61 protein-coding genes (1 of these 61 running past the window's edge) are annotated in these 86,595 nt (G+C 51.7%); 16 read left to right on the top strand and 45 right to left on the bottom strand.

Annotated elements, in window-relative coordinates:
* The 13 genes from dgoD to ABD852_RS09780 all read right to left on the bottom strand — a co-directional run.
* Positions 1-339, bottom strand: partial view of a galactonate dehydratase gene (gene dgoD, locus ABD852_RS09720; protein WP_345028233.1) — the beginning only. Its footprint begins 840 nt before the window's first position; 339 of the gene's 1,179 nt are visible here — the first part of the coding sequence; the start codon lies at positions 337-339; its stop codon lies beyond the left edge, outside the window.
* A gap of 77 nt (positions 340-416) precedes the next feature.
* Complete coding sequence (locus ABD852_RS09725) at positions 417-1,736, bottom strand: aspartate aminotransferase family protein (RefSeq protein ID WP_345028235.1); 1,320 nt, start codon at positions 1,734-1,736, stop codon at positions 417-419.
* A gap of 61 nt (positions 1,737-1,797) precedes the next feature.
* Positions 1,798-3,009 carry a Gfo/Idh/MocA family protein gene (locus ABD852_RS09730; RefSeq protein WP_345028237.1) on the bottom strand — a complete coding sequence of 404 codons (1,212 nt, stop codon included), beginning with the start codon at positions 3,007-3,009 and terminating at the stop codon, positions 1,798-1,800.
* A gap of 17 nt (positions 3,010-3,026) precedes the next feature.
* Positions 3,027-4,277, bottom strand: a complete 1,251-nt coding sequence (locus tag ABD852_RS09735) for a Gfo/Idh/MocA family protein (protein WP_345028239.1) — start codon at positions 4,275-4,277, stop codon at positions 3,027-3,029.
* A 64-nt stretch (positions 4,278-4,341) separates the two neighbouring features.
* Positions 4,342-6,144, bottom strand: a complete 1,803-nt coding sequence (locus ABD852_RS09740) for a RagB/SusD family nutrient uptake outer membrane protein (RefSeq protein WP_345028245.1) — start codon at positions 6,142-6,144, stop codon at positions 4,342-4,344.
* A gap of 19 nt (positions 6,145-6,163) precedes the next feature.
* Positions 6,164-9,346 carry a SusC/RagA family TonB-linked outer membrane protein gene (locus ABD852_RS09745; RefSeq protein ID WP_345028246.1) on the bottom strand — a complete coding sequence of 1,061 codons (3,183 nt, stop codon included), beginning with the start codon at positions 9,344-9,346 and terminating at the stop codon, positions 6,164-6,166.
* A 221-nt stretch (positions 9,347-9,567) separates the two neighbouring features.
* Positions 9,568-10,209, bottom strand: a complete 642-nt coding sequence (locus ABD852_RS09750; RefSeq protein ID WP_345028250.1) for a GntR family transcriptional regulator — start codon at positions 10,207-10,209, stop codon at positions 9,568-9,570.
* Between the two features lie 154 nt (positions 10,210-10,363).
* Positions 10,364-11,509 (bottom strand): cellulase family glycosylhydrolase, encoded by a 1,146-nt coding sequence (locus ABD852_RS09755; protein WP_345028253.1) that lies wholly within the window; start codon positions 11,507-11,509, stop codon positions 10,364-10,366.
* Between the two features lie 114 nt (positions 11,510-11,623).
* Entirely contained in the window at positions 11,624-12,739 is a 1,116-nt protein-coding gene (locus tag ABD852_RS09760) for a Gfo/Idh/MocA family protein (protein WP_345028256.1), read from the bottom strand.
* Between the two features lie 61 nt (positions 12,740-12,800).
* Positions 12,801-13,541 carry a ThuA domain-containing protein gene (locus ABD852_RS09765; RefSeq protein ID WP_345028257.1) on the bottom strand — a complete coding sequence of 247 codons (741 nt, stop codon included), beginning with the start codon at positions 13,539-13,541 and terminating at the stop codon, positions 12,801-12,803.
* Positions 13,542-13,585: 44 nt separating this feature from the next.
* Positions 13,586-17,110 (bottom strand): PVC-type heme-binding CxxCH protein, encoded by a 3,525-nt coding sequence (locus ABD852_RS09770; protein WP_345028258.1) that lies wholly within the window; start codon positions 17,108-17,110, stop codon positions 13,586-13,588.
* A 21-nt stretch (positions 17,111-17,131) separates the two neighbouring features.
* Positions 17,132-17,398, bottom strand: a complete 267-nt coding sequence (locus ABD852_RS09775; RefSeq protein ID WP_345028261.1) for a hypothetical protein — start codon at positions 17,396-17,398, stop codon at positions 17,132-17,134.
* Between the two features lie 144 nt (positions 17,399-17,542).
* Complete coding sequence (locus ABD852_RS09780; protein ID WP_345028262.1) at positions 17,543-18,166, bottom strand: RNA polymerase sigma factor; 624 nt, start codon at positions 18,164-18,166, stop codon at positions 17,543-17,545.
* 230 nt (positions 18,167-18,396) lie between these two features.
* Here ABD852_RS09780 and ABD852_RS09785 point away from each other — a divergent pair, with 230 nt between their 5' ends.
* Positions 18,397-20,283, top strand: a complete 1,887-nt coding sequence (locus ABD852_RS09785) for a hypothetical protein (protein ID WP_345028263.1) — start codon at positions 18,397-18,399, stop codon at positions 20,281-20,283.
* Positions 20,284-20,334: 51 nt separating this feature from the next.
* Here ABD852_RS09785 and ABD852_RS09790 read toward each other — a convergent pair whose 3' ends face one another.
* The 5 genes from ABD852_RS09790 to ABD852_RS09810 form a co-directional block, all read right to left on the bottom strand.
* The gene (locus tag ABD852_RS09790) at positions 20,335-21,552 is read right to left on the bottom strand and encodes an MFS transporter (RefSeq protein WP_345028264.1); all 1,218 of its coding nucleotides are present in this window, start codon (positions 21,550-21,552) and stop codon (positions 20,335-20,337) included.
* A 33-nt stretch (positions 21,553-21,585) separates the two neighbouring features.
* Positions 21,586-22,242, bottom strand: coding sequence for a FadR/GntR family transcriptional regulator (locus ABD852_RS09795; RefSeq protein WP_345028265.1), 657 nt, complete (start codon positions 22,240-22,242; stop codon positions 21,586-21,588).
* A gap of 87 nt (positions 22,243-22,329) precedes the next feature.
* Positions 22,330-23,190: a phosphoenolpyruvate hydrolase family protein gene (locus ABD852_RS09800; protein ID WP_345028266.1), complete on the bottom strand. Its 861-nt coding sequence runs from the start codon at positions 23,188-23,190 to the stop codon at positions 22,330-22,332.
* 91 nt (positions 23,191-23,281) lie between these two features.
* Positions 23,282-24,088: an HAD family hydrolase gene (locus ABD852_RS09805; protein ID WP_345028268.1), complete on the bottom strand. Its 807-nt coding sequence runs from the start codon at positions 24,086-24,088 to the stop codon at positions 23,282-23,284.
* Positions 24,089-24,093: 5 nt separating this feature from the next.
* Positions 24,094-24,876: a M48 family metalloprotease gene (locus ABD852_RS09810; RefSeq protein ID WP_345028269.1), complete on the bottom strand. Its 783-nt coding sequence runs from the start codon at positions 24,874-24,876 to the stop codon at positions 24,094-24,096.
* A gap of 217 nt (positions 24,877-25,093) precedes the next feature.
* Here ABD852_RS09810 and ABD852_RS09815 point away from each other — a divergent pair, with 217 nt between their 5' ends.
* Entirely contained in the window at positions 25,094-25,399 is a 306-nt protein-coding gene (locus ABD852_RS09815; protein WP_345028270.1) for a rhodanese-like domain-containing protein, read from the top strand.
* A 3-nt stretch (positions 25,400-25,402) separates the two neighbouring features.
* Here ABD852_RS09815 and dapF read toward each other — a convergent pair whose 3' ends face one another.
* The 10 genes from dapF to ABD852_RS09865 form a co-directional block, all read right to left on the bottom strand.
* Complete coding sequence (dapF, locus tag ABD852_RS09820) at positions 25,403-26,179, bottom strand: diaminopimelate epimerase (RefSeq protein ID WP_345028271.1); 777 nt, start codon at positions 26,177-26,179, stop codon at positions 25,403-25,405.
* A gap of 175 nt (positions 26,180-26,354) precedes the next feature.
* Positions 26,355-26,972: an RNA polymerase sigma factor gene (locus tag ABD852_RS09825; protein ID WP_345028272.1), complete on the bottom strand. Its 618-nt coding sequence runs from the start codon at positions 26,970-26,972 to the stop codon at positions 26,355-26,357.
* 91 nt (positions 26,973-27,063) lie between these two features.
* Complete coding sequence (locus ABD852_RS09830) at positions 27,064-28,491, bottom strand: DUF1501 domain-containing protein (RefSeq protein ID WP_345028273.1); 1,428 nt, start codon at positions 28,489-28,491, stop codon at positions 27,064-27,066.
* Positions 28,492-28,612: 121 nt separating this feature from the next.
* Complete coding sequence (locus tag ABD852_RS09835; protein ID WP_345028275.1) at positions 28,613-30,961, bottom strand: DUF1549 domain-containing protein; 2,349 nt, start codon at positions 30,959-30,961, stop codon at positions 28,613-28,615.
* Between the two features lie 15 nt (positions 30,962-30,976).
* Positions 30,977-32,476, bottom strand: coding sequence for a RagB/SusD family nutrient uptake outer membrane protein (locus tag ABD852_RS09840; RefSeq protein ID WP_345028276.1), 1,500 nt, complete (start codon positions 32,474-32,476; stop codon positions 30,977-30,979).
* A 129-nt stretch (positions 32,477-32,605) separates the two neighbouring features.
* Complete coding sequence (locus ABD852_RS09845; RefSeq protein WP_345028277.1) at positions 32,606-36,025, bottom strand: SusC/RagA family TonB-linked outer membrane protein; 3,420 nt, start codon at positions 36,023-36,025, stop codon at positions 32,606-32,608.
* A gap of 218 nt (positions 36,026-36,243) precedes the next feature.
* Positions 36,244-37,338: a FecR family protein gene (locus ABD852_RS09850; protein WP_345028280.1), complete on the bottom strand. Its 1,095-nt coding sequence runs from the start codon at positions 37,336-37,338 to the stop codon at positions 36,244-36,246.
* Positions 37,339-37,436: 98 nt separating this feature from the next.
* Complete coding sequence (locus ABD852_RS09855) at positions 37,437-38,570, bottom strand: sialidase family protein (protein ID WP_345028284.1); 1,134 nt, start codon at positions 38,568-38,570, stop codon at positions 37,437-37,439.
* A gap of 186 nt (positions 38,571-38,756) precedes the next feature.
* Positions 38,757-39,401 carry a gluconate 2-dehydrogenase subunit 3 family protein gene (locus ABD852_RS09860; protein WP_345028287.1) on the bottom strand — a complete coding sequence of 215 codons (645 nt, stop codon included), beginning with the start codon at positions 39,399-39,401 and terminating at the stop codon, positions 38,757-38,759.
* 47 nt (positions 39,402-39,448) lie between these two features.
* Positions 39,449-41,191 carry a GMC family oxidoreductase gene (locus ABD852_RS09865; RefSeq protein ID WP_345028288.1) on the bottom strand — a complete coding sequence of 581 codons (1,743 nt, stop codon included), beginning with the start codon at positions 41,189-41,191 and terminating at the stop codon, positions 39,449-39,451.
* A 371-nt stretch (positions 41,192-41,562) separates the two neighbouring features.
* Here ABD852_RS09865 and ABD852_RS09870 point away from each other — a divergent pair, with 371 nt between their 5' ends.
* The 4 genes from ABD852_RS09870 (at position 41,563) to ABD852_RS09885 (ending at position 48,510) form a co-directional block, all read left to right on the top strand.
* Complete coding sequence (locus ABD852_RS09870) at positions 41,563-42,795, top strand: DEAD/DEAH box helicase (protein ID WP_345028291.1); 1,233 nt, start codon at positions 41,563-41,565, stop codon at positions 42,793-42,795.
* 65 nt (positions 42,796-42,860) lie between these two features.
* A complete protein-coding gene (locus ABD852_RS09875; RefSeq protein ID WP_345028294.1) occupies positions 42,861-43,538 on the top strand; it encodes an SGNH/GDSL hydrolase family protein in 678 nt (225 codons plus the stop codon).
* Positions 43,539-43,658: 120 nt separating this feature from the next.
* Positions 43,659-46,535: a putative Ig domain-containing protein gene (locus ABD852_RS09880; RefSeq protein WP_345028295.1), complete on the top strand. Its 2,877-nt coding sequence runs from the start codon at positions 43,659-43,661 to the stop codon at positions 46,533-46,535.
* 148 nt (positions 46,536-46,683) lie between these two features.
* On the top strand, positions 46,684-48,510 hold the full coding sequence (locus ABD852_RS09885; RefSeq protein WP_345028296.1) for an acyl-CoA dehydrogenase family protein: 1,827 nt from the start codon (positions 46,684-46,686) through the stop codon (positions 48,508-48,510).
* A gap of 49 nt (positions 48,511-48,559) precedes the next feature.
* Here the strand turns inward: ABD852_RS09885 and ABD852_RS09890 are convergent, their stop codons facing one another.
* From ABD852_RS09890 to ABD852_RS09905, 4 genes are read right to left on the bottom strand one after another with little or no spacing between them, the layout of a single operon-like run.
* The gene (locus tag ABD852_RS09890; RefSeq protein WP_345028297.1) at positions 48,560-49,174 is read right to left on the bottom strand and encodes a response regulator; all 615 of its coding nucleotides are present in this window, start codon (positions 49,172-49,174) and stop codon (positions 48,560-48,562) included.
* Entirely contained in the window at positions 49,171-51,168 is a 1,998-nt protein-coding gene (locus ABD852_RS09895) for an ATP-binding protein (RefSeq protein ID WP_345028300.1), read from the bottom strand. The genes ABD852_RS09890 and ABD852_RS09895 overlap by 4 nt, the downstream gene beginning before the upstream one ends.
* Positions 51,169-51,191: 23 nt before the next feature.
* On the bottom strand, positions 51,192-52,571 hold the full coding sequence (locus ABD852_RS09900) for a glutamine synthetase family protein (RefSeq protein WP_345028303.1): 1,380 nt from the start codon (positions 52,569-52,571) through the stop codon (positions 51,192-51,194).
* 44 nt (positions 52,572-52,615) lie between these two features.
* Positions 52,616-53,242, bottom strand: a complete 627-nt coding sequence (locus tag ABD852_RS09905) for a DUF4230 domain-containing protein (protein WP_345028305.1) — start codon at positions 53,240-53,242, stop codon at positions 52,616-52,618.
* A gap of 174 nt (positions 53,243-53,416) precedes the next feature.
* Here ABD852_RS09905 and ABD852_RS09910 point away from each other — a divergent pair, with 174 nt between their 5' ends.
* On the top strand, positions 53,417-56,383 hold the full coding sequence (locus tag ABD852_RS09910; RefSeq protein ID WP_345028306.1) for a serine hydrolase domain-containing protein: 2,967 nt from the start codon (positions 53,417-53,419) through the stop codon (positions 56,381-56,383).
* A 6-nt stretch (positions 56,384-56,389) separates the two neighbouring features.
* Here ABD852_RS09910 and purN read toward each other — a convergent pair whose 3' ends face one another.
* From purN to ABD852_RS09925, 3 genes are all read right to left on the bottom strand, one after another.
* A complete protein-coding gene (gene purN, locus ABD852_RS09915) occupies positions 56,390-56,971 on the bottom strand; it encodes a phosphoribosylglycinamide formyltransferase (protein WP_345028307.1) in 582 nt (193 codons plus the stop codon).
* A 99-nt stretch (positions 56,972-57,070) separates the two neighbouring features.
* Positions 57,071-57,772 carry a TapB family protein gene (locus ABD852_RS09920; RefSeq protein WP_345028308.1) on the bottom strand — a complete coding sequence of 234 codons (702 nt, stop codon included), beginning with the start codon at positions 57,770-57,772 and terminating at the stop codon, positions 57,071-57,073.
* 46 nt (positions 57,773-57,818) lie between these two features.
* Positions 57,819-58,688, bottom strand: a complete 870-nt coding sequence (locus ABD852_RS09925; RefSeq protein ID WP_345028310.1) for a geranylgeranylglycerol-phosphate geranylgeranyltransferase — start codon at positions 58,686-58,688, stop codon at positions 57,819-57,821.
* A 264-nt stretch (positions 58,689-58,952) separates the two neighbouring features.
* Here ABD852_RS09925 and bshA point away from each other — a divergent pair, with 264 nt between their 5' ends.
* Positions 58,953-60,089: an N-acetyl-alpha-D-glucosaminyl L-malate synthase BshA gene (gene bshA, locus ABD852_RS09930; RefSeq protein ID WP_345028311.1), complete on the top strand. Its 1,137-nt coding sequence runs from the start codon at positions 58,953-58,955 to the stop codon at positions 60,087-60,089.
* A 98-nt stretch (positions 60,090-60,187) separates the two neighbouring features.
* Here the strand turns inward: bshA and ABD852_RS09935 are convergent, their stop codons facing one another.
* The 8 genes from ABD852_RS09935 to ABD852_RS09970 all read right to left on the bottom strand — a co-directional run bounded on the left by ABD852_RS09935 (position 60,188) and on the right by ABD852_RS09970 (position 71,205).
* Positions 60,188-61,630, bottom strand: a complete 1,443-nt coding sequence (locus tag ABD852_RS09935; protein ID WP_345028312.1) for a TolC family protein — start codon at positions 61,628-61,630, stop codon at positions 60,188-60,190.
* A 16-nt stretch (positions 61,631-61,646) separates the two neighbouring features.
* Positions 61,647-64,793 carry an efflux RND transporter permease subunit gene (locus tag ABD852_RS09940; RefSeq protein WP_345028313.1) on the bottom strand — a complete coding sequence of 1,049 codons (3,147 nt, stop codon included), beginning with the start codon at positions 64,791-64,793 and terminating at the stop codon, positions 61,647-61,649.
* Between the two features lie 57 nt (positions 64,794-64,850).
* Entirely contained in the window at positions 64,851-65,945 is a 1,095-nt protein-coding gene (locus tag ABD852_RS09945) for an efflux RND transporter periplasmic adaptor subunit (RefSeq protein ID WP_345028315.1), read from the bottom strand.
* A gap of 106 nt (positions 65,946-66,051) precedes the next feature.
* Entirely contained in the window at positions 66,052-66,480 is a 429-nt protein-coding gene (locus ABD852_RS09950; RefSeq protein WP_345028318.1) for a hypothetical protein, read from the bottom strand.
* Positions 66,481-66,646: 166 nt separating this feature from the next.
* Positions 66,647-68,131 carry a helix-turn-helix domain-containing protein gene (locus ABD852_RS09955; protein ID WP_345028319.1) on the bottom strand — a complete coding sequence of 495 codons (1,485 nt, stop codon included), beginning with the start codon at positions 68,129-68,131 and terminating at the stop codon, positions 66,647-66,649.
* Between the two features lie 104 nt (positions 68,132-68,235).
* Positions 68,236-69,075: a sugar phosphate isomerase/epimerase family protein gene (locus ABD852_RS09960; protein ID WP_345028321.1), complete on the bottom strand. Its 840-nt coding sequence runs from the start codon at positions 69,073-69,075 to the stop codon at positions 68,236-68,238.
* A 75-nt stretch (positions 69,076-69,150) separates the two neighbouring features.
* Positions 69,151-70,236, bottom strand: coding sequence for a bile acid:sodium symporter family protein (locus ABD852_RS09965; protein WP_345028323.1), 1,086 nt, complete (start codon positions 70,234-70,236; stop codon positions 69,151-69,153).
* Between the two features lie 45 nt (positions 70,237-70,281).
* On the bottom strand, positions 70,282-71,205 hold the full coding sequence (locus ABD852_RS09970; RefSeq protein ID WP_345028327.1) for an alpha/beta hydrolase: 924 nt from the start codon (positions 71,203-71,205) through the stop codon (positions 70,282-70,284).
* A 198-nt stretch (positions 71,206-71,403) separates the two neighbouring features.
* On the opposite strand from ABD852_RS09970, the gene tpiA reads away from it, so the two are divergent.
* From tpiA to ABD852_RS09995, 5 genes are all read left to right on the top strand, one after another.
* Positions 71,404-72,165, top strand: coding sequence for a triose-phosphate isomerase (gene tpiA, locus ABD852_RS09975; protein WP_345028329.1), 762 nt, complete (start codon positions 71,404-71,406; stop codon positions 72,163-72,165).
* Positions 72,166-72,264: 99 nt separating this feature from the next.
* Complete coding sequence (locus ABD852_RS09980; protein ID WP_345028330.1) at positions 72,265-75,327, top strand: serine hydrolase domain-containing protein; 3,063 nt, start codon at positions 72,265-72,267, stop codon at positions 75,325-75,327.
* Between the two features lie 70 nt (positions 75,328-75,397).
* Positions 75,398-76,387, top strand: a complete 990-nt coding sequence (locus tag ABD852_RS09985) for an FAD:protein FMN transferase (RefSeq protein ID WP_345028333.1) — start codon at positions 75,398-75,400, stop codon at positions 76,385-76,387.
* A 78-nt stretch (positions 76,388-76,465) separates the two neighbouring features.
* The gene (locus ABD852_RS09990) at positions 76,466-77,335 is read left to right on the top strand and encodes an endonuclease/exonuclease/phosphatase family protein (RefSeq protein WP_425568799.1); all 870 of its coding nucleotides are present in this window, start codon (positions 76,466-76,468) and stop codon (positions 77,333-77,335) included.
* A 743-nt stretch (positions 77,336-78,078) separates the two neighbouring features.
* Complete coding sequence (locus ABD852_RS09995; RefSeq protein WP_345028335.1) at positions 78,079-80,007, top strand: choice-of-anchor A family protein; 1,929 nt, start codon at positions 78,079-78,081, stop codon at positions 80,005-80,007.
* A 95-nt stretch (positions 80,008-80,102) separates the two neighbouring features.
* Here the strand turns inward: ABD852_RS09995 and ABD852_RS10000 are convergent, their stop codons facing one another.
* Positions 80,103-81,716, bottom strand: coding sequence for an ABC-F family ATP-binding cassette domain-containing protein (locus ABD852_RS10000; RefSeq protein ID WP_345028337.1), 1,614 nt, complete (start codon positions 81,714-81,716; stop codon positions 80,103-80,105).
* Between the two features lie 87 nt (positions 81,717-81,803).
* On the opposite strand from ABD852_RS10000, the gene ABD852_RS10005 reads away from it, so the two are divergent.
* The 3 genes from ABD852_RS10005 (at position 81,804) to ABD852_RS10015 (ending at position 84,748) form a co-directional block, all read left to right on the top strand.
* Positions 81,804-82,472, top strand: a complete 669-nt coding sequence (locus ABD852_RS10005; RefSeq protein ID WP_345028338.1) for a lysoplasmalogenase — start codon at positions 81,804-81,806, stop codon at positions 82,470-82,472.
* Between the two features lie 59 nt (positions 82,473-82,531).
* Positions 82,532-83,440 carry an SMP-30/gluconolactonase/LRE family protein gene (locus ABD852_RS10010; RefSeq protein WP_345028340.1) on the top strand — a complete coding sequence of 303 codons (909 nt, stop codon included), beginning with the start codon at positions 82,532-82,534 and terminating at the stop codon, positions 83,438-83,440.
* Between the two features lie 99 nt (positions 83,441-83,539).
* Positions 83,540-84,748, top strand: a complete 1,209-nt coding sequence (locus ABD852_RS10015; protein WP_345028342.1) for an MFS transporter — start codon at positions 83,540-83,542, stop codon at positions 84,746-84,748.
* A gap of 87 nt (positions 84,749-84,835) precedes the next feature.
* Here ABD852_RS10015 and ABD852_RS10020 read toward each other — a convergent pair whose 3' ends face one another.
* Positions 84,836-86,101, bottom strand: a complete 1,266-nt coding sequence (locus tag ABD852_RS10020) for a WD40 repeat domain-containing protein (RefSeq protein WP_345028343.1) — start codon at positions 86,099-86,101, stop codon at positions 84,836-84,838.
* Positions 86,102-86,595: the final 494 nt, after the last annotated feature.

Consider the following 86,595-nt stretch of genomic DNA (forward strand, 5'->3'; position numbering starts at 1 on the left):
GCCGCCCCATAGCTCATGACAAGGGACACCGTGAATTTTTCCGGCAATGTCCCACAGCGCGATGTCGATACCGCTAATGGCAGTTCCCCGCACGATACCGTTACCATGCCAGAAATGCTGGCGGTACATCATTTGCCACAGGTATTCGATACGCCTGGGGTCTTCACCGACCAGCAGGGTCGAAATGTCTTCAATTGCACCTACTACGGCGCGGGTATGCCATTCGAGAGTAGCTTCTCCCCATCCCCAAAGCCCGGGTTGGTCGGTATTAATCTTTACGAAAATCCAGTTACGCATACGCGCATGACAGACTTTCGCTTCAATGGATGTAATTTTCATTTGTGTAATAGGGGTGAGGTGTGAGGGGTGAGGTTTGAGGTGTGAGGGGCTCACAACTCATACCTCATACCTCACACCTATTTAACCACTGCTTTGGTTTTTTCCAATGTTTCCTCAATGTCTGCCGTCGTATGCGCAAAAGAGATACTCCCTTGCTTAATGGGAAGCGGGAAGTTGAAGATACCCTCTTCTATGAGCGCAAGCCTGTATTGCTTGTCAAAAGCGAAGTCGTGGTTCAGCAGCACGTCGTGGAAATCTGCCGGCGCGTGATCCATGAAATAAACGCAGAAGGCAGATCCTTGTCTGGCAACATGGAAGGGACGTCCCGATTTCGAGAAAATATCCTGCAAACCATCTTCCAGCATTTGTCCCAGGGCGTTTACGTGTTCGTAAACCTTGTGCTCCGGCGATGCCAGTTTTTCGAGCGTAGCAATTGCCGCGGCGGTCGTCAGGGGGAACGCATTAAAGGTGCCGGCGATCAAAACTCTTTTTGATTTTTCGGGGTGAGTGAAATAGTCCATGTACTTTTTCTTGCCCGCGATAACGCCGAGCGGGTAACCATTGGCAACGGCCTTCCCGAATGTGCTCAGGTCGGGTGTTACGCCGCAGATGCTCTGGTAACCGCCGAGTGCGTGACGGAACCCTGTTTTTACTTCGTCGAACACGAGGAGGAACCCGTTGTCGTCAGCCAGTTTCCTGAGTGATTCCAGGTAGCCCGCCTGCGGCTTCACGATCCCGATGTTCTGGAGTATCGGTTCCAGGATCATACAGGCGACGGGATAACGTTTCAGGATGTATTCTACGGACGCGATATCGTTGTAATTGATCACGTGTACCAGCGATTTGTGCACGGCGGGAATGCCGGCAGAACCTGCATCAAAAGGATATTCTCCCGGGCTTACACGTGCGCCGACGTCTTCAAGCGTGCTGATTACGTTACACGAAACGTCGTTGTGCCACCCGTTGTACCCGCCCTGCATCACGATGATATGGTCGCGGCCGGTGATAGCCCGGGCGAGCCTGATGGCGTGGTAGGTAGCTTCGGAGCCGGTAGTCGTGATCTGAATGCTTTCGGCGGTGGGTACCGACTGGCAGAAGAGCTCGGCGAAGCGGCCTTCCAGGTCGGTAGGGCCGGCGCCCATCAACAGGCTTTGGGATACCAGGGTATCTTGTACGGCTTTATTAATGTCGGGGTCATTGTGTCCCAGAAAAGAGGCAGCAAATCCGGCCTGATAATCGATATAGCGGTTTCCTTCAAGATCCCAGACGTGACTGCCCTGGCCTCTGGTGAAGCAGATATTGGGATCTGATTTACGGTTGAGGGATACGACACCGCCCGGTATCCATTTTTCATTTTGTTTTAATAGTGCAGATGACTGCGGCCACGATTTACTCATGATTGAATGATATGTTGATATTTAAAAAGAAGGTCGTCTTTGGATTTGGAACAGTCAGCCTTTACTTGTCGAAGTTTGGTATTCTCATGTATTCGCCGTTGTTCAGCGCCGATTGGTGCGCAATGATGCCCGGCGCAGTAAAAGCCAGCGCCTCGTAAATGTTCACTTCCGGCAGACGGTTGCTGATGATGGAGTCGATCCATTCGTGGGTGATGAAAGTATGGCTTCCGCCGTGCCCGCTGTTGTGGCGCATCGGGGCAGGCAGTGCATCCGTTTTCCACCACTGCGGCTGATCAAAGGGCTGCATTTCAGGTTCGGCAATCTTGAAGCCGCCATCATCGGTCCCTTCTTTTTCAGTTGCAAATACCTGGTGTACGTCTACGCCTTTGTAGCCGGCATAGAAACTCATCTTGTCGCCGTGCCATTCGCCGCGCTCGCAGCCCACCAGGGCGCCCTTCCAGCAGACTTCACCGGTAAAGGCATGGCCCTGGCTGGTTCTGAAGAACGCGGTTTCATTCCAGAACGGGTTCTTGTACGGGTTGTTTTTCAGCATCGGGCTGTCGTCTCCCCATCCCTGGCAGGTCACGTGCGTGAGTCTTTCGCCGGTTACGGAAATCAGGAACGCCGTAGTATGGGTAGGGTAGAGCATCGGCGGAAGCCCGTGGCGCCAGGTAGGCTTGCCGTTGTTTTCAAAGTACAGTACTTCGAGACCCGGATGATAATACTGGGCAGCACTGCTGAAAATGGTTCCGAACTTGCCTTCTTTGAACATTTTTTTTGCCGAGATAGTATCTTGCCGGTAGACCGAGGTTTCTGCCATCATATAGGTAAGACCGGTCCGCTGAACCGCTTCCAATACTTCGTAGCATTCCTGTATGTTCATCGCGGCAGGTACGGCGCAGAGTACATGCTTTCCGGCATTAAGCGACTGAACTACATGCCTGGCGTGATCAGGTGCAGGGGTAAACAACGCAACAGCCTCAATTTTCGGGTCTTTCAGGAGCTTTTCCAGCGACTCATAAGATTTGCTGCATTTGTAAGTTTTCATCAGTGCCTCCCGGCGTTCAGGCCGGAGATCGCTGACCGCCTCAACCGTACAATTGGGGTGTTCATTGAAGAAAAAGCCCAGGCCGAACCTGCCGCCTACGATTCCTACCCGGAGTTTTCGCTCGGAGGTGAAGGGGGCGGCGAAAGCAAACCGCGGAGAGATGATCGCAGCGGAAGCCGCACCGGCAAGGCCTAAAAACCTGCGTCTGTTCAAAGAAGTGTTCATGATAATTGAAACCTGTATTACAGGGTGTATTGTGGTATTTTTAATAATTCTCCATTTTTCATTGCAGACTGGTGCGCCACTATGCCGGCTACCGTCATGTTAAGTGCCAGGGCTACATTTACCAAAGGAGTGCGATCCTGCAAAATTGCCGAAATAAACTCGTCGGTAAGACGGCCGTGCGACCCTCCGTGACCTCCTGCATCTACCGACGGCGGCAGCGGCGGGCGCTCAATTGCGGGTACGTTTTTATCCAGCCCTTCGTATTTTCCATAGTAGGATCCTTTGTCGCCCCTGACCCGGCCTCTTTCACCATGATCGCCTGGGGTATCCCAGCTTACTGCCATCCTGGAGGTGCCGCCGTCGTGGGTGCGAAAGAGCGCTATTTCGGTCCCGAACGGGTTTTTGTACGAATTATTGGCGGGTTTGAGATGCTCCACCACACTCGGGATTCCCAGACAGGATACCTCTACGAATGAGCCGTCGTTGATCCCCAGGTGGTAGGCGTTCGAGTGTGTCGGGTAAAACTGCGGCGGCAACCCGATTCTCCACCCTTTGTAGGAGTCGATAGGCGTATCCATGTAGTGGTAGTATTCGCCCTCGGAATAAACAAGCTTGCCGAGGTGCCCGGCCTTGTAAAGCTGCCGGGCTGCAAAAAGGTCGTCATGGAACATGGAAGTTTCGTACATCATATATTTCAGCCCGCTTTTTTTGACGGCCTCATACAATTGGTCCGCTTCTTCCAGTGATCCGAAAACGGCGGGAACCGCGCTGGCCACGTGTTTGCCATGCTGCAGTGCCAAAATTGCGTGCTTTGCGTGGCTGGGGGCGTCGGTAGCGATAAATACCGCCTCAATCCGGTCGTCTTTTACAAGCTCTTCCAGCGAAGGGTATGTTTTTTCGCACTTTACCACTTTGGCCAATTCTTTGCACCGGTCCGGTTCGAGGTCACTTACTGCCACAATTTCAACATTGGGGTGATTTTGAAACTCAAACGCCGCGGCAAATTTGCAAACTCCGTACCCGATGAGGCCCACTTTTACTTTTTTATCCGAAACCGGCTTCCAAATCTGCGTGCCGGCTTTTTCAGCCGTTTTTTCGAAGCCCTGAATCACTTCTTCCTTACCTTCCGACTTCGGCTTTTCGGTGCAGCCGGTTGTGAGGAGGGTAATTGCCGCGCTGCCAAGCCCGAGGGACTGAAGGAATTTGCGGCGGTTGGAACTTATGCTCAGGTCCGGCAGATTGGGGTTTTGCGCTTTTTTCTGGTTCATTTTTGTAGGATTTAGTAAATGAAATACCCGATGGAATCCCGGCGGTATGGTCCGCCAGGATTTACTATTTTGAGTATCCGGGGTTTTGAGACAAAGTTGCCGCTCCGTTCTGGATGCTCAGGTCAATTTGCTCCAAAGGAATCGGGTAAAGCTCGTTCCTGCCTTGCGTGAACTTGGCGCCTACCATATAGTAATGATTAAAGTTAGGGACGTTTACTTCGTGCTCGATGTATTTGTTCAGCAAACTGCTCATATAGCCGGGTTTTGCGAGGTCATACCGTTGCAGGTCAAAGAACCGGTGGTGTTCCATAGCCAACTCCAGTTTCCGCTCGAAGCGAACTGCTTCACGCGCGAAATCTTTCCCTTGCTGGGCAAACTGGCCAGTGTATAATCCCACCTTGTAATTGGCCGCCGGTTCGTTGGTCACACCCTTCAGCGGGTCGCTGTTGTCGATATACTTTTTAACCCACGTCTCAGGATTAGCGGCTCTTGCCCGCACCCGGTTGACGTAGATTTCTGCCTGTTGAAGCGTGCCGACCTCCACTTCTACTTCTGCTGCCCACAGCAGCACATCGGCAAAGCGGATCAGGTTGTAGGTATTGGCAGTGCTTTGTACCTCTCTTCCACCCGGTTCGGATTGCGGGTTGGCAAATTTGATGTGCAGGTAGGGGCCTCCTACGCTTTGCTGGCGTACCCACGAAAGGCCCGGGTTGATGCCCCAGTCAAGATAGGGAATTCCCCTGCGCCCGACTGTCCAGTCCAACCTTGAGTCGAGTGTGCCCTTGTAAGGTTCGAAAGGCTGCGACGACTGGATGCCGAGATCATGCTTGATGTCCGAATCGTTGAACGTGTTGATCAGCGGCAGGCCGGTTGCAGCGTCTGTTTTGTAGGAGTTAACCAGCGTAAATGAAGGCTGGTAGAAGCCGTAGGTAGGGAAGGGGCCGCCGTAAGGACCGGCATTTGCTTCACCGCTCGGGTTGTTCCCGCGCTGGCCGCCTGCTCCGTCATTGACCGAATGCATTACCGCAAACACCTGTTCGGGACCGTGTTTGGTAGACGGTTTGAAGTTGTCGAAATAGTGCTTGTTAAGATCATATTTCAACCCATTGCTGGTGACGCCATTCGCGATGATGTCATCCAGAAGCGGTTTGGCCTGCTGGTGTTTGTTTTGAAACATGTATGTTTTAACAAGAAAACACTTCGCTGCCCATGAGTTCGCGCGCCCGACTTCTGATTTGGTGGGGGTCAGGTTGTCTGCCGCAAACTGGAAATCAGCTTCGATGGAAGGCCATACCGGCTGGTTGTTGGGAACAAAATAATTTCCGGCTGCTGCACTGATCTTTTCGTCGACGAAAGGAATGTTGCGCCACATCAGCGCGGCATTGAGATGATATACGCCACGTAGGAAACGGGCTTCTGCCTCTACCTGTTTCGCGGCGGTTTCGGTGATCGATTTGTTGGCAAGTACGGTGGGAAGTAGTCTCAGCACGTCATTGGCTCTCTGCACACCGGCGTATAATACCTTCCAGCGATCATTCAGTCCCCTGGTTGCCGAAGTATGAATGTAACTTTCAAATTCCGGGACCGGCTGTAATGCGCCCGCTTCCGTACCGGTATGCGCATCGTCTGAGGCAACGCCGCCAAAAATCCACACGCCCGAATGCCACCCGCTTCCGGAGGTTCCGCCATGGTTCAACAAAGAGTAAGAGCCGATAAGCAGCCCGTTTACGCCCGCTTCGTTGGCGAGGCTTCCGGAAAAGAGCGCCCCTTTCGGACTTCTGTCCAGGAAGTCGTCGCTGCAGCTTGTTGCTACGCTGAGCAAGGCAGCAACTGCCAGCGATTTTATAGAAAATTTATAGATGCTCATTTTGAATAGTCTTTAAGGATTAAAAGGAAATGTTTACACCAAGCAAATACACCGGCTCATTGTTAGGGTAGTTGGCCCAATCGATACCGAAGCTGGAGCTGCTTCCTTCAATTTCAGGATCAAGCCCTGAATATTTGGTGAGCGTGAAGAGGTTCATTGCCTGGAGATAAAATCTAGCCTTTTTCATCTTGATTTTTTCGAGCAGGGAATTGTTGTTCACGGTATAGCCCAGGGTAAGTGATCTCAGTTTCAGGAACGAAGCGTCTTCCACGAAATAGGAATTGAATACGCCGGCGGTGCTGAAGCTGTTCTGGTTTTCAATTTTAGGAACATCCGAGTTCGGGTTCTCCGGTGACCAGGCATTTCTCAGGACGTTGCTTTTGGCGCCTACATAAGTGCCGAAAAAGTGGGTTTGAACTTTAATGGCGTTCACAGCCTGAGCGCCCTGCGACCCGTAGAAGATTGCGGAAAGGTCAAACTGACGATACTGGCCGGTAAGGTTTACGCCGTAGGTGAAGTCGGGGTTCGGGCTTCCGAGGTAGGTACGGTCGGCAGAAGTGATTTTATGGTCGCCGTCTACGTCCTGGTAGCGGAATCTTCCCGGCGCGGCTCCATCCTGGGTAGCGGCTTCCGTCACTTCCTGGTCGCTCTTGAACGTGCCCAGTACTTTGTAGCCGTAGAATGAACTCACTTCCTGGCCAATTTCATTCCGGACAATAGCACCGAGCTGCTGGTGCGAAGCGGCGGCAAAGTAGCCGGGTGAGGGTACGCTGACCACCTTGTTTTTATAGGTGGTGATGTTGGCGCCGATTGAATAACTGAAGGCATTCCGGTCACCGCCATGATAAGTGGCCGAAAGATCAAGCCCGGAGTTGCGTATGTTCCCGATATTGATAGTGGCGGGGGTGATTCCACCTGCGATTCCCGGCAGGGTTTGTCCGAAGAGAAGGCCGTTGACCGATTTTTTGTAGTACTCAACCGACAGATCCAGGCGGTAGTTCAAAAGGCTTGCATCAAAGCCGACGTTGGAAACGAGGTTACGCTCCCAGCCGGTCCTGGGGTTCCCTGCCCTGGTCTGTATAAATCCCTGCACCAGGCTGTTGCTGGTTCCGCGGATGTCGTAATAGGCATTGGCAAGCGTACCTCCGTACAGGTCAAACTGGTTGTCGGCATCTACGTTGTTCTGGGAGCCGAGGACCCCGTGGCTCGCCCTGATTTTCAGGTCGTTGATCCAGCTTACACTTTTAAGGAAATCTTCCTCGGAAAGACGCCAGCCGGCGGAAACCGACGGGAATACACCGAACCTGTTTTCAGGACCGAACCGGGAAGATCCGTCTCTCCGTATGGTACCGCTCAACAGGTACTTGTTGTTGAAGGCGTAATCCACACGACCGAACATCGACCAAAGTGCGTCTTCGCTCGCGGAGCTCCCGTTGGCGATATTGGTGGTCCCGGTGGACAACGTCAGGTAGTCGGGGTCTGTTGAAAAGTACTTCTGCCTGGAGCCGGAAAGTGACCGTCCGAGGTTTTCAATGGCTTCGGTTCCCAGCAGGACAGTGAAGTTGCTTTTGCCGATTTCCTTGGTATAGTTCAATGTGTTGGTCCATACGAGCCTCCTTGAAAAAGAAGCGCTTTCGCTGTAGGAGTTGGGGTTCAGGAAGCCTTCGGCGCGTTCATAGGGCGTAAAGGCAAACGAGTAGCCGTATGCGCTGGTCATGGCGCCCCCCACGCTGGTTCTGAACGTAAAATCTTTCAGGAAGTTAACATCCAAGTAAACATTTCCGACGGCATTCCAGGTATTGCTCAGGCTCTGGCCCAGGCGCTCCTGGTTGGCAATCGGGTTAGAGTTTGTACCGACGTTGATCCCCATCCTGGTACCGCCATAGTTGCCCATGATGTCGTGAACCGGGATGATCGGCATCATCCGCGCCAGTTCACCGATGTTCCCGAACTGGTTATCAGTCGTGAATCCGGGGCTGACCCGGTAGTACAGGTTCAGGTTCTGCCCGATGGTGATATGTTTCCCTACTTTAAAAGAAGTGTTGACGCGGCCTGAATAACGTTTTACATAAGTTTCAGGCGCGGTGCCCTGCTGGTTGAGATAGCCGAGCGAAATATAATAGGTAGCTTTTTCGGTAGCTCCTCTGACGGAAAGGTTATGGTCGGTCCGGAAGGCCGGTTTGAAGAATTCATGAAACCAGTCGGTGCCGGATTTGTTGACTTTCTGGATCAGGTAGTTGTTGGCGGGGTTGGTCGGGTCGAGACGATAGCGCGAAGGATCTACCAGAGGGTTTCCCTCCATTGCAATCCCACCGCCCTGGGGGCCGGCATACAGGTAGTCGGGTATTCCGTTTGCGAAGAGCGGGTTGTTAGGGTTGGCGATCAGCGACAGCCTCGCAAATTCTTTGGTATCCAGTATGGTATTGAACGGGTTGCCTCTGAGCGGTGTTTGCACGCCGGCGTAAGCATTGTATTCTACGGTCGGCGTACCCAGCTTTCCTTTTTTTGTGGTAACCACAATAACACCGTTTGAGCCCCGCACCCCGTAAATAGAGGCCGCACCGGCATCTTTCAGGATCTGAATAGACTCAATGTCGTTTGCATTCAGATTGTTCAGGCTGCTTTCCACACCGTCGATCAGGATAAGCGGGGCCGAGTTCCCGAACGAGGAGATCCCCCGGATAAATACATTCCCCTCTCTCCCCGGGACCCCGGATGCGATTACGTTTACCCCGGCCGCCTGGCCTTGCAGCGCCTGCGTGGTTGACCCGACCGGTATTTTGCCTACCGCACTCATGTCGACGACAGAAACCGAACCGATAATGTCCTGTTTCCGCTGGGTTGAATACCCGGTTACGACCACCTCGCTGAGTGCCTGTGTATCGGTTTCCAGTCTTATGGTGAGTTGGGTCTGGTTGCCTACCGTTATTTCCTGTGTAACGTAGCCGATAAAGGAAAAGGCAAGCGTAGCCCCTGCCGGTGCAGTCAGCGAGAAATTTCCGTTTACGTCAGTGGTTGTTCCCTGTTGGGATCCTTTGACCATCACATTAACACCGGGCAGCGGATTTTCATTGCCGGCGTCGTAGACAATCCCCGTGAGCTTTTGCGGGGCCTGGGCGGCTAATCCTGAATGAAGCATCGTCAGGGCTGCCGTTAGAAGGAAAATAGCCGCTGTAAATCTGCGGAGTAAAGGGTTTCGCATACTGAGGATATGTTAAGGTTGTTTGAAATGTTTACAATATTATTACTAAAAATGTAAACAAAAAATAGGGTATTTCGTATTCTTGGAAAAATATAACATGGGTAGTCTTATCCGAAGGCGGAAGATATATGCCTCGGCTAAAAATCCAGAAATGAGATATTTTCCGGAACTATCTGTGGGATTTCAGGAAGAAATATGCGGGGAACTTCCGGGAGAAGAAGTCAGGAGATAAGGTCGAGGGTAGTGACCTCACCTCTTACAAGATGTTTGATCAGGGTTCGCTCCGCTTGCTGCAGGCTTCTGGTCCGGAGTGCCTTTACAATCTCCCGGTGCTCGGCATCGGTGAGTTCGTAGTCGTCCATATGGGTTTGGGTCAGGCCCAGTTTCTGGTGAAACAGCGGTATATTGCTCGTAAAGTAGGCGGCAGTGAGTTTTTTATTGCCGGAATAGGTGATCAGCGTTTCATGAAATTTGACGTCTGCCTCACAGGCGCCGCTGAAATAGCCCCTTTCGTACATGGCAGTAAAGTCGTCACAGATACGTTCGAGCTCTGCAAGCTGCTCTTCGCTGATAATTCCGATCAGGATTCTGATCGCGCCTGTTTCAAGAATTTCGCGAAGCTCCCTGATATCGCGAATATCCTCAATCGTAAGGGATTTTATAAAGAAGCCGCCTTTTTCGCCTTTTGTTAACAGCTGTTCGCCCTGAAGCCGCATGAGGGCCTCGCGTAAGGCCATGCGGTTGACGTCCAGTTTTTTAGACCATTCGTCTTCTTTGAGTCTGCTGCCGGCAAGTAACTGGTTGGAAAGAATTTTGCGCCTGAGTTCTGCATAGGCGCGGTCTGCCAGGGAGTCTTCCTTCATTATTTTGTTTACAAAATTAATCCTGCCCGGTAGTCAGGCTGATGATTTCCGCAAAATTAAGAAAAACGACGGTATATTGGAACCGAAGAGACAATGGGGCGGCATTTGCCGGCGGCCCGCCGGGCAAATGCCGCCCCATTACGTGATAGATTCCCTATTTTTCTGAAATGATTTTTTTAATAAACACCACTTCCGATTCCTTATACGGCGTACCGTCTCTACGGAAGATGTCGTGGAACCAGGTTTCAGGTTCCCCGGTATAGGTTTTCTTCCAGCTGTCCCAGGGATAAATGGTTTGGGACTTGCCGTCGACCAATCCCCAGTTGATGGCTGCAACCCGATGCGCTTTCGCTATCGGAAGAATTCCTTCAAACGTGCTGTTGTTTCCGCGCGCCATGTATTCGGTGCATATCAGCGGCCGGCCCAGGGGCTGGAGCCATTTTACCCGTTTCTCAAATTCTTCCGGACTGTCGTAGGAGTGAAATGAAATCACGTCAGATTCATCCAGCATGAGCCGGTTTATCGGGGTGAGCTTGCTTTCCTCCGACCAGTCGTCGCGCCACACGCCTGCCGTAAGCGGTTGTACGGGATTGACGGAACGGGCTGTATGAAAGGTAGTCTCCAGCAAGGGCAGAACCACCGTAGCCTTGTCCGGGATTTCTACGTCTCCGTAAGCGCTTTTGTTGGGGTTTTCGGGTTCGTTCCATACATCCCACGCCAGTATGCGCGTGTCGTTCGCAAAATGCCCTACGGTTCCGCGCACATAATTTTGGAGGCGCGGATGCCGGGTACTGTCCAGCAACGCTTCTTTTCCGGGGCTCTGTACCCATCCGGCATTGTGGACATGCGGTTTGGGTACCCGCTGTTCCCCCGGCTTTGGAAACGGGTCCCATACCGAGTCAAAAAGAACCAGCACGGGCTTGATTTTATGCCGAGAGGCAATTTCAAGAAAGGTATCCACGCGCTGGTAAAAACCGGAAGAATCCTGTTCATACAGGAGGTCATGCAGGTAAACACGAACGGTATTCATGCCTAAACCCGCAGCCCAGCCCAGTTCACGGTTGATCGTGGCGGTATCGAAACTTGAAGCCTGCCACATTTCGAGCTGATTGCTGGCAGTGCTCGGTAGAAAGTTACAACCTACCAGCCAGGGTTGGGACTGGTACCAGTCATTGGCCTGTTGGACAGTCCAGCGGTCGCGCCCGCTATCCACGGGCGGCTGTTCTTTCTTTTTTTCTCCGGTACAAGCCCCGGCGGCGAAGGCCATTGCGGCCAAAAGAATGAAATAAGTTGATTTCATAGGTTTGAGGTTTGAGGGGTGAGCTGTGAGGTTGGAGTCTTGAGGTTTGAGCCGTGAGGTGGTGCTGACACCATCCCTCAACCCTCACCCCTCATACCTCACACCTCACCACCATTAACTAAAATCCGGGATGCTGATTCGTTCGCCGCCTTTCATGGCTGACTCGTGCGCGCAAATTCCGGCGCAGGTGTAATTGGCCGCGAGGGCTGCGTCTACTGCGGAGTCGCGACCTTCTACGATTGCCGCGACAAATTCCTGGACCAGGTGCGGATGCGAACCGCCGTGGCCTGCTCCCTGGAGGAAGGATACGTGATTGGGGTCGTCGATTTTTTCGCGTTTTGTGAAATGCTTGATCGGTTCGATCAACAGGGCGTCCGTATCGGGTACGTCGATCCGGACGGCGTTTTCGCCGCCGTCGAAAACGACATGCTGTTCATCCTGGAGCTGTTCCCACTCAAACGACATTTTGGTGCCATAAACATCGTAGCTTTCCCGGTACTGGCGTACAACGTCGAAAAGCGAACGCGTAGCTTCTGCTACCACATCGGAGCCTTTCAGGGTAAATGTTGCAGTTTCAACGGCAAACGGCGAACCGTAGCGGCTGGCCAGATCGTCGCTGAGGCGTCCCGATCCATGGCATACTACCGTTTCTGCAGTGGTGTTATTGATCCGCAGCAAGGGAGAAATGGCGTGCGTGCCGTTGAGCATGGGCGGGTACCCTTTCCAGTATTCGGCCCAGCCCTCCATGCTCATGTCCTGGATATGGGAGCCGCGGACAAACTGGATTTTTCCCAGCCCGCCCGATTCTGAAAGCTGCAGCCCGTACAGGAACTCCCTCGTATACAATGCCGTCTCCATCATCATGTAAACTTTGCCGGAGCGGCGTTTGGCCTCGACAATAGCTTTGCAGTCTTCTACCGTCATGGCCATAGGGATCGTGCAGGCGGTGTGCTTGTTGGCATTCAGCGAGGCCAGGGTCATCCGGGCATGCTCCGGAACCGGTGTTACAATATGGATGGCATCGACATCCTCACGCCCGGGAATATCTTCAAAATGCTCGAAGACAAGATTGGGGTCAAGGTTGTACCGGGCCGATAGTTCGTCGCGCCTGGCTTTGCTGCGCGTGCATATCCCGACGGCTTTGATGTTGGGATGACTCTGGTAAATGGGAATAAACTCTTTCCCGAAACCCATTCCGACGATGACAACGGTAATTTGCTTTTGGCTCATCAAGATTTTTTTATAGGTGATTGGCTGATTTTACTAGAAAAGTGCTTGAGTTGCGGGCGGACTAACGGGCTGCCCATCGTACAGTATTCCGGAGCAGTGTCCGGTAGATGTCCAGCTCGTGAGAGGCCGCGTCATGCCCCAGCGCAATAGCGGCAATCCGGCCTTTGGGATGTGCAACTGTAAAAATGCTTGGAAAGGTTTCCGTTTTGCCGGGCTTTTGTGCCGAAGCCAGTACGTCGACTTTGGCTCCGCCGGGATCAATTTTGTGGAAATAAAGTTCGTCTTCCAGGCTGAATTCGCCGGGAATTCCCTTCATGATCGGATGTTTTTTCCCGGGCGTCGGGATCACCCGGAACGAGCCGTATTTTTCATGTCCCGCCGAACCGCCCCCAACAATCTCCCGGTTGTATTCGGGCCAGTCTTTCCAATTGTACCAGATTGCGGCATGGAGTAAAACAACGCCTTTACCGCGATCCAGGAAATCAAAAATAGCCTTTCGGGTTGCTTCATCCGGAATGGGCTGGTTGTTGCTGAGGACCAGCACATCAGTTTCGGCGAGATGGCCGAGAATTTCTGCAGGCTGATCGGTGTAGGTAACCCGTGCGAAACCGTTTTCCTCCAGGGTTTTGACATCCGCCCCCTTGTACCATTTGTTAAAATCATGAGAAGCCCCACCGCCTACCAGCAGGACCCGAAGCGGCTTCCTTTTTTGCGGAAGCGCTGAACCCGCTACCGATGTAAACAGGATGGCCAGGGTAAGAAGGCCGAGACAGAAGCATTTTTGGCAAACAGACCGAAACATAGAAATGCGTTTTGTTTTAAAATAAAAAAGTCACCGGACCGGCTTCAGCGAACTACACGGAGTATACCGTTCATGCCACGCCAATGTCCCGGGAAGGTACAGACGTACGGATAATCGCCCGTTTGCGCAGGCGCTGTAAACTCCAGTGAAACCACTGCACCAGGCTCAATGAGCTTTGTTGAATACAGAATGTCAGGCGTGGCAGGCACATATTGTTTTTCGAAGGCTTTCGGGTCTCTGAGCAATTCATCAGCGGCTTTGCCCACGCGGTTCAACGAGCCTGGCCGGATGACCAGGAGGTTGTGCTGCATGGCATCCTGGTTGTCGAACGTAATGGATACCTTGCTCCCCGCTTTTACGGTCAGTAATTTCTGATCGTAGGCCATCATGTCGGGAACTGCCTTCAGAACCAGGTAGGTCACATCCCGATCCCTGTGCATATGCGCGGCGGCAGGCTTGCTTTCCGTTTCGGGGTCAGTTACTTCGAGTGCTCCGTTCTGAAAATTTCCGGCCAGTTCAAAACTCCCGGTATAATCGCCTATGGGCGCCTCATCCGCCTGGAAGTCACCGCCCGACCTGAATCCGTAACCAGGGTTCTGGTGAAAAAGGCCGGCTGCTTCGGCGGTCCCCGCTTCTTCGCCGTTAATGTGTATGGTCATTTTCCCGCTTTTATGAAGCGCCACCCTGACGGAGAATTTTTCGGGCAGGCTCGTTTTCGACACCGCATTTACATGCCTGCCATGCTGGTTTACGGTAAAATTGACTTTCCCGTCTTTTACAAAAACCGCATAACCGTTTTCGCGGTTTCCCTGGCCGACAATAAAGCCCGCCAGAGGTTTGTCGGCCGGTTTACTGAGATCGGCGGAAAAGCTGAATGCCTTCCCGGCAATTTTCGGAGCATCCTGGTAAAGGACGGAGCGCGGAACGGGGTAGACCGACTTTTTCAGCGACTGGCTCACCGCATGCACGAAGGCGCCCGGTTCAGGTTCATCCCGCAAAGCTTTTTCAAAGCCCGTCGAATGCTGGTCTATTGCGGCAAACAACGCTCTAGAAAGCCATTTATCCGAGCTGTTCTGAAGATTTTGCGCAGCTTCAAAGAGTGCTTTTCCAATTTTCTCGGAGGCCGGGTAAGCGGCCAGTTCTACGAAAACGGCGAGCCTTGTATTCAGGTCAGCATCCTGTAGCATGCCCGCTGAATACAGGGCGCGAAACGAGGAGTCGTTTTTCGGGAGTACCTGGACGGCTGCTTTCCGGACGCCGGCGGCAGGGTGGAGGAGCGCCGATTTGGCCGCTGCGAGTGCTTTTTGATCCTCTATCAGGCCCAATCCGTGCAAAGTCCAGAGCGCGTGTACCGCAGGGCTGTTGAGCCCGACTTCGTCTACCAGCTGCTTTTCTATGAGCCGGCACAGCCCGTCGAGCGCCTGGCGGTTTTGTGATTCGACAAGCAGGCGCTGCGCAGTCATCCGCCAGAACATGTTGTCGTTTTCCAGTGCAGCCAGAAGGCCCGGCAAATCGGTTTTTGAAAGTTTCAGGGGGGGATGCTTTTTTGCATGCTTGTAAACAATCCTGTAAATCCGGCCGTGGTTGGTATCGCGGAGCGGGCTGCTGAACGCGTTTCCTTGTCCGTGCGGCTGGTCGTTAAATGGTAAAATGAATTCGGAGGGCGATTGGCGGGGGACAAAAACATTGTGTTGAATAATAAAATTGTACCAGTCGGCAACCCAGACCGCACCGTCGGGGCCTACGTCGGTGTAAACCGGTCCGAACCATTCGTCGGAGCTTGCCGTCAGGTTCCAGCCGTCGGCTTCTTTGAAGCCTGCTCCGTCTCTCTCTATCAGCGCATTGTGGACCAGTCGGATGGTAGGTTCATTGACAAAGGCAACGCGGTTCCAATAAGATTTGGGAAAATTCCGGGCCGTGTAAAACCGGTGCCCTGCCGCGGAGGTGAAGCCGCCGGTTACGTCAACCTGCCGGGAGTTCGGGGTCAGGTGGTGGGCTTCGTAATGCCCGTCAATTTTCTGAATGGCCTGCACTGGTTTCTGGTCGCCGGCCAGGCTTTTGTGGAACAGGCGCATGGGCATCGAATAATAGGCGCTGTGGGTATTGTTCGCCGTGGAAATAAACACGTTATTGTCTTCCGTCAGGCCGAGGCCCCAGGTATTATTGCTGGAGCTTCCCAGGTATTCAAAGTCGGTTCCGTCGGGTTTAAACCGGTACAAGCCTTGCGGAAACCGGTGCTTACTGCCGTTAATTGTGCCATTGAATCCCGAGTACCCGACGACGCCCCACACTTTGTTGTCAAAGCCGTACAGCAGGTTGGAAGGTCCGGCATGGGTATCAAACTTTCCCCAGCCGCTTATAACGGTTTCGCGAAGATCGGCACGGTCATCGCCGTTGGTATCTTTCAGGAAAATGAAATTCGGCGCCATGGAAACCAGAGCGCCCCCATTGATCAGGACAATGCTGGTGGGGATATTCAGGCTGTCGGCGAACACGGTAAATTTGTCCGCTTTGCCGTCACCGTCGGTATCTTCGCAGATTTTGATCCGGTCATTGGCCGCGCCGTCGGTTTCGACAAAGGTGTTCGGGTAGTCCACGGATTCAACCACCCACAGTCGCCCCCGTTCGTCCCAGGTCATGGCGATCGGGTTAATAATATCAGGCTCGGCAGCAAACAATACCAGGTCAAAATCCGGGTGGACCTGCATAATTTTCTGCGCTTCAGCGGGAGAAAGCGGTTCCTGTATTTTAGGGACAACATGTCGCTGGGCATACTTGGAAATGGTGTCGGCGTTGTAGATGTCCACATCCCGGATATTCAGGGCGCGGATGCCGGCCTGTACCTCGTCGCCGAGCGCCCACAGCACCCCGTTCCTGACCAGGTTGAGAAACCCGATATGGGTCCAGGTTTTGTCTTCGTGACCGTAGGCGGTATAGAAAACGCGGGCTTTACCCTCCGTCCTGACCCAGGTGTAGGGTTCTTTGCGGTCGCCTTCCACGCGGTAGCCCAGGATTTCAATATCCGGGTTGATACGTTTGTGAACATAGGTTTCGTCCCAGGTTTCAAATTCTGTAATCCCGGCCATAACCGGGTGTCTGGCATTGGCGATCACGTTTTTGAAAGTACCGGTCTTGTGGGAGTCGAACGCGCCGCCGATGGTGCTGATGTACCAGTCTGAGTTACGGAAACAACCCGAAGCTGAGTGCAGCGGAATAAGGGCTTTGCCGGCTGATACAAACTGTTTCAGTGCTGCTTCCTGGGCCGGCGGCAAATATTCGTGGTTGGCATAGATGATCAGGCCGTCGAATTTGGCGAGGTTTTCGGGATTAAGGTCTTCGAGTTGAGTGGTATAGGTGGTGTTGACCCCGCTTCTGAAGAGTTTTATGGATAGCCAGGGAGCAAATTTATCTGCGTCATGGTGTTTGCTGTGGTGCCCCAGGAAGAGCACTTCTGCACGACGGGGTTGAACGGTAGCCGTTTTTTTTGGGGATTGCTGGCGGCTGCCGGCACAGCCGAAGATGAACAGGATGCTGAGACAGCAGGCTAAGAGGTTGGGTCGAATGGTCATATCGGGTGGAATGGCGGGAGGTTAGTTGTCTGAATTTTCGCTTCTGATGGTATTTTTTACTTCTTCCCACATTTTTTTGCGCTGCTTCATAGTCGGCAGGTCCCGGCCGGTGTCTTCAGCAATGAGGTTGATGTACTGTCGGGCTAGCTCAACGGTAGCCTTTTGCCGGGGATAGGATTCCAGATATCGCTGCCAGAAGGCATTGCTTTCCGGATTCGGTTTTCTCACCCAGGTAATGAAATCATCGTCCCGTATGAGATCAAGAAGCGGGTAAGGGGGTTGAGACATCCTGTTTCAGTTTAGGCTGGTACTTATACAGAGCGGCGCAAACAGGAAATGACTCCTTTTTATGAAGAAAAAAATTGAAAAACTTATGATTTCCCGGCCGGACGGTGTTTGGAAGGGCCGGAGGAAGCGGTTAAAAAAGGCGTTTTACGGGTATAGTGTCAGCAGGGTCGCCATTCCAAAAAGTGCTTCGGGCGATAATTCAAGCCAGTTTTTATGGCTTTTTAGCGTGCACAGTCCTTTGTAAAGGAAATTGCGTACCGATTTTTCGTTTACCTCCATGATCCGGGCAATCTCGGCAATTTCAAAGCCCTCCAGGTACTTCAGCGTAATGGCCTCCAGTTGACGGTCCGGTAATTTGTCCAGTACTTCCCTGAGCCTTGCGTTCCGGATGTGAAGGGATTCGTCCCGGATTACCAGGCTTTCGGGGCTTTTTTCCGAAATCGAAAGGGTATTCGCGTCGATCGGTACGGAAGGCAGGAAAGGGTTTCTTTTTGCAGCCAGGCAGACCTTTCGCCGTAAAGACCGGTAGAGGTAAAACCTGACGGAGCTGATTTCGTTGGTCAGGGAACCCCGCAACCGCCAGATGTCAATAAAAAGATCCTGGATAGCGTCCTCGACCGTGCCCGGCGAGCCAGGCAAGAGTTTCAGCCCATAATTATACAGCGCGCGATGATGGGCCTCAAAAAGTTCGGCAAAGGCATTTTCATCGCCTTTTTTCAAGAGCGACCACAGGGCTTTGTCAATATGTTGGTGATCGGCGTCTTTCATCGCATTTGGAACGTTGCAAATAAAAGATAATTTTTTGTGGAAATAATAAAATTAATATCTCGCGGATGAATTTTTAATGCAAATTGCCGGGGTAATCCGTTCATCGGCCTCTGTCGTGGAAGAGATCCCGGCAAAGGCCATTGCCCATTGCAATCGGGTTTATTATCCCGCCGGTTGCTTGGCCATCCGTCCGGAAAATAGTTAAAACCTTCCTTCTTAATAATATGAAAATGAACCGCTTTAGCTCTTCGCGAATTGCGCTTTCTGTAGTGCTCTGCGTCTTTTTTCTGGCCTGTAAAGACACGAAAAAACAAGATCCGGACCAGGAGTTTAACGGTACGGAAATAGTAACACACAACAAAGACGTGTCGCAGTCCGAACTGGTTCAGCTTGTCGCCAGCGGTGAGCATTTCGGTAACGCTGTAATTGAAGCGGATCTTGGAGGTATAAAATTGAAGCTTTTTGCCAGCGGAGATACCCTCTCATTTGTAGTTCCGGATGTTTCCCCAGGTGTTCACGCGTTGTCTTTCAGGGCGGGTGAAAAAGCCTACCGCGCAAAGTATAGTATACGGACAACCGTTGTCTCCGATATCAACGTCCCGATAGCGGCGTTCAAAAAGGGCATAACAGCGCATATAGAATTTCTCGAACAGCACCTCCGGATTTCAACGGTTCCATCCAATAATGTTGTTAATGCACAGGAAATCGCCGCGCTGAAAGTATTGCTTGAAAAATTTCAAATGGATGTGGCCGCCGCGACAGAAGCAGAAAGGAAGGCCCTGGCAAGGTTTCTGCAAGCGAATTCCAGCGCGATGGCATTCGGGGAAAATTTTCGAAAGGGCAGGGAAGGGGAGTTGTTGAACGGCTTTCTGGCGGCGGCCGAGGCTATCGTAAGCAAGGAGGGCGCCAAGGCGGTTTTTTTAGGTGCGTTGGGCAGAATATTGATGACAGGCGGTGCGCTGGGTGTTCTGGTGGGGGCGGCGGTATTGGTTTATGCCGCAGTCATCCTGAAAGTTGCCTGGAGTAAAATTATGGACCTGTCGCAGGTAAATGCCGCAAGAACGGGGGCGGTAGGACAGATTTTCGCGAATAGGGTGGCCGCAAGAGAAGTTTACCGTGAAAAGCCCTACCGGATAGTGGTTGGCAGTACTTACAGAACCATTGGAAAGGAGGACGCGGGCGACCCCCGGCTGGTCAGACTTTTCGATCTGAACGATAAAATTGTGGCGATAGCCAAGGTGCTTAAGCAGTTAAAGGTATTTTCCGGAGATGTGTTTAACCTAAGGGAAGTTACAGGCAGAGAAAAAACAATAACCGTTCCGGCACAAAGCATAACGGCTGTAATCAGCGACAATAGCGCTGTGATGTTTAAGCGCAGTGAGGTAGCTGCAGACACATTGGTACTCACTTTTGAGAGCAGCTCGGACAAGGATGAATCATTTACGTTGAAATATTCATTTAAAGATGAAGAAAATGAATCTGTTTCCGTGACCGAATTGTTTGTTCTTAAGGCAAAGGCGGTGGATTCGCTGGAGATAACGCCTGCAAAAGTCGGGAACTACAGGTTACTGGGTAAAGACTCGGAAAAAATTTCGTTCAGGTTGGTTGGTGAACCTTCCGGCGCCGAATGGAGTGTTCCTTATTTCACGAGGCAGAACGGACATATCGAGCGCTATGGCAGTATCAGCGACGATGGGGTTTACACCGTCAACGAGCTTTCACAGGTGATTGGTGAAGTCAGGGTAATGGCAAAAGCCGGTAGTCGGACCGGTATTGCCAGAATTGATATCACCGCTTGCGTACTTGAGATCATGGTTTCTTCCTTTGCCCCGATCTGGAATCAGAACATTGATTACGAAAGCGTTGTTAAAGGCAACGGTATCGGGAAGCTAATAGAGCTGAAATGGGGTGACCGGACGTTTTATACTTTAAAATACGAGTATGCCCCTCAGTTTGGCGAGAACTCACTTCTGCTTAGCAACCCGTTCAATGTCCCGATCGGTGTAGATTTTTACAAAATGCCTTCAAATTCTTCAGGAGTTCCCGCACGTACCGAGATCACAGGCAAAGCCACCGAAAAAATAACTTATGAGCTGCATCCGCTGCGATATCCCTAGCGGGGGTGAGCAATAAGGGCGAACCCGCAACTCATACCTCACCCCTCACTCCTACTCCTGCCTGATCTTCGGCAGAAAAATCGCCAGGATGCCCAGCAGCGGCATAAAAGAGCAGGTTTTGAACAGGAATTCAAGTGTTGTGGCGTCCGCCAGCATGCCCAGCAGTGCAGATCCTATTCCGGCTACTCCGAAGGCAAAGCCGAAGAACAGCCCGGCTATGGTGCCTTCTTTGCCCGGTTTTAGTTCCTGTGCGTACACCAGGATAGCAGAAAACGCTGACGACAGGATTAAGCCCACCATCACCGCCAGGATGTTGGTCCAAAACAGGTTGGCGTAGGGGAGGAGCAGGGCGAAAGGCGCAGCGCCAAGAATCGAAAACCAGATCACATACCTGCGCCCGATCCGGTCGCCGATCGGTCCGCCCGCATAGGTGCCTATAGCAACCGCCGCCATGCAGATAAACAGGTAATATTGCGACTCCTGGATACCAATTCCGAATTTGTCGATCAGGAAAAAAGTATAATAGCTTCCTATGCAAACCATGTAGATATACTTGGAAAATACGAGCACCATTAACACCGCCAGCGCAAAGTTGATCCTCTTCTCAGAGATTCCCTCGAGAACCGCCTGCCCGGCTTTTTTGCTCAGGCGCAAGTGCCGGTTTCTAAAGGCCCACCGACCCAGATAGAAAAGGATCAGCCCGCCCAGCAGCGCCAATACCGAAAACCAGCTGATAGCGCCCAAACCGTAGCTGGCCACGATTAAAGCCGCCAGTAAGGGGCCAATTGCGCTCCCCGCATTTCCGCCTACCTGGAAAAGCGACTGAGCCATGCCGCGTTTTCCTCCGGAGGCCATAAAGGCCATACGAGAAGCTTCGGGGTGGAAAATGGCAGATCCGAAACCAGTTATGGCTACGCTGACCAGGACGAGTATAAAGGAATTGGCAACAGATAGAACCAGCAGCCCGACGAGTGTAAAAAGCATCCCCAGTGTAAGCGAGTAGGGTGCCGGGTGCTTGTCGGTATAGTTTCCGACCACAGGCTGAAATACGGAGGCCGTCATCTGGAATACAAAGGTAATCAGCCCGATCTGCATGTAGGTGAGGTGAAAATTTTCCTTCAGGATCGGGTAGATTGCAGGGACGATGGCCTGCAACGTGTCGTTCAGTAAATGGGAAAAGCTTATGGCGAATAAAACGGGATACACCGTTTTCGAAGCTGTTTGGGCCGGACTGGCCGAAAGTGTTGTGGTGTTTTGTTCAGTTGACATATAAAGAGAGATATTAAGCGCGGTTTTCCAGGTTCAGGAGCGAACGATAAGGTTGAGCAGTTCGGTGGCTTTTTCAGCGTTTCGCAAAACAATATTTTCCAGCAGTTCTTCGTGGAGGCGCTGGGTCTTTTCGAAGCTTTCTACATTCTTAAACCGGTCCTGGAAAGATTTTTTTAAACGGATGGCCAGTGCCTGGTAGAGATCGGCGAGCACAGGGTTGCCCGAGGCTGCGGCCAGACGTGAATGGAATTCAAGATCAATTTCAATACAGGCCGCGGTTTCTCCTTTCTGTGCATGAACCTGGCGCAGTCTGAGACACTCCCGCATGTGCCTGATGTCCGCGTCCGTCCGATGAACAGCAGCTTTTTCAACAATGCGATATTCGAGCAGGCTTCTCACTTCTTCCAGGTCTTCTTCTTCGCCGCGTTTAAGCCGCTGACCAAGCGGCTCGCCCGAAACGTTATTGGATTCTACAAAGGTTCCAAGTCCTTGCTGAACTTTCACCCAGCCGGAGTTGGCGAGCACGCGCATGGCTTCACGCACTGTGGACCGGCTTACCTCAAAAAGGGACATCAGTTCCGGCTCCGTAGGGAGCCTGTCTCCCGGACCGTAAGTACCCTTCTGGATTTTCTCCCGCAGCCGGTCCGCCAGTTCATCCGAAAGGCTTCTTTTTTTTAATGATGTCATCATATCATCTGATGTTTGCGCAAACTTAGACTTTTCCCGGTTAGCTTGCAAAGAAAAAACGCACGGTGGCCGTTTATTTTCTTTGCGGGATCACTTCAATGTGATTTCCTTGAAAGTTTTGGTAAGGTCCGTAAGCGACTGTTCAACTCCCATTCGCTCAAGTGACGAAGCCCCCACAAACCCGTGTGCGTCCGTCCTGGACAGAATTTCGACAACGTCTTCCGGCGTGTTTACCGGGCCGCCATGCGTGAGAAAAAATACATCCGGGTTGGCCTCTCGGACCGCCTCAATAATGCGCTGGGTTTTCTCTGCGGCGATTTCCATGGTTACCGTTGCGTTTACCACGCCGATTGAGCCGCCCACTGTGGTTCCGACGTGCGCGATGATGGCATCGGCGCCGGCATCCGCCATCTGGATGGCTTCTTCCGGGGTGGCCACGTAGACGATAGAGAAGAGGTCCATTTTGGAAGCGAGCGCTACCATTTCGACCTCCTTGTGGAACCCCATGCCGGTTTCCTCCAATACCTGCCTGAAATGGCCGTCGACAATACTGTGGGTCGGGAAATTGTTGATTCCTGAAAAACCCATCTCTTTTACCTTCAGCAGGTGGTGCCACATTCTGCGGCGGGGGTCCGATCCGTGAACACCGCAGATGACCGGTATTTCTTCCACCACCGGAAGCACTTCAAACTCGCCGATCTCCATTGCCACGGCGTTGGCGTCGCCATAGGCCATCAAACCGGCGGTGGAGCCGTGACCGGACATTCTGAAGCGGCCGGAGTTATAAATGATCAGTAGGTCCGCACCGCCTTTTTCTATAAATTTTGCGCTGATACCGGTTCCGGCACCCGCGGCGATAATCGCCTTTTTACTGTCGATTGTAGACTGAAGCCGGTCGCGGACTTCTTTTCTGGTATAGGGATTTCCCTTGCCGGTCCAGGGGTTTGGCATGGTAGTTCGGGGTTAGAAGTGATTTCCTTTTCTATACAAGAACAGCCCGGAGCGGATATGACTTCCCGGCGGGCGCAATTTTTTCCGGGAACTAGATGGCCATGATGCCAATCAGTCGTTCCAGCACCTCAAGCACACCATCTTCGTTGTTGTTCTTTGCGATGAAGCGCGCCACACCTTTGACTTCAGGGTGGCCGTTGGCCATGGCGTAACTGAAATAAGCTTCATTCATCATTTCGAGATCGTTCAGGTAATCGCCGAATACCATGGTCTGCTCTTTCGTGGCGCCGTACATATTTTGCAGCATGGAAACGGCATTGCCTTTATGAGCCAGCTTGTCTGAAATGTCGAGCCAGGTGTCGGCAGAGACTTTTACCTGGTAATGGTCAAATAAATGAGCAAAGCTGGGATACGAGTTTTGTTCGGAACCGGTAAGGTCGCATACCGTAAATTTCAGAATATCGTCGTCAACCGACCTGATATCAGGAACGATTTCGAACGATTCGAAGTAGGTGGAAAGATGGTTAATAAAAACCGGGTCATTGTTTTCTATATAGGCGGCTTTTTTTCCGCACAGCACGAGATTCGCGCTGGGCACGTTTCTGCCAATGCCTACCAGCTGTTGAATTTGCTCGCTGGAAAGGGTTTGGGAATGAATTTCCCTGCCCTGGTACACTACGTAGCTGCCGTTTTCGGCTGCAAAAATAACCCGGTCCTCAATTGGTCCGAATAATTTCCGGAGATTCTGGTATTGGCGGCCGCTGGCTACGACAAAAGTGATGCCGGCGGCGTAAAGTTGTTCGAAGACATCAAAAAACTTTGGATTGAGCTGATGCGAAGCGTTCAGCAATGTGCCGTCTACATCAGATACGATAAGCTTGATATTAGATTTGTCCATTCAATTTACTTACGGCTGTACTTTTCAATTGCCGCTTTAATTTTTTCCATTCGGTTTGCGGGACTGGGATGTGTGCTCGCGTACTCAGGAGGGGCGTTCCCCCCGGAGGCTTCTTCGAGCACGTGCATTACCTGGAGAAGTGCCTCCGGCTTATACCCGGCCTGAATGAGGTATTTTACGCCGAAGTCGTCAGATTCCAATTCGTCTTCACGCCCGTATTTCAGGTTGATCATATTGGCCACGTACTGCGCAATATAGGCAGAATTGCTCGGAGATCCCGGGTCGCTCATGGCAATGGTCGCCGCCCCTGCCAGGCCTGACATCAGTTCCTGGGTAGCCATTTGCTCGGCAGAATGCCGTCCGACCACGTGGCCGATCTCATGCCCAAGCACGCCGGCTACCTCGTCTTCCGTTTTCAATCTCTGGAGAAGCGCGGCGGTGATAAAAATCTGGCCGCCCGGCAAGGCAAAAGCATTAACGGTCCGGCTATCGGCCAGCACGTGAAAATCATACTGGTAGGGTGAGCGGGCAGCATCGGAGTTTTTGACAATTTTTTGGCCAATGGCCTTGACTGCCTGTTGGACTTTGGGGTCCTGGTAAAGCCCGCCAAATTCTGCCGCCATTTGGGGAGCGCTCTGCAGCCCCATCGCCACCTCTTGTTCGGGGGTGAGGCTTACCCGCTGTTTCTCGCCGGTTACCGGGTTTTCCTGGGTTTTGGTCCAATAGCCGATCAAGCTGATGAGTGCGATAACAATCGCTATCAGAAAGCGTCCAGATCTGTTTCTCATAATTTTGCCGGTGACTGAGATGTCAAAATATTTATCAAAAATGGGTATTTATTTCTTCCTTTGCAATGAAGGGGAAATCGGAAATCGGAGATCGGAAATCAGAATTCGGAAATCGGAGATCAAAATTCAGAAATCGGATGGGAGCGAGCCTGCGGGGCGCGGCCGATTTCCGACCTCCGATTTCCCTCCCTTCCCTTCAGACGAAAGCATTCAACACATGTCACGTAATAGTTACCAGGATATAACGCTACAGGAGTTCCGGGCGATGCGTTCCGAAGCGGGGGCCGTTGCAGTCGATGTCCGTGAGCCTTGGGAATTTGAGGAGTTTAATGAAGGCGGGGTTAATATCCCGTTATCTGAAATACGGCAAAGGCGGTCGTTGCTTGAGCCTTTTGAGACGATACTGGTGATTTGTTCCAACGGAACCCGGAGCCGGGTTGCGGCCATGGACTACTGCCGGGTACCGGAATGGCACTCCAAAAGGATATTCCATTTAAAAGGTGGAATTCTGGAAGCGGAATAGCGGTCAGACAGCGCCGCTGAATACGAATTCTGCCGGACCGGTAAGGTAAATGTCCCGAAAATTACCCGGTTCTGTCCCCCGTATAAATTCAACTGAAAGCATTCCCCCGGGCACCCGGACCGCAACCGGACCTTCCCAGCCGAAGCATTCTGCCGCTACCAGCGCGCAAGCGGTTACGCCGGTGCCGCAGGCCAGGGTTTCATCTTCGACGCCCCTTTCATAGGTCCTGACTTTCAGGTAATCCTTTTCAATTACCTGGGCAAAATTAACATTGGTGCCGCCCTCGGGGCCGTAGACAGGGCCATAGCGCACCGCTTTACCAATACCCACGACATCGGTTTCATCCACGGAAGTTACGAAGGCAACATAATGCGGAGAGCCGGTGTTTGTAAAATAATGATCTTCCAGTGTTTCGATACCATTTACGTCGCTCATCCCCAGTCGCACCACCTGGTCATTCAATTCGGCCGTGTGCTCACCGTCTACTGCTATAAATCGTGTGAAGTCCCCGACCATACCGAGGTCCCGGGCAAACCGGACCGCGCAGCGCCCGCCATTTCCGCACATACTGCCTTCCGCGCCGTCTGCATTGAAATAAACCATCCTGAAATCATAGCCGGGGTCGTTCCGGAGAAGGATCAGGCCGTCAGCGCCGATGCCGAACCGCCGGTCACAAAGCGACGCAATCTGTTCCTGTTTGGCCGTAAAAGTAAGGTTACGGTCATCAATCATGATAAAATCATTGCCTGCGCCCTGGTATTTGAAGAATTCGGTAGTCATTTTTTTTAAAAGATGCTGCTTGCGGGTTTATACAAAATTACAACAGAAACTGACGGAAGAAAAATGTAAGAGGGGCTTGAGAAAAATTAAGGCCGGAAAAAACACGACGATTGCCGGTAGGGGTGACCGGACGGAGCTGGGCGGCTGCCAATTACACGTGCCTGGGCTGCGCCGTTCAAAGGGGGACCCTCATCCAACAGAGCATCCAGGCGCCTGCGTGGACGAGGTGGGGGATAATCCGGCGTAATTTGGTTAAAGCCTTGCAAAGTAGATTGGCAACAGACTGACGGTTGATGTTGATGAGCGAAGCAATCTGATCATTTTCAAGCCCCTGGTAATACTTGAGGAAGATTACCTCCCGCTGCCGGACCGGTAAGTCCAAAATGGCTTTTTCCAACCTTGAATGGTTGGTAGCGCTTACTTCTGTAGAAATGATCTCGCTTTCAATGGTGTTTCCTTCCGCATCCGGAAACCAGTCTGCATGGGGGAGATCTGTGTGAAACTCCCCTTTGCGGTAGGTATGCAGGATGTTATTGCGGATGGAGCGAAGCAGGTACATCGTTACTTGCTCTATGTGAACGTTTCTGCGGTTTTCCCATAGATGAAGATAAAGATCCTGGATGGTATCCTTGATCAGCTCTTTGTCCCGGGTATAGTTCTGGGCGTAGGCAAAAAGCGAAGCATAATGATCCTCTCCAAGCTGGCAAAAGGCCATCTTGTCCCCGGCCCTTGACTTATGCCAGAGGTCCAGATAAAAAAGGTTGTCTTTTAGTAACGGGTGCCTTCTTCTCAAGTGAGTTAAATCAGTTTACCAGAGAGATTGTGTCACTAATTTACGAAAATTGGAACTAAGAAAAATATAATATGATTAATTTGTGCTTCTCTTATACACGCAGGAGGAGTTCCGGTACAATTTTGCCATTCCCGTCAGGAGTGGTATAAAAAGGGCGTTTCTCCACTTCGTATTGCGTGTCCGGGGGGATACCCAGCGCATGATAAATGGTCTGATGTACCTGTTCAATCCTGATCGGGTTCTCAATGGTTTTACAGGGACGCTCGTCAGCCGTTTTCCCGTATACAAATCCCTTTTTTACCCCGCCGCCAAACATCAGCATCGAGCACCCGTCTGTAAAGTGGCGGTGCATGCCGTAAAATTTGAGGTCCGAGAGAATATCCGGTTGATTTACCTGTTCCTGTACGGTAGCATCGGGCCTTCCTTCTACCATCATATCGCGGCTGAATTCGCTGGCAATGATGATGAGCGTACGGTCGAGATGTCCGCTCCGGTCGAGATCACGGATAAGCTGTGCGATTGGGCGGTCGACGAGTTTTTTCATCTCTTTTAACCGGGTGTGCCCGTTTTCATGGGTATCCCAGCCCATAAAAGGTTCATACTCGGTGGTGACGCTGATAAATCTGGCGCCCTGCTCGGTGAGCCGTTTGGCAAGCAGGCATCCAAGACCGAAGCGTCCGGTGTTGTAAAGGTCGTATGATTCTTTTGGTTCGGAATTCAAATCGAACGCTTTTGATTCGGGTGAATTGAGCAACCTGTAGGCCTGTTCCATCGATCTCCGGAGCGACTCTTTCTGATAATCGCTGCCGTATTCTCCTACCGGGCTTTTGCTGATCAGGTCATTATACAGCTGGTTGCGCCGTTCAAATCGTTTGGCATCCATCCCCACGGGCGGCCTGACACTTTCAAGACCCTGCCGGGGGTCAGGAATCAGGAAAGGTCCGAATTCGTTTCCGAGGAACCCGGCAGTATGAAAAGCTTTCAGTTCTTCGGCTTCGCCTACCGTGAAGCGTTGCCCGATGTTAACGAATGCCGGGATAACGGGGTTTTTGGGGCCGAGTTCCCTGGCGATCCACGAGCCGATGTGCGGTGCGGCTACGGTCTGCGGCGGTTCATAGCAGGTATGCCAATGGTACTGGTGCCTGGAGTGCAGGATATGGCCCATGTCGGCGGCTACGTACGAACGGATCAGGGTACCCTTGTCGAGTACGCTGCCTATGGATTCGAGGCCTTCGGAAAAAGAAATACCGTCGAGAGCGGTGGGTACCGGTTTGAATGTGCTAAGGACCCGGTCTCCGGCCATGCCCTTTTCGAAGGGGGTATACCGCTTGGGGTCAAAGGTCTCGGTATGGGCCATGCCTCCCGCCATCCAAAGAAGGATAACCGTGTCGGCGGTAGAATTGACGCCTGCTTTTCCTTTTTTGCCGCACCCTGATAAAATGGCAGGGATCGGAGCGCCTGCCGCTAAGGCGGCAATGGTAGCGGCACTTGTATTTTTAATGAAGCTTCTGCGGTCCATGATTGATGCAATGGGGATTTGATTCGTATTTCGAGCGGCTGAATGGTCAATTACACGCAATTGCCGTTCGTAGATTTCCCGGGTCTTTCCCGCCGGTCAGTTATTCGGTCGCATAGGCGGTCTACAGGATCAATTGGAATTCCGGAGAAAGCGCAATGGCCCATACCAGGTCCTGTATACCGTTTTCATCGGGCACGTCGCCCAGAATTTTGGATGCGATCGCCAGTTCCTCGCCGGTGGGCTGCCGCCCGTATGCATTCAGGTACAGCCCGGTAACAAGTCCCTTTGAGGAAGGGTAACGCTTTTTCCAGTCTTTTGCCCCTCTTTTGAGGGTTTCATAGAATGTTGTGCCGTTTGTAAGCTCCAGGGCCTGCAGGAGGTTCGCCTGCGACATGCGGCTGGTGCTGACGGTCTCGCGGTTGGGGCGGCCCAGGGCGGTCATAAATTTATCGTTTATCACCAGCGAAGCCCTCGGGAAGGGGATCCTAGCGGCAATCCCTTCGGGAAGGCGCTTGATGGCCATAGCAGAATCGCCGTACACCGGGTGGAAAGCGGTGCTGATCGCGTCCGTAAACTGTTCCGCACTGAGCCGCCTGCGTATCATCCCGCTGAAGAGAAAGTTTTCCGATACCAGTTCGGCGGGGTCGTTTACTGAGACAGATCTCAGCTGGTAGGTTTTTGATGTCAGAATTTGCTCCAGCAGCCGTTTGATATCATAGCCGTTTTCTGCAAAATCGTAAGCCAGCCAGTCGAGAAGATCTTCACTCCAGGGTACATTATCCATTACGTCGACAGGTTCCACAATTCCCCTTCCCATCAGCTGCGCCCAGATACGGTTGACCAATGTACGGTAGAGGCGACCGTCTTTCGGGAGCGTCAGGAACTCCGCAAGTTCCCTGAGCCGCTGGTCCGGAGCGGCGTCCGGGCTTATTTCACCCAATTCGGGAAATAGCATGCGACCTTCCACTTTTTTCCCGGTCGGGACGTCGCAGCGGTGGATTTCGAGCGAAGAATCGGCAAAAATCGTGGCAAAGCTATAAGCATCTTCAAGCGTCCAGTCGCTGATAAAACTGTCGTGGCAGGACGCGCATTTCAGGTTGAGGCCCAGGAAAACCTGTGCTACGTTCTGAGCCGCCTGCATTTCCGTGCTTTGACTGGAATTGATGGTTCCCCTCCATTTGATCCCTTTGATAAAACCTTCCGAGGTCTTGTCGGGGCTGATCAGCTCTTTTACAAACCAGTTATAGGGTTTGTTGTCCCGCAGCGAGGAGTAAAGCCATCGGGTTATGTCATGGCGCCCGCCGGTGATATAACCCGTTCCGGAATAGTCATTCCTGAGAATGTCGTTCCAGAAGGTGAGCCAATGCTGTGCATAGTCATCGTCGCGCTTAAGGAGCGCTTTGACCAGCTTTTCGCGCTTATCCGGATCGGGATCGCCCGCAAATATTTCAACCGCTTCGGCTTTCGGGAGTAGCCCGATTACATCCAGGTATACACGGCGCATATAGGTGCGGTCGTTAACCGGTGCGGTCCACGCAATGCCACGGGTTTTGAAATAGGCATTCACGAAGCGGTCGATCGGCGCCGTATATTCACCTGTTGCCGCAGGTATTTCGGGGAGACGGGGCTCGAGCGCCGCAACCCGGTAGATGCTTTTTTCTTTGCCTTCCGGCCAGGGTGCTCCTTTCTCTATCCATATCTTCAAAGTGGCGATCTCGTTGGCGGGAAGCAGCTTTCCTTTGGAAGGCATGATTTCTTTATGGCCGGCAGGAAGGGTAATCCGGCGAAAAAGCTCACTTTTCTGAAGGTTTCCCGGAACAACAGCGGGGCCGTTGTCTCCGCCGGCGAAAATGGCATCTTTACTATCAAGTCTCAGACCGCCTTTTTTCTTCGCCTCGCCGTGACAATTGTAACAGTTGTGGGCGAGAATAGTCCGCACCTGCAGATTCAGGTCTTCGACCTGCTGCGGGGTGAGGTTGTCTCCCAGGCTTGCGAAAGACACGATACCCGCGACGGGCGGCGGCTGGTCTGAGGGCAGAACCGAGGAAAGATAGTCTTCGCCGTGGGTGAGCGAAGCGCCGTAGTGGCCCGCGACCGTTATCCCGGCAACGGTGGTAAACAGCGCCAGCCGGTACAGGTTCCGCCGGCTGCTTTCGAAAAAAAACACGGTCAGGCCGGCCAGCACCAATGTGGCGATACCGGCCCACCGGTGGATTTCAAGATCGCTACCTTCTGAGCCTTCGTTTGCCGCCAGCAGCCAGCCGAAACCGACGGCCAGCAGTGCTGAAATGAAACCGGTCCGCAACAATACGCGGATACCCGCATGGTAGGCCTGCGAAGCGTTTCGCCACGCCATCAGTTCCATCAGCAGCGCCACGCACAGCAGACCGATCGGAAAGTGAACGACCAGGGGATGGAACCGGCCGAAAAGTTGCAAAAGCCAGAAAGATTCGGAAGCGGCAATAGTCATTATTTTGTGTTTTTTTTACTTGTATTCTTCATTCTGGCTCAGGGCAGGGTTGATCAGGATTTGCTGTGCCGGGATAGGTAGCAGGTATTCAAACGGGCTGAAAACATAGTCCAGGTCGCTGAAGCCGATACTGCCGCGCGTTACAGTCGGGTTCGCCCTTTCGCGAGCGCCGTGGGCGTTCATAAAGGCCGCGAATTCCACGGGAGTCATTACCCTTTTCAGGTCAAACCAACGGTGATTTTCGAATGCCAGCTCGACGCGCCTTTCCTGCATCACCGCCGTCCGGAAAGCCTCCTTGCTGAGGCCGCTGAGCGGCTTGAGTCCGGCCCTTTCACGGACCTGGTTCATGAAACCGAGCGCTTCGGCGGTCGGACCGGCCTGCTCGTTGATACTTTCTGCGAGCATGAGCAGTACATCGGCATAGCGGAATACGGGCCAGTTGGAGTTGGTTCGACCGGCAATTGTATGCGGGTAGTTGTACTTGTTGACATAGGGTACCGGGAAGAACGTTCCATCGCGGGTGTAACCGGATTTCAGCGAGATATCCTTCCGCTTGTCGCCGGTTTCATAGGCCGCCATCATGTCGTTGGTCGGCGTGTTCCTGCCGCTGGGGACAACCGTTGTCCAGCCGGTAACAACACCCCCCGAAGCCCGCGGCGCAAAAACGTATGAAAAATTACTCTGCTCGCCAAGGTCGTTGTCGCCCTGGTACTGAACTTCCAGGATCGACTCGGGGCCGTTTTTCCGGGCCGGGTTGAAGTTATCTGCGTAGTCGGGCACAAGCGAGTACCCCAGTTTGGTAACCTCCCTGAGGGTGTTGGCAGCATCATCGTATTTTTTTTCCGTCAGGTAAACTTTGCCCAGGAGCGTAAGCGCTGCGCCTTTGGTTACGCGTCCGGCCTGGCCGGTGTAGGCTGCGGGTAACAGCGCGACGGCTTCGGTAAGGTCCTTTTCGATCTGCGCAAATATTTCCGACTGGGGAACGCGCTGGAGGTCATAGGCATCATTGTAGGACTTCAGCGTGTTGGTGAGCAGGATCACATCGCCGAAATAGCGCACGAGGTTAAAATAATAGTACGCCCGGAAGAATTTGAGCTGTCCTTCGAACGGTTCGCGGACGGCGGCTTCGAGCTCGCTTTCGGCCAACCTTTCAAGGGTATTGTTTACGTTGTATAAAGCAGCATAATGGGAGTTATAGAGACCCGATATTTCGCCGTTCCCCGGGTTGACGGTGCCGTACTCGATGGCTTCCCAGCCGGCGGCTCCGCCGCGGTCGGCCGGGTTAAAGTCAAACGCGGTATTGTCGGAAGCCATTTCGCCCCAAAGGTAGGCTACGTTCGTGATGCCCTGCAACTGGCCATAAACGCCGTTGACCGCCTGTTCAAACTGCTTGGCGTTTTTGAAAAAAAGATTTTTGTCAATTTTGGTAGGGTCAGTGGTCGACAGCATGTCGTCGCATGACGACACGATCAGTCCTGCGAGCAGCAGGCCGGCACAGATTATATTCTTCTTCATCTGTATAAAAAGGTTTGAGCCGCAGCGGCGGACCGCTGTGAGCTGTGAGCTATTTATTCATCGGCCGTTTGTGTGCCGCTTGTAGCTAATACCTCAAAGCTCATGGCTATTTCATGTCTTTTTTCTCGGTTAAAAGTTGATACGGATACCGCCGGCCATGGTACGCGGGACCGGGTACGATTCGTCGTCGAAACCCATTTCGGTGCGTTCATTACGCTGGTTGGCCTCGGGGTTATTGCCGGGGTATTTGGTAATCAGGAACAGGTTGGTAACACTGAAGAAAATCCGTGCGTCCCTGAAGATCGTGTTGCGCGAAGCTAGGGTATACCCCAGCGTAACATTTTTCAGCCACGCGTGGCTCGCGTCGTAAATATACCGGTCGCTGCTTTCGCGGCCCCATTTCCAGAAGTTTGTGCCTCCCTGCGAATTTTTATGGCCGGGGTTCGAACCGGGGTTTTCCGGCGAGCGCCAGCGGTCTTTCGCCTTGTCGAGCACGTTGAAAACTCCGTCCATGTTCATAGTGGACGCTTCTATGGCACGGTACATTTCGTAGTTTTGCGCGCCGGTAAACATAAAGTTAAGATCGAACCTTTTGTAGTCCGCAGCCACCGTCCATGCCCAGGTAAAGTCCGGGTTCGGGTTGCCGATTTCTACCATGTCCTGCGTGTCGTAGGTAACTTCGCCGTTGCCGTCGGCATCCCAGAATTTCATACTTCCTGGTATGGCGCCGTCCTGCAGCGGAGATGCCTCGATTTCGGCCTTCGTATTGAAGATGCCAAGCTTACGATACCCGTACAACATGCCGATCGGACGCCCGATTTTCTGCACGTGCTGCCCGCCGTAGAAGGAACCCGACCAGATCGGCGTGGTGTCCTCGCCCCTGAGCTCAAGTATCTTGCTGCGGTTGAAGGTAATATTGGCATTCGTTCTCAGGTTGACGCCGCCGATCTTGACCCGGTAATTGGCGGCCAGTTCCACGCCCTTGTTTTCCACCCTTCCAAGATTGGTCCAGACTGACGTGAAGCCGGATGCCGAAGGTACGGGAATGCTGAAGAGCATGTCTCGGGTAATCTGCTTGTACCATTCAGCGGTGAGTACTAGTTGGTTGTCAAACAGCGCCAGGTCCAGCCCGATATCGAGCTTGTTGGAGGTTTCCCACTTGAGGTCGGCGTTTGCAAAGGATTCGACGACCTTTCCGGGAGCGATGGTGTTGTTGATAATGTAGTTTTCGGGTCTCATGAACGCAAGGTGCGTGTAGTTACCGATGTCGTTATTACCGGTCACGCCCCAGCTCCCCCTGAGTTTGAGATCGGTCAGCCAGTTGGTTTTGGGCATGAACGGCTCGTCGGAAATTCTCCAGCCCGCCGAAATAGCCGGGAAATTCCCGAATTTGGTATTGGAGCCGAAACGCGAGCTGCCTTCGCGGCGGAAAGTGGCCGACAGCAGGTATTTGTCTTTATACGAATAGTTGGCCCGGGCGAGATAGGCCAGGATGCTCCAGTCGTATTCCAGCGACCCGGCCGAGCGTATGGCCGCCACGCCAAGGTAGGGGACAAGGTCGTCCGGGAAATCGCTGCCGTTCCCGAACAGTGCTTTTACTTTTTCTTTCTGCGCGCTTACGCCGGCCATGAGGTCGACCTGGTGCCCGCCTTCGAATTCCTTGAAGTAGGTAAGCAGCTGATCGGTAGAAACGTTGGCAAGCTGGGTATTGGATTCACTCGCATTTGCGATCCGGGGCGGCGCCCCGGCACTGCCCGAAGCGAGTGAGACGCCTATAGTGGACGGAACGAACTGGCTGTTGCGGTCGTATTTGAGCCGGGTGTTGACAGACGAACGGAATTTAAGCCCCTTGGCGAGCGAAAGCTCGATGAAACCATTGCCCAGCAATTCGGCTATGCCGGTGTTCCTGTCTATGTTTTGCAGTGCAAAAACGGGGTTTGGATAAGCAAAGACACCATCTTTCCCGATAATATAGGGCCGGAGCACTCCCTTGTCGTCGTACATCGGTTCGCGCGGGTCCAGGAGCAGGGAGGAGCCGGCGATCGCATCACGGCCATTGGTACTGGCGTAATTCGTCTTAACGTAGGAACCGTTCAGGTTGATCCCCATCGTAATGAATTTATTGACGGTACCCTGCAGGTTGCTCCTGACCGAAAGGCGGTCGTAATTGGTCGCGATCAGCGCGCCTGCTTCCTTGTAGTACCCTACGGACAGCATGGACTTCAGCGGTCCCGCGCCTGCGGTCATATTGAGGTTGACATCGGTATAGGGAGCATTCGAATTCAGGATAGCGTCGTACCAGTTGGTCGTGTGGGTGACCTGTTCGGGATGCCTGATCCCTTCCGGGATCTCGTTGGGTTCGGGGAGCCGCCCTTTGTCAAACAGGAAGCGGTCCGAGAAAACCTCATACTTGAACTGAGCGAATTCGGGTCCGGTGAGGACCTTCACTTTCCTGGAATCCGGCAGGTTCTGAACGCCGTAATCCACCGAAAGGCTAAGTGCTGCTTTGCCTTCTTTGCCGGTTTTGGTGGTGATGAGGATAACACCGTTGGAGCCGCGCGCTCCGTAAATGGCCGTTGCGGCAGCGTCCTTGAGGACGGAAATACTTTCTATGTCATGCGGGTTGACGTTCTGCCCGATAGAGGTGCCGACGGGGAAACCATCAATAACGTAGAGGGGGTCGCTGCCCGCGCCGAGTGAACTCACCCCCCTGACCCTTACCGTGAAAGGCTCCCCGGGGGTGCCGCTGCGCTGCGTTGCCACCACCCCGGCGGCCTGCCCCTGGAGCAGGCGTGTAAAATTGGAGGGCGGAACGCCGCCGATATCCTTCACATTGATGACCGATACAGCCGCCGTAATGTCTTTTTTGCGCTGGGAACCATAACCGACCACGACCAGCTCCTCCAGCGACTTCTGGTCGGTTATCATAGTTACATCCAGGCTGGAACGGTTGTCGATCCGGATTTCCTGCATCAGGAATCCTACGAAAGAAAAGATCAGCACGGTGGCGGTATCGGGAACAATGAGCTCATAGCCGCCGTCCGATCCGGTGACGGTACCGCGTTGCGTACCTTTGACCACGATACTGACGCCTGGCAGTTGACCGCCGCTTTCATCAGATACCCTGCCGCGGATGGTACGGTCAGCTGAGCCGGTTTTTCTTTCTTTCGGGATCGGTTTTGAGCGTGACCGTTTCAGGATAATGTGCTGATCGCTGACTTCGTAGTCAATTTCGTAGGGCATAAGCAGCCTTGTGAGGAGTGTGCCGAGAGGCTCGTTCCGGGCAGTGAGGCTGAGTTCGGTTTTGGCCGGGAAAATAACCGGGTTGTACATGAAGCGGATGTTGGCGGTCCGCTCAAGCTTCTTCAGGGCTGATTCGATGGTTTCGGATGAGAGGCGGACCGAGACGCGTTGTTCCAGTATTTGTCGCTGTGCCCCTGCGGAACCCGCTACGGCAAACGACGCAAATAGAAACAGAATCAAAACCTGGTACAGGCTGATATGCGTGATTTTTAAAATCCCTTTTTGAATAATTTCTCGGTTTGACATAAATTTGATTTTTGTCGGTTTAGCATTCGGCAAAAATTTCCCCTCCACCGCTGAACGGCGGGTTTCCTGGCAGAAATAAATGATGGGGACAATTCGTGTCCGGTGATGTTGACGCATCGCCGGATTTTTGGCGGTCTCGGTGCTTTTACATAGGCATTTCAGGTTAGTAAGTCACTTTGTCGTGTATACGCGCGACACGCGGTCTTTAAATATGGATTCTAGTCGCAGCCGTGGCCGAAAACCAGGATGTCTCCGTCGGAATTTACCTGATACCGCGCATCTATCGTGCGACAAATCAGGTCCAGTTTTTTGAAAAACGGCTCATTTTCGAGAGAGGCCGTCAAAAAGCAATTCTTCATGCTTGTCGAATCAAAGCGTATCGATACCTGGTAAACCGATTCCAGAGCAGAAAACACTTCACTGATGGCGGTTCTTGTAAATTCCAGGCCGGTTTGACGGGACCCGATCGAAGCGTTGATACGCTCTTTCGGTATTTTCCGGACCACCAATTCCTCTTTTGCCGCGAAAGTCAGCCGTTCGTTCGGCGTAAGCACAACGGCTTGTTCGTCATGACTGGTCCTGGTCTCTTCGCCGGAGGCGCGAAAAACCGAAACGCTGCCCGTTTTAACTGTCACGCTGGCTTCTTCGCCCTCGTACGATCGAATGGTGAAGCTGGTTCCGAGTACCTTGGTGATAAATTTTTCGGTGTAGACAAAGAAAGGTTGCTCCGGGTTTCGCGTGATCTCAAAAAACGCCTCCCCGGAAAACCGAACGTCGCGGGTGTCTCCCGAAAATGATTCGGGGTAACGAAGCGTGCTGTTCGGCATCATGAGTACTGTACTTCCGTCGGGAAGTAAGACCAGTTTTTTTCGTCCCGAAGCGTTCGTTTTCGTCAAGTAACGCTCTGATGCAGTGGATTGAAAGTGATTTTCGTCATTCACCTGTGCCACCGGTTTTGTATCGAGGTACCACCAGGTTCCTCCCACCAGTAAGACCGCAGCAGCTATTGTCGCGAGCTTTCGCCAGAGAGACCGGGGGGAGTGCTCCTTTTCTTCGATTGGTGCTTCATCGCTAAGTCTGGAGGCAATGACGCGCATCCGGGCCCTGATTTCCTCCGTGTCGGGAGCGTCATAGCTATTGAATACGGTTTCCAGCAGGCGTTCTGCCTTTTCGACCTCCGGCAGCTTGTCCGGATGTTGAAGAAGCCAGCTTTCCCATAACAAAGCATCCGCTTTATTCTGATCGAGCTTCCAGCGGCGGAATGAGGCATCAGCAGCCAGTTGTTCAGCTTTATACTGCCTGTAGTCGTCCATAGGGTAGGCGTCCTTTTATTAAATCCGGCATAAGGACGCAAAACAGGCTTACCAATACTCTCTATTTTTAAAATAAATCTTTGTTAAGGACAAAATATTTATTTTCTGACTGCAACGGCAGGTATGATTTCAAATCGGATCGTTTCAATAGGACTTTTTTCGCCTGCCTCATACAGGGCTGCAATATTCCGATCCGGAAGTACCGCCAGGCTGGAATAGGCAGACGGGCCGGTGTGCAGCGTTTGGGCTACCGGCCAGGTTTTACCGTCGTCATAGCTCGCCCGGAGCGTCATATTGTGCCGCTGTCGGTTGCTGGCGGGGTTGAGGAACAGCAGGATGCCGGAACGGTCACGACTGTCGGGCCAGGAGTAACGCAGCAATGACGCCTGGCAAACAGGCTCCACAAGCGTCGGGGCATCGGCCGGTGAAGTCCAGCTCAGGCCACCGTCACGGCTAATGGAATGCGTTCGGAGGCCGCGACCGAAATACGAGCGCATGTTCATCAGCAGCGACCCGTTGCCATCGGCAAGCTCTGCCACCTGGCATTCGTTGACCTTGGGCGTTATGAGACCGCCGAGCTGCCAGGTCTTTCCGTGGTCGTCGCTATAGATGGCATGCGATCCGTATTCATAGGGGCCGCCCCGGACATTCCCCTCCGGATCGTCATAGCTGAAGTCGCATGGAATTACAAGACGACCCTTATGCGGGCCGTGCTTGATCTGGATCCCTACGCCCGGGCCCGTTGCGTACCAGCCCCATTCCTGTTTTTTGGTGGTTGCGGTAATGTCGACCGGTTTGGACCAGGTCACGCCATCGTCGTGGCTTGCTGATACCCAGACCGTTCGGGAGCCTTTCGCTGTCTTTTTGATAATATCTCCTTCGTCATCATCGCCCCGGTTGTGGGTGAGGAGCAGCCAGATCGTGCCGGTTTTCTCGTCTATCACCGGGCAGGGGTTGCCGCAGGTATTGGGCCCGTCGTCCCAGATTACCGTCTGGCCGCTCCAGCTTTTGCCGCTATCAGTAGAGCGTTTCAATACAATATCAATATTTCCGGCATCGCCGGCGCCATCTTTCCGTCCTTCGCAGAAAGCAAGAAGTGTACCTTTTTGGGTGGCAATGAGGGCGGGGATGCGGTAGCTGCTGTAACCGTCCCGGTCGGAGCGGAAAAGGACGGTTTGCGCCATTGCCGTTAGGTTAAACAGGCAGAAAAAGAGGATGCGAGCTGCCAGCATGAGTTGTATCGGGTTTAGTTTGACTGATTTCTGCCGTAAGTTTATACCATTACAGGAAATAAAACTCTCCCGGCAATTGATACCGTTGTAACAAACAACAGCCTGCTGATTTTGCCGCCTTTGTCGGAGTTGCAAAACCAGCAGGCTGTGCCTGTTGTATTTTCGTGACCGCCCTACCGGCGCCGGTTACCTGATGTCATTTTTCTTAAAGCCGTATTGCTTCAGGACGTCATCGGGCACGCCGGTCCAGACGTTCGGTGTATTTCCGACAAAACCGATGTCTTTTATCCCGATTTCACTGGTATAAAACCCGGTGGCGGTGAGGTTGCGCATCAGGCTGAAGAAGGCAGCTCCTTGTGTGAACCGCGGTTTAACTTCCTCCGGGTAGGCGATGTCGTCAACAATTTTGATACGCTGGTCGGCGCTGATCTCCACGAATTTCTTATTGAAGCGGGAAACAGATTCCCGGTCAAGCCAGCGCAATCCCCCGCGCATGGGAAGCTGGTGCTGCGGCATATCCTTCACAATGAATTCTATAAATTCGGTGACACCTGCGTCGGACGCGCTGCCCGAAGTACCGTCGGCCGGGATAATAATATCGGCCAGAACTTTAATCGTAGCGAGCTCGTGAGTATCAAAAAACTTCTCTTTTTGCAATCTCGCGTCCCGGATGGCCTCTTCCTTCTGCCGACCGCCGGGGATCTTAATATCCTCGTCAACCGGTGTCTGCAGGTCAGCGTTCCGCTGCTCCGCCAATGCCTGCTGCGGGTTCAGCCCTGCAATGCCGAGGGAGGTGAAAGTGATTGCTTTTAAACTATCTCTGCGTTTCATTCGATCAGATGCTTAATAGGGTCAATGCTTGGGTTAAATCTCCGGTCTTAAAGCTGTTTCTTCTTGACCTGATCCATGATAAAGTCAGACGTTCTCCAGGATAGCGCCAGGATTGTCCACGTCGGGTTTTTATCCGCCTGTGAAACGAATGACGCGCCATCAGCAACAAAAACGTTTTTGGTATCATGGGCCTGAGCATATTTGTTAACCGCCGATGATTTGGGGTCATTGCCCATTCTCGCCGTTCCTACCTCATGGATAATTTGTCCGGGGAGCGCAAGACCATAGTCGTTTTCCGGACCGGGTTTGGTTCCCAGCGGGACGCCGCCCATAGCGTGGATCATCTCCTCGAATGTTTCATGCATGTGTTTGGCCTGCAAGCGTTCGTAGTCGCTCCATTTGTATTGGAAGCGCAAAACCGGAATGCCGTATTTATCTACTACATTGGGGTCAATTTCACAATAGTTTTCCGCTACGGCAACGGCCTCTCCGCGCCCCGCAAAACCTACGTTAGCGCCGTAGAACCTCCTGAAATCTTCTTTCAGCGAAGCGCCGTAACCCCCGGCTTTCCGTTTAACCCCGTCTTTGGTCGGGTATTTTCCGTTCATTCCTTCGATACCGAAACCATAGCCGTACGAAGGCATGTTCATACCTCCGCCGTACTCGATGTGGTAGCCCCTCGGGAAATCCAGTTTTTTGTTATCGAGCCACCAGGGGGTGTACACGTGCATTCCACCTACACCATCCTCATTGTACCGTTTGCGATCCATCAGGTGAGGTAAAAACGCGCCTCTCGAAGCGCCGGTTGAATCGTGCAGGTATTTGCCTACCACGCCGCTTGAGTTGGCAAGGCCGTTCGGATTCCGTGTCGACTTGGAGTTCAGAAGAATACGGGAGGTTTCGCAGGCACTCGCAGCGAGTATCACAATTTTTGCGTTGACCGTCTGTTCGCTCATCGTTTGGGTATCCACATAAGAAACCCCCGTTGCAAGCCCGGTTTGCTGATCGGTGACTACCTCGCGCACCATAGCGTTGTTGATGAGCGTCACATTACCTGTTTTCAGCGCCGGGATTACCAGTACCGAAGACGACGAAAAGTCGGCATACGCCTGGCAGGCCCTGTTACACTGGCGGCAATAGAAACAAACCCCGCGTTCGTTATTGATGGGTTCGGTCAGGATAGAGAGGCGCGACGGGATTACCGGCACGTTGGCTTTCTTACCTGCTTCTGCGATCATGAGCTCGTGCAGACGGGGTTTGGGCGGGCGGAGGAAAATTCCGTCCGGCTCATTCGGCATGTTTTCTACCGTGCCGAATACCCCGATCAGCTTGTCTACCTGGTCGTAATACGGTTTTACGTCATTATAAGAGATCGGCCAGTCTTCTCCCAGGCCGTCAAGGCTTTTTCGTTTGAAGTCATTAGGACCGAAACGCAGGGAAATACGCCCCCAGTGGTTGGTCCGGCCACCCAGCATCCGGGATCTGAACCATTCGAACTGCGTACCGTTTTTACGGGTATACGGCTCGCCGTCAATCTCCCAGCCACCCCACGCCGCATCGAAATCACCGAAAGCACGCGTTGTACTGGCGCCGCGCCGCGGAGATTCCCACGGCCATTTCAGCTGCGTGATGTACTGAGGATCGGCCGGGTCGAAATAACCGCCGGCTTCCAGCAACACTACTTTTGCCCCCGCTTTTGACAATTGATAAGCGGCCATTCCACCGCCGGCGCCTGATCCTACTATCGCTACGTCGTACTGAGCAGCTTTTTGCTTGATTTGAAAACTCATTCTTTGTTTATGTGAAAGTTGAATCGCCTTACTGCTGAATCGGCAAAATCACAGCCTTTTGAAAATTTACTGCTAAAAAGCATAATTAATACCACATTTACATCTCTAAAGGACTACTGGAAATAATTTAGAAACGTTTAAAATATTGAACGCCGCAACCGGTGCCTGCTGGTTTGCCGCTGAAACTGAAAGAACTACGCATGCGGCGGGGCCGGACAGAAAATTTTCATTGCCCGCGGCCGGGCAGGAGGACGGGGGGCGACGGCCCGGCAGAGCGGCGAAGCGAGGGAAAAACGGTATTATTTCACGCCTTTCTGCTGTTTTAGTTGTCATACTTGGGCCGTGTTCGTAATATTGGTTTTTCAAACACCATGCAGATACAAGATTTAGCATTTAACGAAGGATTGCTGGAAGGTATGCAATCGATGGGTTACAAGTCATTAACCCCGATTCAGGAGTTGGCAATTCCGATTATTCTCGAAGGAAAAGACCTCATTGCCTGTGCGCAAACCGGTACCGGGAAAACAGCAGCCTACCTGCTTCCCGTGTTGAACAGACTCATCACTTCGGAAAACAGGCATTTAAATACGCTCGTCATTGCGCCCACCCGCGAACTGGCCATCCAGATCGACCAGCAGGTGGAAGCGCTGGGGTATTTCATACAAGTGAGCTCTATTGCGGTCTATGGCGGTGGTTCCGGCCAGGACTGGGACCAACAGCGGAAGGCCCTTCGGATGGGTGCCGACATTGTGATTGCTACTCCCGGACGACTGTTGGCCATGCTGGCCTCGGGCGAGATCAAGTTTGATAAGCTGGAGCATCTTATTCTCGATGAAGCCGACAGGATGCTGGATATGGGTTTTTTCGAGGATATTGTAAAAATCATCAATACCCTTCCTGCTTCGAGACAGACCCTGCTTTTCTCGGCTACCATGCCACCGAAAATCAGGAAGCTGGCCCGCATGATCCTCAAAGACCCGAAAGAGGTGAACGTAGCGATTTCGAAGCCGGCGGAAGGCGTTCTTCAGCAGGCGTACATGGTGTATGACAGCCAGAAAGTTGGCCTGCTCAGGCATATTCTCGAAAACGGCGACTACAACAGTATTATCATCTTCTGCTCCACCAAGCAGAGTACCAAGGTATTGGAAAAAGAGCTCCACCGCCTGGGCGTTTCAGTGAAGTCATTCCATTCGGACCTTGACCAGAAGGAACGGGAGGAAATTATGCTGAGATTCAAGAACAAAGAGTTGAAGATCCTGGTTGGTACGGATATCCTGTCACGCGGGATTGACGTGGACGGCATCGGGCTGGTAGTGAATTATGACATTCCGCCGGACCCTGAAGACTATATTCACCGCATCGGGAGAACGGCTCGCGCAGAAAGGACCGGGACGGCCATTACTTTTATCAATGACCAGTCGTCGAGGAAGTTTGCCGGTATCGAGAGCCTGATGGGCCGGGAAGTGGCCAAGATACCACTGCCCGAACACCTGGGTGCTGCACCCGATTATCAACCTAACCGGAAATCGTCCGCGCCGGCAAAGCGATTTAACCGGCATCGCAGCGGCAATAAACAAAAGGGACATCATAAAAAGGAGGCGTGAGCTTCAGGCGACCAACCTCACACCTCACACCTCACACCTCATACCCAAACCCCATTTCCATTCAAATGAAACTTTTTTTCCGCATTAAACTCCTGGTCCTGGTTTCCGGTTTGTTTTTCGCTTTCAGCACTGCAAAACCGGTACGCGTCGTGTTTTTTGGCGATTCAATTACGCGGGCCGGCGTTGAAGAGACCGGTTATATTACCCAAATGGCGCGAGCACTGAAACAAAAAGGATTGGGTGAGCAATACGAGTTGATCGGAGCCGGGATCGGAGGCAATAAAGTGTATGATCTCTACCTCCGGCTGGAAGACGACGTATTGTCTAAGAAACCTGATGTCGTGTTTGTTTATGTGGGGATAAATGATGTCTGGCACAAATCGTCGCACGGAACCGGTACGGATCCTGAAAAGTACGTGAAATTTTACCAGGCCATTATCAAAAAACTGAAGGCGCAGGGCGCGAGGATTATCTTATGTACACCGTCGGTAATCGGAGAGAAGAATGATTTTTCCAACCAGCAGGACGGCGACCTCAACCAGTATGCTAACCTGGTGAGACAACTGGCTGAAACCGAAAAAGTCGAGCTTTGCGACCTTCGGAAAGTATTTGTCGACTACCTGAAGGAAAATAACCCCGAAAACCGCGACCGAAACATTCTCACAACAGACCGCGTACACCTCAATGAAAAAGGAAATGGTCTTGTAGCCACGACCTTGATGGAGGCGCTTTTAAAAAAGTAATTCCCTGCCGGCGGAAGCCGAAACCGGTATCTGGGAGGCCGGATTTTTCAATTAATAACGGGGACCGCCGGGCCTCTGTCATGCTATAGGGGTTATTCGAGAAAGTGAATGCTCATGACTATGCTACTTAACAAATTCAGGATCAGGACCGGATGGGTCGCAGTGTGTCTCGCTTGCGTTTTTAGCCTTTACCTGGCGACCGCCGGCGCGCAGACGCCTTCGCGACAGCGCTATGTAGGGTTAATGCTGCTTAATCTCAGCCCTGACGGCGGTCCGGAGCGCCGGCTTATTCAAATGGCCCATGAGTATGGTTTGAATTCGGTCTACCTGACCATACACTGGGACAAGGTATATGTGGATTCACCGGATAAAGCCGACTGGTCCCAGTTTGACGAGCAGATCAGAACGATAGTTAACCAGGGGATGTACGTCGCGCTGCGGATTCACCTTACCCGGCCGAAAGGAAAGCTGAAAGGTTTTTGGGATTGGGAGAAGGATGGTCTGAAAGATCACAAGAAAATTTCGCACATGGGATCGTTCACGGCAACCACCTTTCGCTACAACCACCTGCCGTCAGCCGCCCTCGCAGCTGATTTTGTCAGGCAAGTGGCCGAACGTTATAAATGGGTTCACGACCAGGGAAAGCTACTTTTTATCGCTACCTCCAACACGCCGGAGCAGGAGTCGGGGTTTCCCTACGAGAACTTTGAGCCGGACACCGAAACTCCGGATATTTACCTGACCGTGTTTGATAATTCGGATGAAACCGTTGCCCAATACAAAGAATGGCTCAAAGGTCACTATAAGAAAATAGAGCGCCTGAACTATGCCTGGGGGATGACTTTCAAGTCGTTCGAAGAAGCCAATCCCTATATAGTTCCCTGGGATCCGCGGGAGAGTTTTAAACAGCGCTATGGAAAAGACTGGTACCGGTTCAGGCATGAACAGCTGAAAAAGTATATCGAAACGCTGGTTGCCGCAGTAAAATCAGTTTCGCCTACCATGCGCTACATTTCTGATTTCGGGTCGGTGCTGGATGAACTCAGCGGCCTCAGGGCGACCATCGCCTTCCCGAATCTCAGTGAAAAAACAGACGGGATTAAAATAAATAATGTTTTGTATTGGGACCACCGGTTTACGATGGATGTCCTGAGAGGAGGGATGCCCAAAGGCGCATTTCTCGGCAACGAGGTTTTTATCAATAGTGACGCAACCCCGGACCTGATTACCCGCCAGGTAAATGAGTGTTTTGAGCATGGCGCCGATTTCGTGGGCTTTGTAGTGTCGCTCGAGAACGTTTTTGCCCGCATTCAGGGCCCGGTCAGGCAGGCTGCTGCTACCTGGAAAACCCGCCCCAAAGAGAATATCGTAGACCTGGACAGCATTTCATACAGCCTGATCCGGACGATCGATGCCAAAAGCATGTTAGACCTGGTGTATGGCGCATATAAGATGTATGCGGACAAAACGCCCGGCGTGACCAGGCCAATTAAAGTAAAGATAGAAGACGACATGTTCGTGCCGTCTTATTGGGCAGTGGCGAGCAACCGCCTTCCTTTTCTTAAGACGCCTATCCCGATGCAGATCAAGGCAATCGGGAAGCCATTTTCGGTTACAATCCCGAAAGACCACTTCGGCGATATGGACGGACGGATCGAGAAGATTGAAATGCCCAACCTGCCTTCGTGGCTGAGTTTCGACGGTGAAACACTCAAAGGAACAGGGTCAACGCTCGGCGATACGCGTCTTGAAGTGAGGGGTATTGATGATGAAGGTGGTGCATTTTCCGCTTACCTCACGCTGCGGATTGATCCTACTGACAATACCAATATCCCACCCACGCTGCAGATCAATTTTTCTGACCTGGTAGCACGCATCAACGAAAATTACGTGTACGAGTTGCCGTCGGCAATGTTTGCCGACGCCGACGGGAGTATTTCGAAAATAGAAGCCTTTGACCTGCCTTCGTGGCTCCGGTTTTCGGGGAACCGGTTTACCGGTAAGCCTACCGCTTTGGGCGAGTACCAGGTCACGCTCAAAGCTTTTGATAACCAGAACGCGTTCGTGGAAACCTATCTTCTTATCAGAGTGCTCGATAAGAATTTCTTCAATACGGCGCCCAAGGTTACCAAACCGATTCCTACGCTGTTCAGTCCTGAAAATAAGTATTTCCGATTTGATATCCCGGCAGAAACTTTCACGGATACCGATGGTTACGTTACCCACATGATGCTGCATGCGCACCCCACCTGGTTATCGCTGACCTTTGGAACGGTAGCGGGAATGCCGCCGGGAAATGGCGAATATAAGTTCTTTGTCAGGGCGTTTGATAATAACGGGTCTTTTGTAGACGCCCCGGTCGTTCTGCGTGTGGAGGAGGCCTCGCTCCGTTTTACCCTTCAGTCTGCCGGTGATGTGATCGACCCGGAAATCGTAGGGTTGATCGAAGAGGGCCAGGTTTTCCATGTCGATTCGATCCCGGCGTTTCTCAATATCGGTATCGATGGGAACTACCCGTTCGACCGGGTTCGTATGAAATTGCGCGGGCCTTATGCCTATGAATCCAGGACCAGGAAGCACCCCTACACCCTTTACCAGGGAAAGAATGGCTTTGCTCCCTCCATCGGGCGTTATGACCTCATGGGGGAGGCCTATACCTGGGACGATTCCCTCCTGTACATTACTTCAACTTACTTTTTCATCTCCAGGGGTTCGGGTACAAACCTGACGGGCGACATGCCGGAATGGACCTCGTACCCTGTTCCCTTCCAGGATATACTTAACGTGAAAACCAGCAATGACCCGAACGAATCCTACCAGTTCGCGATCGTGCTGGCTACCGGGCAAAGGGTAAGTGTGCCGGACCGGTTTATCAAGCGCACCGGTAATCTTTATCAGATCAATTTTACCGAACTGGGCCTTTCCAGCGGGCTTTACCTGGTACATGCTTCCCAGGATGGTATCGTCAGGAAGCAGCTGCGCGTCGTCAAGAAATAGATCGTTGCAAACTCCCTCCGGGTAGGGAGTAGGGACTTTATTTTGTTTAAATAGTATGCTTGCATAATATCTTGATAGTTGTTAATTTTGAATCGCAGCGTAATCCGGTTGGATAAGCGAATAATCACAAAATCACAAACTTCAAGAAATGGCTAGTGAACAGGTAACCCAAAAGGCCATACGCGGTGGCGAATTCATCATCAGGGAATCGGAGGCTTCGGAAGTTTTTATTCCCGAGGAGTTCTCCGAAGAACAATTAATGATTGCTCAAACCTGCACTGATTTTTTGAAAGCAGAAATATGGCCGCGCCTCGATGAACTCGACAGTGCCAAAAGCCCGGAGCTCATAACCGCTTTAATGGACAAGGCAGGTGAGCTCGGTTTGCTGGGCATAGCGGTTCCGGAAGAATATGGCGGTTTTGGAATGAGTTTCAATACGTCCATGCTGGTGACCGAGCGTACCGGCGCCGGCCATTCTTTTTCGGTGGCGCTTTCTGCTCATACCGGTATCGGGACATTGCCCATTGTATATTATGGTAATGAGGCGCAAAAAAGCAAATACCTCCCCAGGTTGGCATCCGGCGAATGGAAGTCTGCCTACTGCCTTACCGAGCCGGATTCCGGCTCTGATGCCAACTCCGGCAAGACGAGGGCCGTATTGAGCGCAGACGGCGGGCACTATGTTATCAACGGGCAAAAAATGTGGATTACCAACGGTGGTTTCGCCGATCTGTTCATTGTTTTTGCCAAAATAGCAGACGAAAACGGGAAGCCCGATAAAAATCTTTCGGCTTTTATCGTGGAAAAAACCTTCGGTGGTATCACCATGAATGAGCCCGAGCATAAAATGGGGATCAAAGGCTCAGATACCCGCCAGATATTCTTTAACGACTGCCATGTTCCCGTAGAAAACCTGCTTTCCGAGCGGGGCAACGGCTTCAAGATTGCCGTGAATATTCTCAATATCGGCCGGATCAAACTGGCCGCGGCGGCTTTGGGCGGCGCCAAAAAAGTACTTGACGAAGCCATCGGCTATGCCAACGAAAGAAAACAATTCGGGGTGTCGATCGCTTCATTCGGGGCCATCAAATACAAAATTGCCGAAATGGCTGCCCGTATTTTCGCGTCGGAATCGGCCGCCTACAGGGCCGGACAGGACATCGATAACCTTATAGAAACCTTGAAAGCGTCGGGCGTGCCGGATGCGGAGGCCAAGCTGAAAGCCCTTGAAGAATTTGCCATCGAATGTGCGGTCATGAAAGTGCATGGTTCTGAAGTGCTTGACTATGTGGCGGACGAAGGGGTTCAGATTTACGGGGGAATGGGGTATAGCGCGGACGCGCCCATGGACCGTGCCTACCGGGACAGTCGGATCAACCGTATTTTCGAGGGTACCAACGAAATCAATCGTTTATTGACGGTTGACATGCTGCTTAAGCGCGCAATGAAAGGCCAGCTCGACCTGATGGGGCCGGCCCTGGCGGTGTCCAAGGAAATTTTATCGATCCCGAACTTTGGTGCAGAAGAAGAGGAAGGGCTTTTTGCGGCGGAGAAAAAGATAATCAGGAATCTCAAAAAGGCCGTCCTGATGGTATCCGGGGCAGCCGTTCAGAAGTTCATGGCGTCGTTGTCAGATGAACAGGAGGTCATTATGGATATTGCGGACATGGGCATCGAAGTGTATGTAGCGGAATCGGTGTTGCTCCGCGTTGAAAAATTGACGGGAAAACTAGGCGCCGATGCCGTACAGATCCAGCGCGATATGGCCCGGCTTTATATTTACGAGGCCGTCGAACGGGTAGGCAAATCGGGAAAGAGCGCAATTACCTCCTTCGCGGAAACCGACGAGCTCAGGGTGATGTTGATGGGGCTCAAAAGATTTACCAAAGCAGATCCGGTCAACCTGAAAAACCTGCGCAGGAAAATTGCGGAGTATTTTATTAATGAAAATCAATATTTGCTCCCCGGCAGATAGGAGCGCAGCTCGCGGACTACTCCGATCCGGCACCTGGAGAAGCCTGTTTTCAGAGTAGTCCGCAGTTCATCGCCATCCTGATAAGCGACGCCGTATTCCGTGTATCAAATTTTGCCAGGAGATTCTTCCGGTGGGTATCAACCGTTGTCACCGAAACATAGATCTTATCCGCAATTTCAGCATTGGTGTATCCTTCTGCGATGAGCTCAAGCACTTCCTTTTCCCGGCGGGTAAGGAGTGGAATTCCCGGTTGCCCACTCTTAAGTGATTGCGCAATTTCGGCGCTGTAATACTTTTTTCCCTTGTTCACCCGGTGAATCGCGGTAACGAGTTCTTCCCGGGTTGCATTTTTAAGGATATAGCCTGAAGCGCCGTTCTGAATCATCCTCTCAACAAAGCTTTGCTGATTAAAGGTACTCAGCCCAATTACCTGTAAAGAAGGGTATCTAAGCTTAACCACTCTGCACAACTCGATGCCGCTGGTGTCGGGTAAATTAATATCCATCAGGATTATATCCGGCTGACTGACCGACAGAAAAGCAAGGCACGATGCGGCGCTGGTGGCATGCCCCAGGCACTCGACGGACGTTTCGCCTTGAAGCAGAAACCGTATGCCTTCGATTACCATGTGGTGATCGTCTACAATGAAAACTCTTATGCTCATGTCGGAATTTCAATAAGTACCGAGGTCCCATTTCCCTGAGAAGAGCGAAGATCGATTTTTCCGCCCAGGAATTCTACACGGCTCCTGATGTTTTTCAATCCCATGCCAGGGTCGGGCGAACTCTCCGCAGGTACGAAACCCACCCCATCGTCTTCAACGGTAATGCTGAGCAGGGCGTCATGGAGAGAAATCTGTACAATGGCTGCGTCTGCATGGGCATGCTTCAAAATGTTGTTGAAAAGCTCCTGGACAATACGGTATACGCTGATCCCTATTTTCTGGTTAATAGTTGCATTCTCCATGCCAAAGCTCTGATAAGATACGGTTATTGCACCTGAGCGGTTCAAATCCGTGCAGAAATCGCAGAGCGCGGCGTTCAGGCCGAACCTGACCAGCGATTCCGGCATTAAGTTGCGTGCAAGGCGCCGCATTTCGTGAATGGAGCTATCCAGCATGTCCAGGCTGCGCCCCACGGTGTGTTGGTCGCCCGGAAGCAGGGTCTGGGCATTTTTCAACCTGCTGAGCGACAGCTTTACGCCGGACAACATGCCGCCGAGCCCGTCGTGCAGGTCTTTTGCCAGGCGGCTTCTTTCCTGTTCTTCGCCTTTGAGAAGCGCTTCGGTTATTGTCAGCTTTTTTTCAGCCTCAAGCTCAGCGATTCGGTGACGCTGAATTTTCTGTTTGGCCTGGTAATTCCGGTAGAGCAGGAGGAGCAGGGTGAGAAGGCCCAATGACCCGCCTGCCAGGAGGTAATTGAAAAGGCTTTTTCTTTTCAGGAGAAGCTGCCGCACTTTGACAGAGGCTTTCAATTGCCTGATCATCCCTTCTTTTTTCTCGAACTCGTACCGGGCTTCCAGGTTCGATACTTCCGCCCTGCTTTTTTCACCGACGATGGAATCATGCAAAACTTCAAACTGCTTTCTAAAGTCGAGTGCTTTTACAAAGTCCCCTTCTTTTTCATGCAGAAGCGACATCTTCAGGTAAAAATCTTTCAATTCGAGGTTCGACCCCATTTTACGGGCGAGCATGAGGCCGTCGGCGAGGTAGGATGCCGCCTCACGACGGCGACCCGAATTGAGAAGCAGGTCGCCAAGGCCGAGGCAGGCATACATCTTATATTCGGGAATATCCCGGTTTTGAGAATAATTAATAACACGCTTGTAATATTCTTCAGCGGCCGTTTCGTCAGACAAGGCACGGTATGCTTCAGCGATCCCGATCCAGCCGTCAAGCTGCAACCCGTCGTCCTTTTCTTTCTCCCCGATTCTCCTGACTTCCTGGTAAATGGGCAGAGCTTTGTCCGGTCGTTTCAGCTGGGTCCATGCCGTAGCGATATTGAACATCGACGATGCTACGGCGTACTCGTTTTTTAGCTTTCTTGCCAGGATCAACGCTGTTTCAGCGTAGGCTTTTCCCTTTTCAAATTCATTGAGCTGGATAAATACCGATGCAAGGTTATTGTTGCTGATACGTTGAAGACGGAGGTTGCCGGTTTCTTCCGCATATTTTTTTGAGAGAAGGTAATAGGAAGATGCGGTTGACAGATCGGAAAGGTATTGCCATTCGCTGCCTACATTGAGGTAAGCGGTTGCAAGCTCGTTTTTGTCGCCTGTTTTTTTGAAAAGTTCGAGGGCTTCCTGCGCGATTTTCAGCGCTTCGCGAAATTTTCCCTCGTTGTTCAGGATAACGATGTAATGGCTGGCGAAAACCGCTACGCCGCGGCTGTAGCCGATGTCTTCGGCCAATTTCCTGGCTTTCCAATAATAAAAGGCGGCTGAATCCGTACGGTTGCCCTCGAACAGCTCGCCGTACCTGTAGAGCAGGTGTACTTTGGCAGAGTCTTCCCGGCTGCCGGCGATCAGCGCTCTCAGGCTGTCGGCTTCGGACCGGCCCGACAATGCGAGCGGTATCAGCAGCGCCAAAAAGGTTAGCAGGGGGCTCTGAACGGTGTAGCTGTTTACCGGAAATAACCGAAAATGCCTGTGCAAACTCATCAGAAACAAGTTGCTATTGCCCGCTATATCTGCTCGAAGTACCGCTTGAGTTCCCAATCGTTAACAGCGATATCATAGGCCTTTTGTTCTGCTTTAAAAAAGTGCAGGTAATGGTTAAATGCTTTTTCGCCAAAAGCTTCCCGGGCAAAACTGCTTTTTTCGAAGCCGGCAATGGCTTCTGATAAGGTATAGGGAACCCTGGGGAGGCCCGCGGCGGCATAGATATCCCCGATAAAGCACTCAGGAGGTTCGATCCGGTGTTTGATACCGTCAAGCCCTGAGGCGATGGAAGCTGCCAGGGCAAGGTAGGGGTTACAGTCGGCTCCAGGTATCCTGCATTCGATCCTTAAGCTCGACCCGCTGCCGACGACCCGGAACCCGGCCGTCCGGTTGTCAAAACTCCAGGCGAGGCGGGTAGGCGCCCAGGAGCCGTCAACGAATCGCTTATAGGAGTTGACCGTCGGGGCGTAAAAAGGCATTACATCGGGAACATGCGCCAGCCATCCACCCAGGAACCACCTGAAATAGTCGGAAGTCCCTTTGACCGGACCGAGCTGATGATCGCCTGTAAATGCGTTTTTCCCGTTTTTCCAAAGGCTCAGGTGAATATGACTGCTTGATCCGGCCTGGTCAGTGGCGAATTTCGCCATAAAGGTCAGCGATAAGCCCTGGCTGTCGGCAACCTCTTTCAGGCATTGCTTAAAAAGTACGTGATTGTCGGCGGCCTTTAGCAGATCAGCGTATTTAATGTTTATTTCATGTTGACCGAGGCCCCATTCTCCCTTGGAATTTTCGACCTGTATGCCGGAGTTCTTGAGATGCCGACGTACCTTCCCGGTAAAGCCCTCATTCCTGGTTCCCTGCAGCAGGTGGTAGTCTTCCAGGTAATACCCGGCGGGCCTCAGGTCCTGGTAGTGCTGCTCAAATGCAGCCCGGTAAGAGTTTTCAAAAAGATAGTATTCCAGCTCGGTAGCGGCGCATGCTGCCCAGCCCTCTTTTTCGGCATTCTCCAGCTGTCGTTTCAGAAGGTTCCGCGGGGCAACCGCCACCGGCGCGTGTGCTTTGTCGTCAAAAAGATCGCAAAGCACAATAGCAGTTTTGTCGAGCCAGTCGGCTTTTCTGATCGTGGTAAGATCCGGTACAAGGTGAAAGTCGCCATATCCCAGCTCCCAGCTGGCAAATTCGTAACCGGCAACCGGCTCCATCGCCATATCGGTGGTGAGCAGATAGTCGCACCCATGCGAGCCATTTAGCAATGCTTCGTCGGCAAAATAGTCTGCATCCAGTCGTTTGCCCAGAAACCTGCCGTAGTGATCCGTGAAAGCAAGTATGACGGTTTCTATTTCACCATCGTGAATAAGCTGTTGGATGGCTGCGGGTTCAATGAGGCCGGAGTGTTTCATTTCGTATGGTTTCTAAATGATGGGTTTAAAAGGTGAGTTGGTAGCTATTTGAGTCTTTCCCGGGTTGCATTCAAGGGAAAAACAATCGCAACCGGTTTCCCTGATGATTTGCTAAGCAAGGGAGTGAGCACTTTGCGTGCATTTTCTCTGGCTTCGTCGAGAATACCCATTTCGAGAGACGACTGCCTGATTTTGGTTTCTGCTTCCCGGTAGGCTTCGTCCACAAGGCGGGCTTCGTCCATCAGCGCATATTCAGTATTGTATACCTTGGATTTGCCGTGATCGATCTTGAAAACGCAGAGCTCCGGCTCGGGCAGATGAATCAAAAGCGTATCGCCGCCGGCCTGGATATCGTCCGGACGGACCCGCGTGAGGTCTATACAGCCAACGGCTTCGCCCTGTACGACCAGGATCGCCCTGGAGTTAGGGAGCCATTGTCTGACTATCTCGTGCTCCACTATATCTTTGAAATTATACTTGACAAGCTCGAGCTTTCCCATTGCGACCACCTCTTCCAATACTACCGAGTGGGTCGAGACCGACCGGCCGGTGGTCTCCGCAAACCAGCCGGTAAACCAGTTTCCATGCCGGGCTCCGCGCCAGATGGTTACCGCGCCGACAACGAGGATGGAAAGGAGCAAAATCTGAAAGATAAACTTAAAGAAGCGCACAGAAAACCCGGGTAAATTTTGACTAAACTACTTGATTCGTGTAGTAAACTACTATTTTCTCACCGGAAAGCAACGAATTTTCGGCAAATAGCTGAAAATAGTGATAATTTCGTTGGTTTGAGGACGATTAGCTACTTTCATTCCCGGCATGTTTCTGACTCTTATCCATTCATTATGAGGCATATTCTTGGATTTGTATTGCTTTTTCTTTTGGCCGTACCGCATGTACAGGCGCAACAACCATCGTTTCTGAAGGCCGACCCGCATTGGGTAGATTCGGTTTTTGCAACGTTGTCTGACGACGAAAAGATTGCGCAACTTCTTATGGTAGCGGTGACTTCCGACGTTGGGCGCTCTCTCGTCGGAACTGATCGGGTGAGCCCGGAAACCGTTGAAAAACTGGTCCGGGACCATAAAGTGGGCGGCGTCGTGTTTTTCCAGGGCGGGCCGGTACCCCAGGCCCGCGTCACCAACCGGCTTCAGTCGGCGGCAAAGGTTCCGCTCCTGGTAGCGATGGATGCGGAGTTCGGGTTGGCAATGCGTATTGACAGCACGGTTCGCTATCCCTATATGCTGACGTTGGGAGCAGCGAGCCAGGCAAATGATCTGATTTACAGGATGGGAAAAGAAGTGGCGCAGCAGGCGCGGAGACTGGGGGTGCATATTAACTTTGCTCCCGTTGCTGATGTGAACAACAATCCGGCAAACCCCGTTATCAACTTCCGGTCATTCGGTGAAAATAAATACCAGGTGGCTGAAAAGGCCGTAGCGTACATGCGCGGGATGCAGGATTATGGTTTGCTGACCAGTGCCAAGCATTTTCCGGGTCACGGCGATACAGGCTCGGATTCACATCATGAATTACCGGTTATCAGCCACAACCGGCAGCAACTGGATTCGGTGGAACTGTATCCTTTCAAGGAGCTTATTAAAAATGGCCTGTCGGGTGTGATGATTGCCCATTTGAGCATCCCGGCACTGGATGATACGCCCAATTTGCCTTCTACGCTTTCAAAACGTATTGTTACCGATTTGCTTCGCCGCGAACTGGGCTTTGAGGGATTGGTATATTCGGATGCCATGAACATGAAAGGAATAACCAAATATTTTTCCGACGGACTTGCAGACGCAAAAGGACTTGTGGCAGGTATGGATGTGCTTGAATTTACCGAAGACGTACCGAAAGCCATCGCCAGGATAAAGGAAGCAATAGAGAAGGGAGAAATTACCCCTGCGGAGATTGCTGAGCGCTGCAAGCGGGTATTGGCGGCCAAGGCGTGGGTCGGCCTTAACCACTACAGACCGGTAGCATTGGAGAATTTATACGAAGATCTTAACCCGAAGGCGGCGGAGCTCACCAACCGGTTGCTGACGGAACGGGCCCTTACCGTGCTCAAAAATGACGCGGACCTGCTGCCGCTCCGCGGACTCGACAGCCTGAAAATTGCGGTGGTTTCTATCGGGGATGGAAAGCCGACGATTTTTCAGAAAACGGCGGGTCTTTACACTGCGGTAGACCTTTTCCAGGTATCCGATAAAGCCGGAGACCCGGAAATCGATAGCCTGGAGGCGGCGCTGAGGCCATATGACGTTGTCCTGCTGACGCTTCATTTAAGCAGTATACGTCCAGGGGTTCAGTATGGCGTTACAGCCGCTGTTAATAAAGCCCTTGAAAGGATTACGAAGGCAAAGAAGACTGTGGTGACTGTGTTGGGGAACCCATATTCGCTGGCAAAGCTAACCGGTATTGACCGGGCCCGGGCTATTGTATTGGGTTATCAGCTGACTCCATATACGGAAGATTTATCGGCGCAGTTGATTTTTGGCGCTATCCCGGCCGTAGGAAAGTTGCCGGTGACGGTAAATGAACGGTTCAGGTACGGAAACGGAATCGGGTTGGAAGCAATAGGCCGGTTGAAGTATACCGTTCCGGAGGAAATCGGCATTGACTCAGACCGGCTTAATTCGCGGATAGACTCCATGATCGCCCTGGCGCTCAGGGAGAAAGCCACGCCGGGTGGTGTCATTCAGCTGGCGAAAGACGGCAAGGTATTTTACCGGAAAGCATTCGGGAGTCCCACCTACGAGGAAAAACGCCAGGTCAGGGAAACGGATTTGTATGACCTGGCTTCGGTAACCAAAATCACGGCATCCACCACCGCATTGATGGGGCTTTATGACAGCGGGATGCTTGACCTTGACAAAGGGCTGGGCGACTATTATCGTTTTTTCCGGAAATCGAACAAAGCCGATATGAAGCTGCGCGACCTTCTGACGCACAAGGCGGGGTTGAAAGCATTTATCGTTTTTTGGCAAAATGCCAGGAAAGAAGACGGCACCTGGAAAAAGAAGACTTTCAGAAGCGAAGCTTCCCGGGCCTATCCGATTGAAATCGTCCCTGGAAAACTATACCTGCACCGGAAGTACCCGGCCCGGATGGTGAAGGGGATAAAGGATTCCCCGCTGAATGCCACGAAGGATTACGTCTACAGCGATCTTTCATTTACCCTTTATCCCAAAATTGTGAAGGAGTTGAGCGGTGAAAGCTTCGAGGATTATCTGCAGGGAAACTTTTTCAGGAAGTTGGGCGCTACCTCGCTTACATTCAACCCGCTGCGCTACTACCGCGCAGACATGATAGCACCGACAGAAGTGGACACCATTTTCCGGCATACGCTTGTGCACGGTCATGTGCATGACGAAACCGCCGCGATGATGGGTGGGGTGAGCGGTCACGCAGGCTTATTCGGAAACGCCAATGATGTGATGAAAGTGTGGCAAATGTACCTGCAGAAAGGGTATTACGGCGGTGACCGCTTTTTGAAGCCCGGTACCCTGGAAACCTTTACAAGCTACCAGTTTCCCGAAATAGGAAACAGGCGGGGAATCGGTTTTGACAAGCCTACATTTCGCTATACGGGAAATGCTCCGCGGTATGCAAGCCCTTCCAGCTACGGGCACACCGGTTTTACCGGTATCATGACCTGGGCAGACCCCGCGTGGGGACTTAATTACGTCTTCCTGTCCAACCGCGTTTATCCAACCCGGGCGAGTTCGGCGTTGGGGAGACTGAACATCAGGACCGGGATCATGGATCTTGTTTACGAGGAGCTCATGCGCAAGAAAGCCGGTAATGATTGAACCCGCTTAGCCGGGCAGGGGCAATTCGGTGAGCACCTTTTCTATTACCTGCGGGAAATGCAGGTATTCCAATGCGTGCACGCGGTTTGCGATGTCATCGGGCGTATCGTTTGCATTTACGGGACAGCTTGCCTGGAAAATGACGCGGCCTTCGTCGTAATGTTCGTTGACGAAATGGATGGTAATCCCCGTTTCCGGCTCACCTGCTTGAGCTACGGCCTCGTGGACAAACGAACCGTACATTCCCTTGCCACCGAATTTCGGGAGAAGGGCAGGATGAATGTTGATGATCCGGTTGTGAAAAGCACTTACCAGGTTGCCGGGTATCAACATCATAAAGCCAGCTAATACAACGAGGTCGATCTGTGATTGCTGAAGGATATTCAGGATGCGGTCTGTCTTATAAAACGAGACTTTGTCAAACAGGATTACCGGGATATGAAGACGCCGGGCCCGTTGGATGACGCCGGCGTCAGGATTATTGGTCAGGATCAGCGAAACCTCTACCTCTGCTCTGTCCTGGAAATATTTCGAGATGTTTTCGGCATTCGTTCCTGAACCCGAGGCCAGTATGGCAATTCTTTTCATTACACGATCTTTTGGTGCGGTAAAGTTAGTGTAATGATCAGGCTAAAAAAAGCTGAAATTTGCAGTGAGAATGCGGCCGGCGCCTTTTGGACCCCGCTGTCAGTAAATTTTGGTGAGCTCCGAAGCCGCGATCAGCTTGCCTTTCCGGTAGGTTTCGGTTTTGATATCCCAGATGACGCCGGGCGCCCTGTAGCTAACCGTTTCAAAATCAACATTGATGGTAACAACCGTTTTGTTCATCATTTTATTGTGGGCGGTTATTTTGAAGGCGTCAAACTCTCCCGCACCCACCTTTATTTTCTCCTTCGAAACTACCTTCCGGTCGGTAATCTGCATGTCGAACTCAATCGGGATTCCCGACATATCGCCGCTTCCTTTAAGAGACGCATCTTTCAGGGTTTGTCCTACCTGGAACTGATTGGGATAAACAATATCATTGCTGGTCAGTGTCATTTTGTAGGAGTCGAACGACTTCAGTTGCTCTTCCATTACCATGGAGCGTGCGTCGATCATCGATTCATTGCCATTGCATTTCATGGTAAACTTCTGTTTATATTCAGATTTTCCCTTACTGGAGAAGCTTTCAAGCTCAATATCGGCAACGGTAAACCCGGATTCATCGCGGACTGAAACAAACCTGTATTTTAAAGTGCCGACAGACTTGCCTTTCCCGTCAAAATTGGTCATTTCAAAGCCGCCCCCTTCTTTAAGAAGTACTCCGAAGCAGTTTTGTGCACGAAGTGAAGAGGCAGAGACGAGGATTGCGGCGCAGAGCAGGAAAATAGATCGTAGCGTTTTCATTTGAATCGGGGGTTATTTGCTTTTATCTCCTAAGATAGGTGATATTTCAAATGAAAGCCATTGTAAGTAAGCCAATTAGCATGATTACTTTGCAAACGGTACTAATGCGGCCGAAATCCTTTTTGGTTTGCGCACGGCGCACCATATAAAACAGCCAGGCAAAAGAAATTACAAGGCCTGCAAATGCCCAAGTGAGCGCCTGGTTATGAAGCGATTCCGCGCCGATCGCCAGCCCGATCGTGAAGATGACGATCAGCACATACAGTACCTGTTTGGTCCCCCTGATTCCGAGCACAATCGGAAGCGTCCTACAGCCGTGTGCCGCATCGCCCCTGATGTCTTCGATATCCTTCACAATCTCCCGGATGAGTGAAATAAAAAAGGCGAAAACGGAGTAAATCACGACGAGCGTCCGGTTGTCGGGATAGTGAACGCTCAGTATCAGAAGAGAGAGTGCGGTAAGCGAGGAAACCGCCACGTTCCCGATCAGGGGCTGCCGTTTGTACCGCTCGGCATACAGCCAGAGCAGGGAAACCGAGAAAACGTTGATGATGGCTACTTTATAGCTGACGATGAGCCCTGCCAGCACACCGAGTACATTGAATACCTGGTGGGTGCCTATGGCCATGCGCCTCTTCAGGTAACGGCCGATGATGACCCGCCTGGGTTTGTTGACGATGTCAATCTTGATATCAAAATAGTCATTGATAATATAGCCTGCCGCTGCTATGAATAGCGTGGATAAAATAATGAGGTAAAGAAACGGGTCCGCCAGCACCTGTCTCCATTGTTCCCGCGGGCCGATGAGGAATATCCTGGCGGCCAATTGGGTAAGCGCAATAATCAGAAGGTTTTGGGTGCGTACCAGTCTGAGGAACCCGACGAGAAAATCTTTTTTACTTGGCTTGCTACGCACAATTTCAGGAGGTTATGGCGATAAGGGTGACAAAAAAATGCGGCTGGAAACAGGCTGCTCCTATAGAAATGTAAATGTTGCCAATAAAATTCCAGGTTATTGGAGTTAAACGGAACGAATTTATGTTACACATTCAAAAGTAGGGAAAACTAAGCAAATAAAGGTAGTTGCAAACGTTGACCGGGCGGCAGGGAGGAGGTGCTGTTAGAGCTTGCTGAAACCTGAAACCAGTACCGCCCGATCCTGGTTTGACATTGTTAATGTATGAAAATAGGAATTGTATGCTACCCCACCTTCGGCGGTAGCGGCGTAGTAGCCACAGAACTCGGAAAGGCCCTGGCCAAAGTAGGTCACGAGGTACATTTTATCACTTATTCGCAGCCCCAACGTCTCGATTTTTTTAATGAAAATCTTTTTTACCACGAAGTTAATATACCTACTTACCCGCTCTTTCAATACCCGCCCTACGAGTCCGCGCTCTCCAGCGAGATGGTTCATGTAGCGCAGTACGCCGGGCTGGATTTGTTGCATGTGCATTACGCAATCCCCCACGCTTCTTCGGCTTACCTGGCCAAGCAGATTCTGGCTTCGCAGGGAATTCATGTACCGGTGATAACTACACTTCACGGGACGGATATCACGCTGGTCGGAAAAGATTCGTCTTATGCGCCCGTCGTAACTTTCAGTATCAACCAATCCGATGGAGTTACTGCCGTTTCGGAGTTTTTGAAACAGGACACTTACCGCCATTTCGAAGTGGTTTCCGATATTACGGTCATTCCGAATTTCATTGACCTCGAACGCTTCAAAAAGCAGAAGAAGGAGCATTTTAAACTGGCCATCTGTCCCAACGGCGAGAAGCTGGTTGTTCATACCTCCAACTTCAGGAAGGTAAAACGGATTGACGACGTGATCGATGTGTTTTATAAGCTCCGGAGCCAGGTACCCTCCAAGCTGTTGCTGGTAGGGGATGGACCCGACCGGGCGCGAATCGAAAAGCGTGCGCGCGAGATGGGCATTCCCGAAGACGTACGTTTCCTCGGAAAACTGGATGCGATAGAAGAGGTGTTGTCAGTAGCCGACTTGTTCCTGATGCCATCCGAATCGGAGAGTTTTGGCCTGGCTGCGCTTGAAGCGCTTGCCTGCGAGGTGCCCCTGATTACGAGTAACGCAGGCGGGCTGCCGGAATTGAACGTACAGGGGGTAACCGGCTTTATGAGCAACGTAGGTGATGTGGAGGAAATGGCAAAAAACGCAGCTTATATCCTAGATGACGAGCGTCTGCCGCTTTTCAAGGCCAACGCACTGAAGCGTGCAAAAGAGTTTGAGGTCAGCAGTATTCTTCCCCTCTACGAGCAGTTTTATACCAAAGTTGTAGAAAATGCCAGGAACAGGGTGTGAAGTTGCCTGTTTGACTGAAATAAAAAGGGCCCTGTCGCAAAACAGGGCCCTTTTTATTGTATCAGGCGGACCGCTATGGCCAATAAGCCGGGGGGCGGTTACTGCCATCCGCCGCCGAGCGACCGGTACAATTGCAGGAGCGCCAGAAACTGTTGCTCGCGAATCGAGATCAGGTCCATCTCGGCCAGGATTACGCTGTTCTGGGCGGTGATCAGCTCAAGGTAGTTGGCCGCGCCAACAACAAACAAATCATGAGACACCAGTACAGCGTTCCGGAGCTGAGCGACTTCCTGAGTTTTAAGGTGATACATTTCTGAAAGCTTGTTCAGCCGGTTCAGATCCGCGTGGATTTCGTTAAAGCCGGAAAGTACAATCTTGTTGTACTGAAGCAATGCTTCTTTGGTTTCAGCCTCCCGTACTTTCTGGTTGGCTTTGAGACCTTTCCTGTTCAGGACCGGCATGGACAAACCGCCGAGCAAGCCGTAAGCGAGCGACCCCGGGTTAAAAATGAGCCCGCCCTTGAAAGCCTGAAGGCCGACGTCGGCACTGATGTTCAGCGACGGCAAAAAAGCCAGATCCGCCGCCTGAAGCTCGGAGTGGGCTGCAAGGAGTTCGTTCCGTGCCATCAATACGTCAGGTCTTCGGTTCAGCATTTGCGCCGGAATTCCCGCCGCAATTGTTTTCGGGAAGGTACGCAGCCGGAGCGGTTCTCCCCTGTGTATAGGCTGAGGGAAACGCCCGACCAGGTTGTTCAACCGGTTTTCAGTCGCAACGATTTCTGCAGATACTTTTATGGCGATACCTTTTGTGTTGAGGAGCTGGGCCTCAAATTGATTGACGGCCAGTTCATTTGCTCTTCCAGCCTGTTTCAGGTTTTCAACGGTTTCCCTCGCCTTGGTCTGCTGATCAATGTTGTACCGCATGATGGCGAGTTCGCTGTCAAGCGTGAGAAGGTGGTAGTATTCCCTCGCGATTTCGGCAATCAGGCCGGTAACTATGAGGTTTCGGCCGTGCTCGCTTGCTACGAAACGGTTGTACGCTGCCTGCCGCTGCAATTTTAACTTGCCCCACAGGTCGACCTCCCATGAGCTGCGAAGCCCGAGGTAGTAATCCGGCAGAAAGCCGGTTGGGATTTTCTGTTTGCTGTCAATATTGGGTGAAAAATTGGTATCCCAATTTCCTACGCCATCCATTGTATACTTGCCGTACTTTCTTCCCCCTGCGGCGACATCGACGCCGACGCTGGGAAGAAGGGCGCCCTGGGCGGCGAGGATGCCGGCTTGCGCCATTTCTATCCGCTGTATCGCCATGTGGAGATCGGGGTTGTTACGGAGGGCATCGGCAATCAGGGCGTTCAGTTCATCATCAGCAAAAAACGTTTCCCAACGGGTTATGCCGATATTGGTCGAGTCATGATTGCCGTCGTATGTTTCCGGAACCGACAGATCCGACTGCGGAAGGGCGCGTTTGGGTACCTGGCAGGCAGACATTGCCAGGGCCAGGAAAAAAGAAAATAGGATCGGACTTCTGCTTTTTATCATTTCTTTTCAGGCTACATTAATTTGAAACTACTTGCCCGGAGGGTTCGCTTTGCTTTTTCTTCCTGACCATACTGGCAAAGAGAACATACAGGCCGGGAATGAGGAACACCCCGAATATGGTCCCGATTAGCATACCACCGGCAGCAGCCGTTCCGATCGACCGGTTACCGAGGGCGCCCGCGCCGCTGGCCATCACAAGCGGAACCAATCCGGCAATAAAGGCGAAGGACGTCATCAGGATCGGGCGAAGCCGTTCCGAAGCGCCTTCAAGCGCCGCCTCCAGTACGGTTCGGCCTTCTTTTTGCCTGATAATGGCATATTCTACGATCAGGATTGCATTTTTCCCCAGCAAACCAATCAGCATGACCAAAGAAACCTGCGCATAGATGTTGTTCTCCAGGCCGAAAAGTTTGAGCGCAAGAAAGGCTCCGAAAACCCCGACCGGCAGGGAAAGCAATACCGGCAGCGGAAGCAGGAAGCTTTCGTATTGGGCGGCCAGCAGAAGGTAAACGAAAAGCAAACAAATGCTGAAGATATACAGCGTCTGGTTGCCGGCAAGAATTTCCTCTCGTGTCATCCCCGACCAATCGTAGGTGTACCCTTTGGGCAGTTTTTCTTCGGCAAGTCGTTCCACCGCTTTAATGGCGTCGCCACTACTGTAGCCCGGCGCCGCTTCACCGTTGATCATTGCCGAGGTAAACATGTTGTAGCGGGTAAGCTGTTCCGGGCCGTAGACGCGTTCCAACCTGATAAATGTAGAGAAAGCCACCATTTCGCCGCGGTCGTTTTTGACAAACAGCTTGGCAATGTCTTCCGGGTTGCGTCGGAAGGACGGATCTGCCTGGACCATCACTTTATACATCTGGTTGAACCGGATGAAGTTGGACGCATAGAAGCTTCCGACGAATGTCTGGAGGGTGCTCATGGCATTGTCGATGGTTACTCCTTTTTTCGCTGCCATATCCCCGTCTACGTGGATCAGGTACTGCGGGAAGTTGGCGTCGAATCCCGTAAAAGCTTCTTTTATTTCCGGAGCTTCATTCAGTGCCAGTACAAAGTCGTTGATGATGCCGGCCGCTTCCTGGAGGTCTCCCTTACCACTCCGGTCCTGTATCCGGAGCTCAAAACCGCTGGAGTTACCAAAACCCGGTACGGTAGGCGGGGGGAAGTACTGTATATCAGCACCTTTGATGTTCTTGGTAAGCTCCTGCATTTTGGCAATAATATCCTGCACCGATTCCGTGCGTTGGTCCCATGGGGTAAGGTTGATCATTCCCATTCCGTAAGAGGCGCCTGCAGCCTCTGTCATGAGACTATAGCCGGCCAGGGTAGCCACCGATTCCACGGCATCCAGTTGTTCGGCCGCCTTCTGGATCTCGTCGAGCACGATTTCCGTTCTTTCAACCGTAGCGCCGACAGGCGAGGTTACGTTGACATACAAAACACCCTGGTCTTCGGTAGGGATAAAGCCCGTCGGCAAAACCGAACTTACGCCCCAGGTGGCAAAAATGAAGCCGATCAGCAAACCGACCGTGATGACCCGCCTGGAGGCAATGACGTTCAGGACGTTTCTGTATTTGCCGGCCAGCGAATCGTAGCCCTGGTTGAATTTATCAAAGAATTTGTCGAGCAGGTTTTTGTTCTTCTTTTCACCGTGCGTGTCTTTTAGCATTAACGCGCACAGTGCCGGTGTGAGCGTGAGGGCGTTAATACCCGAGATGACAATCGAAATGGCCAGGGTAAGTGAAAACTGCCGGTAAAAGATCCCGACCGGCCCTGAAAGGAAGGCTACCGGTACAAAAACGGCCGACATAACCAGCGTGATGGCCACAATGGCGCTGCTCATTTCCTTCATGGCGGCAAAGGTAGCTTCGCGGGGTGGGAGGTGCTCTGTGCTCATCTTGGCATGGACGGCCTCGACGACGACAATCGCGTTGTCTACCACAATCCCGATGGCGAGTACCAGGGCGAAAAGCGTCAGAAGGTTAATGGAGAAGCCCATCAGCTGCATAAAGGCAAACGTACCGATCAGCGCCACCGGTACAGCCAGTGCCGGGATCAGTGTAGACCTGAAATCCTGGAGGAAAAGATAAACGATCAGGATTACCAGGATGAACGCTTCAAACAGTGTCCGGACCACCTCATTAATTGACGCGTCCAGGAAGCGGGAGACGTCGTAGGAAACTACGTAGGTCATACCCGGCGGGAAGGTGGTTTCTTTCAGCTCTTCCACACGCTTTTTGATATTGGCGATTACTTCGCGCGCATTCGATCCGGGGCGTTGCTTCAGGATAATGGAGGCCGACGGCCGTCCGTCGGACTTTGAAGCCATACTGTAATCCAGCGAGCCGAACTCGATGTCCGCTATGTCCTTCAGTTTCAGCATCGAGCCGTCGGCATTCGACTTCAACACAATGTTTTCATATTGGTAGGGCTCGTTCAGCTTACCGGTATATTTGAGTACGTATTGAAGCATTTGCGCTTCCCGGCCGGAGCTGATCCCCGACTTTCCGGGGGCTGCCTCCACGTTCTGGCTTCTGATGGCGGCTATCACTTCATCGGTGGAGATGTTATAGCTTGCCATCCGGTCTGGTTTGAGCCATACACGCATCGAGTAGTCTTTGCTTCCCTTGATCTCGGCAAAACCTACGCCGTCGATACGCTTCAGCTCAGCCAGGATATTGATATCGGCGAAATTGTAGACGAAGTCTTCCCCGAGGGTGGTATCCGACGACATGATGTCGAGGTACATCAGCATACTGTTGACTTCTTTTTCGGTAGTCACCCCGGCTTTGATCACCTCTTCCGGCAGCTCATCAATTACAGTCTGCACCCGGTTCTGGACGTTAACCGCGGCCAGATCCGGATCCGTTCCGACCTGGAACGAGATCTGGATAATGGTTACACCGTCATTGCCGGAGACCGACGACATATAAGTCATTCCGGGAACTCCGTTGATTGCTCTCTCCAGCGGAATGGCTACAGCTTTGGCGCATACTTCCGCGTTGGCACCCGTATACCGCCCTGTTACTACCACTGAAGGCGGCACGATATCCGGGAATTGCGTAATGGGCAGTCCTGTCAGCGCGAGAAGGCCGAGAAGGACAAAAAATAAGGATATGACCAGTGAAAGAATTGGTCGTTTTATGAAATTATCAAACATGATTTCAGATCTGGTAAGCTGCCGGGTTACCTTTTGACCGGCATTTTTTCAACCGAATTATTCACCTTGTACCAGCTTTGGGGTAATAGACTGGCCGTCTTTGAGGGATTGAGTTCCTTCATAGACAATTTTTTCGCCTGCTTCCAGACCGGACTCCACTACATAGAAATGCCCGGTCCGCGTCTTGGGAATAAAGGCCCTGGTTTTAACCTGGTTAGAATCGTTGACGATAAAAACATAGCTCTTGTCCTGGATCTCGAATACCGCTTTCTGCGGCACAAGAAGTGAGCCGTCTATGTGATTGGTCAGGCGAATGGTACCGCTGGAACCGTGTTTGAGTAATTTGTCATGGTTGGAAAAACGGGCGCGGAAGGCAATAGAGCCGGTGCTTTCGTCGAACTCGCCTTCCAGCGTTTCAATTTTTCCTTTATTGGCGAATTTTGATCCATCGGCCAGATAAAGATCCACTTCACTATGATTGCTGGCCGCATTGTTTGATTTTACATATTCCAGGTACTCTTTCTCCGATACGTTGAAATAGACATTCACCGCTTTGGTATCGGAAACCGTAGTCAGGAGGGTACCTTCGTTGATGAGGCTCCCCATTTTGTAAGGGATCCTGTCAATAACACCATCAAAGGGGGCTTTGATGTCGGTATAGGCCAGGTTGATCGCCGCGCTGGATTCCGCTGACCGTGCCGCTTCTATTTTCGCGGCCAAAGCGTCATACTTGGCCTGGGCTACATCCAGCTCGCTCCTGGAAACCACATTTTTAGAGACGAGGTCTTTGACCCGGTTTACTTCAAGCTCCATGGCTTTGGCTTCCGCAATTACGCTTTGCAGGTTTGCCTTGGCAGTAGCCAGCTCGGTTTGGTATTCTTCCCGGTTGATTCGGAAAAGAAGCTGTCCCCTTTTTACGTCCTGGCCTTCATCGACATAAATGTGCTCCATATATCCCTTGACGCGGGCATAAATCTGGACATTTCGTACCGCCTGGATATCACCGACGTATTCACGGTGAAGCGAGATTTGTTTAGGGCCTAATACAATCGTAGGGAATTCGCCTACTTCCGGGGTTTTGGTTTCATTGGAGGCAGTTGAGTTGCAACCCCATATCAGGAGGCATAGCAACCCCAAAAAAATGCTTTTCATGGCAAAAAATAAAATGAAAAATGTGCTATTGAGAAATAGCGTTGAGCTGTTCTCCTTCCGGACGGAAGAAACTTTAAAACAAAAAAGAGGAACCGGTCAGGGGGCGTCAGGCCTGGGGCGGCGGATAGTTGGAACCGGGATGTAAGGGGCAGATTTCCTGGAAAGGCATGCTGTAAGTCGCCGTCGGGTGAACAGTCAGCATGATCCAGCTGTACATCGGCGTAGTCGTCTGCTCGTCGTTGTGGTCGTTAAAGTGAATTCCTTCCGGAGCATCTGAAGTCCAGGAGCCATCGCTTTCGTCGCATTCACGCGAAGCGAAGTGACGTATCATAACGGTTTCGGTTACATCGACGTAGCAGGAGGAGCCGAATAAAATTTCATCTTCGTTTTGCAATTGCGCGCCGATCGGTTCTGCCAATGTAAGCGCATCAGCTGACATGAGCGTACGGTTATCCTGTTCAACACCGAAACAGGTAGCCAAAGTAAGCGCAACCAGAAAGGCCGAAAACAAAAAATTCTTTGCCGATAACCTCATGCTCAAAGTGTAAACGGAAAGGGTTCAGCAAAACACCGTGTCCGTAACAAACGGTTCAGATAGAGCCGTCTCTTTGTGAAGACACAAAAATAGCACGAAAAGTTTTAAATAAGAAATAAAATAGCACCTGCCTGTGGCGGGTCAGAGCGGGCAAAAGCCTGCCGGCCTATTCTGAAACGAGCTGTTTCAGTGCATTTTTAAGTAATTCGGTTTTGTTCCGCTTTTGCAAAACTACCGGCGCGGCCATCCTTTCCTTACAAGAGAAAATAGCACAGCGTTCGCAGGTGCCGTTGACTTCGCGGACCTGAAACTCCGGGGATGACGTGAATTTTATTTTTGCACGCGTCGCCTCGTCCAGGAAAATTCCCATGTTCACGCTTACATTCTGAATATCCGGCGCCATATTTTTGGCAAAGCTGACCACCAGGTATTTCTCGCCGGTGTCGGCGTATTGGCTTAGCTGAGCTTTACAAAGGATCTTGCCTTTGGTATCGGTTTCTTCCGAAAGTTCCTGCAGAATGGTGAGCGCGGCCCAGCGACGGCAATAGTGCTCATCCTTTTTGGTATGCGGGTAGTGTTTCCTCCCCAGGTGCAGCTCCTTGGTCATGTCGTAACGGTTGTGCCCGGGATAACCGTTAAAGCGTGCAAAGAACAATTGATTGATGCCGAAATATTTCGGGAACACGTTGCTTGTCCGGTAACAAAAAGATTCCGGGGTGGTGTTAAAGAAGGCAATCATATCCAGCAGCCGCTCGGGTTGCCAGGTCTCCAACGCAAAAAAATCGCGCAGGCGGCTTACGAGCAAAGACCGTTTGATCAGGATGGCGCTAGCGAAGTAGGAGGCGAAATAATTGTTAAGCAGCTGCTCAAAAGATTCTGCTTCTACAAGGGCGGTAGTAAAAAGTCTTTTTTTGAGGTTAAGGAACTGGTACCCCAGTTCTCTGCCCAGTATAAACGTGCGCTGGTCACTTGAAAGACGCTTGTTGAGCAGCAAAAGGCTATGCCCTTTTTTGGGGATCATGACGGATCGCACACTGTCCAGCTCGGGGTGTCCGTTGTCGTCAAGGGTCTGTATCTGGTAGTGGTATTCGTCGGTGAGTAAAGCGGTAAGATATTTTTCGTCGATGAGTTGTTCTTCTGGAACGCCTTTTTCCGAAAGGAAGCGTTCGGCTTCCTGTTCGAGATCCTCGAAGTAATTATCGTACATTTCCTGGTAAGTCCGCAGGGCCGAAAAGTAAAACTGTTCGACCGACATGTTGTAGTTGCGGGCAATTTCGATCAGGGTCCCGATAAATGCGCTGGTTTTGCTGGGGGCCTCGGAGAGCAGCTGCAGCAGCGTAGCCGGGTCTATTCCGAAAAGCTCTAACGGGAGTTCCGTCAGAATTGCGGAGTCGAGCAATTCCGTGATCGGTTCGAGCCGCTTGCTGAGCTTGGGGGAAATCAGGGCGTCGGCGTCCACTTCCATTGCCCCGGCAAGTGCGTTGATCTTATCCGGTTTGGGATATTTTTTTCCTTTTTCGATTTCGTTAATATAAGAAACCGAGAGGCCCGACTTTGCAGACAGATCGCCCAAAGACAGTTTCTTGTCCACCCGCAACTGTTTGAGCTTCAGCCCGAACAGCAATCTTGTGTTTTCTGATTTTAATGCCAAAGCAGGAATTGATCAGTCGTATGTAAAACTATGCTTTTTAAGGGCAAAATAATAGGCTAACCCCGTTTATTTTGAGTTAGCCTATTCAAATTTCTGCAGTAAATTTATTTGATGCGCTGGAACGCTTCCCTGAAATAAGCGACGCTTTTGGCTACGTCGGGGGCGCTGTTCTGCCAGTTATACTCGTACTCCGCCGAAATGGTACCGGTAAACTTCTGACGCTTCATTTCAGCAATCACCTCATCCACCTTGCAGTTTCCCTGTCCCCAGATTACGTCATGGAATTTGCCTTCGGTCGGCCCGGGAACTACATCTTTAAAGTGGAAGCTTACGATTCTGCCGTTGAATTTTTTCATGGATTCAAGCGGGTCGAGGCCTGAACGAACGTAGTGGCCCAAATCGACGCAGGCGCCGATATAAGGACTTTTTGCCAGGTATTTCAGCACAGAATCCGGATGCCAGTAGCGTGATGGCTTGGGGTGGTTATGAATACCCAGCCTGATTTTGTTTTTTTCTGCCATAGGCACCAGGAACGCGAAATGGGAAGGATCCGGCTCGGTATTGATTACTTTGACGCCCAGATCCTTTGCAAATTCAAATAGCTGCGCCCATTCTGCCTCGGTGCCGGCATTAACCACACCAAAAGCAGTCGGCGTGATGCCGTATTTTTTGAACAGCCCTTTCAGTTTAGCCCTTTCTTCTTTGCTCATCTTGTAGTCGACCTTCCCGTCGATGCCACCGCCGATGGTCTGACCGCCGTAGATTTCAACGTTTTTAAGCCCGCAGCTGTCAATTTTTCTCAAGGCCTCATCTAAAGTGAAGAGCCTGAAGGTGTACGCCTGCGCGCCCAGCATCCAGCCGGCCTTGGCCTCGGGTGCTTTCTGGGCTACTGAGGTAATTCCCAGTGCCAGGCAAAGAGCGAGAGTAAGTTGAATAATCCGCATGTAAAAATGATTTAATGGTTTCAATTTGATGGTCGGGTCACAAATGTAGCAACAATCACCAGATTTTTACCTTCACTATTTCGGTTCGTCGCGGGGTGGCCTGCGGTGCCACCAAGAGGCGAGTATGGACCCGGTTATGTTCATCATAGGGCCGAAAAGCGCCGGAGCGAGGCCTATGGTAGCCATTTTGCCCATCTCCTTCGCAATCCCGGAAGCGAGTCCGCCGTTCTGCATGCCTACCTCGATGGCAATGGTACGGCAATCCCGCTCGCTCATCCTGAATAAACGGCCCGACCAGTAGCCGAGCAGGTAGCCTGAAAGATTGTGAATGGTTACCAAAAGAATAAGAATCGGACCTATTGACAGCAGGTGGTCGCGGCCGGCAGCGGTGATGACCACGATGATCGCCGCGATGCCGAACATGGAGACATAAGGCATGCCTTCATCAAGCCATTTTACTTTTCCGCTGAAAAGACGGTTAAAAAGAAGCCCGGCGCCAATGGGTATAATGACCATTTTCATGATGTCCCACATCATATCCAGCGTATTGATTTCCACGAACGCTCCAGCCAGCAATTTCATCAGCAGCGGTGTAACAAAGGGGGCCATCATGGTGGAAATAGCGGTAATCGTAATCGAAAGTGCAAGGTTGGCCTTAGCCAGGTAAGAGATTACGTTCGACGCCATCCCGTTGGGCGAGCAGCCGATCAGGATGATGCCGGCAGCAATTTCAGGCTCCAGGTTGCTGATGCTCGCCAGAGTAAACCCGAGTAGCGGCATGATAATAAAGTGGCTGACTACGCCTATAAAGACCCCTTTCGGCATTTTGACCACTCCAATGAAATCCTGAAGGCCCATGGAGGTTCCCATTCCGAACATAATCAGCTGGATCAGCGGGGTAATCGCGCTCGAAAGCTTGAAATCACCCCACTGGACAAAGTAGGAGGGATAGAACAAGGCGGTTGTGGCCGACGCCAGGATGACGATGGTGTACACAAATCCTTTCAGGGCTGCATGCGTGCTGAAGGTCAGCGCCAGGAAAAAGAGCGCCAGGATAATGGCCGGACCGGAATCGGAAATGCGTCCTGTGAGCAGCATTACAACAAATGCGCCAAACGCCAGCAGCGTTAGTGGCAGGAATAGTTTTTGGATTGATTTCATCCTGTAAAGGTTGGGAATTGGTTTTGAGAGATTAGCCTTGAGCGATTATTGTAGAGGTAAAAAGTTGCCGGCCCGCATCCATTCCAGGCAACGCCCGAACCATTCATCGAATGAAGGGTAGGTGAGGAACCCGTGCTCGCCTTTGGAATAAATATGAAGCCCGGCCGGGATCCGGTATTTTCTGAGCCCCTTGTAGAAGGCCAGGCTGTTTTCGACCGGTACGACAATGTCGGTTCCGTTGTGAACCAGGAAGGTCGGCGGGGTGTTTTCGGAAATCTGGAGCTCGCTTGAAAAGTAGTCGGTTTTTTCGGAAGAAGCTGATTTGCCCAGCAGGTTGTCTTTGGATCCCTGGTGCCCGAACTCTTTGCGGAAACTGATGACCGGGTTGATCAGCAACATGAAATCGGGCCGGATTTCCCCGCTATCCAAACCGGGTCCGGCCGGCCGGCTGAAGTGCACGCCCGTAGTAGAGGCCAGGTGGCCGCCTGCTGAAAATCCCATTATTCCGATTTTAGCGGGATTCACTCCCCATTTGGCTGCATTCTTCCTGACCTGCGAAATTGCTTTCTGGGCATCCTGGAGCGGGCCGATGCTGCGGTCGACCATGGTTTCGTCGCTTGGGAGCCGGTATTTAAGTACAAAGGCCGCTACTCCCATTCGATTGAAGGCCCGTGCAACGTCGCTCCCCTCTCGCTTGGTAAGCAGTCCGCCGTAGCCACCGCCCGGACAAACAATGACTGCCGTACCGTTGGCCATTCCTTTTTCGGGCAGGAACAGGGTCAGTGTCGGGACCGATACCTTGTAGGCCAGGCTGTCTACCTGGTCATTCGCTTTGTGCTCCTCTTTGTTTTCGTGGGGCCGGCTGTTGGGAGTTTCCCCCTCGTATAGCGGGATCACGATTTGTGCTTCTGCTTGTAGTCGAAAAAACAATAGGATCAGTATACCTGTAATAGAAAAGGCCGTATGCATGCGGGTCGATTTTGGTTTATAAAGTCAGGCAGGCGAAAGAGCTACCCTTTTGCCCGTGATTAAACTTTTCCGGGATATGCCACATCAAGTAGTGAAATTCGCTTTTTTGTTTTGTCTAAAATGGCACGAACAATAAAGAAATCCTTTAGTTTTGCTTATGGTAGAAATATGTAAACATTTTATTTCAATTTGAGTTATATGGCGAAAAAGATTGTTGCGGGTAATTGGAAAATGAATAAAACCCTCGATGAAGCATTGATCCTGGTTTCTGAAGTGGTCAATATGGTGAAGGACGAAGTGACCGGGGATGTTCAGGTGCTCCTTTTTCCACCGGCTTTGTATGTATCCACGCTGAAATCTTATGTGAAGGATGCCCCAATGGTCAGTATCGGGGTCCAGAATATTCACCAGAAAGCCTCCGGCGCATTTACCGGGGAGATTTCCGCTCCCATGGTGAAGTCACTGGGGCTGTCTCATGTTTTAATAGGGCATAGTGAACGCCGGGAATATTTCGGAGAAACGAACGAACAACTGGCCGAAAAGGTCGACATTGCGCTTGCCAATGGACTTACACCGATATTTTGCTGTGGTGAATCCCGCGATCTGCGCGAAAATCATGATTACATCGGCTTTGTTAAAAACCAGCTGACTGAAAGCCTGTTCCATCTGACAGCCGAGGACCTTCGTAAAATTGTCATAGCCTATGAACCGATCTGGGCCATTGGTACGGGCCTCACTGCTTCGGCCGAACAGGCGCAGGAGATGCATGCCGCCTTGCGGGGGCATCTGGCGGATAAATACGGAAAGGAGCTTGCTGCGGACATTAGCATCCTGTATGGTGGGAGCGTTGGCGCAGGCAATGCCGCCGAACTTTTTGCCCAGCCTGACGTCGATGGCGGCCTGGTTGGTGGTGCTTCGTTAAAATCACGCGATTTTACTGAAATAATCAAGGCCCGATAGTCGTTTAAGCCCGTAAAACCCCGCTGTATGGCCTTCGCCCTGCTTCATGGTTTTTACGGGCTTGCCGGCATTTTTTTTAATTTTTAAGCGTGGTTGTTGATGAAGCATAGGTTTAGGTATCTATGTTCCGGGAGAGTGCTGGCGATCGTCGGTCTGGTGTTGTTGGTTGGAATTGCGGCGGCCGCTTCATTACTTCAATTGAAGCCGCCGCTTGTTTCCCAATGGCTGAGCATTGCTCCGGAAGTTCCGAAGCCTTCCGGGGCATCGGGAGCTGAAAAATCTCCCCCGGAACCACCCCCTCAGCATGTAGAAGTATTGCCTGCGGCCCCTTGGGTGGACAGCGTCTTTTCGTCACTGACAGTTGACGAAAAGATTGGTCAGCTGTTTATGATCAGCGCTTATTCCAACAAGCGGGAGGCCGAGCACAAAGCGGTGGAAGATCTTATTCGCCAATACAATATTGGTGGCGTATTGTTTTTCCAGGGCGGTCCGGTTCGACAGGCATCCCTGACAAACCGCTACCAGGCAGCGGCGAAGGTTCCCCTGCTGATAGGTCTTGACGCCGAATGGGGCCTTGGAATGCGGCTCGACAGCACCCAGTCTTTTCCAAGACAAATGGCGTTGGGCGCTATCCAGGATCCCGGTCTCCTGTACAAAATGGGCGAAGAAATAGGCCGCCAATGCCGCCGGATAGGTGTACATGTGAATTTTGCGCCGGTCGCCGATATTAATTCGAATCCCAAAAACCCGGTTATCGGGAACCGTTCGTTCGGAGATAACAAAAATAATGTTGCCGTACGCGCTGCGGCCTATATGAAAGGACTGCAGCGTCAGCGCGTTATTGCCGTTGCCAAACATTTTCCCGGCCACGGAGATACAGATATGGATTCGCACCGGACGCTGCCTGTGCTGAACCAAAGTCGCGAACAACTGATAGAAACCGAGCTGTACCCGTTCCGAAGACTGATCAGGGACAGTGTCGTAGCCATTATGAGCGGCCACCTGCAGGTACCTGCCCTGGATTCGCAAAGTGGTCTTCCTGCTTCCCTTTCAAAGCTGGTAATAGAAGGCATGCTCCGCAAGGCAATGGGGTTCAAGGGCATCGTTTTTACCGACGCCATGAACATGAAAGGCGTCCTGAATTCAGGAAAGCCCAGCGAAGTAAACGTGAAGGCCTTGCTGGCCGGCAACGATATGGTGCTGGCGCCGGAACAGGTAGCGGAGTCAATCCAGGCGTTTAAAGCCGCCCTGGCCGAGGGGCGGGTCTCGGAAGCAGTCCTGGATGAAAAAGTCAAGCGTATCCTTAGAGGCAAGTATTTCGCAGGGCTCAGCCAGTATGTGCCGGCGGACCTTAATAGTATCGCAGATGACCTTAATACCGCCCGTGCCGAAGGATTAAAAAGAGAGCTTACCGAGGCGTCGGTCACGGTTGTTAAAAACAAAGCCAGTGTGCTGCCCCTCACCAACCGGTCAACGGTCGCTTCGGTCTCCATTGGCGAAGGTGGCGCTACCCCGTTCCGGAATATGCTCGACAAGCTGGGAACTGTTACCCATTTTGATTTTGCGAAAAGCGGAGACGGATCATCCGGTGCGGGAGCGCTTTTGAAAACGTTAACGGAATATGAGACGGTGATTGTAGGCCTCTACGGCGTTTCGTCGGCTCATGCCAGGAATTTTAATATACCGGGGGAGGCGGTCACCCTGTTGGATTCGCTTCGGCAAATGGGCAGGAAAACGGTGGTATGTGTCATGGGCTCCCCTTATGGCCTTGAAGTCTTGCCGGACGCGGACGCTTTCCTGGTTACGTACCAGGCCGACGCCTATGCACAGGAGGCAGCCGCGCAGATTATTTTCGGGGCGCTCAAACCGAAAGGAATGCTGGCAGCTGCAGCCGGAAGGTTTGCATCGGGTACGCGCGCCGAGGTAGTACAGGTAGAAAGGCTCGGGTATACTGCACCCGATGTGGCCGGATTGAGCGGAGATGTACTGTCGAGCATTGATTACCTCGTGCAGGACGCCATTATGCGGAAAGCTTTTCCCGGCTGCCAGGTTTTGATCGCACATTCAGGACGCATTGTTTTCGAGAAAAACTATGGGAGCCTGACCTACGAAAAACCCGAGCCGGTAACATCGGAAACCCTGTATGACCTGGCGTCAGTTACCAAAATAGCAGCAACTCTGCAGGCGGTGATGTTCCTCTATGACCGGAAGAAAATCAGTCTGGATGAAAAAGTTGCCTTTTATCTTCCGGAGTTGAAAGGTACGAACAAGGCCGATATTACGATCCGGGAGCTGTTGATCCACCAGGGCGGGCTGAGATCCTTTTATCCCAAGCTCTGGGAGTCTACGATGCTGTCGCCGACCCGGCTTTCGGGAACTTACTACAAAAGCGAGCCGGACGATACCTTCTCCCTCCGGGTTTCGCCGACACTCTACGTAAACAATACCGTAAGGGATTCCGTGTGGAGATGGATTATCGAGTCGCCTATGAACCGGAGGAGTAACGGGAAATACCCTTATGTTTACAGTGACCTTGGGTTTTATATGCTGCAAAAGGTGGTGGAACGGGTGAGCGGAACCGGCCTCGATGCATTTGTCTACAAAAATTTTTACCAGCCGCTGGGGCTTAAAAATCTCCTGTATAACCCGCTTGAAAAAACGGGGGCAGATCATATCGCGCCTACTGAAAACGACGGTCGCTACCGCGGCGAACTGCTCCGCGGAACCGTTCACGACCAGATGGCAGCCCTTTGCGGAGGGTTGAGCGGGCATGCCGGGCTTTTTGGAAACGCCCGTGACCTGGCCGTTTTGTTGCAGATGAACCTGTGGAAGGGTGAATATGCAGGCCGGCAGTACCTGAAACCGGAAACGGTTTCCCTATTTACAAGGGCGCAGGAGGGAAAACGGGGATTGGGATGGGACAAGCCCAAAAGCTCCGGGAGCAGTACCTACTTGTCGGACCTTGCCTCCGGGAGCTCCTACGGACATACCGGGTTCACCGGCAACGTGGTCTGGGTAGACCCGGAAAAGGATCTGATCTTTATCCTTTTGTCCAACCGCGTTTATCCGAGTGTTGACAATAACCGTATTAACACGCTTAAAGTACGCAGGCGTATCCAGGATGTAGCTTACGAAGCCTTGCTCCGGAATGAACCGATCTGATGAGGTCTTCGCCCAGGTTCGGCAGCTGAAGTAGCGTTGACGTTTTCTGAATGAAAAGTTCAAAATAATTATGGCCCGTTTTGCCTGTTTTTTTCTGTTTATTCTTGCATCGCACCAGTTTATGGCCGACCCCGGGCAAATGGTGGTATCCGGACGGGCGCAGGGAACCACGTACCGTGTCAAGTATTATGACGGGCAAAGACGTAATTTCAAACGAAGTATCGATAGCCTGCTGGCCGATTTTGATAAATCGCTTTCACTTTACAGGGCTGATTCGGAGATTTCCGTTTTTAACCGTTCACACGCCATCCGTTTTACGTCACCTTATTTTTACCCCGTGCTGAAGAAGGCCGGTGAGGTCAACGCAGCCACCCAAGGCCTGTTTGACCCCACTGTGCTCCCGTTGGTGGAAGCCTATGGTTTCGGACCGGCCGGGCGGAAGAACGAAGCATTTGACCTGGATTCGGTGATGCGTTTCGTAGGGTTTTCAAATATTGAATTCGATTCGGTTTCCGTAAGAAAGTCAAAGGAGGGCGTGAAGCTGGATTTTAATGCGTTGGCCCAGGGGTATTCGGTTGATGTAATTGCACATTTCCTGGAAAGCAATGACATTCATCAATACCTGGTGGAAGTAGGGGGGGAGCTGCGTGGCAAAGGCACGAAACCCGAAGGTGCTCCGTGGATTGTGGGCATTGCCAACCCGGAAGCGCCCGATATGCTGGCCGCTACCGTCAGGATCGCCGACCGCGCTATGGCGACGTCAGGGAATTACCGGAACCATTACCGGAAGAACGGCATTACTTTTACCCATATTGTGGATCCGGTGACGGGGCTCCCCGGGCTGAGCGATATCCTCAGCGTGACTGTATTTGCGCCCGATGCCATGACGGCCGATGCCTATGCGACGGCATTTTTGCTGATGGGTATTGAAAAGCTGAAAGAACGTTTGGGGGATTTCCCGGGTACTGATGTGTATGTGACCTATTCGCTTCCTGACGGAGAAAAAGGTACTTTTGTCAGTGAGGGGCTGCAGCCTTTTGTTTCAGGGACGGAAAAGTAGCGGCCGCGAAGCACCGGCTGCGGGCGTCACAGGATAATAAAACCAGGGAAAATATTTTAACTGTTTAGCTGGAAATATATGATCAAAATTCAACCAATTAAATTCAGTCTGCTGGCTTGTCTGTTGGCAGGAGTCATGACGGCCTGCTCGAGCGTGAAACGACGCCCGGTCAACTATCTGAACGTCGCGAGCTATAATCTGCGATACGACACCAAGAACGATGGAATTAATGCATGGAGCAACCGGAAAGACCAGGTGAACGCATTGATCCGTTATCATGATTTTGATTTGTTCGGAACACAGGAAGGACTTCGCCATCAATTGGACGACATTACCCGGATGCGGGATTACAGGTATACCGGAAGCGGACGGGATGACGGGAAAAAAGCCGGCGAGCACTCTGCTATTTTTTACAAACGGGATAGGTTCAGGCTCCTGGATGAAGGCGATTTCTGGTTGCGGGAAACTCCTGAAACGCCCGGGAAAGGTTGGGATGCCACCTGTTGCAACCGGATCGTATCCTGGGCAAAATTCAAAGATTTGCTTACGAAAAAGGAGTTTTTCTTTTTTAATGCGCACTTTGACCACCAGGGTGTAGTGGCGAGAAAAGAGTCCGGGAAGCTGATCGTTTCAAAGATCCGCGAGATTGCCGGAACTACACCGGTAATTCTGACCGGCGATTTTAATTCAACCCCCGAAACAGAGCAAATTCATACGATAGGGCAATTGCTGAAAGATACAAGACAGGTAACGCAGGCTCCTGCTTACGGACCGGAAGGGACATTTAACAGTTTTGACTGGGATGCCCCGCTGGATCGCAGAATTGACTACGTTTTTGTAAGCGACGCGTTTGAGGTTCTGCGATATGCCGTTCTGACTGATGCCCTGCACAAAAGATATCCTTCCGACCATCAGCCGGTAGCCGTGCAGCTGGTGTTCAAAAAATAGAGTGGGCGATTTTGGTTGATGTGCCGAAGATTGGGGGCGGGAACCTGATTCCCGCCCTTTTTAGTGGTGTGCTCTGATTTTGGATATTATTTGGAATTAGTTTAAAAAAAGTTAAATGAAATTTATATATTTTCCATTCTAAGGTGATCGAGCGGTTTTGTCCGTATTCTTCTATAGATATTTCTCTATATTTGTACAGATCGATCCATTTGAATCGACAAGAAAATATCCGTGGATATGGTGTCCCCCCTCTTGTTCCCCGGGTTCAGGTAATAACAAAAACAAAATTTCGCTTGCTATGGGTTACTGATATCAATTTTACTTCCTGATTTCAGGTGGTCTGCCGGAAATGCAACCTGGTGTTTTAATGCAGCAGCGTTTTTTCGATCGTAGGTCGCCTGATACGCTGCTGCGGGTTGGCATGAGTCCGTGGATCCGGCATTCGGATTACTCCGGGGCATCACCGGTACCGCAGAGACGTTAATGCTCTGGTTACGTATATGGTTAAGGGATTTGCTTTCCTGATCGTATGGCTTGCCTTTTAGCTGCCTTTTGCCCTCCAATAAAGGCAGCCTGGAGGGAGTTCCTGATAATTTCTCAATAAATATCGAAAAGCACATGAACGAATCTGATCGGACATGCTGCGTAAGTATCGCATTTTAATAATGAATAACAAGACGTTTTTTGTAGAGGCCACAAGACGAAATTCGGCCATTTTGCAAGTTTGTTTGTCGTTTTTTGTAATGGTATTATTTAGTCCGGTTGCCCGGCTGATGGGGCAGAAAATTACCGAACCGGCTTTGAACTTTACGATTTTTGTAAAAGAAGAACTACGTTTGACGGCGACTGAAGTAGAAGGTCGCGTGGCGGTGGGTGGCGATCTGATTCTGCAGGGCTCTACCTACCAGATTATTCCCAAAACCAACGACGGCTTCAAATACGGCGGCCTTCCGCTTGGGCTTGCCGTAAGAGGCGGCATTGTTCTTCCCGACGGTTCGGACCTGAAAGTGTCAGCCGGGAACTATGTGAAAATCGGTGATGCCACCCGCCCCAACCAGTTGGCGGTAAATTATGCCGCCGGTGATTTCAGGGTTGGCTATAAGAACGGCGGCGGCGGGAAAATCTCCCTCCAGACCAATCCCGCTCAATTTGGAAGCCCGTTGGTAGGGCCGGCCCATAACCCCGTCGTAGAAAATGTATTCGGCCCCGAAAGCGGAAAATTGGACATCGGCGGCGCTTTTCAACAACTGGGCATTACCTCCGCGGCCCTGGCCCGAAAGCCCGACAATGTAATCCTGCGTGATTTCGATAATGCCGCCTATCGCCTGGACGGTCCGTTTTTATCTACCGCCGGCTTGCCTGCAAAGCCGAAATTTGTATTGGACCCTGACGCGGTCAATGTGATCAATATCTCGGCGGAGGTCTGGAGCAGTTTCAATAATGAAGTCCGCTTTTCCGGGCTGAATGCCAGTCCCGGTTTTGCACTGATCATCAATATCCTGGGTGCAAACAGAACGGTTCGTTTTGCGAATCTACCCGATCTGATGAACAGCAAAGGGCGTGTTGTGTTCAATTTCCCTGACGCAAATGGTGAGGTCAGGCTAACCGGCAACGCGCAGATTGACGGGGTGATTCTTGCCCCGCTGGCGAAAATTGTAAAAGATAATGCCGGCAATCTGGTAGGCCAGGTGATTGCGAGACAATTTGAGCACAATGGTCATGAAATTCACTTCCAGCCATTGACCACCTCGTGGAACGAACGCGCCATTTCAGTGCAGGCGACACCCAGGTGCGCACAGGAAGCCCCCTACCTGGACTACGAAGTGAGCGCCAATTTCGATACGAAAGGTATGCTGGCCAAACTGGAATGGCTTGCACCTGACGGAACCGTGGTTCAAACGCTGCAGGGTCAGCCGCTGAAGAATTCAGTTCTGTTCCCCGGCGCTGCGGTCGATCAGCACGGCGCCGGTATTGCCTGGCCGGGCTGGGAGCGCGGAGAAGATGGAAAATGGGCTGTCGTGGATGATTTGAATTCGAAACTGAGGCAGGAAGGAGCGAAAATCCGGGTTACTCTTGATCCTGTTTACACCGCAACGGTATCTTACCCGAGCTCAACGGAGTCCTGTTTTACAGACCCGCCGCCCTCAGGAACATCGCTGCCGGTACGTCTTCTTTCCTTTGAGGTGAGAGGAGAGGGAAGTGGCGGGGCGCAGTTAAGCTGGTCGGTGGATCAGGCGGTCAATTTTAGTCATTTTGAAGTAGAAAAGAGCGCTGATGCCCGGTCTTTCTCGAAAGTGGCCGATGTAAAGTTTGATAGGAATATCAGGAAGTACAGTATTTCGGATCGGCCGACCGGGCGGGGCACAATCTACTATCGTCTTAAGATGGTTGATCTCGATAATACCGCTGCATACAGTCCTGTTCAATCGATCAGGACGGGAAGCGGGAACCAGGCGATTTTCTCCTACGGGTACCCCAATCCGTTCAACCAGTCGCTCCAGATACAATCCGCTTATGCGCAGAGCGTAAGGGTTTATAACTATGCGGGGCGGTTGATCGACCAGGTCCGGTTGAATGCGGGCTGGAATGTCGTCAACACCAGGGAATGGGAAACAGGCGGATACCTGATCCGAACCGATAACAACGAAATCATCCGGGTGGTTAAACAATAGCCCGTTGTTTCCGAAATGAAAGCGGCCCGCCGATGCAGTATCGGCGGGCCGCTGTTGTATGACGGGTTTCCGTTTCCGGCGGAAGACCGGGACGGTTAATAGAGCCTGGCGCGCTGTTCCCTGACGGTATCGCTTTGAAGATATTCGTCGTAAGTCATCAGCTTGTCAAGCATTCCGTTTGGTCCGATCTCGATAATCCGGTTGGCCACTGTTTGGATGATCTGGTGGTCATGCGAGTAGAAAAACAGGTTGCCCGGGAAGTCGTTCATCCCGTTGTTGAGTGCTGTAATTGACTCGAGATCCAGGTGGTTGGTCGGATCGTCCAGGATAAGCGCATTGGCGCCGGAAAGCATCAGCTTGGAAAGCATACAACGCACCTTTTCGCCTCCCGAAAGCACGCTCGCTTTTTTCAGGGATTCCTCTCCCGAAAAAAGCATTCTCCCAAGAAAACCACGGATAAAACTTTCATCCTTCTCCGTAGAAAACTGCCTCAGCCAGTCTACCAGGTTAAGGTCGGTTTCAAAAAAGCTTGTCGGATCTTTCGGGAAGTAGGAGGTAGTAATGGTTACGCCCCAGTTGAAGGTCCCGGCATCGGGTTTGGATTCTCCTGCGAGGATGTCGAACAAAGCGCTGACGGCGAGCACGTTTTTCCCGACGAAAGCAATTTTATCGCCGCGGTTGGCCATAAAAGATACGTTCCTGAATAAGACGGTACCATCCTCGGCTGTTTTTGAAAGACCGTCTACGCTCAGAATCTGATCGCCTGCTTCGCGGTCTGATTTGAATGCGATATAAGGATATTTCCTGGAGGAAGGTTTGATGTCCTCGATTGTCAGTTTTTCAAGAAGCTTAGCCCGCGACGTAGCCTGCTTTGATTTGGAGGCATTAGCGCTGAAGCGCCGGATAAAATCCTCAAGTTCTTTCCGCTTGTCTTCCGCCTTCTTGTTGGCATCCTGCCTTTGCTTCAGGGCCAGCTGGCTGGACTCGTACCAGAAAGTATAGTTCCCTGAATAAAGCTGTACCTTGCTGAAATCAATGTCTACCACATGGGTACACACCTCATCAAGGAAGTGCCTGTCGTGCGAAACGACGATGACCGTATTTTTAAAGTTGGCCAGGAAGTTTTCAAGCCAGATAACCGTCTCAATGTCGAGGTTGTTGGTCGGTTCGTCGAGGAGCAGCACATCAGGGCTGCCGAATAAAGCCTGAGCAAGCAGCACTTTAACTTTGTCATTGCCGTTAAGGTCCTCCATTTTGGTGTAATGAAGGTCTTCGCTTACACCAAGACCACTGAGAATCTGGGCGGCTTCGGTTTCGGCATCCCAGCCGTTAAGGTCGGCAAATTCGGCTTCCAGCTCAGCCGCCCTCTCCCCGTCGGCGTCTGTAAATTCCTCCTTTTCATAAATGGCCTCACGCTCTTTCATTACCTGGTACAGGCGCGCGTGACCCAGGATAACCGTATCCAGGACCGGGTACTGGTCAAACTGGAATTGGTCCTGCTTCAGGACAGCGAGACGTTCCCCCGGGTTCAGGGCAACCGACCCGGTCTGGGGTTCGATTTCCCCCGAAAGAATTTTCAGGAAAGTAGATTTGCCCGCACCATTGGCCCCGATAATACCGTAGCAGTTGCCCGGGACAAACTTGATGTTAACTTCATCAAATAAAACTCTTTTTCCGTAACGTAGCGATACGTTTTGTACCGTAATCATGCGTATATTAAATTGTTAATTTTCAAAAGGTTCGCAAAGATACTGAAAAAGGCCCGGATTGGCTATTGATTCAACACGGAGGCAGGTATGGAACATGCGTTGAGGAGCACGAACATCTTTATAATTGGCTATCTGGCCATCGGGGCAGGCATTCTCTATGGGCATGTCGCGGACGTGTGGTGGCTACGTTTTTATCTTAAACCCTTTATTATGACGATTCTCCTGCTCGGGTCGGTTACCACGCCCGACCAGAGACAGATAAAGAATAAAAAGGTTTTTTTGCTGGCTATGGTATTTGCCGGTATGGGAGATGTTTTTCTACTGTTCAAAAACTTTTTCATACACGGATTGGGGGCGTTCCTGGTTATGCAGATTCTTTACACCGTTGTGTTTCGGCAGGATATCAAAATGCCGTTGAAATGGCCCGGTGTGAAGCTCGGGGGGATAGCAATGGTCCTGGCGCTGATACTCGGGGTTGTGCTACCGCACCTGAACGATCCCGTGCTGAGCGTGGCCGTCCCTGTTTATGCGTTGAGTATCAGTCTGATGGCTGCTGCGGCGTCTTTCCGGAATTACAGGGTGAGCCGAAAGTCATACCGGATGGTCTTAGCCGGGGCGATCCTTTTCATGGTTTCTGATACACTGATCGCCTATACCTCGTTTGTTCAGCCAATAGCCGGCCAGGGCTTCTGGATCATGTCTACTTACCTTGCTGCACAGTATTTGATTTTCGCCGGCATGCTGAAAACCGGATAATTTTCGCCAATTTTAAACTTGCAACACGCAAATTACTCATACTTCACAACTCACCACTCATGAGAAACCCTGGTTATGCTATTGCGCTGCTTATCCTACTGGCGGTGCAGACCTCGTCGGCCCAGATACAGGACGAAACCGGCCTGGTTGCTCCTAATGCTGAAGTAGTTAAGTTGGGAGAGGGCTATTCATTTACGGAAGGGCCCGTTGCCGATCCGTCAGGAAATGTATTTTTTACGGATCAGCCCAATAATAAAATTCTTAAATGGGAGGCGGAAACGGGGAAGATTTCTGTTTTTTCCGACCAGGCGGGGCGTTCAAACGGGATGTTTTTCGATAACAAAGGCAATCTTATTGCCTGTGCGGATGAGCACAATCAACTCTGGTCAATCAACGCCAGGGGAAAACACAAAGTCCTGGTAAAGGAGCGGGATGGAAAATTGCTTAACGGACCGAATGATGTGTGGGTTCATCCCAACGGGAATATCTATTTTACCGATCCTTTGTACGCACGCGATTATTGGAAGCGCACCCCGGAAAAACAACAGGATGGCGAGCACGTCTATCTCCTGAAACCGGGAAAAAAGGAGCTCATTGTACTCAATTCGGGTGTGGTAAAGCCCAATGGGATTATCGGCAGCCCCGATGGTAAAAATTTGTACATCGCCGATATAGGTGACAAGAAAATCTATCGCTATGTGATAGAGCCCGACGGTACGGTTTCCGGAAGGAGCCTGGCGGCCCCCATGGCTGCGGATGGTATCACGCTTGACGAAAAAGGCAACCTCTATCTGGCCGGGAACGGAATAACGGTTTTTGATAAGAATGCCAGGCAAATTGCGCATATCCCTGTGCGCAAGGGTTGGTCGGCCAATGTTACTTTCGGGGGAACAGACCGCAGACTGCTTTTTGTTACCGCCGGCGATGCCGTCTTTGGGATCAGGATGAACGTGAAGGGCGCTTATTAAGGCCGATCCGGGAACCTCTCCGTGTTTTTCCAGGTTTGATTCTATTAGCCAATCTATTCTTTACCGGAGGGCCTGATCCGGCCCTCGTCTATTTTTTTTATGAGTAATTGGAAACGAACCTTTGCCATTATATGGTCGGGGCAATTGGTGTCGCTGGTAAGTAGTGCATTGGTGAACTTTGCCATTATCATTTGGTTGAGCCTTGAGACCGGTTCGGCAGAGGTATTGGCTTACGCTGCCATTGCCGGAATGCTCCCGCAGTCTGTGCTTGGTTTATTTACGGGTGTCTTTATTGACCGGTGGGACCGGAAGCTGACGATGATGCTGGCCGACGGCTTTATCGCGGCGTGCACCCTTCTGATCGCGGTCGTACTTTATTTGGGAGAAAAGAATCTTGTGCTGGTTTATCTTTTGCTGGCGTTGCGTTCGGTAGGATCTTCCTTCCATTTCCCGGCAATGCAGGCATCTATCCCGCTTTTGGCTCCCCCTTCGGAATTGTTGCGCATCGGTGGTATCAACCAGGCAATCCAGTCCATTTCGGTAATTGCCGGGCCTGCGTTGGGCGCTTTGGCAATTGGCATATTCCCGATCGAGAAAGTCCTTCTGATAGATATTGTCGGGGCGGTTTTTGCAATTGCTTCACTGTTTTTTGTTCATATCCCGAGGCCCGGGAAGCAAAGCGAGGCGCAGAAGGAATCGGTATGGAATGAAATTGTTTCGGGAGTAAAGGCGGTTACCTCTTATAAAGGGCTGGGATTGCTTTTCCTTTTTTCTATTCTGGTTACCTTCTTTATTATGCCGGTTGCCGTTCTTTTCCCGTTGATGACCTTGCAGCATTTTGACGGAAACCCTTTCCAGATGAGTGTAATTGAAGCAGTATGGGGTATCGGGATGTTGTTTGGAGGGAGCCTGCTCGGGTTGGCCGGAGACCGGGGAAACAAAGTGGTGCTTATTAACCTTACTTACATAGTGATGGGCGCCTCGCTTGGCGCATCGGGCCTTTTAGGGAAGGATGGCTTTATTGTCTTTGTAATTCTCACCACCATTTGCGGGGTAGCCTTTACGGTTTATAATGCCAGTTTTACCGCGGTAATACAGCAAAAAGTAGACCCTGCATTCCTCGGACGGGTGTTTTCTATGTTCACAAGCGTGTCGCTGCTTCCTTCTATTCTCGGTTTGCTGGGTACCGGCTTCCTGGCCGATCAGGTGGGAATTGCAGCTACTTTCTTACTGGGAGGCGCCATTATTTGCCTGATTGGCATTTTTTCCTTTTTTGTCAGGGACCTTATGGCGTTGGGACGGGATTAATACCTGCTCCGGTGAGGTACTATTATCCCCCGGGAAATAAAAAAGGGACCCTTTAAAAGGTCCCTTTTTCTTGTTTCAGGAAAAATATCAGTGCACTACGCGGAGGGTATGTGCGCCGCGCTCAACGCTGATTCTGGCTTTTTGCGGGGCCAGCGTGGCGTCGCCTTTGTTGACGGTGTAAAATACTACCGCACCTTTACGGTCGCCGTAATCCAGGTTTTCAAAAATACTTACTGCCAGATTGGAGCCATCTTTGTCGAAAGCGACGCTGCTCGGGTAAATACCTTCAACGATCTGCTCACCACCTTTGGTGAGGGCACCATCGGCACCGACTTTCAGGAGGACTACTTTTCCGCCCTGGCCTACCTCGGGACTGGTCCAGGCGCCGAGGCTGCTACCTGCTACCGCAGCAGCAATCAGGCTGCCGTCGGGGCTTAAGGCAAATGAAGACGGGTTGGCGCCGAGAGCCACTTTGCCTGCGGCGGTATGGTTGCCGGCCTGGGTGTCTACATTTACTGCGATCAGCTCGGCATCACCTGTGCTTTTTCCAAGCTCGCCCTTGCTGTCTACTACGAAATACTTTTTACCGTCAGCCGAAAAACGTCCCATTGTGAGTTTGTCTCCCAATTTAACCGGCTTTCCGACCGTTTCGATATTTTTCAGCTTCCCATTATCGCGTACTATTTTGTAAAGGACAAACTCTCCGCTTGGAGCAAGAGAAGCCGCTATAAAGTCCCCGGAAGGATGAAATGACACATCTACCAGGTTTTGGGTACTGTCTGTATCGATCGGGAGGTAAATCAAACGGGTGGGTTTGCCTTCAGGATCTGTTTCCAGGAAGCCGAGTTTTTTGCCGGCTTCCTCGGTTGAGATAATCAGCTCATTTTTATAAATGTCAACGGAAAGGGGATTGCTTCCGATCGAAAAAGGAAATTTAAGTTTGGGAGATACCGGGTTCACGATATCAACCACATACACGCGCTGCCCTTTGTTTTCGGCAGCAATGTCTTTTACTTCCTTTACGGCATCGGCCGGGCTGGTCTTGGATTCGATCACGAAAGCCAGGCCACCGGTAGAAGGTACCGCTACAGATTTGGAGTAGTTGACAACTGAATTAGGGACCAGGATGGATTGCATCGAACCCGTCCGGGCTACCGGGAATTTTACCGATGTAAGCTTGTCTTTAGCAGCGGCATCACGCAATAATTGACCATCTGAAAAAGTAGATGCGCTCATGTCGGCATCGGACAGAACCACCAGGTTTCGCGCATTGAATTGGATAAGGGAGTTTTGAGAAAAAAGCGGACTAGCTCCAGCAAATAACGCGGCTGCAGCGAAAAAAACTTGTTTCATGTGATATAGGTTAAAACAAAGGTTAAAAAAGTGCTGGTCGAAATATAACAAAAATCACCAACAAATATTTCTAAAACGGATTTCCGATCAATTGTTGTACCCGCAATATAGGTTAATTTGACATTTTTCCTTGTAGCTACAATTATTTTGCAGGCGCATTTTGTCGTTGGGGCAGCGAACTTCAATGGTTCAGTTCTTATGGCGACCTGATTGCACACAGAAGTTTCTTGGTTTGCTTTTCACCACGGAGGCCACGAAGAGCACGAAGTTTTTTTCTGTGAGGGCTTGTGTAGCGGTCTTTGTGTACTTTGCGCTCTTTGTGGTTTATTTTTTACCACGGAGGCCACGAAGAGCACGAAGTTTTTTTCTGTGAGGGCTTGTGTGGCAGTCTTTGTGTACTTTGCGCTCTTTGTGGTTTATTTTTTACCACGGAGGCCACGAAGAGCACGAAGTTTTTTTCTGTGAGGGCTTGTGTAGCAGTCTTTGTGTACCTT

It is taken from the genome of Ravibacter arvi (assembly GCF_039540405.1).
Lineage (GTDB): Bacteria > Bacteroidota > Bacteroidia > Cytophagales > Spirosomataceae > Ravibacter > Ravibacter arvi.

Coding starts and splice junctions, on each gene's coding strand:
- ABD852_RS09725 (WP_345028235.1), bottom strand. CDS start 1,736: ATGAGTAAATCGTGGCCGCAGTCATCTGCACTATTAAAACAAAATGAA.
- ABD852_RS09730 (WP_345028237.1), bottom strand. CDS start 3,009: ATGAACACTTCTTTGAACAGACGCAGGTTTTTAGGCCTTGCCGGTGCG.
- ABD852_RS09735 (WP_345028239.1), bottom strand. CDS start 4,277: ATGAACCAGAAAAAAGCGCAAAACCCCAATCTGCCGGACCTGAGCATA.
- ABD852_RS09740 (WP_345028245.1), bottom strand. CDS start 6,144: ATGAGCATCTATAAATTTTCTATAAAATCGCTGGCAGTTGCTGCCTTG.
- ABD852_RS09745 (WP_345028246.1), bottom strand. CDS start 9,346: ATGCGAAACCCTTTACTCCGCAGATTTACAGCGGCTATTTTCCTTCTA.
- ABD852_RS09750 (WP_345028250.1), bottom strand. CDS start 10,209: ATGAAGGAAGACTCCCTGGCAGACCGCGCCTATGCAGAACTCAGGCGC.
- ABD852_RS09755 (WP_345028253.1), bottom strand. CDS start 11,509: ATGAAATCAACTTATTTCATTCTTTTGGCCGCAATGGCCTTCGCCGCC.
- ABD852_RS09760 (WP_345028256.1), bottom strand. CDS start 12,739: ATGAGCCAAAAGCAAATTACCGTTGTCATCGTCGGAATGGGTTTCGGG.
- ABD852_RS09765 (WP_345028257.1), bottom strand. CDS start 13,541: ATGTTTCGGTCTGTTTGCCAAAAATGCTTCTGTCTCGGCCTTCTTACC.
- ABD852_RS09770 (WP_345028258.1), bottom strand. CDS start 17,110: ATGACCATTCGACCCAACCTCTTAGCCTGCTGTCTCAGCATCCTGTTC.
- ABD852_RS09775 (WP_345028261.1), bottom strand. CDS start 17,398: ATGTCTCAACCCCCTTACCCGCTTCTTGATCTCATACGGGACGATGAT.
- ABD852_RS09780 (WP_345028262.1), bottom strand. CDS start 18,166: ATGAAAGACGCCGATCACCAACATATTGACAAAGCCCTGTGGTCGCTC.
- ABD852_RS09785 (WP_345028263.1), top strand. CDS start 18,397: ATGAACCGCTTTAGCTCTTCGCGAATTGCGCTTTCTGTAGTGCTCTGC.
- ABD852_RS09790 (WP_345028264.1), bottom strand. CDS start 21,552: ATGTCAACTGAACAAAACACCACAACACTTTCGGCCAGTCCGGCCCAA.
- ABD852_RS09795 (WP_345028265.1), bottom strand. CDS start 22,242: ATGATGACATCATTAAAAAAAAGAAGCCTTTCGGATGAACTGGCGGAC.
- ABD852_RS09800 (WP_345028266.1), bottom strand. CDS start 23,190: ATGCCAAACCCCTGGACCGGCAAGGGAAATCCCTATACCAGAAAAGAA.
- ABD852_RS09805 (WP_345028268.1), bottom strand. CDS start 24,088: ATGGACAAATCTAATATCAAGCTTATCGTATCTGATGTAGACGGCACA.
- ABD852_RS09810 (WP_345028269.1), bottom strand. CDS start 24,876: ATGAGAAACAGATCTGGACGCTTTCTGATAGCGATTGTTATCGCACTC.
- ABD852_RS09815 (WP_345028270.1), top strand. CDS start 25,094: ATGTCACGTAATAGTTACCAGGATATAACGCTACAGGAGTTCCGGGCG.
- dapF (WP_345028271.1), bottom strand. CDS start 26,179: ATGACTACCGAATTCTTCAAATACCAGGGCGCAGGCAATGATTTTATC.
- ABD852_RS09830 (WP_345028273.1), bottom strand. CDS start 28,491: ATGGACCGCAGAAGCTTCATTAAAAATACAAGTGCCGCTACCATTGCC.
- ABD852_RS09835 (WP_345028275.1), bottom strand. CDS start 30,961: ATGACTATTGCCGCTTCCGAATCTTTCTGGCTTTTGCAACTTTTCGGC.
- ABD852_RS09840 (WP_345028276.1), bottom strand. CDS start 32,476: ATGAAGAAGAATATAATCTGTGCCGGCCTGCTGCTCGCAGGACTGATC.
- ABD852_RS09845 (WP_345028277.1), bottom strand. CDS start 36,025: ATGTCAAACCGAGAAATTATTCAAAAAGGGATTTTAAAAATCACGCAT.
- ABD852_RS09850 (WP_345028280.1), bottom strand. CDS start 37,338: ATGGACGACTACAGGCAGTATAAAGCTGAACAACTGGCTGCTGATGCC.
- ABD852_RS09855 (WP_345028284.1), bottom strand. CDS start 38,570: ATGCTGGCAGCTCGCATCCTCTTTTTCTGCCTGTTTAACCTAACGGCA.
- ABD852_RS09860 (WP_345028287.1), bottom strand. CDS start 39,401: ATGAAACGCAGAGATAGTTTAAAAGCAATCACTTTCACCTCCCTCGGC.
- ABD852_RS09865 (WP_345028288.1), bottom strand. CDS start 41,191: ATGAGTTTTCAAATCAAGCAAAAAGCTGCTCAGTACGACGTAGCGATA.
- ABD852_RS09870 (WP_345028291.1), top strand. CDS start 41,563: ATGCAGATACAAGATTTAGCATTTAACGAAGGATTGCTGGAAGGTATG.
- ABD852_RS09875 (WP_345028294.1), top strand. CDS start 42,861: ATGAAACTTTTTTTCCGCATTAAACTCCTGGTCCTGGTTTCCGGTTTG.
- ABD852_RS09880 (WP_345028295.1), top strand. CDS start 43,659: ATGCTACTTAACAAATTCAGGATCAGGACCGGATGGGTCGCAGTGTGT.
- ABD852_RS09885 (WP_345028296.1), top strand. CDS start 46,684: ATGGCTAGTGAACAGGTAACCCAAAAGGCCATACGCGGTGGCGAATTC.
- ABD852_RS09890 (WP_345028297.1), bottom strand. CDS start 49,174: ATGAGCATAAGAGTTTTCATTGTAGACGATCACCACATGGTAATCGAA.
- ABD852_RS09895 (WP_345028300.1), bottom strand. CDS start 51,168: ATGAGTTTGCACAGGCATTTTCGGTTATTTCCGGTAAACAGCTACACC.
- ABD852_RS09900 (WP_345028303.1), bottom strand. CDS start 52,571: ATGAAACACTCCGGCCTCATTGAACCCGCAGCCATCCAACAGCTTATT.
- ABD852_RS09910 (WP_345028306.1), top strand. CDS start 53,417: ATGAGGCATATTCTTGGATTTGTATTGCTTTTTCTTTTGGCCGTACCG.
- purN (WP_345028307.1), bottom strand. CDS start 56,971: ATGAAAAGAATTGCCATACTGGCCTCGGGTTCAGGAACGAATGCCGAA.
- ABD852_RS09920 (WP_345028308.1), bottom strand. CDS start 57,772: ATGAAAACGCTACGATCTATTTTCCTGCTCTGCGCCGCAATCCTCGTC.
- bshA (WP_345028311.1), top strand. CDS start 58,953: ATGAAAATAGGAATTGTATGCTACCCCACCTTCGGCGGTAGCGGCGTA.
- ABD852_RS09935 (WP_345028312.1), bottom strand. CDS start 61,630: ATGATAAAAAGCAGAAGTCCGATCCTATTTTCTTTTTTCCTGGCCCTG.
- ABD852_RS09940 (WP_345028313.1), bottom strand. CDS start 64,793: ATGTTTGATAATTTCATAAAACGACCAATTCTTTCACTGGTCATATCC.
- ABD852_RS09945 (WP_345028315.1), bottom strand. CDS start 65,945: ATGAAAAGCATTTTTTTGGGGTTGCTATGCCTCCTGATATGGGGTTGC.
- ABD852_RS09950 (WP_345028318.1), bottom strand. CDS start 66,480: ATGAGGTTATCGGCAAAGAATTTTTTGTTTTCGGCCTTTCTGGTTGCG.
- ABD852_RS09960 (WP_345028321.1), bottom strand. CDS start 69,075: ATGCGGATTATTCAACTTACTCTCGCTCTTTGCCTGGCACTGGGAATT.
- ABD852_RS09965 (WP_345028323.1), bottom strand. CDS start 70,236: ATGAAATCAATCCAAAAACTATTCCTGCCACTAACGCTGCTGGCGTTT.
- ABD852_RS09970 (WP_345028327.1), bottom strand. CDS start 71,205: ATGCATACGGCCTTTTCTATTACAGGTATACTGATCCTATTGTTTTTT.
- tpiA (WP_345028329.1), top strand. CDS start 71,404: ATGGCGAAAAAGATTGTTGCGGGTAATTGGAAAATGAATAAAACCCTC.
- ABD852_RS09980 (WP_345028330.1), top strand. CDS start 72,265: ATGAAGCATAGGTTTAGGTATCTATGTTCCGGGAGAGTGCTGGCGATC.
- ABD852_RS09985 (WP_345028333.1), top strand. CDS start 75,398: ATGGCCCGTTTTGCCTGTTTTTTTCTGTTTATTCTTGCATCGCACCAG.
- ABD852_RS09990 (WP_425568799.1), top strand. CDS start 76,466: ATGATCAAAATTCAACCAATTAAATTCAGTCTGCTGGCTTGTCTGTTG.
- ABD852_RS09995 (WP_345028335.1), top strand. CDS start 78,079: ATGGTATTATTTAGTCCGGTTGCCCGGCTGATGGGGCAGAAAATTACC.
- ABD852_RS10000 (WP_345028337.1), bottom strand. CDS start 81,716: ATGATTACGGTACAAAACGTATCGCTACGTTACGGAAAAAGAGTTTTA.
- ABD852_RS10005 (WP_345028338.1), top strand. CDS start 81,804: ATGGAACATGCGTTGAGGAGCACGAACATCTTTATAATTGGCTATCTG.
- ABD852_RS10010 (WP_345028340.1), top strand. CDS start 82,532: ATGAGAAACCCTGGTTATGCTATTGCGCTGCTTATCCTACTGGCGGTG.
- ABD852_RS10015 (WP_345028342.1), top strand. CDS start 83,540: ATGAGTAATTGGAAACGAACCTTTGCCATTATATGGTCGGGGCAATTG.
- ABD852_RS10020 (WP_345028343.1), bottom strand. CDS start 86,101: ATGAAACAAGTTTTTTTCGCTGCAGCCGCGTTATTTGCTGGAGCTAGT.